This window comes from Vibrio sp. Of14-4 (assembly GCF_022347625.1).
GTDB classification, from domain to species: Bacteria; Pseudomonadota; Gammaproteobacteria; order Enterobacterales; family Vibrionaceae; genus Vibrio; species Vibrio pristinus.
The window spans coordinates 1-115,343 of the sequence record NZ_JAKRGI010000014.1; the positions used below are offsets into that span (position 1 = coordinate 1).

A 115,343-nucleotide genomic window follows, 5' to 3' on the forward strand; every position below is an offset into this window, starting at 1 on the left:
TACTACCGATTGGTCACTCAGTTCATTGATAAATCTTTTTTGGATTATCATCAACGAGTGCCCACACAGATTGATAGGTTTAGTTTGTTAAAGAGCGTTCTTCTTTAGTGTCATTTGCTCTCTAAAGAAGAGTCGGCCATTCTAGCGATATAAAATAAAGAGTCAAACACTTTTTACTAATTATTTTAATTTTCTTACTTGGCCTGTCGTCATGGATGTTTGAACTTTAAGCCCTTGCCCTGTCGACGAGGAGGCATTATAGAGATCGTTATCACGTTGGCAAGCAGAAATTTGAAAAAAATAGAAAAATAAGGCTTAAACGCCCAAGATTCACTCAAGCCTTTGTTTATTCAAGTTTACCCATAGTATTTAAAGAAAATATTAACAGAGTTATCCACAAAATGAATTTTAAGATATAAAGGAAAGGCCACTGTCATGGCCTTTTATTAAAGAGAAATGCTCACTAGATACCAGAACCGTCTTGCTCTTCGTCATTATGAAGGCCGCACTCTCGCTTTAAACCGAAGAAACGCGTTTGCTCTTCACTCATACCCGGCTGCCATTTCTGAGTTGTATGTGTATCTCCAACAGATAAGTATCCTTGTTCACGTAATGGATGATATCTTAAACCATGCCTTTCCAAGTAGTAGTGAACATCTTTGTTTGTCCAATCAATAATAGGAAGGAACTTAAACACACCGTTTTGGACAGATAATATGGGTAAATGCGCTCGTGAACTAGATTGCTCTCGGCGCAAGCCAGAAAACCAAACTTTGCTATTTAACTCTTTCAGTGCTCGGCGCATAGGTTCAACTTTATTAAGACGGTTATAGGTTTCAATACCATCAACTCCCTGCTCCCACAATTTACCATAGCGAGATTCTTGCCACGCGCTACTTAGCTCTGAGCAATAGACTTTGAGATTGAGATTCAATGTCTCGGTTAATTCATCAATAAATAGATAAGTCTCAGGGAATAGATAACCTGTATCTGTCAATATGACTGGAATACTGGGTTGCACTTGAGTAATAAGATGTAGCATCACTGCGGCTTGCACACCGAAGCTTGATGAAACGACATGCTCCCCTTCAAGGTTTTCTGCCGCCCATATTACTCGTTCTTGAGCCGTTTTCTTTTCTAACTCAGCATTGATTTGCGCAAGCCTCAAGGTTTGCTCGGTTTTTGTCGCCTTGAGAAGATCCGCTAGATTCGGTTTTTCAATCACAATATCATGCATAAAAGTCCCTCTTTGACACCACCACTTCATCAATAATGCCGGTGCGAATAGTAAAATCGCCGAAGCACTCTCTCTCAAGGCGATCCTTTGACCAGCGTTCAACAAGATGATCTATCTCTTGTAAAATCTGTTTGTCGCTAATGTTCTCTTTATACATCTTAGGTACACGAGTACCGCCACGATTGCCACCCAAATGCAGGTTGTAGCGACCTGGAGCTTTACCCACTAGGCCTATTTCTGCCAACATGGCTCGACCACACCCGTTTGGACAACCCGTCACACGTAATATGATGTTGTCTTGCTCTGGCAAATTATGCTTGCGCAGTATTTCTTCCACATCAGTGACAAATTGAGGCAAAAAGCGTTCAGCTTCGGCCATTGCTAATGGACAGGTTGGAAATGCCACACAGGCCATCGAATTCTTTCGTTGCTCACTGACAGTTTCATCCATCAAACCGTGCTCAATAGCAATACGTTCAATTTGCGCTTTTTCTTCGCTCGGCACACCAGCCACAATAAGATTTTGGTTAGCTGTCATACGAAAATCACCTTGGTGGATCCTAGCTATCTTCGCGACACCTGATTTCAGCGGTTTATCGGGATAATCAAGTAAACGTCCATTTTCGATAAAGAGAGTCAAATGATGTTTGCCATCAATACCCTCAACCCAGCCAATTCGATCTCCACGTTCGGTAAACTCATAAGGGCGACTCTTTTCAAATACCACGCCAGCCCGCTTTTCTACTTCCGCCTTAAATACATCACTGCCTACACGATCTAATGTGTACTTAGTTTTGGCGTTTTTACGATTTGAGCGATTTCCCCAATCGCGCTGAGTGGTGACAACAGCAGCCGCCACATCAAGTGTTTTATCTAGTGGTATGTAGCCAAAGTCATCCGCACGTCTTGGATAGGTAGATGTGTCTCCATGCGTCATCGCCAAACCACCGCCGACGAGGACGTTAAATCCCACCAGCTTGCCTTGCTCAGCAATGGCAACAAAATTGAGATCATTGGCATGAACATCAACGTCGTTTTGCGGCGGTATGACTACCGTTGTCTTAAATTTTCGGGGTAAATAATGGTTACCTAAAATTGGCTCATCATCTTGTGTGGTCTCTACCTTTTCTCCATCAAGCCAAATTTCAGCATAGGCTTTGGTTTTAGGTAGCAGATGTTCACTGATCTTTTTCGCCCATTGATAGGCTTGTTGGTGAAGTTCAGACTCAACCGGATTGGTGGTGCAAAGTACATTACGATTGACATCACCCGCCGTCGCTATCGAGTCTATACCAATACTATTGAGGGTCTGGTGCATTAGTTTAATATTCGGCTTCAATACACCATGAAATTGAAAAGTCTGACGCGTGGTCAATCGAATGCTGCCATACAAGGAATGCTCACTAGCAAACTTGTCAATCGCTAGCCACTGCTCTGGTGAAATAATACCGCCAGGCATGCGCGCTCTGAGCATCACATTATGTAAGGGTTCGAGTTTTTGTTTCACCCTTTCATTACGTATATCACGATCGTCTTGCTGATACATTCCATGAAAGCGAATCAGTTGGAAGTTATCAGCAGTAAATCCACCAGTGATAGGATCTTGCAGATCTTGCTCGATCGTGCCGCGCAAAAAGTTGCTCTCTCTTTTTAGACGTTCATTATCTGCCAATGGGCCAAGCTCTTCGCCCAATACGGACTGAGTATGAGTAGTCGTTGAAGTGCTCATTAATATACATCCCTTTGATAACGTTTTTCTTTACGCAATTGATTGATAAACTCTTCGGCATCATCACGCGATTGCTTGCCATGTTGCTCGACCACATGGATCAGAGCTTGGTGAACATCTTTTGCCATTCGCGTCGCATCTCCGCAGACATAGATATAAGCGCCCTGCTCAAGCCAGCGCCACACTTCATCACCTTTTTCCAAAATTCGATGTTGAACGTAGACCTTTTCCCCTTGATCGCGACTAAAGGCCACATCGAGGCGATTGAGCTTGCCGGATTTTAAGTATTTCTGCCATTCGGCTTGATAGAGGAAGTCTTGAGTAAAGGTGCGATCACCAAAAAACAACCAGTTCTTGCCAGATGCTCCACGAGCATCACGCTCTTGAATAAAACTACGAAACGGCGCAATTCCTGTACCTGGGCCAATCATAATGATCGGTGTATTGTCATCGGCTGGAAGTTTGAAGCTGTTGTTGTGCTCAACAAACACCTTGACCTGCGAGCCTTCATCAAGGCGGCGGCTAAGAAAACTTGAGGCGCCGCCAAAGCGCTGCTCATCGCCTTGCTGATACTCAAGAAGACCAACCGTCAGGTGGACTTCTTGTTCAACCTCACTTTGGCTGGATGCAATCGAGTACAAACGCGGTGTAAGTCGGCGCAGTAAACTGGCTAACTCTGACGCAGACATTTGGGTTTTCTTCTCACTAAGAACATCGAGAATCTGAGTTTGATTAGCGTATTCGCGTAGCTTGTCTTTATCTTCTATTAGCTTGAGCAATTTTTGGCTTGCCGAAGCTTGAGCAAATTTGGTGACAAACTGGGGGTTAGCAGCTGTAATTTCGAAATGGCTGACTAGCGCGCTATGAATAGAGAGGCTTTCTCCGTCAAGTTCTATGCTTTCAACGCCAGAAAGTCCCACCTTGGTCAAGATGGCACTCGCAAGTTCCGAACTGTTTTCATACCAGACACCAAGTGCATCACCTGGCTGATAACTTAGACCTGACCCTTCCAAATCAATCTCAATATGGCGCACATCTTTACCAGAATCGCGACCTGTAATTTTTTGATTGGTCAGCAAGGTGGCTGCGAAGGGGTGAATCTTATTATAAGGCGATGGCGATTGCGATGCAGTTTGACCCAATGGCAGTTGCACCACATCAGCTTCACTATTGGTCGTTGCTAAGTCTTGTTTTACTTTATCAAGCGCTTGTTTACGCCAGCTCGCTGCGTCCGCTTCATAGTCGACATCACAATCAAGGCGTTCTATAAATGCTGTAGCGCCTAGCTTAGAAAGGTAGGCGTCAAAATCTTTTCCTGTCTGACAGAAAAACTCGTAGCTCGAGTCACCCAAAGCTATCACTCCATATTGTAAGTTCGGTAACTTGGGCGCTTTCTTAGATTGAAGAAATTCATGCAGTTCAATGGCGTTATCTGGCGCCTCACCTTCACCATTGGTCGAAGCAACAATAATGACATGGGTTTCTTTTGCCAGCTGTTTCCCCTTGTAATCACTGGCATCGAAAAGATCGACAGCAATACCTTGAGCCCTTGCTTCTTGCTCTAGAGTTTCTGCTACTCCCTTAGCATTGCCGGTTTGAGAGGCAAAAATAATACTTAGTTTACCCGCAGGTTTTGCAGCCAATACCATTTGCGCATTTGGCGCCCCTTGAGTTAAAGCTGGCGATTGAGCTTGAGATAATCCCCAAAAATATCCACTGACCCAGGCCAATTGCTGCGGTGACAGCTCTGAGGTCGTTTGCTGAAGGCTATTCAACTGCTGATCATTTAAGGGGGAAGCGATTGATGGCAGTGCTGCTGGTATCTGTCCCGAAGGTGATACCTTGTTATTTGAAGACATGGTCTCGACATCCCTATTCATTGCATGATGTTAGATTAACCACTCAGCCTAATAACAAGAAAGAATAGAAATGAATGTTTTATAACTTTTTGGATTAAACAACGGCTATTATTTCATCAGAGCCGGTCAGTCTACCTCGACACGGACCTGAGAAAAACCGACTGCCATCGCAGATTTGGACGCCATATCCAAGTCAGGATAGTGACATTCTTCGCCATGAACATCGGTGAGCAAAACAAATCCACCGCGAGTATGACGAAATTCAACTATCCAAGTACCTTCCTCTGAAGAAGGCTCAATAATCGCCTCAACAAGCTGGTTTTCTCGGTAAAGACTTCTGAGCTCATTTATCGTCATAACAATCCTTTACACTTATAATGACAATTATCATTATTAAGCATGGTCTACTGAGCAGAAAACTGCTAAAAAAACTGTCTTGGTATAACTTATAAGCATAAAAAACGCCGCGATATTACGCAGCGTTTTATATATATTGGGCAATACTAGAAACTGTATTCAGCCCCAACAAAGAAACCATCAGCCATAATAAAAGGTTTACCCAATATGGTGCTCGTGGTGGTTGCTTTAAATTCGTCAGACTCAAGGTCAATCGCACGATATCCGCCACGGAAGGTAATGGTCGACTCTTTCAGCGGCATGCGATACTGCACACCGGCAGTAAGATCCGTACTTTTAATACCACTGCTATCGCCAAAGGTCATTTCACCAATGATATCAAAGTTAGTGTCTGGTACCGTGATTTCTGCATAGCCATAAAACGCCCAAATAAACCCATCAAAGTCTTTAATTTGGCCGTTATCGGCATTTTTATACTTGGTATTGCTGAGATCGCTCAAAGTCACACCAGCATCAAAATGCAATAAATCATGATCCATCAGCGAGTAATACAGGGTCAAATCCAGCTTATCAAAGGCCATGTAATCATTTTCAACACCAGTGGTCTTTAACCTAGCGTTTGGAACATATTTGAGATCGTGTTCGATGGATAAATAAACCGATGGCGTGACTTCTTTATCACGATCAATTTCATTCACTTCCGTTTCTATCCACCAGGCATCAGCCCCCACTTTTACGACAACCGAATCAGAATCCTCTGCCATCGCTGCAGAACTTGCCATTGACATTGCAACTGCAGTCATCGCTGCCAGTGCGGAATTGTTCATCGCTTGAACTCCTGAGCCTATCTACCATGAAACCTTGCAAGCGATAGTAACACAATCTACAGCAGGGGAATTGTCAATTTCCTGCTCGAATTAACGATGGTTGTACACGTAATTTTTGAAAAACCAAATACCGACTGCAATTACAATAAGATAAGGAATAAGCTTAAAGGCTGCGCCAATCATTCCAAATAACGCCATCACCAATAAAGCGAAACCGGTCGCGGCAAAGACCGTCATCATAGTCAAGCCAGTGACGAGCAAGGTCGCGATAAAAACCAGTATAAAGATGAGTTCTAGCATAGTTTCTCCTTTGTTAACTCTTATATAGCAGAAACCACGCCAAGTTTTAAATAACGATAAGCATTTGATTTTTATACAATAAAAAAGCCCACCTTATAGGATGAGCTAATTATACATAATAACAACTGGCGAAATTTACCAAGTAATGAACAAAACTTGGTAATATTTACACATTAAGCTCTTGAGGAATCTTGCTCAGCGCGGCTTCAACCACTTCTACCCCTGAACCTGGCTTGTGTGCATTTTCACTAATGTAACGGCGCCACTGACGTGCGCCTGGCATATTTTGAAATAGACCTAACATATGACGAGTGATGTGACCAAGGTAAGCACCATTTGTAAGCTGTTGCTCAATGTAAGGGTACATCTCTTCTACCACTTGGGTACGCTTTTTGACTGGCTTATCCAAACCAAATATATCTTGGTCAACCTTAGCGAGTAGATATGGGTTTTGATAGGCTTCACGCCCAACCATAACACCATCTAAATGCACTAGGTGCTCTTTACTCTCTTCGAGGCTCTTTACACCACCATTAATGGCAATGTTGAGATGAGCGAAATCTTGCTTAAGTTGATAAGCACGCGGATAGTCGAGCGGCGGGATCTCTCGGTTTTGTTTCGGGCTCAGTCCAGATAGCCAAGCTTTGCGCGCATGAATGGTGAACTGCTCACAGCCACCTTTTTTAGACACAGTGGAGACAAAATATGTCAAAAACTCATACGAGTCCTGCTCATCAATACCAATACGTGTTTTCACTGTGACGGGAATATCCACCACCTCACGCATTGCTGCGATACAATCTGCCACCAGCTGAGGCTCTGCCATTAAGCATGCGCCAAAGCGGCCATTTTGCACTCTATCTGACGGGCAACCAACATTAAGGTTCACCTCATCATAGCCTCTTTGCTGCGCGAGCTTGGCGCATGTCGCCAAATCCTTCGGGTTTGAACCACCAAGTTGCAGCGCCACCGGATGCTCTTCTTGGTTATAAGCCAAAAAGTCACCTTTACCGTGAATGATCGCCCCAGTCGTCACCATCTCGGTATAGAGCAAAGACTCACTGGTCAGTAAACGATGGAAGTAGCGACAATGGCGATCCGTCCAATCCAACATGGGTGCAATGCTAAAACGGTTAGCCTCAAATTTGCTAGGGTTCTTTGATTTATCTAGGTTCATAAAGGATTTGCTCAAACTTTGTTTTGCTGCGCTTTACGTTAAATTGCGTAATTTTGCCATTCATGGTACACCTATAGTACACCTTTAACTTACCAAGTTGGTACGCCTTTTGAGGGCTTTCAATGGCATCTTTTAGCATTCAAACTCGAACACTCGGCAGTGGCGAGAAGCGCTATAAAGCGACAATGACTGTCAAAAAGAATGGGCGAATTGTACACCGTTTTGCCAAAAACACTTAAAAAAAAGCAATTACTATAGCTTGGGCTAAAAAGCGAGTTTCACAAATAGAGGCTAAAGAGCTTTAAATTCAAATACCTATCGACATTACTGAGTTACTTCATCAGTATATTGACGAACAAAGACAAACAATAAGCTTTTTGAATGAACTACTCTGTTGAGGGGGGAGATCAAGTTACCGAGTATAGAAACGAGAACATTCTTGAGCTGGTATATACATAGTTATTTCGACACAAATTAAACATGAGGAATCGCCAAAAAAGTGATACTTTATGTTGACAGAAACGCGCTGAAAATGAATCGTATCTCAACGCCTTCCAGAAATAATTTACCGTTTAATCCAGTAAAGCTCAATAGAATTTTTTGTAAAATGGTTGTAATTCAATATATCTCCACATGAATGAGATTTTACACTATATTCTTTATGAAAACCTTGTTTACAAAGGTTCCTATCAGCTAAAAATCGATCTGTAGCTATCGAATTTTCATATGGAATTTTAAATATTGACTTGATAAAGCTTTTTAATTTTGAAGTAATACCACTATTTAGATAAAACTGACATAAAAACACACCTTTACTTTTACAAACAGTAGATATTATTTCCGCTTTTTTACGACTAATTTTAAGTGGCGTATTATGAAAAAACTTAATGGAAAATACCAAATCAGCAACATTTTTATATTCATTTGCAAACTCTACAAGTGAATCGTCATCTCTAAAATCAACTTGTACTAATTCGTAGTCAATACCGATGCCTAGTTTATCAGCCAAATCATTGGTTCTAATCTCTGACTCCTCCAACAATTCAGATGAAACATCAACATAGATTATTTTAACTCTTACCTCTTCACCAAAATTATCAATTATAGATTTTGCTATAATTCTGGAATTAGAACCATTACCACAACCTAAATCAAGAATAGTGGCGCTATTTAAGTTATTATCAATAATATGGTTTAAAAATTTAGATAATACGCTAGATTTAAGTAGAAAGTTAAACAATGTTCTTTCTTTTTCGTCTCTGTATGTGACTATTTTATTCCCTATATACACATCGGATACTACATTAAATTTTTTTCCTTGACCTAGTATTTTATCACTAGTTTCTTTACTAAAGTATTTGATATCCATTCAACCTAACCTAAAGCCCAAACACACCTTTCTAAGTGCAATTACAACACTATTAAGTAACCGCCTTCATTCAGGTAGTCACTACCTCCCCAACCATCACGAGTTGCTAAGCTCACGACAAAATATAAACATTCTTCTTTATTATCTGAGAGAATCACATGACTCTATATATATATCAAGAATCATAGCATAACTGTACTAAAACTTGGTTATTTTTAAAGCAAATTGGCAAAGAGTAAATTTAAAGATATAACTGAAATCACGTTAAGGATACATATAAGCGTATTGATTTAGGCTCATAATGGTACAAAATGTCTAGGAACGCTCTAATGTTAAGTTTCATTACAATATAAAAGTGTCAGCACAGGGTTTCAACGAGTGTATAGCATTGAAGACATACTCAATAAACCCATGCTAACACCTTCACTAGGGACGTCGAACTTTTTGTGATCTAATCATCAATCCAATCCAAACTTACGCACACCTGATAATAAAAAATCATAATGCATTTGTTCAGAATCTCATCGTTTTATAGCTATGAATTTCTAGTTTTGCTTGAACTGACGTACAATTTAAGTGAGATTTTCTGATATTATTGAATCAAATGAGAGCATTGAAACGGTTAAGAAGTACTGCTAGTCGATTCCGAACTTCGATTCTGAGAAAATTTCATCCCCTCTCTCCCAAATGACACCACCAAAGCCACTGCAAGTTATAAGCTAGACGCCGAAGTCCTAGCCGAAGATGTAGCCAATCTAAAAACCTGCTCTAAAAATGCCCAAAAACTATTACAACTACAAACTTGGATATTAGCCAGCATGTAAGAAAAAGAGCAAATTAATAACCAGATAAAACTTTTAATATTGAAATTATTCAAATTAACAATACAATCAAACTCCTTTTTAAACGCTTTTATGAAAATGAAAAAAATCATATCAATAATGACTCTTGTGTTACTTTCTGGCTGTGCATCAAAATATCAACCTTCACCTCCAGTAGAGAAGAGTGTGTGGGTAAAAGACCCGTACGCAGTCGTGGCAACACCTGAAGAGTTGAAAGCCGCGAAAGATAAATGTGACTTTGATAATCGCTTGTCAGCCGCAGTAGACTCTTTTAACTATAAAACCGCAGTAGGCTCTGATAAATACAACATTCAAAAAATGAATGAAGACTTTAAGAGGTATAAAAAGGTAAGAATCGAGGTTTTAGGCTGCATGCTCGATCTTGGTTACTACCAAAAAAAGGTTAAGGTTTCTAACACCGAAAAAAACTAAACATAGTTAAGTTGCTTATACTCATTCGGGGTAATAACCTCTTGCCCCGTAAATTCATTCAACTCTTACATCATATCAATCAGTGGCAAAAGCTCATTCTTGTGAAACATCCAATCAACCTTACTAAGATCGAGTGACGTAATACTATCAGGCGAACACTCATGATCTCGATAGGGACACGATGAAGGGCCAATACATCCCTCATGGTCTGATTCTTCACATCCTTAAACGCATCTTTCGCTTCAACCTGACGTATCGCTTTAATTCCTGTGCTTTGGTATCTTTACCTTTCGCATTAAAAAAACAGGTTTTTGAATGCCGAGCCTTCTTGTGTCTGAAACTGTTTCTTGATTTCTTCTACCTGCTTAATACTTTGCCCATGTTTATGGTCAATACAGTTTGAGGGTTAAGTTTGATATAGAGAAACACTAAGCACTAATTCTTGGTGAGATATGAATAACCCACCTAACCTCTCTCAAATACTAGGGGGGTTTTACTTTATGCGCCTAGATTACTGAAGGCTTTCGATTTGATCGGCGAGTTTGATTTGCTCCGAGGCGCCGTGAACGATTGGGCGCAGCACATTATCACGCAGAGTTTGCTTGCCTATCTTGCGCATCGACTCCTCAAAAACATGGCGGTTGTCTTTACCGACCCAGTTTTTGACTTCACTGGTCATTTGTGGGGTAAAGATGGCGCGGCATACCTCATCAAGATGAGCGCTGTTATCACTTGGGTTGGCTAAGTCTGCTAAAAACTTATCGCGATTAAATACGTAAACCGAGGTATTTTTATGGCCCCAGTTACCCATAATCGTCAACGCTGAAGACATATACTCTCGACCAACCATTGGCTTAATCAGCTGCTTGGCCAAACGATATAAATTTACCGCAGGAGCAACAGGGTTAGGGATCTGCCAAGGTTTTTTCGACTTATTGGCTTCAATCACACTGATGTAATCGCTTGAGTCGAGCTTCTTTTCTCTATTGCCAAGGTAACCATTTCGGCTGGTCAATCGTTTGACAATACGGCGCTCAAAGTCGTTGGCAAAGCCCTGCTCTTCAGCAAACTTAAACAAAGAATCAATCTGATCAAATCGCTCGTTTTTATTTTGCGGCTCGAGATCAACGTTTTGCTGCTTGGCAATATGCTGCGCTACAAAGGCAGAAAAACCCGTGTAGTTATCTTGCTTATTAAGCGCTTTTTGTGCTTTGCCTATCACATCTCGCGTGGAACTATCGGCCTGAATCTTATCAAAGGCTTCGCGATACAGCTTTCTGTAATGCCCAGAGTGCTCTTGACCATATTTAAGTAGCGGCTTGCCTGCTGCTTGTAAAATCTCACTGGCGCTTTTGTCTGGATTCTTAACCGCTGTTTGGAAGATGTTTAACCACACTTTTGGCATCGCTTGATCTTGGCTCAGTTCATAGAGCATTTTTATCCTGCGTTGAATGACTTCAAATGGCGTTTTTCCAGTTTCTGACCAGCGACTGATTTCCTTCTCTTTGTCTGACATCTCATCCGACACTTCAAATATTTTGTTGGAGAACTGAGCCGCAATTTGACTTAATCCAACACCACCAATTGTTGCGCCAACACCAGCATAAAGCACAGGAGCAATGCCTGTTCCAAGTGGCCCACCGAGTATCATGCCAAGCTGTCCAGCCGTAAGCACCGTATTACCGATGGTTTCAGCAATCACAACATTGCGCTGATGGCGGTTAAATTGGCTAAGAATACCTTTAACTTCGGTGAGATCTTTATCTGAACGGTCTAACACTTTTGAGTCGCGGATCTGTTGTAGCCACTCATTCAACGAGCGTGCTTCTTGAATGCCAAGACCCATTTTGGTTAGACCAGCGACCACCATTTGTGCTTGTCCAACCACATTGAACGCATCACCTACTTGAGACAGTACACTCGTCAAGCTTTGTACGGATGTTCCTGCCAAGGCTTCTGCTGTTGCTCTGGCTTCAAAGGAAATCATGCCCCAATACATGCCACTTAAACCAGATTCAGTAAATGCTGCTGCCACATAGGCATCGGCAAACTTGGCTACCTTGTCATCTTGGTTGGCTTGGAATTTTGCAATTTGCTGGAGAAGGTCATGGCACTTGGCAGAGGTTGGATCAAATACCTCACTTTGGTTATCGGCCGTTAACAGTTTTTGTACATGCTCAGGAAGAACACTGACATCAAGATCGGCTTTGGTACTCATCATCTGATTATGGCCAGAGACTTCTTCTTTAAGCTGCTTGAGCTTGGCGATATTATCTGTGAGTGTTTTAAGCTCACCGTCAGCTTGCTTGCCTGATTTTAAGATAGGTTTGACCGACTCCAGAACATTGGCCTTAAATTTGAGTTGTTCAAGCAGCGCACTTTGAAGATCTTGAATTTGCGCATCATCGGTTGCATTAATCAATTGCTCTTTTAGTGCCAATTCATCACTGAGCGCTTTCATGACTACGCCACCAATATCTTCTCTTAGCGATTTTTGCTCAGCTTTTAGCTCAGAAAAGGCTTCACGTGTCTCGTCAGATTCCTCTTTGGCGCCTTTCCAACCTGTAAATACCACACCAGCAAATGCAGGGTAGAGTAAGGTACTTTGCGCAGCCAAAACCAAAGAGCGCGGAAGACCTGAGTTCTCCAAACTTACCGCAAGATCATCACCGCCATCAATGACAAGCACTGGCCCCGACTGGTTTGGCGTAAAAGAAGTGACATTATTGACATCACGGCCTCTTATCATCCTTTCCATTGCCACCATGTGTTTAGCTCTGTGTTTTAAAAAACCACCTTGCAAAGCTTGCTTCATTTTTTCTAGAGATGGGAAACGAAAACTCTGCTCTAATGCGCCGCCACTCACCTTCCATGGGTGCTTTTTATTAGATGAAGGAGCAATATCTACTTCCCATTTTTCCTCTATATCTGCTGCCAAGACTTTATCACTAGAATAATTATCCTGTAAGTAACTTTTCAGTGATTTCAGAGAATCAAATGTCCTTGGTTTGCTATATAGCTCACTCGATAGCTCCCAAGAAGAAAACCCGCGCCGCGATATTTGCACACCAAACTCTTCACCTAAGGATGCTAACTCATCATTTAGGGAAGCTTGACTATCTAAACGTATGATATGGCCATTATCTCTGGACTTACCTCGATTAAAAGGGCCACTGTGAAGACGCTCTTGGCTGGTATTTTTCACCTTGGTAATAGAAATAATATTACTGGCAGATTTTTTAGGTGCTGATGTTTCGAGTGGTGTTTCTTGGGAGGGTTTTACAGCTGATAACATTGTTTAACCTTTATATTGAGTGTTTTTATTTTCTAAGCACTAAGCTTACTCTTCCCCAATGAATGGGGATGTACAATATAAATGATAATGAATCTCATTACCATTTGGGCTTAGCTATCAAATGCAATAGGCCGCATAGCATATGCGTGATTAATCCCCTGACTATTTATAAGTTTAAACTTCCTATCTCTGGCATATTTCTAATCTAGGTAGAGCTGTTAGTAGGGGACAATTAATTTGGATGACATAAGCTAGCTTAGTTTGAGTGAAATGATAAATTTTAGGTAAAAAAAAGCTGGCACGGAGAAGCCAGCTAAAGTCTCATTAACAACCCATTACATACTAATTACCTTGAGGCTCTTTGAGCATAGACAAAACTTCTTAATGCATAACAATGTGTCGCTTATTTTTGCCTTTATATCAGACTTTTGTGTATTACTTCCCGCCATAGAGTAAATGCCAAAAGACAAGTAACAAGTTTATGTGACTGATATCGAAAGTGAGGTTTAAGGAGAAAATTCAGACATAAAACGCACAAATAAAAAAGCTGGTGGCCATCAAGACCACCAGCAAAGTTGTACATAGTTAAAAAGACAAACATGAATGCATATAGTGCATATATCCCGATTAAGGATGGGAAGAAAATACGACAAAACAAATAAGCATTCAAGTTCATATTCATTGAATTTACCCATTCTGTATATCCTTTGTTCATTCCTTTATCTTTCGCACAAAGAAAGTCAATATAAATGATTGATTTGTAATGTTTATTCTTTGCTTTTTTCATAGATTTTCATCAGAAAGCCAACTTCTATTCAAATCCAGAATAAGCACACTTTTTAAAATGTTTTTTCAATCCAACTAAGATGAGTATTGAACAATAAGAAGCCATATACCCAAAGTCGTGGGAAGAAGTAGCTAGGTGAGATTCCATCGCCTGTCGAGTTAATTAAGCAGACTTGCAAGCCTTGGCATAAAGTGGTCCCTCTTGTTTTAACCACAGTAAGCAGAGGGATAAAATGTACCATGGTAGGTAAAAAAAATGCTGACCCAAAAGTGTGAGTTGGAGTCAGCATAGTTCCATGAAGCAAATAAGAGTGTTCAAAAATTACCCATAGGAGCCACTATCCTAAATGACACAATACAAAACTCAATGCATATCTTGTTCTAATTCTATCTATCGATAGGATTTGCTTCTTACCGCATCCTTTCAGGTAAACTTCGGAAATCTTACCAAAAAAAGTGTGATTAAAATCATGAGGAGAGGATTGGCGGCCGAGAATGTATTGGTGAATAAAAGTAGCCCGACCAAAGTTTTTTTAGTTCATAACATGACATGTAACTCAATTGAATCCACAAAGTTAGGACTCCCTTCCGCTTCTAGCGGTATCGTTTTACTTGCGAATAAGGTAACGTATAGTGTTAACAGCAGTCATAAGAATCAAAAACTTGATCAATTCACTGACTGCTCTATCAGAAATACTGTTTGATAAACGATATTCATCTAGAAATGGTATATTATTACTATGTCCAATGGTGATTGGTGAAAAATTTGGACCACAAGTTAATAGAACAAATTGAAGAAATGTGTGCAGTGCGAGGAGTGAGACTGACTCCTCAGCGAAAAAGGGTTTTCGAGTTAATCTGTGCTAGCCCAAAAGCGTCAAGTGCATATGAGTTACTGGAACAGCTAAAGACGAGTGAACCGCAAGCGAAACCACCCACTGTATATCGCGCACTCGACTTTCTCCTAGAGCAAGGATTCATCCACCGTGTTGAGTCGACCAATAGCTTTATCCAGTGCAATTCATGTAACGCACACAAGCATTACTCACATTTGTTAATATGTGATAAATGCAGCAATGTTATTGAACTTCAAGAGGATAGTTTGATAACTTTACTGACAAATAATGCTAAAAAACATGGATTTAAAATCACAAATCATGTGATAGAGTCCCATGGGATTTGTCAGTCATGTACAACCGGACAGACGGAATAATATTACACCATGATAATGCGCGCCGAATTTATAAACCCGTTTTTAGCCTCCTTGATGAATGTGCTTAAAACGATGGCTTCTCTAGAATTGAAGCCGCAGAAGCCTCGAGTCAAAAAAGACGAGATTGCTCGCGGTGATGTATCCGGCTTAATTGGTATGGTTGGGCAACCAACTCGTGGGTCAATGTCGATCACCTTTGATGAAACGCTTGCACTAGAAATTATGCAAAACATGCTAGGTGAGCGCCCCAATGGCCTGAATGATGAAGTAACTGACATGGTGGGCGAGATCACTAATATGGTAGCAGGAGGCGCTAAACGAATCCTCTCTGAAAGCGGCTTTGATTTCGATATGGCAACGCCGATAGTCGTTTCTGGCAAAGGACACACGATCCGCCATAAATGCGAGGGCGCCATCATCATCATGCCCTTCACCTCAGAATGGGGCAACGCCTTCATCGAAATTTGTTTCGAGTAGCTTACTCTGACAAAAAAGCTTCCACAAAATGGAAGCTTTTTTGTTTTAAGCAATAATATGGCGACTTCTCAGGGTTTGTAAACACTCTTCCACCAAACTATCAATCGACTTTGCTCCTGCCTGTAAATCTAAATCTGGCGCAAGAGGTGGCTGATAATCAGAGTCAATACCAGTGAAGTTGGCAATCTGGCCTGCACGCGCTTTTTTATACAGTCCCTTTGGATCTCGCTGCTCACACACTTGCAAGGAAGTATTAACATACACTTCTATAAACTCCCCTTCAGGGAGCAAGTCTTTAACCAGCTGGCGCTCTTCCCGATAGGGCGAGATAAAAGCCGAGAGAACGATTAAGCCAGCATCAGCCATCAGTTTAGCTAATTCTCCAATACGGCGAATGTTTTCACGTCTATCTTGCTCCGAAAACCCAAGATCACTACACAAACCGTGTCGGACATTATCACCGTCTAAAAGGTAAGTATGATAGCCAAGTTCAGCCAAGGCATTTTCCAGAGCACCAGCAATGGTTGACTTACCTGCCCCAGATAAGCCTGTAAACCAAAGTACAACTGGCTTTTGCCGTTTTATTTGAGATCGAAAAGCTTTATCAATATTGTGCTGATGCCAAGTAATGTGGCTGTCTTGGAGTTGTACCTGAGATGTCATGAGCGCATCCTTTAAAATGGAAAAAACCTTGGAATAAGAGCCAGCACCAGTAACGAATACACCAAAGAGACAGGGAGCCCAACTCTCACGTAATCCGCCAATTTATACTGGCCTAAACTGTATACGAGTAGATTAGTCTGATAACCATAGGGAGAAACAAAGCTTGCACTGGCGCCAAACAACACCGCCATAATAAATGGCATGGGATCGACGCCATAACCTAAAGCCATACTATAGCCCAGTGGAAAGGCAAGTGCCGCCGCCGCATTGTTGGTAACAAGCTCTGTTAATATCAGAGTAAAAATATAGGTGGCAACCAAAGCGCCAAAAGCCCCCCAGCCATTAAATGTTTCAATAAACACATTGCCTAATGAGGCAGAAAGACCAGAAGAGAGCATCAACTGTGCAATGGAAAGGGCCGATCCAACAATAACCACAATATCGATAGGAAACCGTCGTCTAAGCTCTCCTAGCTGAACCACGCCACAAAACAGTGAGGCGAGTAAAAATAAAGACAAGCCTTTAATAAGCGAAAGTTCACCAAGCAAAGCAGCCACAATGACACTAATAAACCCTATCAAGACTATGCGAGACTTCCGACTATCAAGACGAGCGCTAGAGTCGAGAGCGTTAACCAATACAAATTCTTTACTCTGGGTTTGCCTTTCCTGCTCGAACCGTTTACCCGGCACAAGAACTAGGGTGTCACCCGCATTAAGCTCGATATTACCCAGGCCACCACGAAGCCGTTCGTGACCGCGTCGAATCGCCACCACAACCGCGTCAAATCGCTCTCTAAACTCACTTGATTTCAATGTTTTGCTGCATAAGCTGGCCGAAGAGCTGACCACCACTTCTACTAAGCTTTGACCATTTAGATGGTGCTGACCAAACAATCTTAACCCTTGGATCTCCTGTAAGGTGGTAACACTTTCAATATCACCACAAAACAATAACCTGTCGTTTGCCTGCAACACAAAGTCCGGCTCAACAGATGGCATAACTTCACCATCTCTTATCACTTCTGCGAGAAACAATTTACGCAAATCACGCAGCTTGTTATCGCTAATACTATTCCCCACCAAATGCGAATTAGGCTCGACAATTGCCTCAAGAAAATAAGGTAACTCTTCTTCTTGCTGCTGGTCATTGGATGGCAAAAAATAGCTAAGTGGGATCAGAATCAAAAGCCCTGCAACCAATACCACCAGCCCAATGGCGGTCGGGGTGAAAAAGCCAAGGCTAGGAAGTCCTGCATCTTCAACAAAACTGTTAATAATAAGATTGGTTGAGGTACCGATCAAAGTCAGTGTACCACCAAGAATCGCTGCATAAGATAAAGGGATCAGCAACTTGGAAGGCGCATGGGTTTGGTTACGTTTTATCGCGCCAATTAAGGCCACTACCACAGCGGTATTATTGGTAAAGGAAGAGAGTAACGCGGTTGACAGTCCTAACTTGGCAATCACGGTCGCCAATCTCCCAGAGGACAAAGAGCGACTAACCCAACTCACCAAACGCGTCTTTTCCAATGCACTTGATGCAAGTATCAGTAAAACTAAGGTCAGCAAAGAAGAGTTAGTAAAATTTGTTGCGACATCACCTAGCTCTATCCTGCCAGCGAGAAAGGCGACAAATGCTGCCCCAGCAAAAATAAAACTTGGCTTAACGCGTGTGGCAATAAGGCTAATAACAATACCTAATAATACCGCTAGCACAAATCCTTGTTGCCACATCGTGCACACCCTCAATTAGTTATATTTTGGCGTCCCACTCGGGAAAATGTTTGAGGATCAGGGCTTTCAGCTCATTTTCAAATGCCCCCATTCGCTCGCTTGGTGACGGTGTCCGCTCACTTAGTGCTTGACGAACTAGTCCAGCCCCCACAGTCACGTTAGTTAGGCGATCGATAATGATAAAACCGCCGCTATCTTGAACCTGGTCATAACTGTCGAGGGCTATAGATTCATTCAAGGTCCAGTCACAAAGACCAATACCGTTTAAGGGCAGCTCCTTAGCATCATGCGTGGATAAATTGTTAATGTCGTATTGATGCTGAATAGATATCACACGCCCTATGGTCTTCTTGCCAGCGATTTTGATGTCATACTCTCGTCCAGCGACCAAAGGCTGCTCAGTCATCCACACAACATCCGCTGATAAATGCGAGCTAAGGGCAACATCATCTCCCTCATGGACAATCAAATCACCACGACTAATGTCTATCTCATCTTCCAATGTCAGGGTTACGGCTAATCCAGCCTGAGCCTGTGGCAAGTTTCCATCGAAAGTAACAATACTGGCTACGCGAGATGTTTTTCCTGATGGTAACGCCTTGATGACATCACCAACTTTAATCGAGCCAGAGGCGATGGTGCCAGAGAAGCCTCGAAAATCGAGATTAGGCCGATTCACATATTGAACCGGGAAACGAAACTCACCGTTTTCTTTGGCTTTAGTGACATCAACGCTCTGTAAAAGGTCTAATAAAGCTGGGCCATCAAACCATTTAAGGTTATCACTGGCCTCAACCACATTGTCTCCTTCAAGCGCCGAAAGTGGAACGATATGGATATCGGTTTGACCTTGCAGCTTATTAGCAAAAGCTAAGTAATCGTCACGGATTTCTTCAAAGCGCTGCTGTGAGTAATCAACCAAGTCCATTTTATTGACTGCGACAATAAAGTGTTTCAAGCCAAGTAGATTCACGATAAAGGAGTGACGACGAGTTTGATCTAATACACCTTTGCGCGCATCAATCAATATCACCGCCAGATCGCAAGTAGAGGCGCCGGTGGCCATATTTCGCGTGTACTGCTCGTGTCCAGGTGTATCGGCGATGATAAATTTACGCTTTTGAGTAGAGAAATAGCGATAAGCAACATCAATGGTAATACCTTGCTCTCGTTCAGCTTGCAATCCATCAACCAACAAAGCTAAGTCAGGACGCTCACCCGTAGTACCGACCCTTTGGCTATCGGCATGAACAGCAGCTAACTGATCTTCATAGATTTGCTTTGAATCATGAAGCAATCGTCCAATCAGAGTACTTTTACCATCATCGACCGAGCCACAAGTTAGAAATCGAAGTAATGATTTGTGTTGATGCTGAGTTAGGTAACCTTCTATGCCCAGCTCCGCTAATTGAATTTCCACTGCCGTGTTCATAATGCTTCCTCGATCCTGTTAGAAATAGCCTTGGCGCTTTTTAAGTTCCATCGATCCTGATTGATCGTGGTCGATCGCACGACCTTGCCTCTCACTAGAGGTGGTAACTAACATCTCTTCTATGATGCCAGTCAAGGTGTTTGCTTGAGATTCAATCGCCCCTGTAAGCGGATAGCAGCCTAGGGTGCGAAAGCGAACCTTTTTCTCTTCAACAACTTCACCAGAGCCAAGCTTCATTCGTTCATCATCAACCATGATCAACATGCCATCACGCTCAACAACAGGCCGTTTTTCCGCAAAGTACAAAGGGACAATGTCTATGTTTTCTAAATAGATGTATTGCCAGATATCTAATTCAGTCCAATTGGAAAGTGGAAAAACGCGTATACTTTCCCCTTTATTTATTTGGCCGTTATAGGTATGCCACAGCTCTGGGCGCTGATTTTTAGGGTCCCAAGTATGGTTCTTATCACGGAAGGAATAGACTCGTTCTTTTGCTCGTGACTTCTCCTCATCCCGCCTTGCCCCACCAAAGGCTGCATCAAAGCCATATTGATTTAGTGCCTGCTTGAGACCTTGAGTTTTCATAATATCTGTGTGCTTAGAGGAGCCATGCTCAAAAGGGTTGATCCCCATAGCCAGACCTTCTGGATTCTTATGAACCAAAAGCTCAAAGCCATATTTCTCTGCTGTTTTATCCCGAAATTCAATCATTTCCTTAAACTTCCAGTCAGTGTCGACATGTAGCAGTGGAAAAGGAATTTTGCCCGGATAAAACGCCTTGCGAGCAAGATGTAGCATCACGGATGAGTCTTTGCCAATCGAGTACATCATCACCGGGTTATCAAACTCAGCCGCCACTTCTCTTATGATGTGGATACTCTCGGCTTCGAGCTGCTGTAGATGGGTTAAACCTTGTTGATCCATGTTAGTGCTTCCTATGCGCTCGCAATGAGCAGCTTATTGAGGTTAAAAGACGTTAGGCGAATTGCTGCTGGGGTAAGGTACTCTGTGGATCTCCAAACCAAGCGAGTTTGCTTGATAACGCAACCACTTCTCCAACCACGATCAAAGACGGTGACTTGGCATCCTGAGCCAGTGCCGCTAACTCGGACAATTGACCAGTGAATACTTTCTGGCAAGCTTGGGTACCACGTTCAATAATGGCTATCGGTGTGTCAGATGCGCGTCCATGTTGTATCAGCTGTTCTTGGATATAATCTGACTTGAGCAACCCCATATAGATGACCAAGGTTTGATTGCCTCGTGCCAAAGTAGACCAATCCATACCATCCCTATCTGCTTTAAGATGACCGGTAATAAACATCGCGCTTTGTGCATAATCACGATGGGTAAGCGGAATTCCCGCATACGCTGTGGCGCCAGAGGCGGCGGTAATTCCGGGCACGACTTGAAACTGAATCCCCGCGTCAGCCAATACTTCTAACTCTTCCCCTCCACGACCAAAAACAAAAGGATCGCCCCCTTTTATGCGCGCAACGCGATGGCCTTGTAGAGCAAAATCGACCAATAACTGATTAGTTTTTTCCTGAGGAACACTGTGATGACCTGCGCGCTTTCCAACACACACCAAGATGGTATCGCTTGGGATCAAAGCAAGAATGTCATCGGAAACTAAATAGTCATACAGAACCACATCAGCCTGTTGGATAAAACGTAGCGCTTTAAGTGTCAGAAGTTCAGAGTCTCCGGGGCCTGCACCAATCAGTGCAACTTCTCCAGCATGCAAAATACTTTGCCCAGCACTGTTTAGAGCCGAAACGGATGGATTCAACTTTCTTATGTTGTTTTTGGGAAATTGAGAAATCGTATCCTTGTTCGTCATCATGCTGTTCCTTGCCTGTCTTTGAACGCATTATGGCGCCACATACATATTACTTGAAATTCTAAAATTTTATTTTTTATACCTTTTAGTGATATACAATGACTGGCTTTATCCTAGCCATAGAATCCAGATGCGATCTCGCAGACAGAACCGAGTAAAAACCCTGACTCCAAATCACATTTCGTTAGTGAGTGAAATATTCATTGCACAAGCTTTTGCTAAATTATGCTTGGTTTAAAAACAACGCTACTGGAGCTAATACCATGAAAGTCGCAGTCACCCCCCTTGCGGTAGCCGTCTTGAGCGGCATGCTGACGATTGCAGGACCGGCTATGGCCGAAACTATCAAGTTACGTATTGTCGAGACCACCGACATTCACACCAACTTGATGGACTACGATTACTACAAAGACAAACCGAGCCAAAAAATTGGTCTGACTCGCGCTGCGACTATAGTGAAACAAGCTCAGGCTGAAGTTGAAAACAGTGTTCTGGTTGATAATGGCGACTTAATTCAAGGCAGTCCTATGGGTGACTATATGGCTGCGAAAGGAATAAAACCGGGTGAAGTTCACCCTGTTTATAAAGCAATGAACCTGCTTAGCTATGATGTGGGTAATATAGGTAACCATGAGTTTAACTATGGCCTAGCGTTTCTAAAAGAAACCATCAATGACGCCAACTTTCCCTATATCAATGCCAACGTATTCGATAAAGAAACAGGCCAACATTACTTCAAGCCCTACATCATAAAGCCACACACATTTAAAGACGTGAATGGTAAAGAACATCAAATCAAGGTTGGTTATATTGGCTTTGTTCCCCCACAAATCATGGTTTGGGATAAAAAAAATTTAGAAGGGAAAGTGTTTGCTAAAGACATTAAACAAACAGCCCAAGCTCTCATTCCAGAAATGAAGAAACAAGGTGCGGATGTCATTGTCGCTATCCCCCACTCTGGTGTTTCCTCAGATCCATACAAACTTGGCTCAGAGAACTCAACCTACTATCTAGCAGAAGTCGAAGGGATTGATGCTATCGCTTTTGGACATTCTCACGCAGTATTCCCGGGTAAAGGCTTTGATAATATTCCTGGTGTGGACAACATAAAAGGCACAATTAATGGTGTGGCCTCTGTGATGCCTGGCCGTTGGGGCAGCCATGTAGGAGTCATCGACCTTGAGCTCAAACAAGATAAAGGCGAGTGGAAAGTTGTCAAAGGAGAAACGCAAGCTCGACCAATTTTCGACCAGAACAATAACAAGTCACTTGCGCAAGCAGACCCAGATATGGTCAAAGCACTGACATTCGATCACAAAGGCACGCGCGACTTTGTTAATCAGCCAATTGGTAAAGCCAGTGGTGTGATGTACAGCTATTTGGCCTTAGTCCAAGATGATCCAACCATACAAATTGTCAACTTAGCTCAACAGGATTATGTCGAGCGTTTTATTCAAGGAGACCCTGACTTAGCTGATATTCCGGTTCTTTCTGCCGCAGCTCCATTTAAAGTCGGTGGCCGTAAAAATGATCCGGCTAACTTCACCGAGGTTGAATCTGGACAACTGACTTTCCGTAATGCTGCCGACCTTTACCTCTATCCAAACACCTTGGTGGCAATGAAAGTTAAGGGCCAGCAAGTAAAAGACTGGCTTGAATGTAGTGCGGGTCAATTTAATCAAATTGATCCAAGCAGTACCCAGCCTCAGCAGCTGATTGACTGGGATGAGTTCCGTACCTATAACTTTGATGTGATTGATGGTGTCGAGTATCAAATTGACGTGACTCAACCTGCTAAATACGACGGAGAGTGTAAACTCATCAACCCTGATGCGCAGCGTATTACAAGTCTTACCTTCCAAGGTAAACCTCTGGACATGAAGCAAGACTTCCTAATCGCAACCAATAACTACCGCGCATACAGCAATAAATTTCCGGGTACAGGCAGCGAGTTTATCGCCTTTGACTCGCCGGATGAAAACCGTTCCATTATTGCCAACTACATTACTCGCGTGAGCAAAGAGCAAGGTGAATTTAAACCAAATGCGGACAATAACTGGCGATTTGCGCCGATTAACTCCGATAAAGCGCTCGATATCCGCTTTGAAACTTCACCAAGTGACAAAGCGGCGGACTTTATCAAAAGTAATGGACAATATCCGATGAAAAAAGTGGCCACCGACGATGTTGGTTTTGCTGTTTACCAAATAGAGATGCCAAACTAAATGCCACCTTTCCAACGCCGCGGCTTTAATCGCGGCGTTTTTAATTCCCAAGATCCACAATAAATCTATCTTATTGGGGTAAAATTCTAGAAAACACATCTAGTCAGTCAGCGATATGGATCCAATCACACATTTTAAACAACAACTTGCAAATGCGGGGTTCAACCAGCAAAACATAAACCAGCTCGTCGACTGCGCTCGGCTGGTAGAGCTACCCACACGACATATATTACTCAATCAAGGCCAAGTCGCTGAAGAGATTTTTTTCCTGATTGAAGGCGTTTGCCACTCCGCATACTTAACAGATAAAGGAAAAGAGTTCAGCAAAGAGTTTTACTGGGAAGACGATTGGATCATTGGCTTTGAAAGCTTAGTCAAGCAACAAGCCTCACCTTACCTACTTGAGTCCCTGACCGCCTGCGTTCTATTTTCTCTACCTATCACCACCCTTCGCAACTGGCGGGATAAGAAACATCCGATTTATATAAAGCTGTTGGAAACTCAGCTTATGTACAAGGAGAGCAAAGAACGCTTTATGTTGCTCTATACACCTGAAGAACGCTATGAGTTGTTTTGCCAACATTATCCTCATCTATGCCAAAGGCTGACTGACTACCATATTGCAGCGTATCTGGGGATTACCCCAATTAGCTTAAGTCGTATCAAGAAACGTCAGAAAATTAACAATGGTTAATGCGGTAGGTAATCGATTCCTTTAAGCTCCGTATCTAAACACTTATTCAATAAGGCAGATTATGATCACATGGCAGCTCCTCACTTTCGAACAATTAACCACTCACCAGTTGTATCAAGTGCTGAAATTAAGAGTAGATGTGTTCATTGTTGAGCAGGCTTGCCCTTATCCTGAACTAGATGGAAAAGACTGCATTTACGGTGTTCATCATCTACTGGGTTATAAAAATGATGAGCTGATTGCCTATTCACGATTACTGCCTAAGAATATTAGCTATCCTAATGTGAGCATTGGCAGAGTAGCGACTGCAAACTCTCATCGAGGTAATGGACTGGGTCATAAACTAGTAGAGCAAGCACTGATAGAATGTAAAAAACTTTGGCCGACAGAGGATATTGAAATAGGCGCTCAGGCACATTTAGAAAGCTTTTACCGCCGCCACGGGTTTTTACCTACCTCATCACCATACCTTGAGGATGATATTGCTCATATTGACATGAAATTCAGCCGTTAACCGTGAGCAAACTTTCTTTACACACTCTAGCTTTATGGCTGTTAATCGCAGGTAACCTAAGTGCATCGCTGTCAGATGTAATGGTGAAATTACTTGATGGCAGTATCCATCCAAACCAATATATTTTTATCCGGCAGCTACTATCTGTGATTGTAATATATCCATTTTGGAGAAAGGAGTGTGTGGAATCCCGACAACTTCACGCGCCATGGTTAAACTTATTTCGTGCCCATTTAGTCATTATTGGCAGTGGCTGTATGGTGGTTGCTATCACACATCTGACATTAGCCAGTGCTAATGCAGTATTTTACGCCGCCCCATTGCTTATGTTGCCAATATCGGTCTTGATGTTGAAAGAAACGCCGCCTAGAAGCAAAATATTAGCAACGATACTCGGCTTTATCGGGGTTCTGATCGTCCTCAGACCTTCTCAGTTTCACTGGGCAGCTATCTTTGCCCTTTCCACGGCAACAACACTGGCGTTATTTAATGTTTCAGCCCGTAAACTACCACAGAAACAGACCATGATAAGCACGCTATTCTGGACCTCGGTACTCTCAGTGCCTTTATCCGCTGTGCTAGCCTTGGCCTATTGGCAGCCAATCAGCTTTGTTCAGCTCAGCCTTATTGCGGCTAGTGCTGTTTTTATATTGCTATACAACGGCCTCGCGGTTTTAGCCTACCGAAAAGCGCCTGCGGGCGAGATTGGCGTCGCAGAATATTCTGGTTTAGTGTTTGTCACTTTATTCGGAGTATGGTGGTTTAACGAAATCCCTGATTGGCTGACTGCGATAGGGATCCTCTGTATCATAGTCCCTTTACTGCCAATAAAGCGTAGCTTCCGGCTTAGCTCAAGGCAGCAATGATCGACACACAAGCAAAACTATCTTACTTGCTGCGACCAAAGGCACCATCCGATAAGCGAAAGAACATGACAGATTTTGAGCTTTTTTCCAGTTGAAGAATATCGAGTTTACCATCTTCAGCGAGCTTAAAGCGCACTAACTGCCCTGCCTTTATCCGGCTTAGAGGTCTATCACTGCCTTCAACTCTAACGAGAGCATTAAGATCAGACATGGCCAAATCATTATTGCGAAACACTTGAGCAAGAGTGTCGCCCTTTTCTACGGTATATTCTTGCCATACCTCAGACTTTAAGCTTTGCTGTTCGTCAGAACGCTGCTGGCTCAACCCTGTAGTATTAATGTTAACCGAAACACGCTGCTTTGACTCAGAGGGAGCACTATTTTGCTCTGAATCTGGGATAGCTTGTGGCGCTGGGAGCAAAAGTAATAGAAGAAAAAGTGGTACGAGTATAATTAATACTTGTCGATGAAGTTTTGGCAGTACCCACCACAGATCTTTGATATAGCGAACCATAGCTTTCCAATCAATTTTCGCGATCTTTTGTTGAGTTAGCTCTATATAATCGACCTGTTTAGGCTTTTTTTTTCTACGGTTCATTAAGCGGGTTCTCCCTAAGGTCCACGTCTATAAGTATAAAAACGAAGCGCACTCTAGTATAGGGATTTTGAATCTGTTAGGTAATGTAGAGGTCAAAATTGCTATTTGAGGCAAAAAAATCAGACTTAACTCCCACATTAAGTGCATTATTGTCCTCAAACTCTAGCACCATTTCATCCAGCTCTCATTACTGGTATCCTGTGCGCCTTAAATACACTAAACATAGAGAGACATCATGTCTGAAGTTAAATTTGAAACAGTAGAGCAAAAAGCCAGTTACGGTATTGGTCTGCAAATGGGCCAGCAACTCGCAGGCTCTGGTCTGGAAGGTCTTAGCGTTGACGCTATCGCAGCAGGTATCGCTACTGCACTGGTTGGTGATATGCCAGCAATTGAAATTGACGACATTAACTCTGCACTTCAAGACATGCATCAGCGCGCTGAGTCTGCTCGCCAAGAAGCTGCTAAAGCTGCTGCTGCCGATGGTGAAGCTTTCCTAAAAGACAATGCACTTCGCCCAGAAATCACTGTGCTTGAGTCAGGTCTACAATACGAAATCCTAACTGAAGGTACTGGTGAAATCCCTACTTCAGACAAGCAAGTTCGTGTTCACTATCATGGTGAATTGACTGACGGTACTGTATTTGACAGCTCTGTTTCTCGCGGTCAACCAGCTGAGTTCCCAGTAACTGGCGTAATCAAAGGCTGGGTTGAAGCTCTTCAACTAATGCCGGTTGGCTCAAAGTGGAAACTCTACATCCCTCAAGATCTTGCTTATGGTGAGCGTGGTGCTGGTGCATCTATCCCTCCATTTGCAGCACTAGTATTTGAAGTTGAGCTACTGGATATTCTGTAATAGCCATATGACTCAATAAAGAAGGCGGCTATACAGCCGCCTTCTTTATACTTAAATTATTCCAGATACAAAAAAACCGAGCATTTGCTCGGCTTTTTCGTTACTACGAACTGATTACTCAGCAGCTTCTTCAGCAGCTGGGCGATCTACAAGCTCAATGTAAGCCATTGGAGCTTTGTCACCAGCACGGAAACCAGCTTTTAGGATACGAGTGTAACCGCCCTGACGAGCAGCAAAACGTGGACCTAGTTCGTTAAATAGTTTTGCAACTACTTCGTTGTCACGAGTACGTGCAAATGCTAGACGACGGTTAGCAACGCTGTCAGTCTTAGCTAGTGTAATCAAAGGCTCAACGACGCGACGTAGCTCTTTTGCTTTTGGCAAAGTAGTCTTGATAACTTCATGACGTACTAGAGAGCTAGCCATGTTGCTGAACATCGCTTTGCGATGTGAGCTGTTGCGGTTGAGTTGACGACCACTCTTACGATGGCGCATGACCTAATCCTTCTAACTAGTATCGATTAATCTTCAGCGATAGACGCTGGTGGCCAGTTTTCTAGGCGCATACCTAGAGACAGACCACGTGATGCAAGTACGTCTTTGATCTCTGTAAGAGATTTTTTACCAAGGTTAGGCGTTTTAAGTAGCTCAACCTCAGTGCGCTGTACAAGATCACCGATGTAGTGAATCGCTTCTGCTTTCAGACAGTTAGCAGAGCGAACTGTTAGTTCAAGATCGTCTACAGGACGCAGTAGGATCGGATCGAATTCTGGCTTCTCTTCTTTCTCCTCAGGAACTCGTACATCGCGTAGATCTACGAAGGCATCCAATTGCTCAGCTAGAATAGTAGCTGCACGACGGATTGCTTCCTCTGGGTCTAGAGTACCGTTCGTTTCCATATCGATGACAAGCTTGTCTAAGTCTGTACGCTGCTCTACACGAGCTGCTTCTACAGAATAAGCAATTTTGTCTACTGGGCTGTACGTAGCGTCAACCAGTAGGCGACCAATTGGACGCTCATCTTCTTCAGTATGGATACGAGCTGAAGCTGGAACGTAACCACGACCACGTTCTACCTTGATACGCATTGCGATCTCAGCATTAGCATCTGTCAAATGACAGATAACGTGTTCTGGGTTAGTGATCTCTACATCACCATCATGGGTGATGTCACCTGCAACCACAGGGCCCGAGCCTGATTTGTTCAGCGTAATAAACACTTCATCTTTGCCTTCGGCAACGCGCACAGCCAAACCTTTTAGGTTTAGAAGAATTTCAAGAATATCTTCCTGAACACCTTCTTTAGTGCTGTATTCGTGTAGAACGCCTTCAATCTCTACTTCTGTCACAGCACAACCTGGCATAGAAGATAGAAGAATACGGCGAAGTGCATTACCTAGAGTGTGACCAAAGCCACGCTCCAATGGCTCAAGAGTTACTTTTGCGTGTGTCGTGCTAACTTGTTCGATGTCAACAAGACGTGGCTTAAGAAATTCTGTTACAGAACCCTGCATTGTGTCCTCTCTTTAGTTTAAACCTTACTTAGAGTAAAGCTCGACGATCAGTTGTTCGTTGATGTCAGCAGATAGATCTGAACGTTCAGGCAGACGCTTAAACGTACCTTCCATCTTACCACCATCTACTTCAATCCAAGTTGGTTTTTCGCGTTGTTCAGCAACTTCTAGAGCTGCTTTGATGCGAGACTGCTGTTTTGCTTTCTCACGGATAGTAACAACGTCATTAGCCGCAACTTTGAAAGAAGGAACGTTTACAACTTTACCGTTAACTAGGATAGCTTTGTGGCTAACTAGCTGACGTGCTTCTGCGCGAGTTGCGCCAAAGCCCATGCGGTAAACTACGTTATCAAGACGACCTTCAAGAAGCTGAAGTAGGTTTTCACCAGTGTTGCCTTTAAGGCGCGCTGCTTCTTTGTAGTAGTTACGGAATTGTTTTTCTAGAACGCCGTACATACGACGTACTTTTTGCTTCTCACGAAGCTGAACGCCATACTCAGATAGACGACCGCGACGAGCGCCGTGTACACCTGGTGCGTTATCAATTTTACACTTGGTATCGATCGCGCGAACACCAGACTTAAGGAATAAGTCAGTGCCTTCACGACGGCTAAGCTTCAGCTTAGGACCCAAATATCTTGCCATGATCTTTCTCCAGTAATCTAAAAAACGTTATACACGACGTTTCTTAGGTGGACGACAACCGTTATGAGGGATTGGTGTAGCATCAACGATATTTGTGATGCGGAAACCAGCAGCGTTCAGTGCGCGAACAGTAGATTCACGACCTGGACCTGGACCCTTAACCATAACTTCCAAGTTCTTTAGTCCGTATTCTTTCGCCATTTCAGCACAACGCTCAGCAGCTACCTGTGCCGCGAACGGAGTAGATTTACGAGAACCACGGAAACCTGAACCACCTGCAGTAGCCCATGCTAGAGCATTACCTTGACGGTCAGTAATAGTTACGATTGTGTTGTTGAAAGACGCATGGATGTGCGCAACGCCATCTGCAACTTGCTTGCGTACGCGCTTACGAGCGCGAGTTGGTTGTTTAGCCATTGTACTCTACCTTCCCGATTATTTCTTGATCGGCTTACGCGGACCCTTACGGGTGCGAGCGTTGGTTTTAGTACGCTGTCCACGTAGTGGTAGACTGCGACGATGACGAAGACCACGGTAACAGCCAAGGTCCATTAGACGCTTGATGTTCATGGATACTTCACGACGTAGATCACCTTCTACAGTGTACTTAGCTACACCATCACGCAGTTGATCGATCTGCTCTTCAGTTAGTTCACTGATCTTAACATGCTCAGCAATACCCACCTCAGCTAGAATAGCTTGAGAACGAGTCTTACCGATGCCGTAGATCGCTGTTAGTGCGATTACAGCATGCTTTTGATCAGGAATGTTAATGCCTGCTATACGGGCCATTATTCACTCCTAAGTGTTTCTATAAAAGAATTAGCCGCAGCAAAGCCCGTTATGGATACGCTGCGGGGTACTACTTCTTTTGCACGCAAAAGGTAGGCCGAGCAATATACTCAACGCTACCTTATATTTCAAGTAAAAATTTCTGCTTATTAGCCTTGGCGCTGTTTGTGCTTTGGCTCACTGCAAATCACGCGAACGACACCGTTACGCTTGATAACTTTACAGTTACGGCAGATTTTTTTAACGGAAGCACGAACTTTCATTGCTAAACTCCGCAATTAAAACCCGATTTATCGGCCGTAGCCTTTCAGGTTTGCCTTTTTCAACACAGAATCATACTGTTGAGACATCAGATGAGTCTGTACCTGTGCCATAAAGTCCATAATAACCACTACTACAATCAGTAGTGATGTTCCGCCGAAGTAGAAACGTACGTTCCACGCGACCATCATGAACTCTGGAATCAGACAGATAAAGGTAATGTATAACGCACCCGCTAGGGTTAAACGCGTCATCACTTTATCTATATATTTAGCTGTCTGCTCACCTGGGCGGATGCCGGGTACGAATGCACCAGACTTCTTCAGGTTATCTGCTGTTTCTCTAGGGTTGAATACCAACGCCGTATAGAAGAAACAGAAGAAAATAATCGCTGCTGCATATAGCATTACGTATAAAGGCTGACCTGGGCTAAGAGCCAAAGACACGTCAGTTAACCAACCAAGCGTGCTGCTCTCACCATTTTGACCAAACCACTGCGCCAGTGTTCCTGGAAACAGTATAATACTAGATGCAAAGATTGCTGGAATAACACCTGCCATATTAATTTTAAGTGGCAAGTGTGTGCTTTGTGCAGCAAAGACCTTACGACCTTGTTGACGTTTCGCATAGTTAACGACGATTCGACGTTGACCACGCTCCATGAAAACAACGAAGTAGATCACTGCAAAAGCAAGTACAACAATCAACAGCAGAAGAAGTACATGCAATTCACCTTGACGCGCTTGCTCGATTGTTTGACCGATTGCAGAAGGCAATCCAGCAACAATACCTGCAAAAATAAGTAACGATATACCGTTACCAATTCCACGCTCTGTAATTTGTTCACCTAACCACATCAGGAACATGGTACCAGTTACTAAACTTACGGTAGCAATTAGCGTAAACATGGTTTGGTTGATAACAACCAGATTATCGACCATGTTTGGTAAGCCTGTTGCAATACCAATAGCTTGGAATGTTGCAAGTACAAGCGTGCCGTAGCGCGTATATTGGCTTATCTTACGACGGCCTGCTTCACCCTCTTTCTTGAGTTCAGCTAACGCAGGGTGAACTACGGTTAGCAGTTGGACAACAATCGATGCCGAAATATACGGCATGATGCCCAACGCTAATATAGATGCACGCTCAAGAGCACCACCGGAGAACATGTTAAACATTTCAACGATGGTACCTTTTTGCTGTTCGAACAAATCGGCAAGTACAGCAGCGTCAATACCAGGAATCGGCACAAAAGAGCCGGCTCGGAATACTAAAAGTGCACCAATTACGAATAACAAGCGCGACTTTAGTTCACTTAAGCCGCTCTGAGCACTACGAAAATCTTGTCCTGGTTTCTTAGCCATCTGTACCTCGTTCCTCGAGATTATTCCTCGATTTTACCGCCAGCAGCTTCGATAGCAGCTTTAGCGCCTTTAGTCACACGTAGACCTTTAACAGTCACTGCTTTGTTAAGTTCACCAGAAAGAACAACTTTAACAAATTCGATGTTCTTAGTGATGACGTTAGCAGCTTTAAGGCTGTTTAGGTCAACGACGTCACCTGTTACTTTCGCTAGCTCAGCTAGACGAACTTCAGCAGACACTAGACTCTTACGAGAAGTGAAGCCGAACTTAGGTAGACGCTGTTTCAAAGGCATTTGACCGCCTTCGAAGCCTGGACGAACACTGCCGCCAGAACGTGACTTTTGACCTTTGTGGCCACGGCCACCGGTTTTACCAAGGCCAGAACCGATACCACGACCTACGCGCTTCGCAGAAGGCTTAGAACCCGCAGCCGGTGATAGAGTATTCAAACGCATTCTGATTACTCCTCAACTTTAACCATGTAGAAAACCTTGTTGATCATTCCGCGTACACACGGAGTATCTTCAAGTTCTACAGTATGGTTGATTTTACGAAGGCCTAGACCCTTTAAGCACAATTTGTGCTTAGGTAGACGACCGATTGAGCTTTTAGTTTGAGTAACTTTAATAGTTGCCATGGTGTTCTTACTCCGAAATAGATTCAACAGTTAGACCACGTTTAGCAGCAACCATTTCTGGCGACTTCATGCTATCTAGTGCATCGATCGTAGCACGAACGATGTTGATAGGGTTCGTAGAACCGTATGCTTTAGATAGTACGTTATGTACACCTGCTACTTCTAGTACTGCACGCATCGCACCACCTGCGATTACACCTGTACCTTCTGCAGCTGGCTGCATGTAAACTTTAGAGCCCGAGTGGCGACCTTTTACCGGGTGGAAAAGAGTGCCTTCGTTAAGCGCGATAGTAGTCATATTACGACGCGCTTTTTCCATTGCTTTTTGAATCGCTGCAGGTACTTCACGAGCTTTGCCGTAACCGAAACCTACGCGACCGTTACCGTCACCAACTACAGTTAGTGCAGTAAAGCTCATGATTCGACCACCTTTAACCGTTTTTGATACACGGTTAACTGCGATTAGCTTTTCTTGCAAATCATTCGCTTGAACTTGTTGTTCTTTAGCCATCTTCCAACCCTACCTTAGAATTTCAGACCAGCTTCGCGAGCAGATTCTGCTAGCGCCGCTACTCGACCGTGGTATTGGAAACCAGAACGATCAAATGCAACTGACGCTACGCCTTTTTCTAGCGCGCGCTCAGCAACAGCTTTACCTACTGCTTTAGCTGCATCGATGTTACCAGTGTTCTTTACTTGCTCACGGATCGCTTTTTCTACAGTAGAAGCTGCTGCGATAACCTCAGAGCCGTTTGATGCGATAACCTGAGCGTACACGTGACGAGGAGTACGGTGTACTACTAGGCGAGTTGCACCCAGTTCTGCAATCTTACGACGTGCGCGTGTAGCACGACGGATGCGAGATGCTTTCTTATCCATAGTGTTACCTTACTTCTTCTTAGCTTCTTTAGTACGCACATTTTCATCTGCGTAACGAACACCTTTACCTTTATAAGGCTCAGGTTCACGGTAAGAACGAATGTCAGCCGCAACTTGACCTACTAGCTGCTTATCGCAACCAGAGATAACAATTTCAGTTTGGCTAGGACATTCAGCTTTAATACCCTCTGGCAACTCGTGCTCAACAGGGTGTGAGAAGCCTAGTGTTAGAGATACAGCTTTGCCTTTAATAGCAGCACGGTAACCAACACCTTTAAGAGTTAGCTTCTTAGTAAAGCCTTCAGTAACACCAACAACCATGTTGTTTACTAGAGCGCGAGCAGTACCTGCTTGAGCCCATGCATTAACAACACCTTCTTTAGGACCGAAAGTTAGGTTGTTTTCTTCCTGAGCAACTACAACTGCATCGTTAAGAACGCGTGATAGTTCGCCCTTTGCACTTTTTACAGTGATTTCTTGGCCGTTTAGTTTCACCTCTACGCCAGCTGGAATAGCGACAGGTGCCTTAGCAACACGAGACATATTCTACTCCTATTACGCTACGTAGCAGATGATTTCACCGCCAAGACCTGCTTTACGTGCAGCACGGTCTGACATCAGACCCTTGGAAGTTGAAACGATAGCAACACCAAGACCGCCCATTACAGAAGGAAGATCATCTTTCTTCTTGTAAACACGTAGACCTGGACGAGAAACACGCTTAAGTTGCTCGATTACTGGTTTAGCTTGGAAGTACTTAAGAGTAACTTCTAGCTCAGGTTTTACTTCGCCTTCAACAGCGAAATCAGTGATGTAACCTTCAGCTTTTAGTAGTGCAGCAATTGCAACTTTAAGCTTTGAAGAAGGCATTTTAACAGCAACTTTGTTTGCTGCCTGACCGTTACGAACGCGGGTCAGCATATCCGAAATCGGATCTTGCATGCTCATATGATTTACTCCAAATGATTAAGTGGCAATTACCAGCTAGCCTTACGAAGTCCAGGAATCTCGCCTTTCATGCAAGCTTCACGAACTTTGATACGGCTTAGACCGAACTTACGTAGGTAACCGTGTGGACGACCAGTTTGGTTACAACGGTTGCGCTGACGTGATGCACTTGAATCACGTGGAAGAGTTTGCAATTTAAGAACTGCGTTCCAACGATCTTCTTCAGATGCGTTTACATCGCTGATGATAGCTTTAAGCGCTGCACGCTTCTCAGCGTACTTAGCTACTAGCTTCGCACGTTTTACTTCACGTGCTTTCATTGAATTTTTAGCCATAACAGTAACCCTTCACCTTACTTACGGAATGGGAAGTTAAAGGCAGCCAGCAGAGCACGGCCTTCCTCATCAGTACCAGCAGACGTCGTAATAGTGATGTCTAAACCGCGTACTCGATCAACTTTATCAAAGTCGATTTCCGGGAAGATGATTTGCTCGCGAACGCCCATGCTGTAGTTACCGCGTCCGTCAAAAGACTTAGCGCTAACGCCACGGAAGTCACGTACACGTGGAAGAGCGATCGAAATAAGACGCTCAAGAAAATCCCACATACGTTCGCCACGCAAGGTTACTTTACAACCGATAGGGTAGCCTTCGCGAATTTTGAAACCTGCAACAGATTTGCGCGCTTTTGTGATAAGTGGCTTCTGACCAGAGATCGTTGCCATATCAGACGCTGCATTTTCTAGCAGTTTCTTATCGTTGATTGCTTCACCAACACCCATGTTTAGGGTGATTTTCTCGATTCTAGGGACTTGCATGACGCTTGTGTAGCTAAACTGTTTGGTCAGTTCAGCGACTACAGACGACTTGTAGTAATCATGCAGTTTCGCCATAGTAGAACTCCAAATTACTCTATTAGTTAGAAACGGTTTCGCCGTTAGACTTGAAGAAACGAACTTTCTTGCCGTCTTCAAAACGGAAACCGATACGGTCAGCTTTACCAGTAGCTGCGTTGAAAATAGCCACGTTAGATACATCGATAGCCGCTTCCTGCTCAACAATACCACCTTGGATATTCATTGCAGGTACAGGTTTTTGATGCTTCTTAACAAGGTTAATGCCTTCAACGAAAACTTTACCAGTTGCTAGAACCTTAGTTACTTTACCTTTCTTGCCTTTATCTTTACCAGCAAGAACGATTACTTCGTCATTACGACGGATTTTAGCTGCCATTTCTACGTGCTCCTTACAGAACTTCTGGAGCCAGTGAAACGATCTTCATGAACTTATCGCCACGAAGTTCGCGTGTCACAGGACCAAAGATACGTGTACCGATTGGTTGCTCAGTGTTATCGTTTAACAATACGCAAGCATTTCGGTCGAAGCGAATGACAGAACCGTCAGGACGACGTACGCCTTTACGGGTGCGAACTACCACCGCCTTCAGAACGTCACCTTTTTTAACTTTACCGCGAGGAATTGCTTCCTTAACAGTAACTTTGATAACGTCACCGATGTGTGCATAACGGCGATGAGAGCCACCCAGAACCTTAATACACATTACGCTGCGTGCGCCTGAGTTATCAGCTGCGTCCAGCATACTTTGCATTTGGATCATGTTAGTGCTCCGCTAAATATAAAAAAAACTAGACCCTCACGGGTCGGGCTGCCTCTTTAAAAGGGACGCGAATTGTACCACCCTTTTATGTAATTGGGTAGTCAAAAAATAAACGGCCCCAAAATATTTTTTGGAGCCGCTTTTTTTCATAGAATCAACGAAATTAAATCTTCGCTTTTTCTACGACTTTTACCAATGCCCAAGACTTAGTCTTAGACAGAGGACGACACTCTGCGATTTCAACTGTGTCGCCTAGGCCACACTCATTGTTCTCGTCATGTGCGTGTACTTTAGTCGTGCGCTTTACGAACTTGCCGTAAATTGGGTGTTTAACCATGCGCTCGATAGCAACAGTGATAGACTTGTCCATCTTATCGCTAACAACACGACCTTGTTGAGTACGTTTTACTTCGCTCATTATGCGCCTGCCTTCTCAGTCAAAACAGTTTTCACACGTGCGATATCACGGCGTACAGCTTTCAGAGTGTGAGTTTGCTGTAGCTGACCAGTTGCCGCCTGCATGCGCAGGTTGAACTGTTCGCGTAGCAACTCTAGTAACTCAGAGTTAAGCTCTTCAACGCTCTTTTCGCGTAGATCTTGTGCTTTCATCACATCACCTGCTTAGTTACAAATGTAGTCTTGAAAGGCAGTTTACGAGCCGCTAGGCGGAACGCTTCACGTGCCAATTCTTCAGGTACACCACCCATTTCGTACATTACCTTTCCAGGTTGGATTTGGGCTACCCAGTACTCAACGTTACCTTTACCCTTACCCTGACGAACTTCTAGTGGTTTTTCTGTGATAGGCTTGTCTGGGAACACACGGATCCAGATTTTACCTTGACGCTTAACGTGACGTGTCATTGCACGACGTGCCGCTTCGATCTGACGAGCAGTTAGACGACCACGGCCAGTTGCTTTAAGACCGAATTCGCCGAAGCTTACTTCAGTACCTTTAGCTAGACCACGGTTACGACCTGTCTGAACCTTACGGAACTTAGTACGTTTAGGTTGTAGCATCTGTCGACTCCTTACTTACGGCCTTTGCGCTGCTTCTTAGGCTTGTCGCCTTTAGGCTCTACAGCGTTAGCTGCTGGCATTCCGCCTAGGATCTCACCTTTGAAGATCCAAACTTTAATGCCGATCACACCGTATTGAGTGTGAGCCGAAGAAGTTGCGTAATCAATGTCAGCACGTAGAGTGTGTAGAGGTACACGACCTTCACGGTACCACTCTGAACGTGCAATTTCAGCGCCGCCTAGACGACCACTTACTTCTACTTTGATACCTTTAGCACCTAGACGCATAGCGTTTTGTACCGCACGCTTCATAGCGCGACGGAACATAACACGACGCTCTAGCTGAGACGCGATGCTGTCACCAACAAGTTGTGCATCTAGTTCAGGCTTACGTACTTCAGCGATGTTAATTTGCGCTGGTACACCTGCAATTTTAGCTACAGCTGCGCGTAGCTTTTCAACGTCTTCACCTTTCTTACCGATTACAACGCCTGGACGAGCAGTGTGAATAGTCACACGGATGCTCTTAGCAGGACGCTCGATAACGATGCGTGATAGAGACGCTTTTTTCAGTTCGTTTGAAAGGAACTGACGTACCTTGAAGTCGCCGTCTAGGTTGTCAGCGAATTCTTTGGTGTTAGCAAACCATGTAGCATTCCAAGGCTTAACGATGCCAAGACGAATACCATTTGGATGTACTTTCTGACCCATTGCTTACTCTCCTAGTCTCAAGCGTCTGCAACAACAACAGTGATGTGGCTTGAACGCTTCAAGATACGATCCGCACGACCTTTAGCACGAGGCATAATACGCTTCATGATAGGGCCTTCATCTACGAAGATCTTTGCGACACTTAGGTCGTCAATATCTGCACCTTCGTTGTGCTCCGCGTTCGCGATAGCTGACTCAAGAACTTTCTTTACTAAGTCAGCAGCTTTTTTGTTGCTGAAAGTTAAGATTTCTAGAGCTTGGTCAACTGATTTACCACGGATTTGATCCGCAACTAAGCGAGCTTTCTGAGGCGAAATGCGAGCAAAGTTATGTTTAGCTAGTGCTTCCATCATCTACTCCTTAACGCTTCTTAGCTTTCTTATCCACGACGTGGCCGCGGTAAGTACGAGTTGGTGCAAATTCGCCCAGTTTGTGACCGATCATTTCGTCGGTTACGAATACTGGTACGTGCTGACGACCATTATGGACAGCGATGGTCAAACCGATCATCGTAGGGATGATCATTGAACGACGGGACCAAGTCTTAATAGGCTTTTTGTCTCCGCTTTCCACCGCTTTCTCTACCTTCTTCAGCAAGTGTAGGTCGATAAATGGACCTTTCTTGAGAGAACGTGGCATGGCGATTCCTCTTTATATAGATTACTTGTTACGACGACGTACGATGTACTTGTCAGTGCGTTTGTTCTTACGAGTCTTGAAGCCTTTAGTTGGCTGACCCCATGGTGATACTGGGTGACGACCACCAGAAGTACGGCCTTCACCACCACCGTGTGGGTGGTCTACTGGGTTCATCACAACACCACGAACGGTTGGACGAACACCGCGCCAGCGGTTAGCACCAGCTTTACCAAGTTCACGTAGCATGTGCTCAGAGTTACCAACTTCACCGATTGTTGCACGGCCTTCAGAAAGTACTTTGCGCATTTCGCCAGAACGTAGACGAAGAGTTACGTATGCACCGTCGCGAGCAACGATTTGAGCATATGCACCCGCCGAACGAGCTAGCTGACCACCTTTACCAGGCTTAAGTTCAACGTTATGAACAGTTGAACCTACTGGGATGTTACGCATTGGAAGTGCGTTACCAGCTTTGATTGGCGCATCTGCACCAGACTGGATAGCATCACCAGCTTGAACACCTTTAGGTGCTAGGATGTAACGACGCTCACCGTCTGCGTACAGAACTAGAGCGATGTTAGCGCTACGGTTTGGATCGTATTCTAGACGCTCAACTTTCGCTGGGATACCGTCTTTAGTACGTTTAAAGTCAATTACACGGTAATGGTGCTTGTGACCACCGCCGATGTGACGTACTGTGATACGACCGTTGTTGTTACGACCACCGTTCTTAGAGTTTTTCTCTAGAAGAGGTGCGTATGGCTTACCCTTGTGTAGGTCAGCGTTAACAACTTTAACAACGTGACGACGACCAGGGGAAGTCGGCTTACATTTAACAATAGCCATTTCTCAACTACTCCTGTTATTCCGCGCCGCCAACAAAGTCAAGATCTTGACCTTCTTTCAAAGTAACGTACGCTTTTTTAACGTCGCTGCGGCGACCTTGGCGTAGACCTTGACGTTTGGTCTTACCCTTAGTGATAAGAGTATTTACAGACTTAACTTCAACTTCAAATAGCTTTTCTACAGCTGCTTTGATCTCTTTTTTAGTTGCATCTGTAGCAACTTTGAAAACGATAGTGTTCGCTTTCTCAGCAGCCATAGTTGCTTTTTCAGAGATGTGTGGAGCACGTAGAACTTTTAGGATACGCTCTTCAGTGATCATGCTAGCATCTCCTCAACTTGCTTAACTGCTTCTGCAGTCATTACAACTTTGTCGAACGCGATTAGTGAAACTGGATCAATACCAGCGGCATCACGTGCATCAACTTTGTATAGGTTACGAGCAGCTAGGAATAGATTCTCATCTACTTCGCTAGTCACGATAAGCGCATCTGTTAGCTCAAGCTCTTTCAGCTTAGCGACAAGCTCTTTTGTCTTTGGCGCTTCTACTGAGAAGTTATCAACAACGATTAGACGCTCTTGACGAACAAGCTCAGAAAGAATGCTCTTCATAGCACCACGGTACATTTTCTTGTTAACTTTTTGGCTGTGATCTTGTGGTTTCGCAGCAAAAGTAACACCACCTGTACGCCAGATTGGGCTACGGATTGTACCAGCACGTGCACGGCCAGTACCTTTTTGACGCCATGGCTTAGCGCCACCGCCTGCAACTTCTGAACGTGTTTTTTGAGCACGAGTACCTTGACGAGCACCTGCTGCATACGCAACAACTACTTGGTGTACAAGAGCTTCGTTAAACTCACGTCCGAAAGTAGTTTCGGAAACAGTTAGTGCATCAGCACCTTTAACCATTAGTTCCATTACTTACTCCTGAGACGTTATGCTTTAACAGCTGGTTTAACGATCACGTTACCGCCAGTTGCGCCAGGGACTGCACCTTTAATAAGAAGCAGGTTGCGCTCAGCGTCAACACGTACGATCTCTAGGTTTTGAGTCGTTACACGCTCAGCACCCATGTGACCTGCCATTTTCTTGCCTTTAAATACGCGACCTGGAGTCTGACATTGACCGATAGAACCAGGAGCACGGTGAGACAATGAGTTACCGTGAGTCATATCTTGAGTAGAGAAGTTCCAACGCTTAACAGCGCCTTGGAAGCCTTTACCTTTAGAAGTACCAGTAACGTCTACTTTCTTAGTTTCGTTGAATAGCTCAACCGTTAGTTCTGCACCAACTTCGAACTCTTCACCGTTTTCCAAACGGAATTCCCAAAGACCGCGACCAGCTTCAACACCTGCTTTAGCAAAGTGACCTGCTTCTGGCTTAGTAACACGGTTAGCTTTCTTAGCACCAGTCGTTACCTGAATTGCTGCATAGCCGTCTGTTTCAAGTGTACGAACTTGAGAAACACGGTTAGCTTCAACTTCAACAACAGTTACTGGGATAGAAACGCCTTCTTCAGTAAATACGCGGGTCATGCCCACTTTACGACCGATTAGACCAATCATTCTTCTAATCTCCCTTAACCTAGGCTAATTTGTACGTCAACGCCCGCAGCAAGGTCTAGACGCATTAGAGCATCAACAGTTTTGTCTGTTGGCTCAACAATGTCGATTAGACGTTTGTGAGTACGGATTTCGTACTGATCACGAGCATCTTTGTTAACGTGTGGAGAGATAAGAACTGTGAAACGCTCTTTACGAGTAGGTAGTGGGATTGGACCACGAACCTGTGCGCCAGTGCGCTTAGCTGTTTCAACGATTTCCGCTGTAGAAGCGTCGATTAGTTTGTAATCGAAAGCTTTTAGGCGGATACGGATACGTTGGTTCTGCATGAGACAGAGCTCCAAAATTAAAAATTACACAAACAATATCGCCACTCTTACTCGAATAGCCGAGAGAATGCCGATTGATTTATGTGAAACCGTAGCATCCAAGATTAGGACGCATTGTCAGTTAATTTTCGATTAACTATCCCTACATGCCAGAGTCACCTCTGGGGATAGTTTTTCCGAAGAAAAGATAGCTAATTGTATTAACTGCGAACATAAGCTGAGTTTACATTACCTGAAAAATCTTATAGATAATTCAGCTCCTCGTTACTCATTGGTTCACAACTGGCTTAACCAGTGCGCTGCATTATACAGATCACGCTTTGACATGCAAGCACTGTTTGAAAAATAAACGCATTACCCAACCATAAGTGATTCGCTTTAATCTAGTAATAAAAGCAAAGCGCAGACTGGCTAACCCGTCTGCGCTTAAGTCGTGTGATAAAGACTAGGTTATTGGGCTAGTCGTTGACGCACCGCTTCAAATAGACAAACCCCTGATGCAACGGAAACATTCAAACTAGATACGCTACCTGCCATAGGGATTTTGATTAAATCATCGCAAGTTTCACTAGTTAAGCGGCGCATACCATCACCTTCAGCGCCCATTACAATGGCCAGAGGACCTGTCAACTTAGCTTGATAGATATCATGCTTGGCTTCTCCAGCAGTGCCCACAAACCAAATCCCCTGTTCTTGTAAGGTGCGCATAGTGCGCGCTAGATTGGTGACGCGAACAAGCGGCACAGTCTCCGCTGCGCCGCAGGCAACTTTACTCACAGTCGCATTAATATTGGCCGACTTGTCTTTTGGTACAATCACAGCAGCAACCCCTGCTGCATCAGCGTTACGTAAGCACGCACCAAGATTGTGTGGGTCCGTCACGCCGTCCAAAACCAATAATAATGGCGCATCTTGTTTGGCAATAATGTCGTCTAAGTCATGCTCATTGAGCTGCTTGGCCGGCTTTACCTTGGCCATAATACCCTGATGATTCGCGCCACGCGCTTTGTCATCAAGTGTTTTACGCGCCATTTGCTGAATTGACACTCCGCATGTTTGTAGCTGATTGATAATCGGCATCAGGCGGTCATCTTGACGGCCTTTTAGCACAAAGGCTTCTACAAAACGCTCTGGTTCTTTTTCCAATACTGCTTTTACCGCATGAATGCCGTAAATAAATTCATTACTCATTAACTTATCCGATTAGTGTTTCTTCGCCCGTGCCTTCTTGGCTTTTTTACGTGGCTTTTTCTTACCTGCCTGATTAGCAGGTTTCTTCGACGCTTTTTTGCCTTTGCCTTGATGTTCACCGTCATCTGGTCGCTTGGTTGCTTCAACCAAAGGTTTGGCTTTTCCTACACTGCGTCTGCCGTTTGCCGCGGCATTTTTTTTCGCTTTGGCCTTTTGCTGCGCTTCTGCTGCACGCTTCTTCGCCGTTTTTCCTTTGCCGCGTAGCTTACGACTTGTTTCGACTAATTCAAAGTCTATTTGTCTATCATCTAGATTGACTGACAGTACTTTCACTTTAACCGCATCGCCAAGACGATAAATCGCACCAAAGCTCTCACCGATAAGCCTTTGACCTATTGGATCAAATTGGTAGTAATCATTAGCAAGCGTTGAAATATGCACCAAACCATCAATATGCAGCTCGGTCAAACGAACAAAGAAGCCAAATCCGGTGACATTAGCAATAACACCGTCTAACTCTTCACCCACATGATCTTGCATGTACTCACACTTGAGCCAATCCGCTACCTCTCGGGTTGCATCATCCGCGCGGCGCTCTGTCATTGAGCACTGTTCACCGTAAAAATCCATATCATCGAACGAATAATGATAACCGCCCGTTGGTGTCCAGCGATCTTTCAGAGTGCCATTTTCTTTGGCGATAAGGTATTTGATCGCACGATGCAACAAGAGATCAGGATAACGACGAATCGGCGAAGTAAAGTGCGCATAACGCTTAAGCGCTAGACCAAAGTGGCCACAATTATCGGCATTGTAGACGGCTTGCTTCATTGAACGCAGCAACATGGTTTGAATCAGCTCTTTATCTTGACGCTCACCAATTTGGCGTACTAGATCTGCATAATCAGTTGGTGAAGGCTCAAGGCCGCCTTTCAGATCAAGACCAAGTTCACTTAAAAAGTCGCGAAAGCCCATCAAACGCTCTTCTCCGGGTGATTCGTGGATCCGATATAAAGCCGGCTCCTTGGCTTTTTCAACTAAAGATGCCGAAGCAATATTGGCCAAAATCATACACTCTTCAATGATTTTGTGCGCATCATTACGCACAACAGGCTCGATGCTGTCTATCTTGCGCTCAGCATTAAAGATAAATTTGGTTTCAACCGTTTCAAATTCAATCGCACCGCGATGATCCCGTGCACGTTTAAGCACCTTATACATCTTGTGCAGCTCTTCAAGGTGAGGCACCAAAGGCTCATAGCGCTGGCGCAGCTCTTCATCACCTTCAAGAATATGATGGACCTTATTATACGTTAGGCGCGCATGGGAATTCATCACGGCTTCATAATGCTTATAGCCAGATAACTTACCCGATTCAGATACTGTCATCTCGCACACCATACACAGGCGATCCACCTGAGGGTTGAGCGAGCAAAGACCATTAGACAGCACTTCTGGCAACATGGGCACAACTTGAGAAGGGAAATACACTGAGTTACCACGATTAATGGCTTCTTTGTCTAACGCAGAATCTGGACGCACGTAATAGCTGACATCAGCGATCGCGACCCAAAGACGCCAACCGCCACTTTTTTTCGCCTCACAGTATACGGCATCATCAAAATCTCGTGCATCTTCACCATCAATTGTTACTAAAGGCAATTCGCGCAAATCAACCCGTCCTTGTTTGGCTTCTTCCGGCACCTCTTCGCCTAAGCCCTCGATTTGTGCATCGACTTCTTCTGGCCACTCATGGGGTATTTGGTGGGTACGAATGGCAATTTGTGTTTCCATACCTGGCGCCATATTTTCACCCAGTACTTCCACTACTTTGCCCATCATGCCGCGCGTACGAGAATCGCGGTCGGTAATTTCAATCACCACCACATTACCCATTCTCGCTCCAGCGCGCAGTTCATTAGGAATAAGAATATCTTGGCTTAGCCTTGAATCATCCGGCACCACATAAGAGTAACCATATTCCATAAAGAAGCGACCAACGATTTGCCCTTGCCTTTCTTCCAGCACCCGCACCAAACGGCCCTCTTTTTTGCCTTTTTTCGAGTTTTGTGTTGGTTGCACCAAAACAAAATCACCGTGAAGCAGGTTTTTCATTTGATGATGAGGCAGTAACACATCCCCTTCTTTGCCTATACTGCCTTCGGGGCGCACCCAGCCATGGCCATCTTTGTGGCCAATGACATAACCTTTAATCATCTCCAGCTTTTCAGGCACGGCATAACACTGACGACGGGTAAACACGAGCTGGCCATCTCTTTCCATCGCCCTGAGCCTGCGACGTAAGCCTTCATACTGCTCTTCACCCTTTAAATGAAGGGCTTCAAACAAGTCGTTGCGGTTGAGCGGCACACCCGCTTGCTCAAGAAATTCAAGAATAAACTCACGACTGGGGACAGGATTGTCGTATTTCTCGGATTCGCGTTCAGCAAAAGGGTCGTTTGGGGTGTGTTCTGACATAGGCAGGCCTAATTCTACAAGGAAGGTATTTAAAGCTAGTATATCCGACTCAATTACTAAGCTACAGAAGTGTTGGGTCAAAATGCCAAATTGTTAGGCTATTTTCATTGTTTAAGGTGGGTAGGTCTGGTTTTTTAGTGATCGTAGCAAGATGATCTTTGGATGGTTCTTGAACTATCTATTCTGGGCCTGAGATAATATGCAGGTTTGCATATCAATAATATTAAAATAATCATTCTGGTACCTACCAATCTATCAACAAAAAGTAAACTGACTCTTAGTGCCCCCCACTTCGTTGTAAAACCTACTCTAAGCATGATAGAAGGTAGTTATAAATATTGCTGCGGCTTTCCCTATCCCTTTGGCTCAAGCTTGTTAATGTCTGTTTCGCATCCTGCCTAATAGATATAACCCCAGTGACCATACTAGGTATTTCTTCCGTTTTCTTCTCGACGTCTTTTGCAACTTTTTCTCCTAATTTAGCCAAACAAGAAACAAAGTTGAGAATTTCTGCCACTTCACAAATTAGATTTGCCATTTGGACTTGATCTGAAAAATCATTTTGATGATTCTTTATGGAATCCATTATTGAATGAGTTTTCATAGACAGCTTTTCTACTTTTCGTGCTAAAAAACTTACGTCATCTGCCACCGCCGAAAAACTATTACCCTTTTCTCCCGAACGAGCAAGATCAATCGCCATATTTAGAGCTAATAGATTAGCTTGCTCGCTTATATCATTAAGCACAATAATAATATCGACGATTCCATCGTAGTTAATGTTATTGATTAACTGAATTAAAGACTTTAGACGCTCTTCAGGCCGTGACGTAGGCTCTCCGGCACTTAAAAAAACATTACCTTCGAGGTCTACATTCTGTTCGGGGGGCTTGTCATACAAACTGGTATCTTTCATGTTATCAGTTGACTGATTATTTTTTAAGTGCGCCTTGCGCAGATTACTAATCAGAACCGTAACTTCATTCTCAAGCTCTAAATCTTTCTCATGCTTTTTATACCAAACATCAAAGTATGCATATATTCCTATAATACATACACCTATAAAAGGGATTAGCATATATGCGAAATCACTGAGCATTGTCTTGTCTCAAGAAATGCATAGCTGCATTCATTCGTGAAAGCTCTATTGTTCTTTTTTGCCCTTTTAGATAATAAAAAATTGATACACACGTCAGAATAACTATACCTACAAAAGCAAAAATAGCGAAAACGCCACTTCCATCTTTAATCGCCTCAGTAAGATATAGAGCAAACCAAGCTATTAACGACGCAATAACAGTATTTGTCTTTGCACTTGCATCATTTATTTGATATTCAAGCAACGCTTTCATTCTGTAAAATTTTTCAATATCTTTCATGTACATATCCAACTTACCAAACCTAGGTAAGTATAGACTGCATAACAATTTATAAGATTGAAAAGAAACTCACTGTACGCTCAAGCAATATAAAAGCTCGATTGAAGAACCACTAAAGCTCAGCGATTTGCGACAAAGTTTCGGGATAACGTTGAACCAGTTTAAGCAGCGTTACCGCTTGTCCATTTGGTGCACTTCGGCCTTGTTCCCAGCTTTCTAGCGTGCGAGATGAAGTGTGCAAGAGCCGAGCAAATACACCGCGAGACATATTAAACTGCTCTCGAAGACTCAAAATCTCTTCCGGTGAAATATTTAGTTCATTAATATCATCAACTTGATAGGTCTTTAGTGTTAACTTACCTTCTGAATGCTGTTTGGCTTCAGAAAGAGCAGAACTTAACTCTGCAAATAAATCACGATTGCTCATTGCGCCATGCCTCCATAAAAGCCTTTAGCTGTCTCTTTTGTTCTGATGTCAAATCAGACACTTCGTTTTTGCCATATATTGTGAGCAAATAAAAGCGTCGTTGTTCATCTAAAAAATAGTAAATAATACGAGAGCCGCCCCGTTTCCCCTTACCTTTACTTGCAACTCTAATTTTTCGCAAACCACCCGTTCCTTGAATGACATCCCCTTGTTTAGGGTTAGACATTATCTCTGCTTGGAAGAGTCTAAACTCTTCATCGCTGAGGTATTGGCTGCGATACTTTTCAAATATGCTGGATTCGACAAAAACACTTTTCATACAGAAATTATACGTGATTTACGTATAGATAACAAATAGTCTATCGCCTAGCTAATCTTTTTCTGCACACCATATGAAAAAATCACCCGTGTGGGTGATTTTGTCTGAGTCAAACCTGAGTGCAGTCAGGATGAAATATAACTGGACTTTACCAAGAGGTTTCGCGTTTCTTCGCTCTGGCAATAATATTTTGCGGCATACGGCGTTCAAGTCCTTGGCGCAAAATAGCGATCCGTTTGTGGGTGCGTTGGTCAGCGGTAACAGATGCGTAGAGCCATCGATAAGCATCTTCGTAGTCTAGCGGGCTGCCATAATCTCGTAGCAGCAATTCAGCTAAGTGAATTCTGGCTTTTAAGTTACCCATGGCAGCGGCTTCACGCAGGTAAGGTATGGCGCGTTCTTTATCTTGTTGCACCAAGGTGCCCCGCGAGTAATAACGCCCAAGCTGTTCTAGCGCAGCAGGCAGACCTTGATGAGCGGCGTTTTCGATATAATAAAGACCAAGCTCAACGTCTTGCTCAACACAAACACCCCACGCTAGCATGTCACCATATAAGAACTCGTAGGAGGGCAAACTGATCCGAGTCGCCCGAGCAACGATATCTTCAACAATCTGACAATTATCGGCCTTAACTTGCTCTAGATGCTTATTTTCGTTAATTAGTTTTATTAGTTCAGCTTCGGTATAAATGGGTATCGGTTCACCAATATCGGTAAACTCATCGGCAACAGCCGAAGAAGCCCCAAACAGTAATACCATCGAAGCAGCTAACTTTCTTAGCTTCATCGTCTGCACTCTTTGACTTCGATAATGTGTTTATCTGCCTAATCAAGGCAGTGGCGTAATATCACGCCTTATGAACTCAAGATTGGCCTGCATTTCACCATCTTGAATTCTTTATCGACCTCGGCAGCTAAGTCTTTAATCGAAATTGCCGATGACTGGCAAAAGATTGCCACCTTAAGAGTTAAGTATAGGCTTAACCAGCAGACATAAAAAAACCAGCACTCTAGTGCTGGTTTTTCTCAACTCTTCATACAAAGAAAACTTACGCTTGGTAAGGATGAACTTTGATGATAGTTTCGTTACGATCTGGACCGGTAGAAATGATATCGACAGGTACACCCGTTAGCTCTTCGATGCGTTTGATGTAATCCAAAGCGGCTTGTGGTAGCGCTTCTAGAGACTTAGCGCCAAAAGTAGTTTCAGACCAACCAGGCATGGTTTCATAGATTGGCGTCGCTTCTTCAAAAGATTCCGCCGCCATTGGTGATACCTCTAGCACAGTACCATCTTTCATCTTGTAACCAGTACAGATCTTGATCTCTTTTAGACCATCAAGAACATCTAACTTAGTTAAACACATACCAGTTAACGAGTTGATTTGGATAGCGCGGCGCATAGCCACAGCATCAAACCAGCCAGTACGACGTAAACGACCTGTCGTAGCACCAAACTCATGACCAACATCACCTAGGTGTTTGCCTACAGGATCTTGCTTGTCTTGACCATCGTATAGCTCAGTTGGGAATGGACCTGAACCAACACGAGTACAATAAGCTTTAGTGATACCTAGAATGTAACCTATATGGCGAGGACCAAAACCAGAACCTGCGGCTACACCACCAGCAGTAGTGTTAGATGAGGTTACATATGGGTATGTACCGTGGTCGATATCAAGAAGCGTACCTTGAGCGCCCTCGAACATGATCTTATCACCTCGCTTACGAGCAGCATCCAGCTCATCAGTCACGTCCATCACCATGGAAGTGAGAAGCTCAGCATAGCCCATGCACTGCTCAAGAACAGTTTCATAGCTAACCGTTTCTGCTTTGTAGAAATGTTCAAGCTGGAAGTTATGAAATTCCATGACTTCTTTCAGTTTCTCAGCAAAGACTTCTTTATCGAAAAGATCGCCAACACGCAAACCACGACGAGCGACTTTGTCTTCGTAAGCAGGACCGATACCACGACCCGTTGTACCAATTGCTTTTTTACCACGCGCAATTTCACGCGCGTTATCGATAGCAATATGGTAAGGAAGAATTAGAGGACAAGCTTCAGAAACGAAAAGACGTTCACGAACTGGAATGCCGCGCTCTTCAAGAGGTTTCATTTCTTTCAACAGTGCTTCTGGTGATAGTACAACACCATTACCGATAACACATTTAACGTTATCGCGAAGAATACCTGATGGAATTAAGTGAAGAACGGTTTTTTCACCGTCAATGACAAGAGTGTGACCTGCGTTGTGACCGCCTTGGTAGCGAACCACGTATTTTGCATCTTCAGTTAAAAGGTCTACGATTTTACCTTTACCTTCGTCACCCCATTGGGTGCCCAGAACGACTACGTTATTTCCCATCTTTCCAAGTCTGATTGCTAGTTAAAAATGGATTCTAGCACCGAATTACATTTGTTGCAGTCATTTTTTAATCATGAGCAAGCCATCCTTGGCTAAGCGACTGTGTACTTTGAATTTAAACTCAATTTAAGGCTTACTCGTCGGCGTAAATCTTAACCATTAAATTCCCATCAAGGCCGATACTGGCACGATACATACCACTGGTATTCATAGAAAAATGTATTTCCCCATCGCCGTTTATAGCGATGACACCGCCTTCTCCACCCATGGCTTTTAATTCACCATGGATAACCGCTTCACAAGCCTGCTGAACATTTTCTTTCAAATAGCGCATTCGCGCTGCAATGTCACTGGCCACTGTTTTGCGAATAAAGTATTCACCCATGCCTGTGGCTGAGACAGCCAGATTACCATTTTGTGCATAAGTGCCTGCACCAATAATCGCAGAATCTCCTACGCGGCCATATTGCTTATTGGTGATCCCGCCAGTACTGGTCGCTGCTGCAAGATTGCCTTGCTGATCAAAGGCCACAGCCCCAACCGTACCATGCTTATTATCATCAGGGTATTTAGACTCTGACAGCGCAAACAATCCCTTTTCTTTCATTGATTGCAATTGATCGTAGCGGCGATCTGTGACGAAATAATCCTGCTCTGTGTAGGTATGTTGCTGCCCAAAAGCAAACTCTTCAGCTCCATCGCCAATCAACAGCACATGAGGGCTATGCTGCATGACATCGCGAGCTAATTCCACAGGGTTTCGAATATGGCGTACGCCTGCCACAGCCCCAACTTTAGCGTCTTTACCATGCATGACAGAGGCATCCATCTCTACCATTTCTTTATGAGTCAAAACAGAGCCGCGCCCTGCATTAAAATGCTCCGAATCTTCGAGTACTTTAACCGCTGCTACTACCGCATCCATAGCATCACCACCATGAGCTAGTATCTCATGACCTGCCCGAGCTGACTTTTCTAAATCGCGGCGAATTTCTTCATTTAGCGTCTTACTCATTTGCTCGCGCAAAATGGTGCCTGCACCGCCATGAATGGCAATTGAAAATGGTTTACTCACCTATTGCTCCTGCATGCTGATAGGGTTAATTCTCCAGACAAACAAAAAGCGCAAGTTAATCTCTTAAACTTGCGCTTTGTTACAACCTTAATGGGCAGCTTTATTCTATTAGTGCGAGCTGCAGCTACCACTGCCACAACAGTCATCATGATCATCACCGTGATCGTGACTACCGCAACTACCATCTGCTTGGTGAACGTGACCATGCTCGATTTCTTCCGCAGTTGCTTCGCGCACAGACACCACTTCCACATCAAATGTAAGAGTTTGGCCTGCAAGCATATGGTTACCATCTACCACAACTTCGTCACCATCGACTTCTGTTACTTCTACTGGAATTGGACCTTGGTCAGTATCAGCTAAAAAGCGCATGCCTACTTCAATTTGCTCTACACCTTGGAACACATTGGCAGGAACACGTTGTACAAGCGCATCATTATGATCGCCGTACGCTTCTTCAGGCGAGACAGTCACTGAAAACTGAGCGCCAGCTTCCTTACCTTCTAGAGCCGCTTCAAGACCTGTGATCAGGTTGTTGTTGCCGTGCAAGTAATCAAGTGGCGCTTCTGTTGTCGATTGATCAACAACCACACCATCCTCTAGCTTGACTTGGTAAGCTAGGCTGACAACTACATTTTTTTCAATTTTCATAATGACTCCAAGGAGATAAAGAAACGGAGCAAACTATTGCTCCGATTTACTGTTTTCTATGCCGCTATTATGGGGATCAATTACAGAAACTCAATTAATCCGGCTTAAAAATTCCGATCATCTCTTGTTTCGCATGTTCAGTTTTTTCCACAGTTTGAGGCTTACGTTGTTCTTGATATTCGCACTCAACACACTCAACCAACTCAATATTATTTTCTATCCACCAACGCAAAGTATCTTGCTGAGAGCATTTAGGACAGCTAGCACCTGCGATAAATCTTTTTTTCATTGTGTTCATTCCAATACATCACCCATGACTCCCTCTGACAATACTTTTACGCATAGAAGGTAAACAGGGTTTGGAGTTAATCCCAAAAGTTCTTTGATTGTTGATCTTTTTCCATTTCCCGACCAAAGATTTCTTCCAGTTCTTTGCGGGCTTCTTTGGCTCTCATCGCCAATTGTTTGTCTTCGTGATGCTGAGGAAGCAGCTCTTTCAACATACCGTGATCGAGTTTTTTGAAATGCGCCTCCGCTCGTTTAGCTTGATAAGGGTGCATTCCAAGCTCCACCAATGCTTGACGACCAAGATCTAACGCACCCAAGAAGGTTTCACGGGAATAATTTTCTACCCCATGACTCATAAGCTGATACGCTTCGACACGGCTTCGTGCACGAGCAAACAGCTTAAGATGCGGAAAGTGGTACTTACATAACTCGACAATTTTCATGATCTCTTCTGGCGAGTCGGTACATATCACCATGGCTTCAGCTTTACTTGCTCCCGCAGCCCTTAATAAGTCAAGTTGAGTTGCATCACCATAAAACACTTTATACCCGTATTTTCTCAATAAGTGAATCTGACTAGCATCACTTTCTAATACAGTGACTCGGATTTTATTGGCGTACATTAAACGGCCGATGATCTGACCAAAGCGACCAAAGCCTGCGATAATTACCCGTGGCTGACGATTAACAACATCGCTGCGCTTTAATCCTGACTCGTCAAAGTTTAACCCTCGCGCATACCACTTGCTTTGCGCCATCAAAAGAAGCGGTGTCGTTACCATAGATAAACTCACCACCACCAGCAAAAAGGCATTTTGCTCAGGGGCGATTAATCCTTCTTTACTTGCTGCAGTGAAGATAACAAAGGCAAACTCACCACCTTGACTTAAAATCGCCGCCATTTTGCTGCGTACTTTGGGCCTCCCGCCTGACAATCTGGCCAAGAAGTAAAGAATCAATCCCTTGATAACAACTAAACCAATTACTGCCCCTAATACATTAAGAGGCTCAAGCGCCAGCAAGCCCAGATTTACTGCCATGCCTACTGCGATAAAGAAAAGACCGAGTAATAGACCTTTAAAAGGTTCAATAGCAATTTCTAATTCATGACGATACTCACTTTCAGCCAGCAGCACGCCAGCCAGGAAAGTGCCCAAAGCCATCGACAGACCAAGATGCTTCATCAACAAAGCAATCCCAATCACTAGCAATAATGCCGCGACTGTAAATAGCTCACGTACACCACTTAAAACCACATAGCGAAATAAAGGCCGTAGCAGGAAGTGACCTCCAACCAGTAAGCCTATAACACCGCACAACATCCAGATGGCATCGGACCAATTACCAGCGGTGTTACCCGCCAGTATCGGAAGCAGGGCAAGCATTGGAATAACGGCTATATCTTGAAACAAGAGAACAGCAAAACCAGATTGCCCCGTTTCACTGCCTGCAAGCCCTTGCTCTTCTATTACTTTTAGAGCGATTGCCGTGGAGGAAAGGGCCAAACCCATTCCGATAACCAAACTTGTTTGCCAACTAAGACCGCAAAAATATGCCACAACGCCAAGTGCAGCTGTAGTGATGACAACTTGCGCCCCGCCCAGCCCCAAAATAGGCCCCTTCATCTGCAGTAGCTTTTTGGGGTTAAGCTCTAAACCAATCAAAAACAGCAGCAGTACTACGCCAAATTCGGCAAAATGCAAAATAGCTTCAACATCACTGATTAAGCTCAATCCCCAAGGGCCAATCACTACACCAGCCAGCAGGTAGCCAAGTACAGAACCGAGCCCAAGCCGCTGAGCAAGCGGCACTGCAATAACAGCTGCGGTTAAAAAAATTACACTGCTTTGTAAGAAATCACTTTCAAGTGCCAAACGGATCTCCTTCTGCATTGAGGCTAGTCGCAAAATCTGTCGTGACATGGAGCAACCAACGGCGGTAATTCTCCGCATGTTGATAGCGATCCATTTCAGTGATATTTCGTGCCCAATAAAGAACTAAAGGCTCTATCCAATGCATCTGACACAGGGCCGCTGACAATTCAAACGGCTGAAGTATTTCTGACAAAGGATATCGGTTATAACCTTCACTACAGAAAGCTTCCTCATTTCCCCCTGTAGTAATAATACTGCGCCAATACTTACCTTTGAGTGCTTCTCCCTTACCATAAGCAAACCCTTTGGCTAGCACTCTATCCATCCATTCTTTAAGAAGCGCTGGGCAAGAATACATATAAAGTGGATGCTGAAATACAATCACATCATGTTCGAGAAGAAGCCGCTGCTCGGCATCAACATCGATAAAGAAGTCAGGATAATAGGCATAGAGATCTCGTACCGTCACATGTTCTAACGACGCGATCTTTTTGACCATGACTTGATTTGCAACTGAACTGTGTGATTCTGGATGTGCATAAATCACCAGTACTTTAGCAACTTTAGGAGGTTCGTTGGTTAAATCATCTACCGCCATGTTTTAAGCAGTCATCCTTTTGTTTTCAAGACATAAGAGGCTTTTTATCTGTATGAGTTTGTTATACGTTGTTGTTAAGCATAACGCAATGATCGACATTTTATCTCATTCCACCTACTATTCGACGCGATAAGAGAAATATTAAATAATAAAGCATAAACTATGATTACCTTTTCTGACATCCAGCTCCTTCGTGGCGGCAAAGCCCTACTGGATAACACCTCAGCAACCATACACCCAGGCGATAAAGTCGGCCTAGTGGGTAAAAATGGCTGCGGAAAATCCACCCTATTTGCCTTAATCAAAAATGAACTTTCTATCGATGCGGGTAACTTCAACTGCCCTTCATACTGGGAGATGGCGTGGGTTGCGCAGGAGACACCAGCATTAGAGCGCCAAGCACTGGACTATGTCATTGATGGTGATCGCGAGTATCGCCGCCTTGAAGCAGAACTAACCGCTGCAGAGCAAAAAGATAATGGTACTTTAGTTGCTGAGCTGCATGGAAAAATCGAAACCATTGGCGGCTATAGCATAAAAGCTCGCGCCGCTGAGCTGCTTGACGGTCTTGGTTTTTCCCAGCAGCAGATGAACTGGAACCTCACTCAGTTCTCTGGTGGTTGGAGGATGCGCTTAAACCTTGCTCAAGCGCTACTTTGTCGCTCCGACTTATTACTTCTGGATGAGCCAACCAACCACTTAGACTTAGATGCTGTGATGTGGCTAGAGCGCTGGCTACAAAATTACCCTGGCACTTTGATCTTAATCTCTCACGACCGTGATTTTCTCGATCCTGTGGTTGGGCGCATCATACATGTTGAAAATCAGCAGATGAACGAATACACGGGGAACTACTCATCATTTGAAGACCAGCGCGCGCAGAAGTTGCTTCTCCAACAAGCTCAGTACCAGAAACAGCAAAAACAAATGGCACACATGCAAAGCTATATCGACCGATTCCGATATAAAGCCTCAAAAGCTCGCCAAGCACAAAGCCGAATTAAAGCTCTAGAGCGAATGGAAAAAGTATTACCTGCGCAGTTTGATAATCCCTTTAGCTTCGAGTTTCGAAAGCCCGATGCTCTGCCAAACCCGATTATTATGATGGACCAAGTATCGGCAGGTTATGGTGACAATCTAATTTTAGAGAAAATTCGCCTCAATCTCGTGCCTGGTAGTCGTATTGGTTTGCTCGGGCGAAATGGTGCAGGTAAATCAACTCTGATTAAATTGCTCTCTGGCGAGATAAAAAGTCAGGCGGGTGAGCTGACCTATTCCCAAGGCGTCAAAATCGGTTATTTCGCACAGCACCAGTTGGAAACTCTACATCCAGAAGAAACACCGCTTCAGCATATGATGCAAATCGCACCAGATAAAAATGAACTGGAGCTAAGAAACTATCTAGGCAGCTTTGGTTTTCAAGGTGAAAAAGCACTAGAGAAAGTGGCGCCCTTTTCTGGCGGAGAAAAAGCACGCCTTGTTCTAGCGCTGATCGTCTGGCAAAAGCCAAACCTATTGCTACTCGATGAGCCAACTAACCACCTAGACCTTGATATGAGACAAGCGCTAACACTTGCCCTGCAAACCTTTGAAGGCGCTATGGTTATCGTTTCGCATGACCGCTATCTACTGCGAGCCACCACTGATGATCTCTACTTGGTTCACAACAAGCAAGTCGCACCTTTTGATGGCGACCTAGATCAGTACTATAAATGGCTCACTGATCAACAAAAAGCAGAGCGCCGTGAAGCCCAGCCTACACCAACTGAAAAAAGCGCCACAAACAGTGCCGCTGCTAAAAAAGAGCAAAAGCGCCGCGAAGCAGAGTTACGCAAACAAACCGCGCCGATTCGCAAAACAATAGCCAAACTGGAAACTAAAATGGACAGTTTAAACTCCACACTTAGCCAAGCAGAATTGCAATTGTCTGATAACTCACTGTATGAGCCAGAAAATAAAGCTAAACTTAACGGGGTGTTAGCAGCGCAAACCCAAGCGAAAATTGAGCTTGAAGAAGTTGAATTAGAATGGATGACACACCAAGAAGAACTTGAACAAATGGAACAGGAGTTTAATCACCCATGAATTCCAAGCACGTATCTGTGTCCCTCACCTTAGAACGCCTGTGGCAATTTAGCTTGCAATATTATGGCGTCCGAGAAGTCAAAGATGCGTGCCTTAATTTACAAAATCAGTTCAAGGGTAATGTTAACCTTTTGCTGCTCCTTAAGTGGCTAGACGAGCAGCAAGCGGCTTTTCTCAATGAAGACTGGCATAGAGTAGAAGAATGTCTGGGACGCTCTGAAACCTTACTCCACAGCTACCGAGATTTACGCCGTAAGCTCAAATCACACATTCCAGAAACCTTATATCGAGAGTCACTTCAATTCGAGCTACAACTTGAAAAGCAGCAACAGTCTGATCTAGTTGATTGCATCAATAGTATCACTTTATTGCACAATCAAGGTGAGCCACTGACCTTAAGATACTGCCGTCAACTTGGAGGAGAGCACTTACATCAAGCTTTTGCTCAACCAATTGAAGAAGTGGTGCCCAAATAGGAAGTATTATGACCCATTTTACTGCTGCTAGAGGTTTATCTAATCCGCACCTGCAAACATTGGCGCCGCGCTTTATCCGTAAAAAAGCCTTATTTGAGCCTATATGGCAAAGGCTAGAAACCCAGGATAACGACTTTCTCGACCTAGCATGGAGTGAAGAATGGCACGCAGAACAAGCGCAGAAAAAGCCTGTTTTTATTCTGTTTCACGGCCTAGAGGGCTGTTTCTATAGCCCTTATGCCAACGGCTTAATGCACGCTTTTTCCCAGCATGGCTGGCTAGCGGTAATAATGCATTTTCGTGGTTGTAGCGGCGAGCCCAACCATAATGCGCGCAGTTATCACTCCGGTGAGATAGAAGATGCGCGTTTTTTTCTCGAGCATATTGACCGCCAGTTTCCCCATCAAAAAAAGATTGCTGTTGGCATATCACTTGGTGGTAACATGCTGGCGAACTACCTCGCACAATATAATCAGGATCCACTCCTTGACGCCGCAACGATTGTTTCAGCACCACTTGATCTCTCTGCATGCTCCGCGCGCATTGAACAAGGCTTTTCTAAAATCTACAAAACCTACTTACTTTCCTCTTTGAAAAAGAGTGCGCTGCGAAAGCATCACTTAATCAAGGGAGAGTTAGATGTTTCTTATCAAAGTATCAAACGAGTGACCAAGCTATACCAATTTGATGACTTAATTACAGCGCCTTTACATGGGTTTAAAGGTGCTGATGATTATTATCAGCGCTGCTCTGCCATTCACAAACTCAAAGATATTCGTCTTCCTTTGCAAATCATACACGCAAAAGACGACCCCTTTATGACAGAGGCGGTCATTCCAAAGTACGCTCTACCAAGTAACATAGACTACCGACTCTATGAGCAAGGTGGTCATGTTGGCTTTCTGACAGGAAGTGCCATAAAACCGAGATTTTGGCTTGAAGAGACATTACCCGCTTACTATCAAAGCTTGGTACCATCTAGCTAGCGCTTTTCCTATTGCCGAACATAAAAGAAAGAGGTATTTATGATCGTTCCTTGGCAAGACATTGCCCCAGAAACCTTAGACAATTTAATCAAAGAATTTGTCCTTCGAGAAGGCACAGATTACGGCGCTGTAGAAGCTTCATTACAACACAAGATAGATCAGATAAAACAGCAACTTAAATCTGGCGATGCTGTCGTAGTTTTCTCTGAACTACATGAAAGTGTAGATATTCAACTTAAGCATAAATTTTCCTTTTAAAGCACTACATACCGTACTGTCTTTGCAAAGCATGTTATAGTGAAGTGCAACAGTGGACAGTTATTCATAGACAAGGGTTGTCATGTCAGCAAAACATCCAGTTATCGCCGTTACTGGCTCTTCAGGTGCAGGTACCACCACCACATCTGAAGCTTTTCGCAAAATGTTCAATATGATGAAAGTCAAGCCAGCTTGGGTTGAAGGAGATAGCTTTCACCGCTTTACTCGCCCCGAAATGGATGTTGAAATTCGCAAAGCTCGCGAGCAGGGGCGACACATCAGCTATTTTGGACCTCAAGCCAATGACTTTCCTGCTTTAGCTGAATTTTTCCGCAAATATGGCAATGAAGGCACAGGCAAGGTTCGACGTTATCTCCATACCTTTGACGAAGCGGTTCCCTACAATCAAATGCCTGGCACTTTTACCCCTTGGCAAGAGCTACCAGAAAGCTCTGACGTGCTGTTTTATGAAGGCTTGCATGGTGGCGTTGTCGACGGTGAAGTTAACGTTGCGCAGCATGTGGATTTTTTGATAGGCATGGTGCCTATCGTCAACCTTGAATGGATTCAAAAATTCGTGCGTGACACCCGAGACAGAGGACATTCACGAGAGGCCGTGATGGACTCGATTGTTCGCTCAATGGATGATTATCTTAATTACATCACACCACAGTTTTCTCGTACTCATATTAACTTCCAGCGAGTACCTACCGTCGATACATCAAACCCACTCAACGCCAAAGGTATCCCAAGCCTTGATGAGAGTTTTGTTGTCATCCGCCTTCGGGGAATAAAAAATGTCGACTTCCCATACCTACTGGCAATGATAGATGGCTCATTTATGTCACGTCACAACACCATAGTTGTACCCGGTGGAAAGATGAGTTTTGCAGTCGAATTGATAGTTAGGCCAATACTTCAGCAGTTGATAGAAACGGGAAAAATTGGTTAAGACTTACTTTGTATACAGGATTACTTTTGATTGCGTGATCAGGCGCACATTTTTGTACACAAAATAGCCAAGTGAAGGCGATTAAAATCAAGAAATCAATTCAAAAAAAAGATACTATTTGAAACAGAAACAAAGATGGCTTGCAGCATTTGAAAAGTGCTCTTATCCTAATAAGTCTTGATTCAAGGCTTAGCTAAAACATGGAAAGAAGCAAGCGTACCCTGCAGAGGAAGTGAGATATTATGGTTCTAGGTAAACCTCAAACTGATCCAACATTAGAATGGTTCCTTTCACACTGTCATATTCATAAGTACCCATCTAAGAGCACACTGATACACGCTGGTGAGAAAGCGGAAACGCTTTACTACATAGTTAAAGGTTCAGTTGCGGTACTTATTAAGGACGAGGAAGGCAAGGAAATGATCCTGTCGTACCTAAACCAAGGTGACTTTATCGGTGAGCTTGGTTTGTTCGAAGAAGACCAAGAACGCACAGCGTGGGTTCGAGCAAAATCACCTTGTGAAGTGGCAGAAATTTCTTTCAAGAAATTCCGTCAGCTTATCCAAGTCAACCCTGATATCCTAATGCGCTTGTCGGCTCAAATGGCAAGTCGTTTGCAGGTAACCAGTCAAAAAGTCGGAGATCTTGCTTTCCTTGACGTAACTGGCCGTATCGCTCAGACACTGCTGAATCTTGCCAAACAACCAGATGCCATGACGCACCCTGACGGCATGCAAATCAAGATCACACGTCAAGAGATTGGCCAGATAGTTGGCTGTTCACGCGAAACAGTAGGTCGCATCTTAAAGATGCTTGAAGAGCAAAACCTAATTTCTGCACATGGTAAAACGATCGTCGTCTACGGCACTCGATAACCATTGTTCTATACATAAAGCCGAGTTCATGATTGGACTCGGCTTTTTTTCTTATTTGTTAATTAGCTTGCTCTATCCTAACCTTAGTTTGAATTTCAACCGTAATTTTCAGGCAGGATGGACTCATGATTTTAAAGCTACTTTCTTCTCTGGTATTGGCTTTCAGCCTAGTTTTTTCATCAATCTCAATTGCCCAAACGACCATTATTCACCCTATCCCACGGGAAGGTTCTGAGCTAGACCAGTACGCTATCGACCTCATTCAGTTTCTTGTGGATAAATCAGGCGAAGGCATTTTGCTCCAACCTTACAAAACACCTGTTGACTCACAATCACGTAAAGTCACTCTGCTCAAAGAAGGCAAAATTACGGTAGATTGGCTAGGCGCCGATAAGACCCTTGAGCAAGAGCTACTTCCTATTCGCTACCCAGTTTTTCGAGGCCTCCTTGGCCATCGTATTTTTATCACCAATAAAACCACTGCAGCCAAACTAGGCAGCATAAACAGCATAGAGGAATTGCGTAAGCTTGGTATGATACAGGGGCAAGGCTGGGCAGATGTAAAGGTCTTAAAGTCCGGCGGATTTAAAGTGAGAGAAGTACCCAGCTTTGATAATATCTTTCGTATTGTTGATAGCGAGCGTACCGATTTATTCCCACGAGCCGTTATCGAACCCTACAGCGAAGTTGCCCAGCGCAGTCAATTATCCAACCTAGTGGTTGATGACAAACTGATGCTGATTTACCGCTTTCCTATGCTGCTGTTTGTGAGCCCTAAGAATCCTGAGGTAGCAGCTACGCTAAAAAAAGCATTTGAAGCTTCATACCAAGATGGTTCATTTGTTGAGTTCTTTGAAAAAGCACCTCTAGTGAAAAAAACCTTCGAACAAGCGGGCATAAAAAGCAGAAAAGCGTTTAGTATAGATAACCCCCACCTAAGCGAAGAAACGCGTTCGATCCCAGACCAATATTGGCTTAGCGTAACAGAATAGAAAAAGGCGCCTTAGTTGGCGCCTTTTTATTCAGAAGTCTATGTGTCCCCACTCAAGACTCGCTATTTGTACTCTCAAATATCTTATCAGCCGACGCTGCGACAAACCCAGGATATAATTCACCATTACTCATAGGGTAGCGTTTAGCAAACTCATAAAAGCCGCCAGGGATTATCTGGGAGCCTTCTGTGAAAGATACTGGCACTTTATCTGCCATGGTCGAGGATTGCTCAAGTAAAACGTCTGGTGAGCCTTTTACCTCCCCGCCTGATTCATTAATTGTGAATCCAGCTTGACGCAAATGATCATTAACCTGTTTTGCTTCATCGAACGCAGTCAGTTGATTGACACTCACGGTAAAGTGGTTGGCTCCATAGCCGTGAGCAGCAAGCCAAGAAGCGTATTCACTTTCTTTGGCAAGTTGCTGGTAGTCTTCAAAACTCAGTTGCCAAAGACGCCCGGAAGATAAAAATTCAAAGCTTGTCAGTTTGCTAGTATCAATCTGATCGACTAACTTCTTGACTATATTCTGCAATTGCGGCGAGCACTCTTCTACTTTTAGCTCACTAATAAAGACTTTAGGTTGCTTAGGATCTGGATGTTCGTAATGTTTCGCCACCAATTTTTTCGCCTCAAATTGGTAATCTCCACATGGGGTGTAACCAACATCAATAAAGGGCTTGGCTATCGCTTCCATACCAACTGGGCTTAAATTAAAAGTTCGCAGAGCGATATGGTCGTTAATCAGGGGCTCGCTTTCTTGCAATAATTGATGAATTTTATCTGCTGAGGGGCATAAGCGCTGAATATAGTCATTCCATAACGACTGAAATAAAACATCTGGCGTCATAACGCCTCCTTGTCTAGTTTATTGGGTTGAGAGTCAGCTCGCTGACCCAGCGAGCCTTCCCTTTTCGCTAAAGGTGCTATATGTGCTAGTTATAACTCCACACCAGGACTCAATGTTTCAGGTAACACGGTTTGATCGCCCTCCATCGAAGCCATTGGATAGGCACAATAATCAGCCGCATAATAAGCACTTGGGCGAAGATTACCTGAAGCGCCAGGGCCGCCAAATGGCGCGTCACCACTTGCCCCTGTCAGCTGGCGGTTACGATTAACAATGCCTGCTCTAATATGGTCGACAAAATATTCCCACTCGCTATCATCGGTAGAAACAAGCCCTGCGGATAAACCAAAGCGAGTGTCATTGGCAAGCTCGACTGCTTTCTCTAGACCTTGGTATCGAACGACTTGTAGTAAAGGACCAAAATATTCTTCATCTGGCAGCTGCGCAATTGGCGTGACGTCTATGATACCTGGAGTGACAAATGCAGCCTCACCTGCTTTAGCTTCTAACAAGCTTTGACCTCCAAGCTTAATCAGATTCGATTGAGCCTGAAGAATAAAGTCGGCTGCCGCTTTTGAAATTTGTGGCCCCATAAAGGGTGCAGGTTGCGCAAAAGGTTGATCAACATGAATCTTTTGCGTAGATTCAATCAACTTAGCAACTAAGGCCTCCCCTTTCTCCCCCACAGGAACATAAAGGCGACGTGCACAAGTACAGCGCTGGCCTGCGCTAATAAATGCCGACTGAATAATGGTGTATACGGTTGCATCTAAGTCACCATATTGCTCAGAAATCACCATAGGGTTGTTGCCACCCATTTCCAAAGCCAGCATTTTGTCTGGTTGACCAGCAAACTGACGATGCAGGATATGACCGGTATTGGCACTACCAGTAAACAACACACCATCAATACCTTTGGATTCAGCCAATGCAACGCCTGTTTCTTTAGCACCTTGAACCAAGTTAATCACGCCGGCAGGCAGACCTGCTTGTTGCCATAACTTCATTGCGAACTCGCCTGTTAGCGGCGTTTGCTCAGATGGTTTAAATACCACAGTGTTACCAGCAAGTAGGGCTGGGACTATATGGCCATTTGGCAAATGACCAGGGAAGTTATAAGGACCAAATACCGCCATGACTCCCAAAGGACGATGACGTAAAACAATCTGGTTACCTGCCGCTTCACGTTGCGCTTCACCTGTGCGGTCATGATAAGCACGAATTGAAATAGCGATTTTACCCGCCATCGCGGCCGCTTCCGTTCGGGTCTCCCACAAAGGCTTGCCCGTTTCTTTAGCGATAATCTCTGCGATTTGCTCACTGTTTTCTTTCACTTTCTCAGCAAAAGCGAGCACGATTGATTCACGTTCTGTATAGCTGCATTTTTTCCAGCTCATAAAAGCATTTCGAGCGGCACTGACCGCTGACTCAACCTGCTCGGGAGAAGCACTTTGTCCTTGCCAAATTACTTCGTTGTTGTAAGGGCTGGTGGAATTTATTGCTTCGCCGTGCCCATCCAGCCACTCACCTGCAATCCAATGTGTCATATGATTATTCCTCTCAATTACTGGGCCAACATGCGAACATAGTCACCTTGCTTAACTTGCAAAGCCTCAGCCGCTTCTGGGGATAAAATGACAGACTCAGAGGCCTGATCATATGCAGCCTTAGTCGCTACCGCTCTAAAATGCTCAAAAGAAGTATTTGAGATTAGGTAATCCTGCGAGCTAGAGTGCTGCGCAATCGATACTTTTGCTCGGAATGAGTGGCGTACAGATTCGATATTGCGCATATCACACTCAACCGATGGACCACCATCGAAAATATCGACATAGTTGCGACAAGTGAATCCTTCCTTTTCAAGTAAGCGCAGCGCAGGTTTGGTGTTTTCGTGTACTTGACCTATGACCTCTTGGGCCTCTTTACTGAGCAAGTTAATGTAAATCGGCAGCTTAGGCATCAGATCGGCAATGAAGCCTTTTTTGCCAATACCGGTTAAGTAATCTGCCATGGTAAAGTCGATGGAGAAAAAGTGCTCTTGTAACCATTGCCAAAATGGTGAGTTACCTTCATCGTCAGACACCCCGCGCATTTCGGCAAATACGGTTTTAGAAAAACGATGTGGGTGCTCGGCCATCATCAAAAACCGACACTTTGACATTAACCGACCGTTCAATCCGCCGCGAAAGCTAGGTCTTAGGAATAAAGTACAAATCTCACTGCAACCTGTGTAGTTGTTACCAAAAGTCAGCAGCTTTACAACATTATTGACCCCAAGTTTTGGCGATGAGTGAACTATGGTGCTGATATGATAAGAATAAAATGGCACATCCCAACCAATGGAAGCTTCGACACCCGTGCACCCTGCTACCTCGCCACTTTCACTATCAAACCCAACCATTAAATAGCCTTCATCACCAGGCTCGGTGACATTGGGTTTGGAAAAACTGTATTCAGAGTGTGTAATACGGTTGGTCAATAACTCTTCGTTGACCGGAAGTGATGTAAATCCATGTCCAGATTCGACGGCGCAAGTATGCAAAGCATCGTAGTCCGACATTGTTATCGGGCGAACAACTAGCATCGATATTCCCTCCTGATGCATAGGTCAGCGCCACGTTCATCAAGATTTGGCTCATATCTAGCCAAATAGCATTCACAACAGGTTATAGGATTTAAGAGCCGAGGATCGTCTTAGTGTTGGGAATACCTAATGCGTGGAACTGAAAAAAGAAGATCGCCCCGCTAGGACGATCTTCCGTGTTTCTTAATTATTTACTTAGTGTTGCTAGAGCTTTATCAAGCCTTGATAAACCCTCTTCAACTTCTTGCTTAGTGATGACCAAAGATGGTGTAAAGCGAACAACGTTAGTACCCGCGACCAGAACCATCAGGCCTTCTTTACCAGCGGCTACCAGCACATCTCGCGCTCGGCCTTGCCACTCGTCATTGAGCGCTGCACCGAGTAACAAACCTTTACCTCGAATTTCAGCAAACATCTGATATTTTTCGTTGAGTTTGTTTAACCCTTCTCTAAACCATGTTTCGCGCTCAGCAACACCTTTAAGTGTTTCTGGGTCGCTGACGATATCGACCACAGCTTCAGCGACTGCACAAGCAAGTGGGTTACCCCCATAGGTTGAGCCGTGTGTACCAATTTTAAGATGCTCAGCAAGCTCTGCAGTGGTGAGCATAGCGCCAATTGGGAAACCGCCACCAAGTGATTTTGCTGTACTCAAAATATCTGGGGTCACACCAAGGCCTTGGTAAGCATAAAAGTGCCCCGTACGGCCGTTACCTGTTTGTACCTCATCAAAAATAAGCAGCGCGTTGTGCTTATCACACAGTTCACGAACCGTTTGTACAAATTCGTCGGTCGGCGCGATGATGCCCCCCTCTCCTTGAAGAGGCTCCATCATAATCGCGCAAGTGCGATCTGAAATATGCGCCCGTAAGGTCTCGATATCGTTGTACGGTAAATGGGTCACGTCACCCGGTTTGGGACCAAAGCCATCAGAGTATGCTGCTTGTCCACCTACGGTAACGGTAAAGAAAGTTCGGCCATGAAAGCCTTGTTTAAAGGCAATAATTTCAGATTTCTCCGGACCAAACTTATCTGCAGCATAGCGACGTGCAAGCTTAAGCGCAGCTTCGTTGGCCTCTGCGCCTGAGTTGGCATAAAACACTTTGTCTGCAAAGCTCACTTGGGTGAGTTTTTTCGCCAAACGCAGCGCAGGCTCGTTGGTCATAACATTACTTAAATGCCAAAGCTTTTGACCTTGCTCTGTTAGAGCATTAACCATAGCTGGGTGACAATGTCCAAGACAGCTCACCGCAATACCACCTGCAAAGTCGATGTACTCTTTGCCTTGCTGATCCCAAACGCGTGCACCTTCACCTTTAACAGGCACCATTTCCATCGGGTTATAACAAGGTACCATGACCTCATCAAACAAACCGCGTTCTACTTTACTTTCAACTGTCATTGCACATTCCCTCTCAATACCGCATGCCAGGCAATTTTTGCATCCTTGCCTTCTTATTAATGAAAGCACATTTTGTTTTGCATATGAGCAATTACGGCATTGTATTTACATTTAATTAACCATTTCAATAGTGAATTATTCTTTTTATTCAACCATGAATAGGCAACCCCTCACTTTCATTGAGTATTTATGCACTAAGTCACTGCTTTTATGAAGCAATATATTCTTATAGCTAACATAAGCTGTCGTTAAACATGGTAATTACAGGCTTGAGATGTTAAAGCTCAAAGGGGTAACGAATAGTTTTTCACAACATATTCTCAGCATAAAACATGAAATAAATGTTAAAAAAAGTGATCGCTATCAGGTTTTTAATCGGGGGCGAAATGGGGAAAGCGGCGAGGTATCAAGCGCCATGGCTGCAAATACCTTAACGCTTATATCAAATGTAGCTTAAGTTCTGAGAGCAAAACCGCTCTCAGATTCGATAAACAAGTAACAACGGATTAATCTAGGTTAACACGCTCTAACTTCACTGTGTGCCCACCAGTATTGTGCTCATTACCATTGGTATAATACAAAGACACTTGGCCATCGCTATGAAGGTAATACTCTTGATTATCGCTAAGCTGCTTAGTGATATTTTTTTGTGAGCGCGGGTCGATGTAATTAACGCTCACTGATGATATCGCATTTCCGTTTTGATCGCTTGCCGCGCCTGTCACTGTTGCTCGGTAAGTAATATTCGCATCAAGATAGTGCTGAACTGCTTCGCCTTGCTCAGTCAATAGGTTGTTGCGCGCAGCATCGAGTTTTTGACTATCGTCATTAGCCGCTATGTCATCCTTAACCACGCCACAAAAGCTAACTTGAACGCTTTTCACTTCGATAGCATAATCACTATTATTGCTAGCCGAATTATTCACATAAAGGATGCCTAATTTCAACTTGCCCTGTTTAAGCTCACTACGATATTCCTCACTATGGGGATATGTCTCGTAAGGGCTCAATGACTCTCTCATTGTATCTTGATACGCTTCAAAATAGGCAATCCCATTGCCACGCCAATAGTCAACCACAGACTGCATACCTTCAATAGGAAAAAATAATTTATCACTTCCCCATAAAGCATGGGTGTTTCTAGTACTTACCGTAATCATAACATCATTTATATTATCAATATTTGAATAGCCGAAATCGAAGTCAACCTTATCAGCATGATTCCAATCTCGATTCCAATATCTGTGGTTATGATGTAATTCCAAAGCTGGCTCAAAATTCACAGTTTTTTCAATACGCTGAGAATCGTCACCGTAGTTTGAACAATCTGTTTGCGCCATGGCCACATTTGATACTGCGGCGCCCAAAATTAGAGGTAAGATAGATATTTTTAGACTTGTCATTAGAAACCTTTCACATAAATAAGAAAAACAAAATGCATATAGACAAGTTGCTTATTATACATATCAATATTAAATGATTAATATTTATTTATAAAAATTACAAATACATAAGGTTAAGCTGAGATGGATTAAGTCTTGGTTTTTATCAAACCTTGGTCTTATAGTGATTTACGGCTTAAAAAATTAGCCAGTAACTCGTGACCTTGCTCGGTTTTGATTGATTCAGGGTGAAACTGAACCGCTTCAATAGGCAGGGCTTTATGTTGAAAACCCATGATTTCATCCATTGAACCATCTTCTCGCGTTGTCCATGCGGTCAGTTCGAAGCAATCGGGTAAGCTGTCATTTTTTACCACCAGCGAGTGGTAGCGAGTCACAGTGAGTGGGTTATTGAGCTGGGTAAATACGCTGCGGTTATTATGGCGAATGGCGGATGTTTTACCATGCATCACCTGACGTGCGCGCACTACTTGACCACCAAACACTTGCGCAATGGCTTGATGGCCTAAGCACACGCCCAAAATAGGAAATTTACCTGCAAAGTGTTCAATCACGCTGAGTGAGATGCCTGCTTCGTTCGGCGTGCATGGACCTGGTGATATCACCAAGTGAGTGGGATTGAGCGCTTCAATCTCTTCAAGGCTAATTTGATCGTTACGCACCACCTTTACCTCTGCGCCCAACTCACAAAAGTATTGATACAAGTTGTAGGTAAAAGAGTCGTAGTTATCGATGATCAGCAGCATAGCTATTAAATGGTTTTGATAAATCGCATATATGAGGCGGTATTGTGCATTACCAAAGCCGAAAGGCAAGGATTAACTGAAACTAGATTCTGTTATTTAACCACCTAGCGAGCTTTGCTTGGGTGACTTGCTTGCGAATTTTATGCTCGGTAGCAGTAGCCCACCCCATAAATGGACTGAATAGGCTGGCAGTCTTGGTTAATACTCTCAAACTTCTTGCGGATTTTCTTAATATGGCTGTCCACAGTTCTATCGCTAACGATGCGGTGATCATCATAAATCTCAGCCATTAATTGCTGGCGATTAAACACTCGTTCAGGTTGGGTCACCATGGCATGAACAAGCTTAAACTCTATCGCTGTCAGCGCGACTTCTTGGCCACAAAATTTGGCTTTGAACGCATCGGGCTGCAAATGTAGCAAAGCGGCAGTTGTAGCGGGCGACTCCAACCCTTGTGAGCGTCTGAGCACAGCTTTAACCCGGGCCACTACCTCCCTTGGGCTATAGGGCTTACACATATAATCATCAGCGCCCAGCTCTAGGCCAAGTAAGCGATCAATTTCTTCCACTTTTGCGGTTAACATAATAATAGGTACATTGGAAAACTGGCGTATGGCTTTGCAGATTTCAAGCCCATCTATACCTGGCAGCATTAGGTCCAATAGCACCATAGCGGGTTGGTTGTCTTGTACCCAAGTGACTACCTGATCGCCGGTGTACATAGTGGTGGGGTAATAGCCTGCATGTTCAATATAATCTGCCAGCAGATCGGCAAGTTTCACTTCATCTTCTACAATTAAAACCTGTTGCTTCACGCTTTTCCCTTAGGCAGTCTTACCACCAATTTTAGTCCGCCTAATTCACTGTGACTGGCACTGATTACGCCGCCATGACGCTCAACAATGGCTTTAACAATCGATAAGCCAAGTCCAGAGCCGCCGCGGTTTCTGTCTCTTGAGCTATCAACTCGATACAGACGCTCAAAGAGTAAGGGTAACGATTTATCAGGCACTGCTGGCGCCGAATCCTGCCATATCATTTCTACTCCATCTTCCACAGCTTCTAATCTCACCCTTAATTTACCTGGGCTATGGGTATATTTAAGTGAGTTTGACAAAAGATTGTTCACCAGTTGGTAAATACGCTCTAAATCGAGCAAGATAAGATCGTTTTCGCCAAGCCCATTATCGAGTGATATTTGAATGCCTTTATCGCCGAAGGGCTGCTGATAACGAGCGATAGCTTGCTCAACAATAGAAGCCAAACAAAGCGGCGACCGTTGGTATTCCTGCGCCGCAAGATCTTCAAGAGCAAGATAGTGAAGATCTTTCACCACATGGGTCAAACGCTGCAAGTCTGATTTTAGCGAGTGAATACTCTCTTGGTTAAAATCTCGGATACCATCTTCCATCGCTTCAAGTTCAGCTTGAAGGACACTAATTGGGGTGCGCAGCTCATGGGCAATATCGGCTAGCCATTGCTTGCGCAGCTCCTCTTGCTGTTCAAGTAGGTTTTTTAAACGGTTAAAGTCCTGTGCTAAAAGGCCAAGTTCATCTTTTTGCTTGATCACTAACGATGCTTGCGACTGGTTTTTAGCCAGTTTCTCCATCGCAAATCGCAACTTTTCAATCGGTCGAACAAAAGAGCTCGCAAGGGGTAACACCAAAGAAGCAAAGCCCAAAATTACTAGGCCTGTAACAATAAATAACCCATGTTGCTGCGACTGAAGAAAAGCCACATCATTGTATTCCGTTAATGACTCTCTTGGTAAAAGACCGACATAACCCACTGTTTTGTTATCTAGTTGAATTGGTTTAAAACAGGGCTCGTGCTCATCATAGGCAATACCCGCTATTTGCTGTTTTTGCGCATCAAATAACAAGGTGCGGTGGGTTATCTCACCGCTGTGACTGTAGTAGTTAGAGGTTTCTTTCTCATCGGAGGCTTCAAACAGAAAGTCATCGAGCACCTTTTGCCACAATTGGGGCTTATCCACAAAGTCCTGCCAGCTTCTATGATGGCGATAAAAACCTGCTAACTCAGGAATGAGCTTATCCATTTTGCTGATATCACGCTGGTTAACATAGCTTAAAAAGCCTCGGTCAACACTCCACTGCATCACACCATACATAGACAGAGCAACAGACGTTGCGATAAGCACAACAAACCAATACAGCTTCCAACGGATACTGGCAAACCTGCCAAAGGTGATTTTTTTCTGGGTTACTTGATTCATACCCCTATCTTAACCGCGATATAAACATCAACACCAGTATTGAATATGGACCAAATGATAAGTTTCACAATACTTGCACATTTGCTCCTCACTGCGTGCACATTTAGCCTTTAGCTTTGTTCCCATATTAACAAATCAAACAATCAGAGGAACAATCTTATGCCAATGTTGAAAGTCATCTTAATGGTTATCGCTTTAGCAATACCAACGCTGAGCCATGCAGCGCAAAAGTGGCAACTTTTTTCACCGCCACCCAATCAGGCGACCTTAAACTCAAGAGAGGTCAAAGTGATTACTGGTGATCACTATAGGTTTCATGTATTGAGGGATAAAGGTGGCTATACGGCAACCATCATTGAGAGCGCACTTGGCAGTATGCTGGTAGATACGGGCACGGGAAAAAATCCGCAGTTTGGTGAAGACATCAACGCCTACCTAACGCTGATTGGTAAGCCTGTAAGTACCATTATCACTCATGATCATTCGGATCACTACGGCAATCTAGACAAAATTGATAACATTGAGGTGATTTATGCCGAGGCCTATGTAGCTGCTGATCTCAATCAAAGTGACAAGTTTCACGCCATTACCAAGATGCCAGTTACAGCGCTGAAAGGCAAAGCCAGTTTATATGGTTTGATCTATGATTTTCACACCATAGACAATGCCGAAACCGATCATAATAGCTATTTTGCAATTGAAAGCGCGAAAGGGCTTTTCGTTGGCGACTTACTCTATGTCGACGCTTATAACTATATTCGCGAGTACACTCCGCATGATGACACGGATGAACTAACCAATTGGATAGAAACTCTTCAAGAACTCAAGCTCAAGTACAGCGAGTACGACTATGTATTTGTTGGGCACAACGGCTACAGCGATAATATCCAAGATCTAGCTGATAAAAATATCCATTACTTGTCTATTGCTCAGGCGCTAATAAAAGGTAAGCAGCCGCTTCCTAATGGTAAAAAAGCCACCAGCGTTACCCAAGTGGTCGCAGAAATGTTTCGTTTGTTTCCAAATTATAAAGGCAAGGGATTAGGTTTTGCCCTCCCGGGTTCTTTTGGCGTTCAAGACCCCGGTGCAAAATGGTTCTAAATTTGAGACTGTGCACAATCATCGCATATTGGCGATGATTACTCGATCGTTTATAGAATAATCACTACCCATTGATAATGCTTATCTCTATAATTTGCCACTTAGCAAAAAGTGGTAAATAAACGAGAACTATAAATGACATTAAAACATATCGCAGTGGCTGGCCTTACTGTATTTGCATTAAGTGCCTGTCAAACTACCTCAGTAGAAAATATTCAAACCACAGCCTCACAACAAACCATTGAGGAAGCGAGAAAAAACTTCAAAGGGGCAGAAGACTTCAAAGTGCTCGATAACGGTGTGATTTATTACACTAAGTATATATCAGGGAACTTTCGCTGGGATCCAGTGCACACTAATGAGCTTAGCTATCGTATGTCCTGTGAAGACTTACGCTGGTATCTAGAGCGCGGTATGACAGTCAGAGTAGCACTTAGAGGCAAAGGTGCAGTCACCTATGACTATGATTTAGAGCGCTGCGAAACCGAAGCGCCAACCAATCTTTACGACTCCTAACATCAACCGCCACTGGTTGCAGTGGCGGGGTTTATTTTACAGCGAGCCTTATTTACGTCTGCGCCATAGAGCTAGGCCAAATAAAGATAAGATAGCGCCAAGGCCAAATGAACCGCCTTTTTCTGACTCGATTGCCAGTTCAAGTACCGCTGGGTCGTGATCTGACGAGCGAAAGTGGTCGGTATATTTTGGCAAATCACCTGTGTATCTATCACTGTATTCAAACAGGGCCGATTCACCGCCATTAATATGCCATTCAGTGGCATCGACCACATACTTTTCAAGACTTGGGCTTATCAAGATATGGTCAAGTGCGCCCACTTCATCATTATATGAAAAGCTCCAATTATTTGAATGCTTTGCGGCCACCGCATTAACGTAGCCATAGCTGTGATGAATGATCTCACCCTGATCGCCAAATTGCTCAACGCCATCAATATAGGTATTGCGCGCCGCTTTAATTACTTTGCCATATTGCTTTTGGCTGTAATCGGTTAAAACCAGCATGGGATCTTCTTTCCCGTAAGCATTTAAATCGCCCAATATCACTTTATGACCAGGAATATCTTCAAGCGCCTCTCCTAATGCCACTGCGGCGGCAACGCGAAAGTTCTCACATGAGCCTTGCTGATCGACGTCTTTTCCACCCTGACCACCTTCATCGATTGGCGCAGCGTCTTCCCAACATTTGGAGCCTTTTGATTTAAAGTGGTTAACCGCAACAGTGATACGTTCCTCTGCGTCTTGTTTTTGGTCTTTGCTTTTTATCCTAAAGGTAGGGGCGAGTGTATTGCGCTGGTAATTCTTACCATCTTCAATCACCTTGCCATCATCATCAAGCACTTCTGGGGCTTGTTGGCTCGGCATCTCAATGACTCGTGAGCTTTGAAACTCAACGGATTTAGAACGATACAGCACCCCTGTGGTAATCGCATCCGTGCCAATATAATCATTTTTGTCCTTGATACCGTCACCATTGGTATCAAGGGCGACAAACTTATAACGATCTTTTTTGTTATCAATCTGCTGATTTAACTGCTCAACAAGCTGGCCAATGGCGCCGTTTTCCCCCAAGCCATTATTTTCAATTTCCATTAAACCTATGATATCGGCATCCAGACGCAAAATGGCATTAACAATTTTGGCTTGCTGAATTTCAAACTCAGGATAGGTCTTGGCGCCTCGATTGCCGCCATTGGGGTTAGTGTCTCCACCAAAAGGAGAATTGAAATAATTGAGCACATTAAAGGTCGCGATTCTTAAATCGCCCTTTTCTTCAACCTCAGGTTGCTGAGTCCGTGGGTAGCGGCGAATAAAATTGTCTTTGCTTAAGGTGTTGGTGGTAATTAAGCGATAGTCGCCATAGCTGTAGCTCAGCACCCCTTCAAGCCCAACGATAGTATCGCCAATGCGAATATAATCTTCGGTCGAGCCATCTTGGTCAGCATCGGTTACCCCAAATTCTGGGTAATAAGGAATCACGCCATTGGGCGCTTTATGGTCAGATTCAATAAATAAACGTCGCTCGCTATTGTCCTTGCTTTGCTGCTTAGCCTTATCTGAACCAGCAGCAAAAGCTTGGTTAGGATGCATATTGATGCCTCCTTGCGCCAGTACCATGTTGTTGCGACTCGCCGCATAATCGTAGCCAAAGGTGCGCGTCACTCGCATATCTAGATCTGCACTTGTTTTAACCAGCATACCTTCATAGCGCTCAAGGGTTTGTTCAAAGCTGGCATCATCGGCCAAAATATCAATCTCAGTTGCAACTGGCGGTGTATGCTCTCCCTGCTTAACCCAAGTATTTTTGCCTGCTTTTAACTGCGTCTGCTGGTAGTTTTCCTGAACTTTACCTTTAACACAGACTAGATCGCCTGGCTTAAGCTCAGACTGAGATTGGTTGGTTTCAACAAATAGACCTTCTGAGGTTTTCGGGTTGCCATCATCGTTAAGCGCTTGCAGGTAAAAGCCTTTGGTCAAACTGCTGGTGACGGCGCTCACTATGCCTTCTACATACACCTCATCATCTGAAATGAAGGCACCATTATTGAGTAATGGAGAGCGACTTCCCTCACCTTGGATCTCTTGAATTGAAGTAAAGACTGGTTCACCACCATCTTGCTCGCAAACAAACGGTTCTGGCACTTGACCGCCATTAAGCTCACCCAAACCTTGAATGTCATTTTTATCTGATTCTAGCCAATTTGAGGCTTGGTAATAAGAAGAAGGAGAAAAATCATCTTGGCTACGCGTTAAGGTAACATCTTTGGCAAAATTATTTCCGCCCATATCACCAATGACATCATGAACTTGATCATTTTTGAGTAACGCAATTGGGTCATTACCGTTAAAGCCAAGTACATCATTGTCTAGAAAATTACTGAGGTTTTTAATGTCCTCGTTTGACTGTGAATGGCCAATCACTAAAACGCTTTTCGCCTGTATAACTTTACCGTCTAATGACAGCTTGCTATCCCAATTGCCGCCACCATTAACTGATTTAGCCAAACTGTAACCATCAAGCTTGACCGAAACTTCGCCAGTATTAGCAATTTCAATGGCTTTATTATTACTGCTACCTTCGACGTATTGAGAAATAATGATCTCAGACATTGCTGGCGTAGAGAGAACACTTGCGACCACTGCTGCAAGTAAAGTTGGAGTGAGTTTTTGTTTCATTCTGTCCACCTTGCGTCGCTTCCTTTGTTATCTAGGTATAGAAAGCGCGTTTCAATTCCCTTTTCCTGTTGAGAAAAGACTTATAAAGCTGGACCAGTGTTGATGTTTTTTATGAAACTAAAAACAACATTCCATGACATTGAGATTTCGATCCCATAGGTAAAATGAATATTTGGATAAGCGTCAAACTTTAAACTGAATTGAAATACTGGTTGCAAATTTGCGAGCTAGATATCAACAAAGAAGAGAGTTTCGAGCGCAACTAGAATAAAGGCTCAAGAGTGGAGCGGACGCTAATCACTAGCGTCCATCTCAAGGTTAGGGCTTATTAAGGTGGTTATTGTTGTCGTCTTCTTTGCGCTCGTATTCACCTTCAAACGTATGGCCATCACCATCTTGGTTGTGGCCAAAGCCATCTTGCCGGAACTGATGAGAGCCAAAGCCTGCGGAGGCTTTTACCACCATTTTGGTCATCAGATATTTAGCTAAAGCACGGCGCGGCGCAGGCAATAGAACTATCATACCCAGCGTATCAGTTAAAAAGCCTGGAATAAAAAGTAGCACCCCAGCGACAGCAAGCAACACACCTTCTAGAATTTGCTGTGCCGGTAGCTCTCCTTGCTTAAGCCTGCTTTGCACTGAGAGTAAGGTTTGTAATCCTTGACTACGCACTAAAGAGGCCCCCAGAAATGCGGTCAAAAAGACCATGGCGATGGTTGGCCATAAGCCAAGATAATCGCCTACTGAGATAAACAAACTTATCTCGATAACAGGAACCAATACAAATATTAAGAATACGATAGCAAACACATGCCCTCCTTTGTTGGCACTAGTGTAAGCTCAAAGCTTGCCAAACCTCAAACGAAAGCGACAAAAATTCACAGCGCTATGGCAATTTAAACCCAATTTAGCGTTTAAAAACATTCAACAAAGCAAAAATAAAAAAAGTGATCAAGATAGCGTTTTTATCCGCTGAGTGAAGTATCATGAGCCCCATAAGTCAGGACGTATTTTACAGCCAAAAAACTCTGACGAATGGATTCTTAAGTTGCAGAATGGCGAGCATTTTCATTTACATCAGAATAATTATCTAAGGATCCTATCATGGCTAGCCTAAATGATACCCTACACCCAGCGAATGCAACCCGTATTGAAGAAGATCTTCTCGGTGAGCGACACGTTCCCGCTGATGCTTACTACGGCATCCATACCTTGCGCGCAATTGAGAACTTCAATATTTCTAACGTGACCATTTCCGATGTGCCTGAGTTTGTTCGTGGCATGGTCATGACCAAAAAAGCGGCCGCGCTTGCCAATAGCGAGCTTGGTGTTTTGCCCAAAGAAATCGCTCAATACATAGTTGAAGCGTGTGATTTGATCCTAGACACAGGAAAATGTATGGATCAGTTCCCATCGGATGTGTTCCAAGGCGGGGCTGGAACCTCGGTCAATATGAATACCAATGAAGTGATTGCCAATGTTGCATTGGAGATCATGGGCAAAGAAAAAGGGCAATATCAGTTTATCAACCCTAATGATCACGTTAATAAGAGCCAGTCGACCAACTGCGCCTATCCAACGGGTTTTCGTATCGCGGTTTATAACAGTGTTCAGACGCTTATCGAAGCAATAGAATACTTAAAAGGCGCATTTGCACTTAAGAGCAAAGAGTTTAAAGGCGTACTAAAAATGGGCCGTACTCAGCTTCAAGATGCTGTGCCTATGACAGTTGGACAAGAATTTCATGCCTGGTCTGTGACTTTAAATGAAGAGATCCGTGCTCTTGAATACACATCCAAACTCTTGCTTGAAATTAACTTAGGCGCGACGGCAATTGGTACTGGTCTCAATGCCGCGCAAGGGTACCAACAATTGGCAGTGAAGCATTTGGCACAGGTTACTGGGTTGGATGTGGTACCAGCGGAAGATCTTATTGAAGCGACCTCAGACTGCGGCGCTTATGTCATGACTCATGGCGCACTAAAACGCCTCGCGGTTAAATTGTCTAAAATCTGTAACGACTTGCGTCTTCTATCTTCTGGCCCTCGCGCTGGTATTAATGAGCTCAACTTACCAGAGCTGCAAGCTGGCTCTTCAATTATGCCCGCTAAAGTTAACCCTGTGGTTCCTGAAGTGGTCAACCAAGTGTGTTTTAAAGTGCTGGGTAACGACAACACGATTTCGTTTGCAGCAGAAGGTGGGCAATTGCAGCTTAATGTCATGGAACCCGTGATTGCTCAGAGCATGTTTGAGTCCATTTCTCTGCTTGCAAATGCATGTATTAATCTGCGCGACAAGTGTATCGATGGCATCACAGTCAATAAAGAAGTGTGCGAGGGATACGTTTACAACTCCATTGGCATAGTCACTTACCTCAACCCATACATTGGCCACCATGAAGGCGATATTGTCGGTAAAATCTGTGCAGAAACAGGCAAGAGTGTGCGAGAAGTCGTGCTTGAACGAGGCCTTCTCAGCGAAGAAGAACTCGATGATATCCTAAACGTCGAAAACTTCATGCATCCCAAATACAAAGCAAAGCGCTATCAATAACAAAACGTGACTAGGGCCGAAGCAGGCCCTTTTTTGCACAGAAAATTTAATCCCACAATATTTTAGCGGATTAAATCAATCGCTTTCTAAAGTTCGAAATAATGGCCTTTAACGGCCAAGTATAAAAAGTTAAAAAATATAAGAGGTATCTACCATGATTATGCTTGAGCTATTTGTCGTCTTGCTGTTCATTTTCCTCGGAGCGCGCATTGGTGGTATTGGGATTGGCTTTGCTGGCGGCGCTGGCGTTATTGCCCTGTCATTTATTCTGGGTGTGCCTACAAGTCAGACTTATATACCCGTTGATGTCATCTTGATCATAATGTCAGTCATTACTGCCATTGCAGCAATGCAAGTTGCAGGTGGTATGGATTGGCTGGTTCAATTAGCGGAAAACTTTCTTCGTAAGCACCCAGAGCGGATAACTTTTTATGCGCCCATTGTAACCTTTTTAATGACCTTGATGGCAGGTACAGGTCACACGGCATTCTCTACCCTACCGGTTATAGCCGAAGTGGCCAAAGGTCAAGGCGTTCGCCCATCTAGGCCATTGTCAATTGCCGTTGTCGCATCACAAATCGCAATTACTGCTTCGCCTATATCCGCCGCTGTGGTTGCATTCTCATCCATGCTCGCGCCAAAAGGGGTTGATTATCTGACCTTACTTGCAGTGTGTATCCCAACCACTTTCATCGCTTGCATGATAGGTGCATTTGTTGCCAACTTCATGGGCAGTGAGTTAAAAGATGATCCCATCTACCAACAGCGTTTAGAGCAAGGATTAGTTAAGCTAGCACCGCAAAAACAGCGTGACATTTTACCAACCGCTAAAACGGCGACGTATATATTCCTCATCGCGATTGCATTTGTTGTGTGCTACGCAGCTGCAATCTCAACGTCAGTAGGCCTGATTACCGATCCAGCGCTTGGGCGCAACGAAGCCATTATGGCGGTGATGTTAACCGCAGCAGCAGCAATTGTGCTCTTCACTAAGATTGATGCTTCAAAAATCCCCAGCGCGTCGACATTTCGCTCAGGAATGACTGCATGTGTTTGCGTTCTTGGCGTGGCATGGCTGGGCTCTACTTTTGTCAACGCTCATGTGGAAGGCATTAAAGAGGTGGCCGGGGGGTTATTGAGTGACTATCCGTGGATGCTAGCAATTGTATTATTTTTTGCTTCCATGCTGCTTTACTCTCAAGGGGCAACCACGGTCGCTTTAATGCCAGCAGCACTAGCAATAGGTGTCGCGCCGCTCACCGCAATCGCTTCGTTCGCTGCCGTCAGTGCTTTATTCGTCCTACCTACCTACCCAACCTTGCTCGCTGCGGTAGAAATGGATGACACAGGCTCGACTCGGATCGGCAGTTATGTCTTTAACCATCCTTTTTTTATCCCAGGCGTTGTGACTATCACTTCTGCTGTTGCATTGGGCTTCACCTTGGGAGGCATCCTTATTTAGGTTAAGTCAAACATGGAGGTAGTATAATACCTCCATGACAAATGCCTCTTTTTAGACAAGTAACCTCTTGACTTAGATCATATATATCACTGTTCTCAAAAGCGCTTAAATAATGAATAGTTTTATCTATTTAAATCATTAAGCCTATTACATTCAATATAAAAACTATTTCTAGAACATAATCATTCGATTAAAATAAAATTTTAATCATCAGATATTATTAGCTTAATTTATCACATAATACTTTTGTGAAGAACAACAAAAATAATATCGGTCATAATTATTAGAATGGGTAAGGTTTTTATACCTATATAAAATATACCACTCTTAATTGACTTCTATTTACTGCTTAACAAATAGAAGTTAGGAGGTCATCATGACAGCACAAACTGATCCAAGTGGCAAAAAAATGGGCTTCTTTGCCAGACTCAAGTTTCCATCCGCCTACAGCATACTTTTTATATTAATTGCCTTCGTCGCACTGCTTACATGGGTGATCCCAGCAGGTCAATATCAGCGCGAGATGAACCAAGACTTAGGCCGTGAAGTGCCCATAACTGGGACATACCAAACCGTCGAAGCCAATCCGCAAGGCATAGTGGATGTCTTTCTTGCACCTATAGATGGCTTTTACGATCACCAAAGTTACCAAGCGGCTGCCATCGATGTTTCTCTATTTATTCTGGTTATGGGTGGATTTCTTGGTCTTGTCACGGCAACAGGTGCCATTGATGCTGGGATAGAGCGAGTCACTCATGCCTTGCACGGCCGAGAAGAGATGATGATCCCTATATTGATGGCGTTATTTGCTGCAGGTGGCACGGTTTATGGTATGGCTGAAGAGTCATTGCCTTTCTATTCTCTGCTGGTTCCGGTCATGATGGCCGCACGCTTTGATCCTGTTGTGGCTGCCGCAACCATATTACTCGGAGCAGGCATTGGTGTGCTTGGCTCAACCATTAACCCTTTTGCCACTGTCATAGCAGCTAACGCATCAGGCATACCGTTCACTGATGGAATACTGCTACGCGCAGCCATATTAATCATTGGCTGGTTTATCTGCGTTGCCTATGTTATGCGTTATGCGCGTCTAGTACGCAGCGATCAAAGCAAGTCCATTGTTTATGACAAATATGAGGAAAATAAACAGAGGTTTCTTGCTCAGCGCAGTGAAGAGTCTCTTGAGTTTACAAGCCGCCGTAAGGCAATCTTATGCATATTTGGCGCTTCCTTTGCGGTCATGATCTATGGTGTTTCAGTTGCTGGGTGGTGGATGGCCGAAATATCAGCCATGTTCCTTGCTGCCGCTATGTTAGTTGGCTTGGTTGCACGCATGAGTGAAGAAGATTTTATCCATAACTTTATTGATGGTGCGCGTGACTTACTCGGCGTAGCACTTATTATTGGTATTGCTCGTGGTATCGTGGTTGTGATGGATAACGGAATGATCACAGACACGATTCTAAACTCTGCTGAGCAAACGGTAACAGGTTTATCCTCTGTCGTGTTTATCAATGTGATGTTCTTTTTAGAAATTTTACTTTCTTTCCTTGTTCCCTCAACCTCAGGGCTTGCCGTGCTAACCATGCCGATCATGGCGCCTCTGGCCGACTTTGCGGGAGTAGGACGAGATCTTGTCATTACCGCATACCAATCAGCCTCTGGATTGGTCAACTTAATCACACCTACTTCTGCGGTCGTAATGGGAGGACTAGCAATTGCACGTATCCCATATATCCGCTGGATAAAGTGGGTCGCACCACTGCTGGGTATACTTACCATCTTCTGCGTTATCATGATAAGTATTGGTGCCATGATATAAAAAGCTCTCACTCGACCAAGCCGCTTAATCAAGCGGCTTTTTTAGTATCAATGGTCGGTAGATTTACAAATATCACCATCACTTCAATCATTATTGTTTAACGTGAACCAAGTCATATTTATCGAAAGAATTTATGTTAATAAAAGTTAAATAAGTCCATATGATTAATTATCTATTAGATTCTTATGAATAGATTAAATTTAAACTTTTCTTTTCAATTTCTATTCGCTTGAATATTGTTCCTAAATAATCACCTCCCATTATCATCATATTTAAATCGGTGAATAAATTTCCCATCTCTATGTATATTCAGAGCATTAACAAGTATTAAACACATGCATAGATATTGTTAAAGCTCTCGCCTTAAAGACAATAATGTATAAAACATAAACTGTGATTACCTTCTAAGAAGCCCTCAGTAACAGGCGTATTATGAATTTCAGCCAAACAAAAATCACTCCATTCTGAGCACACAACACGCCAGAACTTAACCAGAGAGAGTTGAGCATGAATAACTTGTACGTAGGTTCCGAAATTGGTCAGTTGCGCCGCGTTCTCGTTCATCGTCCCAAACGCGCTTTGACCCACCTAACCCCTTCAAACTGCCATGATTTACTGTTTGATGATGTGCTAGCGGTTGAGCGAGCTGGCGAAGAACATGATGTGTTTACCACGACTTTATCTGAGCAAAATGTTGAAGTACTGTTTCTAACCGATTTACTCTCTGAAACGCTCCAAGTACCAGAAGCAAAAGATTGGCTGCTCTCGCGTCAGGTATCCGATTACCGACTAGGGCAGACATTTGCTGGCGACGTTCGCTGTTACCTAAGAGATCTACCCAACATAGAACTGGCTAAGATACTCACTGGTGGCTTGTCTTATGCTGAAATGCCCATTCAATCTTCTTCCATGATGCAAGGCCTTCACCAGCCGATAGACTTTATCCTTGAGCCATTGCCCAATCATTTATTTACCCGAGATACCTCCTGCTGGGTATATGGCGGCGTATCGATAAACCCAATGGCCAAAACCGCACGCCAACGAGAGACGAATCATCTCAGAGCAATATACCGCTGGCATCCAACATTTGCTCAGCAAAGCTTCATCAAATACCTCGGCGATAAAGAAATTCAGTATGACAATTCGACTATAGAAGGTGGGGATGTTTTAGTGATTGGTAAAGGCGCGGTTTTGATCGGAATGTCTGAACGTACAACGCCTCAAGGCATCGAGCATTTAGCTTCACAGCTTTTCAAACACAATCAAGCCAAACAAGTCATTGCGATGGAGTTACCCAAACATCGCTCTTGCATGCACCTTGATACTGTCATGACCCATATGCGCGAAGATACTTTTTCAATCTATCCAGAAGTGATGCGCAACGATATCAAATGCTGGCAATTAACCGGCGATGAGTCAGGCAAGGTCAATGTAAAACAAGAAAACAACTTTGTCCATGCGATAGAAAAGGCTCTTGGTATTGGTCAGATTAACCTCATCACAACAGGGGGAGACAACTTTAATGCGGAACGAGAGCAGTGGAATGATGCGAATAATGTTCTGACTGTCAGACCTGGAGTTGTGATTGGCTACCAAAGCAACACCTACACCAATGAAAAATACGACAAAGCAGGTATTACCGTGTTACCTATCCCCGGTGACGAACTCGGGCGAGGCCGTGGTGGAGCTCGTTGTATGAGTTGCCCTATTGAGCGTGACGGCATTTAAGTCCTAACACCTATCAATGTCTAAATTGGGAGATCACATCATGAACAAACAAACTGTCGTCATTGCACTTGGTGGCAACGCACTCCTTCGCCGCGGCGAGCCTTTAGAAGCAGGTGTTCAGCGTCACAACATACAAATTGCTGTTCAGGCTATCTGCGAAGTCGCTCAAAACTACAAAGTCGTGCTCGTACATGGAAACGGCCCTCAAGTAGGTTTATTGGCGCTGCAAGGCTTAGAATATAAGCAAGTTGCCCCTTATCCGCTTGATGTACTAGGGAGCGAAACTCAAGGCATGATCGGCTATATGCTAATGCAAGAATTTAAGAACCAGATGCCAGACATCAATGCGACCTGCATGCTCACCCAAATGACGGTGGATCCAAAAGATCCTGCTTTTCTTAATCCCACTAAACCCATTGGGCCGATTTATACTCAGGATGAGGCGCGAGAACTGGCTGAGAAATATAATTGGACCATCAAACCTGACGGTAAGCACTTTCGCCGCGTAGTCCCAAGCCCAGAACCAACAGGGATCATCGAACATCAAGCGATTACTACTCTGATTGAACATGGCCACTTGGTAATATGTACTGGCGGTGGGGGAATTCCAGTCCAATATGATAATGGGCAGTTAGTCGGTGTCGAAGCGGTAATTGATAAAGATATGTCAGCGGCTTTGCTCGCAAAACAGTTACACGCTGATGCCTTGCTCATCTTAACCGATGCAGATGCCGTCTATCATGATTGGGGTAAAAGTAGTCAGCGAGCAATACGCAACACAACACCAAGCGAGTTAAGCCAATATCAATTTGAACCAGGGTCTATGGCACCAAAAATTCAAGCATCATGCGAATTTATTAAACAGGGAGGAAAAGTGGTGGGTATTGGCGCTCTAGAAGACGGTTTACGCATTCTTCAGGGCCTCGCAGGGACTTCTATCACTCAAGGTTAATTCAAGTTGTATCACTATCGTCGTAAACAAATAAGTTAATCACTGCGCCTGATTATTAACAGAGCGCTCGTCGAACAATAAGGAATACACTATGGCTTTCAATCTTCGTAACCGCAACTTCCTAAAGCTTCTCGACTTCACTCCGAGAGAGATACAACATTTTCTCGACCTCTCCATAGAGCTCAAAAAGGCCAAATATAATGGCTATGAGCAGCCTAGATTGAAAGGAAAGAATATCGCCTTAATTTTTGAGAAAACATCAACTCGCACTCGATGTGCTTTTGAAGTTGCCGCTTTTGACCAAGGTGCACAAGTCTCTTATTTAGGCCCTACAGGATCTCAGATTGGCCACAAAGAGTCGATGAAAGATACCGCCAGAGTGCTAGGACGCATGTATGACGGGATTGAATATAGAGGTTTTGGTCAAGAGATCGTCGAAGAGTTAGGCTCATATGCTGGTGTGCCTGTCTGGAATGGACTGACCAATGAGTTTCATCCAACCCAAATACTGGCTGACTTTTTAACCATGATGGAACATGGCCGTGGTAAGCAACTTCACCAAATGACATTTGCCTATTTGGGAGATGCTCGTAACAATATGGGCAACTCTCTTATGGTCGGCGCAGCCAAAATGGGCATGGACATCCGTCTTGTAGCGCCAAAACAGTTTTGGCCACATGAGAGTTTAGTTGCGCAGTGCCGTGAAATAGCCCAATCAACTAACGCAAAAATCACCTTAACCGAAGACATTAATGAAGGCGTGCTTGGTTGTGACTTCCTTTATACCGATGTATGGGTGTCAATGGGGGAAGCTAAGGAGGCATGGGCAGAACGTATTGCTCTAATGCTGCCTTATCAAGTTAATATGCAAACCCTCAAAGCCACTCAAAACCAGAATGTGAAATTTATGCACTGCCTACCGGCGTTTCATGGTGAAGATACCAAAATTGGTAAACAGCTGGCAGATGAATACTCTGAACTAAAACAAGGCTGTGAAGTCACTGATGACGTGATTGAATCGGACTACTCGATTGTTTTTGATCAGGCAGAAAACCGCATGCACACCATAAAAGCTGTGATGGTCGCAACCCTAGGAGACTAATGCTATCACCCAAAAATAGCAGCTTTAACTAGATATTTTCATCAAATAAGAGATAGAGGGCATCCTGATGGGAGCCCCTATCTCTTTTTTATAAGAGCACGTCTCAACCATGACTGGTCGCTAAACCCCACATAGTCCCTCAACTAGCAATAAACCTATTAAAAACTTGGTTGTTTGTTTGGTGATCACTTTCAAAAAGACACACTTTATTTGGTGGTAATATGACCCGAAACCAAACTCACCATAGAAGTGACAATTGAGTATTTAGGGTACTTCAACGGATTGAAGCACTAAAAGCCATAGGGAACAACTTTACACCATTCTTTTTGAGGAATTCTCATGAGTGAAACTCTTAGCCCACACTCAGTTGAAGAAAATGAAGACAAAACCCTGGTTACAACCTGTAAAAAACTACTTCAACAACAAAGCTTTTCGACTCAACATGAACTGAGAGAGGCGCTGGTTGATGTTGGTTTTATTGGTATTAGTCAGTCGACTGTCTCGCGTTTATTGTCACAACTTGGCGTAGTCAAAGTCCAAAATGCTTGTGGTAAAAAAGTGTATTGCATTACAGTAGAAACGGCTCCCGTACGTATTGAGTCTTCTATATCCTCACAGATTGAATTCATTACTCACAACCAATCGATGGTCGTCGTGAAAACACACCCAGGCAGTGCTCAACTGGTCGCTCGATTGGTCGATATAGACCCACATATTGATATTCTTGGTACGGTCGGAGGAAACGATACTGTCTTAGTGATCCCCAAAGACATACAACAAATTGATGAAACAGAAAGGGTAGTTAGGGCTAGATTAGGAATAGCCTAACTGTCTGATAAAATAAATATTTCACTAAGCTTGAAACTTAATACCACTTTTCTCTGTCTGATTGAGTTAAAATGAACAAAATTTGACTTAAGTGACCTCTGTATGCGTGCCATTTTATCGCTTTTTTTGCTCTCTCTGACCGTTTTTTCAGCGCCTAGTATGGCGCTTTTTGAGCAATCTAAATCGACACCCAGTTTCGGTAACCAAGCTAATACCTTTGTCCCTGTCGATGAAGCCTTCCCATTCAATGCGTTTCAACAAGACGATCGTGTCTTTCTCGATTGGCAAGTCAAAAAGGGCTATTACCTCTACCAGCAGAAGTTATCCATTAATGGCGAAAACGTTACGCTGAATGCAGTCAACATAAAAGATGGCACACCACATCAAGACGAATTTTTTGGTGAAGTTAATATTTATACTGAGCCTTTATTTATTGAAGTTCCAGTAGCAGATTACCAAAATGGAGCCAAGCTTATCGTGCAGTATCAGGGCTGTGCTGAAGCTGGTTTCTGTTACCCGCCAGAAACTCGCATAGTGGATTTAACACCTTTTAACTCTACAAGTAACAACACCGTAGAGCCAGCAAATCAAGCCAAGCTAGCAAAAGCGAATGCTGCCCCAACCCCGTTAACATCACAGGAGTCTAATCTAGCCACCAGCCTAAGCGATAACTGGTGGACGCCACTACTTTTCTTAGCACTTGGTATAGGGCTTGCTTTTACCCCATGCGTTTTGCCCATGTACCCTATTCTGACTAGTATTGTGCTTGGTAGCGGTAAGCTCAATCACAGCAGAGCACTTGGACTGGCCTTTATCTATGTGCAAGGCATGGCCCTCACCTACACCCTACTTGGCTTGGTCGTCGCCTCTGCTGGACTACAATTTCAAGCAGCGATGCAGCACCCGTATGTACTGATTGGTTTGAGCGTCCTATTTATCGCTTTAGCCTTATCGATGTTTGGTGTCTATACCATTCAGCTACCTAGCAGTGTTCAAACTTGGCTCAATAACTTAAGCAACAAGCAAAAAGGTGGAAATTCATTCGGTGTATTTGCAATGGGCGCTATATCAGGGCTGGTTTGTTCTCCATGCACCACTGCACCGCTCTCCGGCGCTTTACTTTACGTCGCTCAAAGTGGCGATCTAGTCACAGGAGGTGTCGCCTTATATGCACTAGCACTAGGCATGGGGATCCCATTGATGCTGGTGGCTGTATTTGGTAATAAGCTGCTGCCTAAAGCGGGTAACTGGATGGATAGAGTCAAAACACTGTTTGGGTTTATTCTCCTAGCTGCGCCCATATTCCTACTAGAACGTATCATGCCTGAAGTTTGGGCAACAGGATTGTGGTCATTACTCGGGCTAGCAGCATTTGCGTGGCTGTATCACATCAAGAATTCCTTACCATTAGGTGGATGGAAACAAAGTACTATTGGCGTCATTGCCATACTCGGGTTATTCGTGTCGGCGCAGCCAGTTTTAACCTATTGGCGTGGTGGACATATTGAACAGCCGCAACCAAGTATCCAATTTACTCGCATAGCAAATGTGGCGGAGCTTAACCAACAGCTTGCCAACGCCAAACTGGCTGGCAAACCTGTAATGCTCGACTTTTATGCCGATTGGTGCGTGGCTTGTAAGGAATTTGAGAAGTACACTTTTCATCAATCCGATGTGGAAAACAAACTGAAAGACTTTGTATTACTCCAAGCCGATGTAACCAAAAGTCTGCCGCAAGACATTGAGCTACTGGAAAAAATGAAGGTTCTCGGGCTACCCACCATAGAATTTTGGGATGCAAGCGGACAGCCTATCCCCAGTGCAAGAATCACTGGATTTATGGCAGCTGAGCCTTTTTTACAACATCTTGATACACACCGTCTATAAACCAAAGTAAAGTCGCCGCCAGTTCTTGAGCTGGCGGCCACAGCCACGTATTTTCTTGATTGAGCAGAAAACCCGATATAGTTCAGAGTTTTTATGCATGGAGATTGTTCACGCCCTTAAAGCCGACAATAATCTTATTAAGCCAACCTTTAATTGATACGATTCAATACCATGGATTCAAATTACACCATTATTATCGCTGACGATCACCCGCTATTTCGTAATGCACTGTTTCAGTCAGTACACATGGCAATAAGTGGTGCTAATTTGATTGAAGCTGACTCGCTTAACGGCTTACTCACGGTTTTGAGCAAAGAACAAGAGCCTGATTTACTGCTATTAGATCTCAAGATGCCAGGCACCAATGGTCTATCAGGGTTAATACAACTGCGCGCAGAATACCCAGATTTACCAATCGTGGTCATTTCTGCCAGTGAAGAGCCTTCCGTTGTCACACAAGTCAGAAGCCATGGCGCGTTCGGTTTTATCCCCAAATCGAGCGATATGCGTGAACTCATCAAGGCTTTAACCCAAGTACTAAACGGAGAGCCTTTTTTCCCTGAATATGCAACCACACAACAGATTAATGACGAGTTAACTGAAAAAATAGCAGCTTTGACTCCACAACAATATAGAGTCCTTACAATGTTATCTGACGGACTACTAAACAAGCAAATAGCCTATGAGCTTAATGTCTCTGAAGCAACGATAAAAGCCCATATGACGGCTATATTTCGCAAGTTAAATGTAAAAAATCGAACTCAAGCCGTTATTTTGCTCCAACAGCGAGAATATGAATATTCTTAACGTTTTTTCACTATTGATGTTATTTATCTGCTAAGATACTTTCATCGATTAACGAATCGATGTGTTCATCCCTCTGTTTAACCAACTCTGGGAGTCAAAATATTGCTTAGCGTATTATTCACTCAATTTGTTGTGCTCTGGGCTGTTATAGACCCTGTAGGCTCTGTACCAGTTTATCTATCTCAAACCCAACATCTTTCAGCAAAACAACGTCGATTAGTCGCATTAAAAGCGGTAGGTATTTCGGCTGGAGTGCTACTCTTTTTCTTGCTTGTTGGACAACTGCTTCTCGACGCAATGCAAATTCCTTTACCAGCTTTCCAAGCTGCCGGAGGACTCGTTTTACTGCTATTTGCATTGACTATGATATTCGGCGAGTCTAAACCGGAACAAGAAACGAAAATATCAGAGGAAGTCAGTCACTCAGACTTGGCAGATCTCGCTGTTTACCCACTAGCCATACCCTCGATTGCATCTCCTGGCGCTATGATGGCTATAGTGATGCTGACCGATAATCATAGATACTCAGCAGCGGATCAGTTAGTCACTGCCGCTGTCATGATTGGCGTATTATTGATAACTTTAATCCTCTTGCTAGGAGCAACTCATATCCAAAAGTGGATAGGAAATGTTGGAGCGGCGATCATCAGTCGAGTCATGGGATTAATCCTTGCAGCAGTTGCACTTAACAACTTGCTGTTAGGAATAAAAGATTTTTACCTTGGTTAGCTATCAAAAATGTTTTTAACCAGCCATTAGACTTTAGTCTAATTTTTTAGTTAAAAACGCTTAAATTTAAGTCAAACTCTGAACAAGCGCCTGTTTTACAGGCGCTTTTTGCATGTCTCAACAATACTAAAGTTGAAAAGCGCTTCTAACTAACGCTTGGTAAGGTAATTAATGAAACATTTTATTTACAACCAATCGTAAGGAGGCGGCAATGGCATTTGAAAGTCAAGAGAGAGCCAAAGCCTATTGGAATAAGAACGTAAAACTCATGATTACCTTAATGGTTATCTGGTTTTCTGTTTCATTTGGTTGCGGGATTTTATTTGTCGACCAACTCAATCAATTTCAGATCGGTGGGTATAAATTGGGATTCTGGTTTGCTCAACAGGGCTCCATCTATTCGTTCCTCGCTATTATCTTTTTCTATGCATGGAAAATGCGACAAATTGATCGCGAATTTAATGTCGATGAGTAGGGAGCGACGGAAATGGATCTGAAAACTACGACTTATTTGATCGTTGGCGCCACTTTTATTCTTTATATTGGTATAGCCATATGGGCACGCGCAGGCTCAACAAAAGAGTTCTATGTCGCAGGTGGCGGTGTCAACCCAATCGCAAACGGCATGGCAACAGCAGCAGACTGGATGTCGGCAGCTTCCTTTATTTCAATGGCTGGCTTGATCGCATTTATGGGTTACGGCGGGTCAGTATTTTTAATGGGGTGGACCGGGGGTTATGTTTTACTTGCACTTTTACTCGCACCCTATTTACGCAAATTTGGTAAATTTACCGTGCCTGAATTTGTAGGTGAGCGCTTCTATTCAAATACTGCACGTATTGTTGCTGTCATCTGTCTCATCATAGCGTCTGTCACTTATGTTATTGGGCAGATGAAGGGGGTGGGTGTTGCCTTCGGGCGATTTCTTGAGGTGGACTATTCAACGGGATTGTTCGTTGGTATGTGTATCGTATTTATCTACGCTGTTATGGGTGGAATGAAAGGTATCACCTACACACAAATTGCCCAATATTGCGTTTTGATTCTCGCCTATACAATACCAGCAATATTCATTTCACTTCAATTGACAGGTAACCCTATCCCTCAATTAGGGCTCGGCAGTACGATGGCTGGTAGTGATGTGTACCTGCTTGATCGTCTTGACCAAGTGGTGACTGAATTGGGATTTAGTGAGTATACGACCCAAGTTAGAGGCGACACTTTGAATATGTTCGTCTACACCATGTCTTTGATGATAGGGACAGCTGGTTTACCACACGTTATTATTCGCTTCTTTACGGTACCTAAAGTAAGAGACGCCCGCTCATCGGCTGGCTGGGCATTAGTATTTATCGCCATTTTATATACCACAGCTCCTGCAGTATCAGCGATGGCAAGACTAAACTTAATGGATACAGTCAACCCAGCGCCTGGACAAAATCTTGCCTATGATGAGCGGCCGGATTGGTTTAAAAACTGGGAAAAAACCGGACTATTGGGTTTTGAAGACAAAAATGGGGATGGAAAAATACAATATACCCCGAGTGCAGAAACCAATGAACTGAAAGTGGATCGCGATATCATGGTTCTCGCCAACCCAGAAATCGCCAAGCTGCCTAATTGGGTCATTGCCCTTGTTGCTGCTGGCGGGCTTGCTGCTGCTCTCTCCACTGCCGCAGGATTACTGCTCGCAATCTCATCAGCCATTTCCCACGATTTAATCAAGGGTGTTATCAACCCCAACATATCCGAAAAGACAGAGCTATTGGCAAGTCGGATTTCCATGGCTGTCGCCATTGCAGTTGCCGGATATTTGGGGCTCAATCCACCTGGTTTTGCCGCAGGGACCGTAGCGCTGGCCTTTGGTTTGGCTGCCTCTTCGATCTTCCCTGCACTCATGATGGGCATTTTCAGCAAAAATATTAATAAAGAGGGTGCAATAGCAGGCATGATTGCGGGTATTACCATAACCCTATTTTATGTTTTCCAACACAAAGGTATTCTATTCATTGCTGATTGGAAATACTTGCAAAGTTGGGGCAGCAACTGGTTCTTAGGTATTGAACCTAACGCTTTTGGTGCAATAGGTGCTGTGTTTAATTTTGTCGTTGCTTTCCTTGTCTCCAGAGTCACGGCTGAAACACCACAAGAAGTAAAAGACTTGGTGGAACACGTCCGTGTACCAACTGGCGCAGGACAAGCCGTTGATCATTAGTCGTTAACTTGCCTCTCTACCATCTACTGTAGAGAGGCTTTCCCCCTTCAAAAATTTCAGTTACTGTGCGTTTATCTGCATCAATTGGATATTAAGATGTTAACAAACAAGCATTTCATTGCTGCTCTACTTATTGCGCCGATTTTGTCTATTATTGCTTACCTTGCGACTGATATTGCAGTGAGTGAAAAACCACACCCTGCGATTAAAGGACAGAGTTACAAAATGGTCAGTCAGTCTAACTGCCGATATACCAGCGGGCTTTGCAATATGGAAAATGGTGATTTTAAAATTAAAATACGCTCAGAGAAGATAGGAGATGATCAGCTCGAACTTTCGTTACGTACTGAATATGCTATTGACGGCGTAAAGTTATCCATCGCAGATAGCCAAACACAAAATACGCTTCCCACAGACATGATACCGTTAGATCAAGCAGGGAAACGCTGGCACATCAGCTTGCCTAAACCAAACTCCTCTCAGAGCTGGTTGAGAGTGGTAGTGCAATTTGGTGGCTCCCTATACTACGGAGAAACTCAAACTGCTTTCGTAAAATACGAAACGCTATTCACCGATTAAAACGCGATACTCAAGCCATGGCTTGTTCTTTTTTACCTATCCGATTTAACAAACTTCTGAGTTTCAGCGGCTTAACTGGTTTGGGAATAAAGTGAAAGCCATTAGAACGAACGCCTTCCATCATGTCATCAGCCCTGTCTGCACTAATAATGATACCCTCAAATCGCTGACCTAATCTTAATCTGAATTGCTGCAACAACTCTAACCCAGTTCGATCATTATCAAGCCGATAATCAGAGAGGATCACATCAGGTCTCCAGCCTTGCTGAAGACAATTTAGGCTCGAGAAGATATCCGTCGCCGTACGCACATCACACCCCCAACGCTCTAACAAGCTCTCCATACCTAGCAAAATATCTGGCTCGTTATCTACGCAAAGTACTTTAATTCGACCCAAGGTAACATCAAGCTCTGTATGAGTTGAAGGCGTCAACTTGGCAGCTTGTTTTCCACGCTCAAGAGTAATAGAGAAAACACTTCCTCTACCAGGCCAAGAGCGCATAGAAATTTGATGTCCCAAAACGTGTGCAATCCCTTTAGATATTGCTAAACCAAGCCCAAGGCCATGATCTGTGCGTGCTTGGTCGCCTCGATTGAATTCCTCGAATATTTCCTGCTGTTTCTCTGGCTCAATACCAACGCCATTGTCCCACACTTCTATTCTGGCTTTTTCTCCAACGCGTCTAACACCCAAAACGACCTTACCTTTGGGGTTATATCGAAAAGCATTAGTTAAGAAATTCTGTACGACTCGACGAAGTAATTTTGGATCAGATGATACCACGAGTTTACTATGCACCATTTGAAAATCGATGCCTTGACGCCCCGCCAAGGCGCTAAATTCAGCGTTGAGATTAGACAACACATCACTCACGACAAACATATGAGGATAGACTTCAAGCTTACCAGATTCCAAGCGTGAGATATCAAGCAAATCACCAATCAGATCTTCAGCAGCCTCTAAGGCGGTTTCTATATGCTGAGATAAACGCTGGGTTTCCTTTTCTTGGGCTGTTTCAGATAACGAAGATGCAAACAAACGTGCAGCATTAAGTGGTTGCATTAAATCATGACTTACGGCAGCAAGAAATCGTGATTTAGATTGAGACTCAAGTTCAGAACGTTGTGTTGCTGTAACCAAGCATTTATTTAATTGCTCCAGTTCTTGAGTTCTTTGCAAAACACGCTCTTCGAGGCTTTCATTTACTTCCTTAAGCGACCGTTCTGCATCACGAAAAACCGTGATGTCAGAAAAGCTCATCACAAACCCACCACCTGGCATTGGATTTCCTTGAACCTCAATGACTTTTCCATCAGGTCGAACTCTTGAGGAAGTATGCTGGGTTCCTCTATGTAGATGATGTAGACGGCGACGGACATGATCTTCTGGATCACCTGGGCCACATAAGCCTTGTTCGGCATTATGACGAATGACATCTGCGATTGGCCTACCAACTTGGATAAAACCTTTAGGAAAACTAAAGAGTTCCAGATAACGTCTATTCCATGCAACTAGCCTTAGTTGCTTATCAACCACTGCAATGCCTTGACCTATATGTTCAATTGCGCCTTGGAGAAGACCACGACTAAAATCATAAAGCTCCGATGCTTCGTCGACTATCGTTGCCACTTCTTCTAGCTGCATATTGCGACCTTGCAACGCAGAAGTCAGCACCAATTTAGCTGAGGCGGCACCAAACACGCCGGCTAGAACTCTCTCCGTATGACGTATCAAACTGGGTGACGCCTGATGCCCAGAGATAAGATGCTGGTTGTGGGTTTGCGCAAATTGTTCATAGGCGGCACGAACACGCCCTATTCCTACAAAACGAGCCGCCAACATTTCAAGTTCACCAACCGTCACTCTACTTTGATAAAGGCTTAAGTTGTCACTTTCCGTCGCTGGAAGACCAATAAAAGAACCAGATTGCAGTCGCTCACTGATGCTAGTTCGGGTAGATAAAGACACAAGCAAATAACAAACTGCATTTAGCAGCAAACTCAATGTCATGCCCCAATCAACATTCTCAATATTTAAAGGTTTAAGAAGTTCAGGAGGTGTCATTACCCACGCAAAAAACTGATTGGTCTCATGTTGAGACATCTGGTTTAAAAGCGTAACAAACCAAATGGAAAACCCCACCCCAAGGCCACTATATACGCCCTTGCGATTTCCTTTTCTCCAATACATGCCACCTAATATTGCGGGGGCGAACTGGGCGACAGCAGCAAATGACAAAAATCCAATCGTCGCCAGCGAATGAACATTGCCGAGTACATGATAAAAGCCCCATGCACCAATCAGAAGAACCACTATCAGGCAACGGCGGATCCTCAACAATAACTTAGAAAAGTGGCGGTGTTTGCGTTGTGCCAGCTTAGTCCCTCGCAATAACATTGGCATGACGAGATCATTCGACATCATGATAGCTAGGGCAATGGTTGAGACAATCACCATTCCACAAGCGGCTGAGGTCCCTCCCAAGAAAGCAATTAAAGCTATCTGTTCAGCGCCTAATGCCATAGGTAGGCTGATCATATAAGTATCTGGGCTAGCACCACTTAAAACTTCCTGACCAACCCAAGCAATAGGTAAGACAAACATCGCCATCAGAAGCAAATAGATTGGAAAAATCCAGCGTACAGTTCTTAAATCTTTGGCATGTTCATTTTCGACCACTAATGTATGGAACTGACGCGGTAGACATAATATCGCCATCATGGTCAACAAGGTATGGATGACAAGGGTCGCGATATTGGGAGAGCGATAAGTGCTCTGTGCAATCGACAACAACTCAATATCTGCGCGTTGAAGAGCTAGGTAGACAATAAAGCTACCCACGATGAGGAAGGAAAATAACTTTATCACAGATTCAAAGGCAATCGCTTTCATCATCCCTCTATGATGCTCAGTACTATCAACGTGACGAGTACCAAACAAAATCGTAAAGACCGCTAGAGCTGTCATGACAAACCACGAGATATCAATCCCTTGTGTTGTGACAGCGCTAAACAACTCAGGCGATACCAGTTCTAGCCCCATGGTGATAGCTCGTAGCTGTAAAGCGATATACGGTAAAACACCCAAAACAGCGATTAATGTCACCGCCACTGCGAGTCCTTGTGATTTGCCATAACGTGCGGCAATAAAATCAGCAATTGAAGTAATGTTTTCTCGCTTAGCAGTAACCAAAAGCCTAGCTAGTATTCGCCAACACAAGGTAAAAACAATAATTGGAGCAAGGTACAGAGGAATAAATGACCATGGATTCATGCTCGCTTGACCGACAGTGCCATAAAAAATCCAAGAAGTGCAATATACAGTGATCGACATACTGTAAATCAAAGAACGCCATCGAGATAACCAATTGGGAGCCCTATCACCGTACCAAGCAATAACAAAGAGCAACCCCAAATACATTAATGATACTGTAATCACTTGCCAATCTTGCATCTGGTTTCCCTATTCAATTCCACTCATTTCATCGCCAAATTAAAAAACCTCTCCGGTAAAGAGAGGTTTTATTTAACGCCGAGTCACAACTTAACTCAAATTATTGTTTTCAATTCTGCGTTTCGGTATCAATAATAGAAGGCTGACTACGAATAGGCTCTACATGGATAAATAACGCAGCAATCCCCATCAGCGCCATAATCCAAAATACATTCGCCCCCCAAGACTCATACCCCCAACCACACAAGGCTGTCAACAAAGCAATAACTGCTCCTAAAGGAATAGCATTATAGAGCGCTTGCAAGGCAACAATTCTATTAACATCAGAATGTTGAATGTATTGGATGGCAGCAATATGGGCAACACCAAAAGTCACCCCATGCAGTAACTGAATTAAAATTAGAGCTGAGAGCGCAGTCGTTGAAGCGGTTAGACCCCATCTAATAGTGACACCAACTGAAGCTAATACAAAAAGGGCTCTCAGTGACCAACCAGTAAACAACCTCTTACTAAAAGCAAATACGGCAACTTCAGCAACCACACCTAAGCTCCAAAGATACCCTATTGTATCTTCAGCATGTCCCACCTCTTTCCAATAAATAGCGCTAAAACCATAATAAGCAGCATGGCTTCCTTGAATAAGAGCAACTAAGGTCAAAAATTTAATCACTGAGACATCTTTGAGCATGTCTCCTAGTTTGGGGCGATGTGCCGCCTCTTTTTCTACCGTTTTCGGCATAGGTTGGATGCGACGCATAGCAAATAAAATAGCGCATAACATACCTGCAGCGGCGGTATACAAAATCATCTCACTACCAAATTCAGCAGCCAGATACCCCACCACTGTCGAACCAATAATAAAGGATACCGATCCCCAAAGACGCGTTCGACCGTAATCAATCATTTTTATCCGTGCGTAGTAATTCGCCATTGCATCGGAAAGCGGCACTATGGGGCCAAAACATAGATTGAAAAGCACAGTCGCAAGAGCCATCAACCAAAAGCTCGTTGTCGCGAGAAAGTGAAACATCACAAATAGAAGCGCGGCAATACTTAACCAGCGCAAAGCAGGCATGAGCTGCTCCACCTTGTGAATCCTTGGCGTAATGACCATATTAGCAACGCAGCGGGTAGCAAAGCCAATACCAACTAACAAACCAATATCTGTAGCTGAAATCCCTTGATCTTCAAACCACAATGCCCAAAAAGGCAGATACACACCATAGGCAAAGAAAAAACCAATGAAGTACTGAGATGTCCAATGAAAGGGAGAAGTGGTTAGCATGTCCAACTCGAACGCATATGAAAACGGATGCTATATTATCCTTATTTATCAAATCAATAAAAGGAAAGTTTTTTACCCTAAAGCCCATTTAGTTGTATTCGACCAAAGTCGTCTGGCGACACACAACAAATTTGTCAAACTGTATTCATGTCTTCTTTTCTGAGTTGGGGTTTTTATGCCTGCTCACTTCAATCTCAAATTGCCGCCCTTTGATTGTCTGGAAGAAAGTCAGAAAAACACATTACTAAGCAGTATAGATATCGCCTATTTTCGTCATAATCAACATGTACTTAAAACTAACCAAGACAGCCAATACTTACATATTATTATCAAGGGCATAGTTGAAGAAAGAGATGAAGATGGCAAGGAAGTTTTCGCTCATTATACCCATGATGACCTTTTTGATGTACGCGCATTATTCGAACAAAAGGTTCGCCACGATTACGTTTCTTTAGAAGACACCCTAGTCTACCTTTTACCTCGTTCTGTATTTATTGATTTGTATGACCAGAATGGTCAATTCGCTGCCTATTTCAACAATAATTTAGCCAAACGCCAAGAACTAGTAGACACCGCCCACAAGCAACAAAACTTAGCTGAATTCATCCTCAACAAGGTCGATGCTAATTTATGTCACCCACCTTTAATACTCAGCTGTGACAGCTCAATTAAGGAAGCCACCCTGATCCTCAAAGACTCTGGCTGTGATGCTGCATTGGTAAGATTAAATGACGACGACTACCGATTAGAAAGTGAAGAGCACTCACTGCCGTTTGCCATTATAACCAGAACCGACATGCTTCACGCCGTTATACTTGAAGAGCTGTCTCACAACACCCCTATTGCCTCCATAGCAAGCCACCCTGTATTGCAAATACATCAAGGGGAGTTCTTGTTTAATGCCATGATAAAGATGACAAGACACCGTTTTAAGCGGGTTATGGTGGTCGATGGGAAAGAGCCTATCGGCATGCTTGATATGACTCAAATTCTCAGCGCATTTTCAACCCATTCCCACGTCTTAACCTTAGGTATTGCAAGAGCTTCAAGTATCGACGAACTCGCGACCACTTCACTTCGTCAACGGCAATTAGTCGATGGACTGTTTGCACACGGGATCCATATTCGCTTCATAATGGAGCTGATGTCGGCGGTCAATGAACAAATCATTGAAAAAGCGTTTGAGTTAGTTGTGCCACCCAAAATGCACAAACAATGCTGCCTAGTTGTGCTAGGTTCAGAAGGCCGTGGGGAGCAAATACTCAAAACAGATCAAGATAATGCGCTGATCATTAAAGACGGGGTGGCTTGGCCTGAATGCTGCCAAATTATGGAAAAACTCACCCATACACTGCATCAACTGGGTTACCCATTATGTCCAGGTAAGGTAATGGTGAATAACCCTGACTGGGTTAAAAGCCAAGCCAAATGGCAAGAGACCCTCAGCAATTGGGCATTGGCGAGATCAGGCGATGACATCATGAACTTGGCCATATTTACCGATGCTCATGCGATTGCTGGAAATCTTAAGCTCCTCAGTCCAGTTCGCAGCCACCTAAAACAGATAATGAAAAATAACATGCTCTCTTTACAGAGCTTTACTCAACCTGCGGTACAATTTTCTCTACCTTTGACTTTGTTAGGCAAGGTCAAATATGGCAAACAAGGTATCGATATAAAAGCGGGAGGCATTTTTCCTATCATTCATGGCATCAGAGCTCTGACACTCGAATATGGACTGACCTCAAACAATACCTTTGCGCGCATTACGCAACTGAGCGACAAAAAAATTCTAGAGCCTGATACGGCTGAGAATTTAACCGAAGCATTAAAATTGATGTTCAAGCTGCGCTTGCACCAACAGCTAGACCAACAGCACACTCATAACCACATAACATGGGAAGGTCTAGATAGAGCTGAACGTGATTTACTGCGCCATAGTCTCCATGTAGTTAAAAAGTTTAAGCAGTTTCTGGTTTTCCATTATCAGATTAGAGAGTGAATATGAACTGGCTACAACGTTGCTATTGGTACTACAAACTAAAAGGCTCACCCTATCGGCCGTTATTCTCTTATGTACATAAAGGAAGGTATGTTGCAATAGATTGTGAGACTACAGGCTTAAATCCAAACACCGCTGAGATTATAACCATAGCTGCGGCTGAAATTATCGATAACCAAATTCTGACCAGTCAATCATTTCATATTAAGCTCAAAGCCCCAAAATCATTAAATGCAAACTCAGTAAAAATACACCAGATACGCCACTCAGATCTCGAAGGCGGCCTTAATGAAAAACAAGCCATTACCCAGTTACTCGAGTTTGTTGGTAATAAGCCTCTGGTAGGCTATCACATTCGATATGACAAAAAGATACTCGATATTGCCTGCAAGCGTCACTTAGGTTTCCCTATGCCTAACCCCATCATTGAAGTGAGTGAGCTCTATTACGATATGCTGGTTAAACACCTACCTAACGCCTATTTTGACTTGAGCCTGGAAGCAATATGTAACCATCTAGACATTCCCACCGACAACAAACATGATGCTCTGCAAGATGCGATATGTGCAGCGATTGTATTCGTGCGACTTAAAAGGGGCAGTTTACCCAGCTTGAGCGCTCCGAGCAGAAGAGAAAATCACTCCCAGCGCACCTAAATCATATACTGGCGATAATGTGTCCATTCAGATTGAAAACAGCAATACAAGACTTCAACTTATAAAAGCGAGTCTTAATTTCTCATCCTAAAGTCTAATTGTCGAATCAGCGCAAGTGCTAGAAAGTGATAGATAAAGTGATTGGCAAATAAAGTAGCAGTATTTTAAAGGATATTGACTCACTTCCCAACGAAATGAGTACAAGGAGACAAATCATGAGTGAAGCCCACATTTATCCGGTTAAAGAAAATATTAAAAACAATACCCATGCGGATAACAACACTTACCTTTCTATGTATCAGCAGTCCGTCTCGAACCCAGAAGCTTTTTGGTCAGAGCATGGCAAAATCATTGATTGGATAAAACCATTTAGCCAAGTAAAAAGCACTTCCTTTGATACAGGCCACGTAGATATTCGCTGGTTCGAGGATGGAACTCTTAATGTATCAGCCAACTGTATTGATCGACATTTAGCTAAACGAGGTGATGATGTTGCTATTATTTGGGAAGGAGATAACCCTGCTGAAGATCAATCCCTAACATTCAAACAACTCCACCAGCAAGTATGCCGATTCTCTAACGCTCTAAAAGCACAAGGAGTAAAGAAAGGGGACGTCGTCTGCCTATATATGCCAATGGTACCTGAGGCTGCTATTGCTATGCTGGCTTGCACTCGAATTGGCGCAGTTCATACGGTTGTATTTGGTGGTTTCTCACCAGAGGCATTGTCTGGACGGATCATCGATTCAGACGCTAAGGTCATTGTTACCGCTGACGAGGGTATACGTGGTGGAAGACCTGTACCACTTAAGAAAAATGTTGATCAAGCATTAGCCAACCCGAAAGTAAAAACCATCGAAAAAGTATTGGTGCTAAACAGAACTGGTGGAGATGTGGATTGGCATCCACAACGTGATGTTTGGTGGCATGAAGCAATTGCATCTGTGTCTGATCATTGCCCGCCAGAAGAAATGAGCGCCGAAGATCCTTTGTTTATTCTTTACACCTCAGGTTCAACCGGAAAACCTAAAGGTGTACTGCATACAACTGGGGGGTATTTGGTTTATGCCACGATGACATTTAAATATGTATTTGATTACCAACCAGGAGAAACCTTCTGGTGTACCGCTGATGTGGGTTGGATCACTGGCCACACCTACCTTATTTACGGGCCACTCGCCAACGGGGCCAAAACGATTCTATTTGAAGGTGTCCCAAATTATCCAGATACCAATCGAATGAGCCAAGTCGTCGACAAGCACCAAGTTAATATTCTCTACACAGCTCCAACAGCAATACGAGCCCTAATGGCTAAAGGCGACGAAGCGATAAAAGATACATCACGTACTAGCCTGAGAATTATGGGATCAGTCGGTGAGCCGATAAACCCTGAAGCATGGGAATGGTACTACCGCACTATTGGTAATACTCAGTCTCCCATTGTCGACACTTGGTGGCAAACCGAAACTGGCGGCATTCTCATTACACCATTACCTGGAGCGACTGAGCTCAAACCTGGTTCCGCAACTCGGCCATTCTTTGGCGTACAACCAGCCCTAGTCGATAATATGGGGAATCTAGTCGATGGAGCAGCAGAAGGAAATCTCGTCATCCTTGACTCATGGCCAGGTCAAATGCGTACCGTCTATGGAGATCACGAACGCTTTGAACAAACCTACTTCTCAACTTTCAAAGGCATGTATTTTACTGGCGATGGTGCTCGGCGCGATGAAGATGGGTACTACTGGATTACTGGCCGTGTGGATGATGTCCTCAACGTGTCTGGCCATAGAATGGGAACAGCAGAAATCGAATCAGCGCTTGTCGCATTCGATAAAATTGCGGAAGCCGCTATTGTAGGTATTCCTCATGACATCAAAGGCCAAGCTATATACGCTTATATCACTTTAAATGATGGTGAGTTTCCAAGCGCAGAGCTACATAAGGAAGTCAAGGACTGGGTACGAAAAGAAATAGGACCTATTGCCACTCCGGATGTGCTGCACTGGACCGATTCTTTACCTAAGACTCGCTCAGGTAAAATTATGCGGCGCATCCTAAGAAAAATCGCCACTGGAGATACAAGTAACTTAGGTGACACGTCGACACTAGCAGACCCTAGTGTTGTTGATAAACTGATTGCCGAAAAGGCGAAACTTTCATAAACATGCTAGTTATATGTCAGTAAAGCGCCGATTATAGCTCCCTAAAAACATAGCTTAACTATTTGTATCAAAATACATTTAAATAAGATAATGCCGTCACAAATGTGGCGGTTTTTTGTTCTTTCGACTCCACCTATTCCATCAAAACCTCAATCAAAATAGCCAAAAATGTTAGCTTAATAACAGTTTTGGAAACGAGAGATAGGAGATTAGACCAGTAATTTGCTGCTAAATGTAATGAATTAGCTATAATCTGTGTCTATTTTGGCGACTAAGTATAAAATTTTACAATTTTCTTATGCTGAGTCGACAATAATATGGGAAAATTCCAGTTTGTCTCATGAAGTAGGAAGATAGCAGCACAATGACAGCCAAATCATGCATACTTGTCTTAAATGGTCCGAATTTGAACCTATTGGGGTTGCGCGAGCCAAACCACTATGGCTCTCAAACTCTAGCACAAATTACCGACAGATTAGCCAAGCAAGCTCAAAGCGCTGGCATCGAGCTAGATCACCTACAATCAAACCGCGAATACGAGTTGATTGAGAAAATCCATGAGTCTGCCGATAAGGTGGATTTCATTATAATCAATCCTGCTGCTTTTACACATACTAGTGTCGCACTAAGGGATGCCCTACTTGGCGTTTCGATCCCATACATTGAAGTACATTTGTCCAATGTGCACGCGAGAGAGCCATTTCGCCACCATTCTTATCTATCAGATAAAGCACAAGGCGTCATTTGTGGCTTGGGTGCACAGGGTTATGAGTTTGCTTTGTCTGCCGCGATAAGCGCGCTGCAAACCAAGTAACTCACATGAACATACTCTGCAGTTCTTCCGAGCTGTCTTATTCACAAGATAAAAGAGAAAGAAAAGATGGATATCCGTAAAATCAAAAAACTTATCGAATTAGTTGAAGAATCTGGCATTGCTGAGCTGGAAATCTCTGAAGGTGAAGAGTCGGTACGCATTAGTCGTAACGGTGTGGCACCTGCACCTGTGCAATACGCAGCACCTGCACCTGTTGCTGCTCCAGCAGCAGCCGTTCCAGCAGTAGCTGCACCTGCAGAAGTTTCAGCGCCAACTGAAACCAACTCAGTACCAGCGGGACACAAAGTGCTTTCTCCAATGGTCGGTACTTTCTACCGAGCTCCAAGTCCTGATGCGAAATCGTTTATTGAAGTCGGTCAATCTGTATCAGCAGGTGAAACGCTTTGTATCGTCGAAGCAATGAAGATGATGAACCAAATCGAAGCTGATAAGTCAGGTGTTGTCACTGCTATCCTAGTTGAAGACGGTCAACCCGTTGAATTCGACCAACCACTTGTTGTTATCGAATAATAGAGGCTGTCTCTTATGTTAGATAAATTAGTCATCGCGAATCGAGGCGAAATAGCCCTTCGTATACTTCGCGCATGTAAAGAGCTCGGCATCAAAACTGTTGCCGTACACTCGACAGCTGATCGCGACTTAAAACACGTTCTTCTTGCAGATGAAGCAATTTGTATAGGCCCTGCTCGTGGTATCGACAGCTACCTGAATATTCCACGTATTATTTCAGCAGCTGAAGTCACTGGTGCCATCGCTATTCATCCAGGTTACGGCTTCCTATCTGAAAATGCAGACTTTGCAGAGCAAGTCGAACGCAGTGGCTTCATTTTCGTGGGCCCTAAAGCGGAAACCATTCGCATCATGGGGGATAAGGTTTCTGCTATCAATGCAATGAAGAAAGCAGGCGTTCCATGCGTTCCTGGCTCTGATGGTCCACTGAATGACGATGAGTCAGCCAACAAAGCACACGCAAAACGCATTGGTTATCCAGTGATCATCAAAGCCTCTGGTGGTGGCGGTGGTCGCGGCATGCGTGTGGTTCGTTCAGAAGGCGAACTGGTTGAAGCTATTGCCATGACTCGCGCTGAAGCCAAAGCAGCTTTTAACAATGATATGGTTTACATGGAGAAATTCCTTGAAAACCCACGCCATGTTGAAGTTCAGGTCATTGCAGACGGTCAAGGCGGCGCTATCCACTTAGGTGAACGTGATTGCTCTATGCAGCGTCGCCACCAGAAAGTTGTTGAAGAAGCGCCAGCGCCTGGTATTACTGCAGAAATGCGTAAATACATTGGTGAACGTTGTACTCGTGCTTGTCTTGAAATCGGCTATCGCGGCGCTGGTACATTTGAGTTCTTGTATGAAAATGGTGAATTCTACTTCATTGAAATGAACACACGTATTCAGGTAGAGCACCCTGTTACCGAGATGGTAACTGGCGTTGACCTTATCAAAGAACAACTGCGTGTTGCGGCAGGGCAACCACTGTCATTTACTCAAGATGACATTAAAATCCGCGGCCATGCTGTTGAGTGCCGTATTAACGCTGAAGATCCTGAACGCTTTCTTCCTTCACCAGGTAAGATTGAGCGCTTCCATGCTCCGGGAGGCATGGGAGTTCGTTGGGAATCACACATATACACAGGCTACACTGTGCCGCCTCACTATGATTCTATGATTGGTAAGCTTATCACCTTTGGTGAGAATCGTGACGTTGCCATTGCGCGTATGAAAAATGCGCTTGGTGAGATGATTGTTGAAGGCATTAAGACTAATGTTCCTCTTCAAGAAAGCATAATGAACGATGAGAACTTCCAACACGGTGGTGCCAACATTCATTACCTCGAGAAGAAACTCGGCCTACAATAAGCTAACTAGCATATTATCTTTCCAATAGGCAGCATCCGCTGCCTATTGTTATTTTCTAACTAGGCTATAGAACTCTAGTCTCAGTTTTGCCACAATGCCCTCCTTTGGTTTTAGAGTATTTTATATTCTTTCTCTCCACTCAATAATTATCACAGCTTGATTTAAATAATGAAAACCTTGCCTGAACGCTATCAACAAGCGAATAAAGAGGCTAAATGGGCGGTGTTCCTCGCTCTAGCCTACTTTGTTTGGTGGTATGTATTTGCTTATGTTATTTTCCCAAACCAACCGCATGAGACACTGCCTAATCTATACTGGGGGTTGCCTCTATGGTTTCTCTTTGCTTGCATCATCGGACCTATAGTTTTCACTCTGCTATGCGCACTTATGGTTAAGTTCATCTACAAGAACATGCCTTTCGATATAGAAGAAGAGACTAACCATGAACAGTGATCTCATCATCCCGCTTATTATTTATCTCTTCCTTGTGTTCGCAATTGCTATTTACAGTCAATCGACTCAACGTAATAAACCGAATTTTCTGAGTCATTATTTTCTTGGCAACCGCAGTATGGGCGGCTTTGTTCTAGCCATGACACTTGCTGCAACATATGCGAGTGCAAGCTCATTTATTGGTGGCCCGGGAGCAGCGTATAAAATGGGGCTAGGTTGGGTGTTATTGGCAATGATCCAACTTCCTGCCGCTTGGCTGACACTGGGCGTGTTAGGCAAAAAATTTGCTATCGAAGCCAGACGCAACAATGCTCTTACCCTCAACGACATGCTCTATGCAAGGTATCGTAATCGTGCCGTAGTGATACTGGCCTCTATCACACTATTATTGGCTTTCTTTGCCATCATGGTAGTGCAGTTTGTTGGCGCTGCTCGCTTACTTCAGACAGTGACGGGGCTAAGTTATCTGCAAGGGTTAACTGTGTTTGCCATCACTGTGGGTGTATATACCACAATCGGCGGCTTTCGCGCTGTTGTTGTCACTGATGCTGTGCAAGGCATAATGATGATCATCGGGACGATCGCCCTGTTATTTGGGGTGATCCATGCAGGAGGAGGTCTTGGTAAGCTAGTCGCTGATTTGCACCAAATTGATCCAAGTTTGATCACTCCTTACGGGCCAGATAATTTTCTCAGCCAGCCGTTTATGCTGAGCTTTTGGATACTGGTTTGCTTTGGCGTTATTGGCCTACCGCATGCTGCGGTTCGCTGCATGTCATACAAATCTAGCCAGTCTCTGCATCGCGGCATGATAATCAGTACTGCTATGGTTGCATTTCTTATGCTAGGCATGCATTTATCCGGCGCTTTGGGCCGAGCATTAGTGCCAGAAATTGATAGCCCTGACCAAATCATGCCAACTTTGATGGTGACTGTGTTACCTCCCGCGATTGCCGGTATGTTTTTGGCTGGACCAATGGCCGCCATCATGTCAACCATTGACTCCCAATTGATCCAAGCGTCAGCAACTCTGCTCAAGGATCTCTACCTTAATTACATCTCACCCAAAACAAGCTCCCCCAAAAAGCTATCCAGACTATCACTTTGGATCACTGGCATTTTTTCAGCTTTAGTGTTTGTTGCCGCAATAAATCCACCTGATATGATCATATGGCTTAACCTTCTTGCTTTTGGTGGTTTGCAAGCCGTCTTTCTCTGGCCTTTAGTTTTGGGGTTATATTGGAGAAAGGCATCCGCTATGGGCGCTCTGTGTTCGATGCTGATCGGCTTAATATGCTACACCAGTCTTTCTGTGATGAAACCTAACTTGTTTGGGGTTCATGCTATTGTACCGACATTGACTTTAGGTCTTATAATCTTCGTTCTGGTTAGTATCATCCGTCCAAACAAGACCACAAGTGAATAAATGATAGCTTTTTGTACAATGGGAAGTTCATGATAGAATCCGTGCCCACAAACAACCGCTAATACCGGAAAACCCATGCCTTGGATTCAAATTAAACTCAACGCAACCAATGATAACGCAGAACAAATTGGTGACATGCTAATGGAAGAGACCGGAGCTTTATCGGTCACTTTCCTTGATGCCCAAGACACACCTGTGTTTGAACCTCTACCGGGTGAAACTCGACTATGGGGAGATACTGATATCTTGGCTTTATACGATGCCAACGCAGACACCCAGTTTATTCTCGAGCAGATCAAATTAAGCGGACTTCTGGCTCATGATTTTGCTCATAAAATCGAACAGATCGAAGATAAAGATTGGGAGCGCGAATGGATGGATAACTTCCATCCAATGAAATTTGGTCAGCGTTTATGGATTTGCCCAAGCTGGCGAGAGGTCCCTGAGCCTAATGCTGTCAATGTTATGCTCGATCCAGGGCTCGCCTTTGGAACAGGCACTCACCCAACCACTGCTCTATGCCTAGAATGGCTAGAGAGCCTAGATTTGTCAGGCAAAACTGTGATTGACTTTGGTTGTGGATCAGGAATTTTAGCCATAGCGGCCATAAAACTAGGCGCACAAAAAGTGGTGGGTATTGACATAGATCCACAAGCCTTGATCGCATCAAAAGACAATGCTGAGCGCAATGGCGTTGCAGACAAGCTGGAAGTTTACCTGCCACAGGAACAACCACAAAACTTAGTTGCCGACGTTGTAGTTGCAAATATTTTAGCAGGACCACTGCGTGAACTTTCAACCGTGATTGCCTCTCTTGTCAAACCAAACGGAGATCTGGCGATGTCAGGCGTGCTTGATACTCAAGCTCAAGATGTTGCGACCTACTATAGTGGTGCATTTAATATTGAGCCGATAAAAGAGCTCAATGAATGGTGCAGAATTGCTGGCCGAAAACTCGCTTAAATAAGACTTTGTGCATTAATTGTTTGATTTTTATTCGTTTTACTAAAACAATTTGTAAATGCTCAAATATTAGTCTTTTCACGGCGTGAAAAAATGCGTAAAATGCGCGCCCTTGCTGGTATAGAACTGTGATTTAGTGTTTTGAAAATCGGAACCCATCAACTCGAGAATAATCTTATCGTTGCCCCTATGGCGGGAGTTACCGATAGACCCTTTCGTGAGTTATGTCTCCGCTATGGTGCGGGAATGGCTGTCAGTGAGATGATGTCGTCAAACCCAAAGCTATGGAACACATCTAAGTCAAAACAGCGTATGGTACATCAAGGCGAATCGGGCATTCGCTCTGTACAAATAGCAGGAGCAGATCCTCAATTGATGGCTGATGCTGCTCAGTTTAGTGTTGAAAATGGTGCACAAATCATTGATATCAACATGGGCTGCCCTGCTAAAAAAGTGAATAAAAAGTTGGCGGGTTCAGCATTGCTTCGTTACCCGGATATCATTCAAGATATTCTCAAGGCGGTGGTCAATGCAGTAGATGTCCCTGTGACACTAAAAACTCGTACCGGCTGGGACCCAGACAATAAAAACTGTGTTCAAATCGCTAAGTTAGCCGAAGACTGCGGCATACAAGCTCTCGCGCTCCATGGACGCACTAAAGCCTGTATGTACAAAGGAGAGGCCGAATATGACAGCATTAAAGCGGTTAAACAAGCAATCTCGATTCCGGTTATCGCTAACGGTGATATCGATAGCCCAGAGAAAGCAAAGTATGTGCTTGATTACACAGGCGCAGACGCTTTAATGATTGGACGCCCCGCCCAAGGGCGACCATGGATTTTTCAGGAAATCCAACATTTTTTGGAAAACGGCACCACGATGCCCGATCTTCCAATTTCGGAAGTTAAGGACATCCTGCTTGGTCATGTGAATGCTCTACATACATTTTATGGTGAGTATCTAGGTCCGCGTATCGTACGAAAGCACGTGGGTTGGTACCTAAAAGAACATGAACAAGCAAGTGAGTTTCGCCGTACCTTCAATGCTATCGATGTGGCAGAGCTGCAACTTGAAGCGTTAGAAGGTTATTTTGATAACGTTGCATCATAATTAGAGAAGAGCTAGACCGAATATGTTCGAACAAAACCTGACTTCAGAAGCCTTAACAGTAACTACAGTAACTTCACAAGACCAGATTACTCAGAAACCTTTACGCGACTCTGTTAAAGCATCTCTTAAAAACTACTTGGCTCAACTAAACGGGCAAGAAGTCACAGAGCTATATGAGTTAGTTCTAGCTGAAGTAGAACAACCATTACTAGATACCATCATGCAATACACTCGCGGTAACCAAACTCGCGCAGCAACTATGATGGGTATCAACCGCGGCACTCTTCGTAAGAAACTGAAAAAATACGGCATGAACTAATTTGTTCATCGCATTGTTATAAATACATAAAGTCGCGATTTTATCGCGACTTTTTCTCAATCGATTTAATTCCCTTTGACTAGAAGCGTATCCGACGGTTCCTGCCATTCCATCGCAACATAATGCTCACCGTAATATTTCTCCATCTCGCTATCAAGCCAATCTCGAGCAAAGTTTAAAGCCACAAAAATACTGATCCTATCTAGACCATGAGGCTGGCCGTTTACCAGCTGAATATCAGACGGGATAGCCCTTGCCGCAATAATTCCGACTAGTGCACCATCTTGATTGTAGACCCCACCACCACTCATCCCGTCTTGGACAGGGGCATCCATGATACTAGCCGGACACTTGTCAAAGTAATGCGAGTCAATCAATGTCAAATCAAGGCGGTAAACCCCCTCCCCTTTCAGCACACTGCCTCCAGGGCTCATTCCAAATGTTTCCACACTTTGATTTGGATAAACCAAACCGAACCTAGGCTGGTGATTAAGCATGTTTCTGGACTCAACGATCGCAAGATCACAGTGAGGATGGTAGGCTATGACTTTGTCATAATTGAGCTTAGCAACATGGGCGACCGTGAGACTTAGCTCTGGAGTGATTGGAGTACTGGTTCCGAAACCAAAGAATAACAACGGGATACCTGTTAATTCATAATCGAGATCAGGGTGTTGTTTTACCACTTTTAATTGACCGTTATTTCCTGTGCAGCCGGCTAACATCGCCAAAAGCAGCAAAGTACATAAACGTAAAATTGAATATACCAGATTGCCACAAAGGTTCATCCTTCCCCCTCAGTTATATTTTTCCTGCCAAGATTGGAGCAGCATTCGCACCAAATCAAACAGCGATACCTTAAGTGTAGGAATTTGTCACAAGAAAGGTGGGGTAAAAGCAGCATTATGTGACTTAAATTTATTCACATAAAAATCAATCACTTAGAGTTATTTTTGTTATTTAGTCGCTGGCTAAAGCGGTTAAAATTGAGCAGTGGCTCGCATTATCATCCACATGGCCACAGCAAGCATCATTAATTTTCTTGAGGGCGGTTCGAATTCTGGTTAATTCAGAAATCTTTTCATCAATTAGGTGGAGTTTCGCTGTCGTAATTGCTTTCACCTCGGCACAACTATGCTCGGTTGCTTCGAGATTGATATCTAGTAACTCACGAATTTCCTCAAGGCTTAAGCCCAAGTCTTTTGCTCTAAGTATGAAACCTACTTGCTTTTGATTTTCTTCACTGTACAAACGATAGCCAGACTCACTGCGCCCAATAGGCTGAATGAGGCCATTTTTCTCGTAAAAACGAAGCGTATCAGTGGTTACCCCACAATGTTTTGCAAGTTCTCCTATTTGAAACATAGCGACCCTTATTATCTATTTCGTAAACTTTCACCTCAAAGTACGCCATTTTTATCATAAATTCACTCATGCCAAACGATTGCGCGAGCTTTTTTGTAATAAATTAGTTAGAATGTGCGCACTTCAATTTGGATACAGTACAAACTCTAATCAGGATAAGGTCTTTGCCAAAACTGACCTCTATACTACCGATCGGCATATACGTAGTATTGTAAGAAAAGCTTAAGAGCAGGTTCATTTTTGGCAAATATCTTTACCAAACTTATTAAATCTGTGATTTTGAGGAAAATAGAAGCATGACTAACGCTCGTCCTATTCGCCGCGCATTAATCAGCGTATCAGACAAAACCGGTATCGTTGAGTTTGCCCAAGCTCTTGCAGACCGTGGTGTTGAACTGCTATCAACAGGCGGCACTGCTCGCTTATTAACCGAAAACAGCATCTCTGTGACTGAAGTATCCGATTACACTGGTTTCCCAGAAATGATGGACGGCCGTGTCAAAACGCTTCATCCTAAAGTCCATGGCGGTGTACTGGGTCGTCGGGGCCAAGACGATGAAGTGATGGAAAAGCATGACATCAAACCCATTGACATAGTGGTCGTCAATCTATATCCATTTGCAGAAACCGTTGCTAAACAAGGTTGTACTCTTGCTGACGCAGTCGAAAACATCGATATTGGCGGCCCCACCATGGTGCGTTCCGCAGCGAAAAACCACAAAGATGTCACTATTGTTGTCAACACAAGAGACTATGATCGCGTTATTGCTGAAATGGATGAAAACGAAAGTTCTCTTACTCTAGATACACGTTTCGATCTTGCCATTGCCGCATTCGAGCACACAGCAGCATACGATGGCATGATCGCTAACTACTTTGGCACTATGGTTCCTTCCCATCACTTCTTATCATTGGATGAAGACGGAAAAACAGCGGACAAAGATTCAAAATTCCCACGCACTTTCAATCAGCAGTTAATCAAAAAGCAAGATATGCGCTATGGCGAAAATAGTCACCAAGATGCTGCTTTCTATATCGAAGCTAACCCAGAAGAAGCTTCGGTTTCAACCGCTAGACAAATTCAAGGAAAAGCACTGTCATACAACAATATCGCGGATACAGACGCTGCTCTTGAGTGTGTGAAAGAATTTGATGAGCCAGCTTGTGTGATAGTTAAACACGCCAATCCATGCGGCGTTGCTCTAGGCAAAAACATTTTAGAAGCCTATGATCGTGCTTATAAAACCGATCCTACCTCGGCATTTGGTGGCATCATAGCCTTTAACCGAGAGTTAGACGCCGAAACAGCTAGTGCTATTGTTGAGCGTCAGTTCGTTGAGGTCATCATTGCCCCCTCTGTTTCACCGCAGGCAATTAACATTGTTGCAACGAAGAAAAACATTCGTTTACTCGAGTGTGGTCAATGGTCAACTAAAACAACAGGCCTCGATGTTAAACGCGTTAATGGCGGCTTGCTAGTACAAGACAGAGACCAAGGTATGGTTAGCTTAAATGATCTAAAAGTAGTGTCTAAACGCCAACCGACTGACGAAGAGCTTAAAGACGCACTATTTTGCTGGAAGGTTGCCAAGTATGTTAAATCAAATGCGATCGTTTATTCAAAAGGCGATATGACCATAGGTGTTGGCGCCGGACAGATGAGCCGTGTTTACTCTGCGAAAATAGCAGGTATTAAAGCAGCAGACGAGAACCTACAAGTTGAAGGCTGCGTGATGGCATCTGACGCCTTTTTCCCATTCCGTGACGGTATAGATGCCGCAGCAGAAGCTGGGATTAAATGTGTAATCCAGCCTGGCGGCTCGATGCGTGATGATGAAGTCATCTCTGCTGCAGATGAGCACGGAATGGCAATGATTTTCACGGGTATGCGTCACTTCCGTCATTAATTTTTCATTTTCGTTGGCACGATTGTGATGTTCTGGCTCCTTATCTTCCAAGCAATAGTGTCAACAAGTCGAAAAACGATATTTTGAAATCAAGGAATTTTGAATATGCAAGTTTTAGTTATTGGTTCCGGTGGTCGTGAACACGCACTCGCATGGAAAGCGGCACAAAACCCCAATGTAGAAGTTGTCTATGTTGCTCCAGGTAACGCTGGCACCGCATTAGAGCCAAAGTTAGAAAATGTTAATATCAAGGTTGAAAGCATTTCTGAGTTGGTCTCATTTGCACAAGAAAAGAACATAGAACTCACCATAGTTGGACCAGAAGGGCCTTTGGTTATTGGTGTCGTCGATGCTTTCCGTGAGGCTGGTTTGCCGATTTTCGGTCCAACACAGGCAGCAGCGCAACTAGAAGGCTCTAAGGCTTTCACCAAAGACTTCCTCGCTCGTCATAATATCCCAACAGCAGCCTATGCAAACTTTACCGAAATTGAGCCAGCACTTGCCTACGTGCGTCAACAAGGGGCTCCTATTGTGGTCAAAGCCGATGGCTTGGCTGCAGGTAAAGGGGTAATTGTCGCCATGACCTTAAAAGAAGCGGAAGATGCCATTCAAGAGATGCTGGCTGGTAATGCTTTTGGTGATGCGGGCAGCCGAGTTGTTATAGAAGAGTTTCTCGATGGAGAAGAGGCAAGCTTCATTGTTATGGTCGATGGGAAGAATGTTCTGCCTATGGCAACCAGCCAAGATCACAAGCGTGTGGGAGAAAAAGACACTGGCCCCAATACAGGCGGTATGGGTGCTTACTCGCCAGCACCGGTTGTCACACCTGAAGTTCATGAGCGTATTATGCATGAAGTTATCTACCCAACGGTACGCGGTATGGAAGCAGAAGGACACCCTTATACAGGCTTCCTTTATGCCGGCTTGATGATAGACAAAGCAGGAACACCAAAAGTCATTGAGTACAATTGTCGTTTTGGCGACCCTGAAACACAGCCTATCATGATGAGAATGGAATCCGACTTGGTCGAGCTATGTCTAATGGCCATCGATGGAAAGCTCAATCAAGCTGAATCTAAGTGGGATCCTCGTGCATCTATCGGCGTCGTTCTCGCCGCTGGCGGCTACCCACTAGAGTATGCAAAGGGTGATGTTATCTCCTTACCAAATTCGCCACTGGCTGATCAAAAAATATTTCACGCAGGTACTGCGCGAAATGATGAAGGAAAGATTGTCACTAATGGCGGGAGAGTTCTCTGCGCCGTTGCACTAGGGGATACGGTCTCACAGGCTCAGAAGCAAGCATACGAGCTTGTTGAGACTATTCGCTGGGATGGGATGTTTTATCGTAACGATATCGGTTACAGAGCAATAGAGCGTGAGAAAGCTTAAATAGGCATTCAATTCAAAAAGGCGCATTGAGCGCCTTTTTTATGGATTACTATCTTCTTTCAGCAGACTAGGACGCTCGACACACTTATGCTCATCATCAGAAAGCAACAGTAAACCCTCGACTACAACACTATTACTTCTTCTGCTACCGACAAAGGCAACATAATTTTCCACATCAGACAAGCGGTTAACGACAAATGCCGGCAAGGTCTGATTAAACTCTAGATGATCGTAGCTCTTACCTTCGCATGTTTCGAAATGAGCCCCATCCCAGAAACCTTGAATCAATCTAAAGCCCTTCTTATCTTGAGCTTTCGCTACATCCGCCGCGCTTGTAGCCTCATTCATATAATGAGCCAGTTTAGTAGGTTTAATCGGAAGTATTTTTCCATCGAGACGGTAGTACTGATAAATGGCTTCTCCGTCTTTATTAAAACGAATGTGAATACGATAGTTTACTAGAGCATCGTTTTTGATTCGCTCACCTTCACGAATCATCTCTCTGAGTTTACCTTGAGACCAACGATAGTCGCTATGGTACCAACCATAATCGCCAGCAGTAACATAATCCGCAGCAGAACTGGGTGACGCCGACTTTTCCGTATACCAATAGAGGCTAGTGGCATCTCCAGCACTTTTTCCACCGGTATAGTAAGAAAATTGTTCTTGATTAGGTAATGGCGAGCTGGAAGAACAACCTAAAATTAGAGAAGTGATTAGTGAAGAGAGTAGAAGTTTTTTCATGACTATGATGCGCCAAGACGGAAAGCCATCTTGGCGCCTTATAAATTATTTTACAGCGTCTTTCAAAGCTTTACCCGCAACAAATGCTGGAACATTTGCCGCAGCGATTTGAATCTCTGCACCTGTTTTAGGGTTGCGGCCAGTGCGAGCTGCACGGTGATTGACTTTAAACGTACCAAAACCAATTAGCTGAACTTGGTCACCCTCTTTAAGCGCATCTGTCACTCCATCGAGAGTCGCTTCAAGCGCTGCTTTAGCTTGAGCTTTAGATAAATCTGCTTTCTCTGCAATAAAGTCGATTAATTGGGTCTTGTTCATTAGGTTTCCCTTCTTATAGGTTATCGAATTCTGCTCACTCTAAAACATAAATGCCCTATCTGGCAAAGGTTTGTAAGTGATCTTTCGCTTTAATGACGTACTTTTAACCATAATATGAGTATTAACTCACAATTTGTTACCTTGATCTCTTTTTTCATTGCTTGCTTTCAAATACAAACAGCCCTATTTATAGGGTATTATCATGAACAAAGCCTGACATGATGGGGGTTGAGGAAGACGCAAAGCGCACGGAGAGCGAATAACTCAATATTGATTAAAATAAAATCTAACAGTTCCACCCTCATGGGACTTCTTATTGGAGTCACTAAGGAAATATTCACAATCTTTGACACAATCAGAAAAGTTTCATCAACATAGGAAATTTATGTTACTCCTCACCATATACGTTTCAATCGCCATCGGTATATCTTTTATTTGCTCTGTACTTGAAGCCGTGTTACTTAGCATCACTCCTAGCTACATAGCTCAGCTTCGTCAACAAGCACACCCGGCCGCAGAGAAATGGACAGTATTAAAGGCAGACATAGATCGACCTTTAGCCTCTATTCTCACCCTAAACACCATAGCACATACCATTGGTGCCGCGAGCGCTGGTGCGCAGGCCTCTGTGGTCTTTGGCAGTGAATGGTTAGGTGTATTCTCTGCAATATTAACTCTCGGGATATTGGTACTTTCTGAAATTGTGCCTAAAACACTCGGAGCAACATACTGGCGCCAACTCGCCCCTTTAACAGCAGTAGTTCTTCGATGGATGGTTTGGACACTCGCACCCTTCGTCTGGTTCTCAGAACAAATTACCAAACGACTAGCCAGTGGTCATCAGTTACCAAAAATGCGAGAAGAGCTATCAGCCATGGCACTTTTGGCGAAAGAAAGTGGAGAATTTGCCGAGGGAGAGACAAAAATACTGAGCAACTTACTAAGTATTCAAGGTGTGCCAGTCACTCAGGTCATGACGCCTCGCCCGGTGGTATTTAGAGTCGATGCAGAGATGACCATAGATCAATTTCTCTCTCAATATCATGATTCGCCATTTTCAAGACCTTTAGTATACAGCCAGTCTAAAGATAATATCTTAGGCTTTGTTCACCGCCTAGAGATATTCAAATTACAGCAAGTTGGAGGAGGTAATAAGCAACTAGGGGCAGTGATGCGTCCTGTCCATGTACTTTTAAATACCCTATCTCTACCTAAGGCATTTGAACAGATGATGGCCAGAAGACTTCAGCTGGCAATGATTGTTGACGAATATGGCACGATACAAGGCATACTGACTCTAGAAGATATATTTGAACATCTAGTTGGGGAGCAAATCGTTGATGAAGCTGACAGAGCTCCAGATATGCAGCAGCTCGCTTTCGAGCGATGGGAAAAATGGAAGGCTAAGCATGGAGTCATTGAAAATAGCGATGATGACGAAACAGCTGTAAAAGAGAATAAAAGCAAAGAAAATTAAATACAGGGGCTAATAGCCCCTACACTGTTTACAATGACACGCCTATATTGCTTACACCTTCTTCTCTAAGCTCTAAACGCAGGTCTTTGATCAAATCGATGTCTCTTTCGTTAGCATCTTTAAGAGGACGAAAGATTGCCCATTGCACATCCCACTCCTCACTAACCGCTTGATTATCCTTCTGATTATCATTGGTTAACTGGATGCCAGTTTGAGCCTGCTCAAGCTCAGCGACGGTTTGTACTGACAACTGACTTACCTTCTGCATACTTTCAAAAAGATCATCTCGATCAAGTAAGCCATGTAATAGTGTTGATAAGCCCACGCAAGCATCAATTGCAGGATACACCCCATAAAACTCAAAATCTTCTGAGCTAGGGATAATCTCTTCAAGTTTTTCTAACTGACGCTCATAATTGATTTTGGCGTTCTTTACCGTTAACTGCTCCCAAACACTATCGAGAATATCGCGATAAATCCGAGATTCAGAGAAAGCTGTACTGTCGCAAAACTTCGCATAATTGGGATACATGCGTTCACACAGACAGGCCATAAAGGTAATCTGCTTCCATGGTTCTAACTTTTCAAGGCGAAGTTGGAGAGGGTTCTGTAGCATAAAGGCTCATTGGTTCAAAAATGGACCGCAGAAGTGTACTTGATAACCACAATGGAAAAAAGCCAAGACGATGAAGAAATTCACCAATAAAGTCTATTTACTTACCGAACACAATGAGAAGTACCAATCACTATTAGAGGACAAACAACTAACTGATCTCGAAATTGTCACTACCCCTTGCGATGCGAGCATCCTATTAGCTTCACCGGCGTTAGCGGTTAAGCGGCTGGATGAGTTTCCAGAGCTGGAATGGATTCAATCTGTTTATGCTGGTGTGGACTCCATATTCAAAGCCAAAACAGACGACTTCATTCTTACTAATGTTAAGGGGATCTTTGGTCAACAAATATCAGAGTATATTATTGGCTACTTAGTGCAACACTTTCGTCATCTTCCTCATTATCATGAGGCGCAGTCCCTATCAAGCTGGCAACCCAAGAGCTA

General features: G+C 43.8%; 118 protein-coding genes and 1 pseudogene (1 of these 119 running past the window's edge). 45 read left to right on the plus strand and 74 right to left on the minus strand.

What is annotated here, in order from left to right; translation table 11 throughout:
- Nucleotides 1–463 precede the first annotated feature (463 nt).
- From MHN79_RS14000 to MHN79_RS14035, 8 genes are all read right to left on the minus strand, one after another.
- A complete protein-coding gene (locus MHN79_RS14000; protein ID WP_239173402.1) occupies nucleotides 464–1,237 on the minus strand; it encodes a phosphoadenylyl-sulfate reductase in 774 nt (257 codons plus the stop codon).
- On the minus strand, nucleotides 1,230–2,966 hold the full coding sequence (gene cysI / locus MHN79_RS14005) for an assimilatory sulfite reductase (NADPH) hemoprotein subunit (protein ID WP_239173403.1): 1,737 nt from the start codon (nucleotides 2,964–2,966) through the stop codon (nucleotides 1,230–1,232). Before cysI ends, MHN79_RS14000 begins: the two co-directional genes overlap by 8 nt.
- Nucleotides 2,966–4,825, minus strand: coding sequence for an assimilatory sulfite reductase (NADPH) flavoprotein subunit (locus MHN79_RS14010; protein ID WP_239173404.1), 1,860 nt, complete (start codon nucleotides 4,823–4,825; stop codon nucleotides 2,966–2,968). The genes cysI and MHN79_RS14010 overlap by 1 nt, the downstream gene beginning before the upstream one ends.
- Nucleotides 4,826–4,951: 126 nt before the next feature.
- Complete coding sequence (locus MHN79_RS14015) at nucleotides 4,952–5,182, minus strand: hypothetical protein (RefSeq protein ID WP_239173405.1); 231 nt, start codon at nucleotides 5,180–5,182, stop codon at nucleotides 4,952–4,954.
- 146 nt (nucleotides 5,183–5,328) lie between these two features.
- Nucleotides 5,329–6,009, minus strand: coding sequence for a TIGR04219 family outer membrane beta-barrel protein (locus MHN79_RS14020; protein WP_239173406.1), 681 nt, complete (start codon nucleotides 6,007–6,009; stop codon nucleotides 5,329–5,331).
- A 90-nt stretch (nucleotides 6,010–6,099) separates the two neighbouring features.
- A complete protein-coding gene (gene pspG / locus MHN79_RS14025; RefSeq protein WP_152431356.1) occupies nucleotides 6,100–6,309 on the minus strand; it encodes an envelope stress response protein PspG in 210 nt (69 codons plus the stop codon).
- 166 nt (nucleotides 6,310–6,475) lie between these two features.
- Nucleotides 6,476–7,486, minus strand: coding sequence for a tRNA dihydrouridine(20/20a) synthase DusA (dusA, locus tag MHN79_RS14030; protein ID WP_239173407.1), 1,011 nt, complete (start codon nucleotides 7,484–7,486; stop codon nucleotides 6,476–6,478).
- 565 nt (nucleotides 7,487–8,051) lie between these two features.
- Nucleotides 8,052–8,855 carry a class I SAM-dependent methyltransferase gene (locus tag MHN79_RS14035; protein WP_239173408.1) on the minus strand — a complete coding sequence of 268 codons (804 nt, stop codon included), beginning with the start codon at nucleotides 8,853–8,855 and terminating at the stop codon, nucleotides 8,052–8,054.
- A 920-nt stretch (nucleotides 8,856–9,775) separates the two neighbouring features.
- On the opposite strand from MHN79_RS14035, the gene MHN79_RS14040 reads away from it, so the two are divergent.
- Nucleotides 9,776–10,129 (plus strand): hypothetical protein, encoded by a 354-nt coding sequence (locus MHN79_RS14040; protein WP_239173409.1) that lies wholly within the window; start codon nucleotides 9,776–9,778, stop codon nucleotides 10,127–10,129.
- On the opposite strand, the pseudogene MHN79_RS14045 reads toward MHN79_RS14040, so the two are convergent.
- Both MHN79_RS14045 and MHN79_RS14050 read right to left on the minus strand, forming a co-directional pair.
- Nucleotides 10,126–10,502: pseudogene (locus MHN79_RS14045) on the minus strand (phage portal protein); the annotation flags it as partial. The gene MHN79_RS14040 and the pseudogene MHN79_RS14045 sit on opposite strands and share 4 nt — an antisense overlap.
- A gap of 138 nt (nucleotides 10,503–10,640) precedes the next feature.
- Nucleotides 10,641–13,424 carry a hypothetical protein gene (locus MHN79_RS14050; protein ID WP_239173410.1) on the minus strand — a complete coding sequence of 928 codons (2,784 nt, stop codon included), beginning with the start codon at nucleotides 13,422–13,424 and terminating at the stop codon, nucleotides 10,641–10,643.
- Between the two features lie 1,540 nt (nucleotides 13,425–14,964).
- Between MHN79_RS14050 and zur the strand changes: the two genes are divergently transcribed.
- Together zur and MHN79_RS14060 are read left to right on the plus strand one after the other, a co-directional pair.
- A complete protein-coding gene (gene zur / locus MHN79_RS14055; RefSeq protein ID WP_152431361.1) occupies nucleotides 14,965–15,423 on the plus strand; it encodes a zinc uptake transcriptional repressor Zur in 459 nt (152 codons plus the stop codon).
- A gap of 15 nt (nucleotides 15,424–15,438) precedes the next feature.
- The gene (locus MHN79_RS14060) at nucleotides 15,439–15,900 is read left to right on the plus strand and encodes a chemotaxis protein CheX (RefSeq protein WP_114787432.1); all 462 of its coding nucleotides are present in this window, start codon (nucleotides 15,439–15,441) and stop codon (nucleotides 15,898–15,900) included.
- Between the two features lie 45 nt (nucleotides 15,901–15,945).
- Here MHN79_RS14060 and cysC read toward each other — a convergent pair whose 3' ends face one another.
- The 5 genes from cysC to cobA are packed head-to-tail and all read right to left on the minus strand — an operon-like array spanning nucleotide 15,946 to nucleotide 21,577.
- On the minus strand, nucleotides 15,946–16,563 hold the full coding sequence (gene cysC, locus MHN79_RS14065) for an adenylyl-sulfate kinase (RefSeq protein WP_239173411.1): 618 nt from the start codon (nucleotides 16,561–16,563) through the stop codon (nucleotides 15,946–15,948).
- An 11-nt stretch (nucleotides 16,564–16,574) separates the two neighbouring features.
- The gene (locus MHN79_RS14070; protein ID WP_160932183.1) at nucleotides 16,575–18,299 is read right to left on the minus strand and encodes an SLC13 family permease; all 1,725 of its coding nucleotides are present in this window, start codon (nucleotides 18,297–18,299) and stop codon (nucleotides 16,575–16,577) included.
- 19 nt (nucleotides 18,300–18,318) lie between these two features.
- Nucleotides 18,319–19,731 carry a sulfate adenylyltransferase subunit CysN gene (gene cysN, locus MHN79_RS14075; protein WP_239173412.1) on the minus strand — a complete coding sequence of 471 codons (1,413 nt, stop codon included), beginning with the start codon at nucleotides 19,729–19,731 and terminating at the stop codon, nucleotides 18,319–18,321.
- 18 nt (nucleotides 19,732–19,749) lie between these two features.
- The gene (cysD, locus tag MHN79_RS14080; RefSeq protein ID WP_239173413.1) at nucleotides 19,750–20,658 is read right to left on the minus strand and encodes a sulfate adenylyltransferase subunit CysD; all 909 of its coding nucleotides are present in this window, start codon (nucleotides 20,656–20,658) and stop codon (nucleotides 19,750–19,752) included.
- Nucleotides 20,659–20,710: 52 nt separating this feature from the next.
- Nucleotides 20,711–21,577, minus strand: a complete 867-nt coding sequence (gene cobA, locus MHN79_RS14085) for a uroporphyrinogen-III C-methyltransferase (RefSeq protein WP_239173474.1) — start codon at nucleotides 21,575–21,577, stop codon at nucleotides 20,711–20,713.
- A gap of 263 nt (nucleotides 21,578–21,840) precedes the next feature.
- Between cobA and cpdB the strand changes: the two genes are divergently transcribed.
- The 4 genes from cpdB (at nucleotide 21,841) to MHN79_RS14105 (ending at nucleotide 25,876) form a co-directional block, all read left to right on the plus strand.
- Nucleotides 21,841–23,802 carry a 2',3'-cyclic-nucleotide 2'-phosphodiesterase gene (gene cpdB, locus MHN79_RS14090; protein WP_239173414.1) on the plus strand — a complete coding sequence of 654 codons (1,962 nt, stop codon included), beginning with the start codon at nucleotides 21,841–21,843 and terminating at the stop codon, nucleotides 23,800–23,802.
- A gap of 115 nt (nucleotides 23,803–23,917) precedes the next feature.
- The gene (locus MHN79_RS14095) at nucleotides 23,918–24,496 is read left to right on the plus strand and encodes a Crp/Fnr family transcriptional regulator (RefSeq protein ID WP_239173415.1); all 579 of its coding nucleotides are present in this window, start codon (nucleotides 23,918–23,920) and stop codon (nucleotides 24,494–24,496) included.
- Between the two features lie 61 nt (nucleotides 24,497–24,557).
- Nucleotides 24,558–25,010, plus strand: coding sequence for a GNAT family N-acetyltransferase (locus MHN79_RS14100; protein ID WP_239173416.1), 453 nt, complete (start codon nucleotides 24,558–24,560; stop codon nucleotides 25,008–25,010).
- Between the two features lie 2 nt (nucleotides 25,011–25,012).
- Nucleotides 25,013–25,876 (plus strand): DMT family transporter, encoded by an 864-nt coding sequence (locus tag MHN79_RS14105; RefSeq protein ID WP_239173417.1) that lies wholly within the window; start codon nucleotides 25,013–25,015, stop codon nucleotides 25,874–25,876.
- 22 nt (nucleotides 25,877–25,898) lie between these two features.
- On the opposite strand, the gene MHN79_RS14110 is transcribed toward MHN79_RS14105, so the two are convergent.
- Complete coding sequence (locus tag MHN79_RS14110; protein ID WP_239173418.1) at nucleotides 25,899–26,474, minus strand: LysM-like peptidoglycan-binding domain-containing protein; 576 nt, start codon at nucleotides 26,472–26,474, stop codon at nucleotides 25,899–25,901.
- A gap of 235 nt (nucleotides 26,475–26,709) precedes the next feature.
- Between MHN79_RS14110 and MHN79_RS14115 the strand changes: the two genes are divergently transcribed.
- The gene (locus tag MHN79_RS14115) at nucleotides 26,710–27,330 is read left to right on the plus strand and encodes an FKBP-type peptidyl-prolyl cis-trans isomerase (RefSeq protein ID WP_114787346.1); all 621 of its coding nucleotides are present in this window, start codon (nucleotides 26,710–26,712) and stop codon (nucleotides 27,328–27,330) included.
- 114 nt (nucleotides 27,331–27,444) lie between these two features.
- Here the strand turns inward: MHN79_RS14115 and rplQ are convergent, their stop codons facing one another.
- The 41 genes from rplQ to kefG form a co-directional block, all read right to left on the minus strand.
- Entirely contained in the window at nucleotides 27,445–27,825 is a 381-nt protein-coding gene (gene rplQ / locus MHN79_RS14120) for a 50S ribosomal protein L17 (protein ID WP_005383141.1), read from the minus strand.
- Nucleotides 27,826–27,851: 26 nt separating this feature from the next.
- Entirely contained in the window at nucleotides 27,852–28,844 is a 993-nt protein-coding gene (rpoA, locus tag MHN79_RS14125) for a DNA-directed RNA polymerase subunit alpha (RefSeq protein ID WP_114787347.1), read from the minus strand.
- 24 nt (nucleotides 28,845–28,868) lie between these two features.
- Nucleotides 28,869–29,489 carry a 30S ribosomal protein S4 gene (gene rpsD, locus MHN79_RS14130; protein ID WP_114787348.1) on the minus strand — a complete coding sequence of 207 codons (621 nt, stop codon included), beginning with the start codon at nucleotides 29,487–29,489 and terminating at the stop codon, nucleotides 28,869–28,871.
- 27 nt (nucleotides 29,490–29,516) lie between these two features.
- Nucleotides 29,517–29,906, minus strand: a complete 390-nt coding sequence (gene rpsK, locus MHN79_RS14135) for a 30S ribosomal protein S11 (protein WP_001118870.1) — start codon at nucleotides 29,904–29,906, stop codon at nucleotides 29,517–29,519.
- Nucleotides 29,907–29,924: 18 nt separating this feature from the next.
- Nucleotides 29,925–30,281: a 30S ribosomal protein S13 gene (gene rpsM / locus MHN79_RS14140; protein ID WP_114787349.1), complete on the minus strand. Its 357-nt coding sequence runs from the start codon at nucleotides 30,279–30,281 to the stop codon at nucleotides 29,925–29,927.
- Nucleotides 30,282–30,430: 149 nt separating this feature from the next.
- A complete protein-coding gene (gene rpmJ / locus MHN79_RS14145; RefSeq protein WP_000868186.1) occupies nucleotides 30,431–30,544 on the minus strand; it encodes a 50S ribosomal protein L36 in 114 nt (37 codons plus the stop codon).
- A gap of 27 nt (nucleotides 30,545–30,571) precedes the next feature.
- Nucleotides 30,572–31,906 carry a preprotein translocase subunit SecY gene (secY, locus tag MHN79_RS14150; RefSeq protein WP_045974705.1) on the minus strand — a complete coding sequence of 445 codons (1,335 nt, stop codon included), beginning with the start codon at nucleotides 31,904–31,906 and terminating at the stop codon, nucleotides 30,572–30,574.
- 20 nt (nucleotides 31,907–31,926) lie between these two features.
- Nucleotides 31,927–32,361 carry a 50S ribosomal protein L15 gene (gene rplO / locus MHN79_RS14155; RefSeq protein WP_239173419.1) on the minus strand — a complete coding sequence of 145 codons (435 nt, stop codon included), beginning with the start codon at nucleotides 32,359–32,361 and terminating at the stop codon, nucleotides 31,927–31,929.
- Between the two features lie 5 nt (nucleotides 32,362–32,366).
- Complete coding sequence (gene rpmD, locus MHN79_RS14160) at nucleotides 32,367–32,543, minus strand: 50S ribosomal protein L30 (RefSeq protein WP_114787350.1); 177 nt, start codon at nucleotides 32,541–32,543, stop codon at nucleotides 32,367–32,369.
- 7 nt (nucleotides 32,544–32,550) lie between these two features.
- The gene (rpsE, locus tag MHN79_RS14165; RefSeq protein ID WP_114787351.1) at nucleotides 32,551–33,054 is read right to left on the minus strand and encodes a 30S ribosomal protein S5; all 504 of its coding nucleotides are present in this window, start codon (nucleotides 33,052–33,054) and stop codon (nucleotides 32,551–32,553) included.
- A 14-nt stretch (nucleotides 33,055–33,068) separates the two neighbouring features.
- Complete coding sequence (gene rplR, locus MHN79_RS14170) at nucleotides 33,069–33,422, minus strand: 50S ribosomal protein L18 (protein ID WP_114787352.1); 354 nt, start codon at nucleotides 33,420–33,422, stop codon at nucleotides 33,069–33,071.
- Nucleotides 33,423–33,431: 9 nt separating this feature from the next.
- Nucleotides 33,432–33,965, minus strand: coding sequence for a 50S ribosomal protein L6 (rplF, locus tag MHN79_RS14175; protein WP_160932167.1), 534 nt, complete (start codon nucleotides 33,963–33,965; stop codon nucleotides 33,432–33,434).
- Nucleotides 33,966–33,977: 12 nt separating this feature from the next.
- On the minus strand, nucleotides 33,978–34,370 hold the full coding sequence (gene rpsH, locus MHN79_RS14180; protein ID WP_152431375.1) for a 30S ribosomal protein S8: 393 nt from the start codon (nucleotides 34,368–34,370) through the stop codon (nucleotides 33,978–33,980).
- 29 nt (nucleotides 34,371–34,399) lie between these two features.
- The gene (gene rpsN / locus MHN79_RS14185) at nucleotides 34,400–34,705 is read right to left on the minus strand and encodes a 30S ribosomal protein S14 (protein WP_114787355.1); all 306 of its coding nucleotides are present in this window, start codon (nucleotides 34,703–34,705) and stop codon (nucleotides 34,400–34,402) included.
- Nucleotides 34,706–34,722: 17 nt separating this feature from the next.
- Entirely contained in the window at nucleotides 34,723–35,262 is a 540-nt protein-coding gene (gene rplE, locus MHN79_RS14190) for a 50S ribosomal protein L5 (protein WP_114787356.1), read from the minus strand.
- A gap of 22 nt (nucleotides 35,263–35,284) precedes the next feature.
- Entirely contained in the window at nucleotides 35,285–35,602 is a 318-nt protein-coding gene (gene rplX, locus MHN79_RS14195; protein ID WP_114787357.1) for a 50S ribosomal protein L24, read from the minus strand.
- A gap of 13 nt (nucleotides 35,603–35,615) precedes the next feature.
- Nucleotides 35,616–35,987: a 50S ribosomal protein L14 gene (rplN, locus tag MHN79_RS14200; protein WP_004410450.1), complete on the minus strand. Its 372-nt coding sequence runs from the start codon at nucleotides 35,985–35,987 to the stop codon at nucleotides 35,616–35,618.
- A 163-nt stretch (nucleotides 35,988–36,150) separates the two neighbouring features.
- Nucleotides 36,151–36,405 (minus strand): 30S ribosomal protein S17, encoded by a 255-nt coding sequence (gene rpsQ / locus MHN79_RS14205; protein WP_152431376.1) that lies wholly within the window; start codon nucleotides 36,403–36,405, stop codon nucleotides 36,151–36,153.
- Nucleotides 36,405–36,596: a 50S ribosomal protein L29 gene (gene rpmC / locus MHN79_RS14210; RefSeq protein WP_114787359.1), complete on the minus strand. Its 192-nt coding sequence runs from the start codon at nucleotides 36,594–36,596 to the stop codon at nucleotides 36,405–36,407. Before rpmC ends, rpsQ begins: the two co-directional genes overlap by 1 nt.
- Nucleotides 36,596–37,006: a 50S ribosomal protein L16 gene (rplP, locus tag MHN79_RS14215; protein ID WP_008072330.1), complete on the minus strand. Its 411-nt coding sequence runs from the start codon at nucleotides 37,004–37,006 to the stop codon at nucleotides 36,596–36,598. The genes rpmC and rplP overlap by 1 nt, the downstream gene beginning before the upstream one ends.
- A gap of 11 nt (nucleotides 37,007–37,017) precedes the next feature.
- Complete coding sequence (gene rpsC / locus MHN79_RS14220) at nucleotides 37,018–37,716, minus strand: 30S ribosomal protein S3 (RefSeq protein ID WP_160932165.1); 699 nt, start codon at nucleotides 37,714–37,716, stop codon at nucleotides 37,018–37,020.
- A gap of 17 nt (nucleotides 37,717–37,733) precedes the next feature.
- The gene (rplV, locus tag MHN79_RS14225) at nucleotides 37,734–38,066 is read right to left on the minus strand and encodes a 50S ribosomal protein L22 (protein ID WP_114787362.1); all 333 of its coding nucleotides are present in this window, start codon (nucleotides 38,064–38,066) and stop codon (nucleotides 37,734–37,736) included.
- Nucleotides 38,067–38,076: 10 nt separating this feature from the next.
- A complete protein-coding gene (gene rpsS / locus MHN79_RS14230; protein ID WP_042485188.1) occupies nucleotides 38,077–38,355 on the minus strand; it encodes a 30S ribosomal protein S19 in 279 nt (92 codons plus the stop codon).
- Nucleotides 38,356–38,376: 21 nt separating this feature from the next.
- Nucleotides 38,377–39,201, minus strand: a complete 825-nt coding sequence (gene rplB, locus MHN79_RS14235; RefSeq protein WP_160932163.1) for a 50S ribosomal protein L2 — start codon at nucleotides 39,199–39,201, stop codon at nucleotides 38,377–38,379.
- A gap of 16 nt (nucleotides 39,202–39,217) precedes the next feature.
- Nucleotides 39,218–39,520, minus strand: a complete 303-nt coding sequence (gene rplW / locus MHN79_RS14240) for a 50S ribosomal protein L23 (protein WP_239173420.1) — start codon at nucleotides 39,518–39,520, stop codon at nucleotides 39,218–39,220.
- Complete coding sequence (gene rplD, locus MHN79_RS14245; RefSeq protein ID WP_152431377.1) at nucleotides 39,517–40,119, minus strand: 50S ribosomal protein L4; 603 nt, start codon at nucleotides 40,117–40,119, stop codon at nucleotides 39,517–39,519. The genes rplW and rplD overlap by 4 nt, the downstream gene beginning before the upstream one ends.
- Before the next feature lie 17 nt (nucleotides 40,120–40,136).
- The gene (gene rplC / locus MHN79_RS14250) at nucleotides 40,137–40,766 is read right to left on the minus strand and encodes a 50S ribosomal protein L3 (protein ID WP_152431378.1); all 630 of its coding nucleotides are present in this window, start codon (nucleotides 40,764–40,766) and stop codon (nucleotides 40,137–40,139) included.
- Nucleotides 40,767–40,780: 14 nt separating this feature from the next.
- Nucleotides 40,781–41,092: a 30S ribosomal protein S10 gene (gene rpsJ / locus MHN79_RS14255; protein WP_001181007.1), complete on the minus strand. Its 312-nt coding sequence runs from the start codon at nucleotides 41,090–41,092 to the stop codon at nucleotides 40,781–40,783.
- A 450-nt stretch (nucleotides 41,093–41,542) separates the two neighbouring features.
- Nucleotides 41,543–42,283, minus strand: a complete 741-nt coding sequence (gene rlmB, locus MHN79_RS14260) for a 23S rRNA (guanosine(2251)-2'-O)-methyltransferase RlmB (protein WP_239173421.1) — start codon at nucleotides 42,281–42,283, stop codon at nucleotides 41,543–41,545.
- 12 nt (nucleotides 42,284–42,295) lie between these two features.
- Nucleotides 42,296–44,761 carry a ribonuclease R gene (gene rnr / locus MHN79_RS14265; RefSeq protein ID WP_239173422.1) on the minus strand — a complete coding sequence of 822 codons (2,466 nt, stop codon included), beginning with the start codon at nucleotides 44,759–44,761 and terminating at the stop codon, nucleotides 42,296–42,298.
- Between the two features lie 304 nt (nucleotides 44,762–45,065).
- Entirely contained in the window at nucleotides 45,066–45,839 is a 774-nt protein-coding gene (locus tag MHN79_RS14270; protein WP_239173423.1) for a methyl-accepting chemotaxis protein, read from the minus strand.
- Nucleotides 45,840–45,849: 10 nt separating this feature from the next.
- A complete protein-coding gene (locus tag MHN79_RS14275) occupies nucleotides 45,850–46,140 on the minus strand; it encodes a hypothetical protein (protein ID WP_239173424.1) in 291 nt (96 codons plus the stop codon).
- A gap of 112 nt (nucleotides 46,141–46,252) precedes the next feature.
- The gene (locus tag MHN79_RS14280; protein WP_239173425.1) at nucleotides 46,253–46,567 is read right to left on the minus strand and encodes a transcriptional regulator; all 315 of its coding nucleotides are present in this window, start codon (nucleotides 46,565–46,567) and stop codon (nucleotides 46,253–46,255) included.
- Nucleotides 46,554–46,886: a type II toxin-antitoxin system RelE/ParE family toxin gene (locus tag MHN79_RS14285; RefSeq protein WP_239173426.1), complete on the minus strand. Its 333-nt coding sequence runs from the start codon at nucleotides 46,884–46,886 to the stop codon at nucleotides 46,554–46,556. The genes MHN79_RS14280 and MHN79_RS14285 overlap by 14 nt, the downstream gene beginning before the upstream one ends.
- 148 nt (nucleotides 46,887–47,034) lie before the next feature.
- On the minus strand, nucleotides 47,035–47,673 hold the full coding sequence (locus MHN79_RS14290) for a tetratricopeptide repeat protein (protein ID WP_239173427.1): 639 nt from the start codon (nucleotides 47,671–47,673) through the stop codon (nucleotides 47,035–47,037).
- Between the two features lie 262 nt (nucleotides 47,674–47,935).
- The gene (locus MHN79_RS14295) at nucleotides 47,936–49,252 is read right to left on the minus strand and encodes an adenylosuccinate synthase (protein ID WP_239173428.1); all 1,317 of its coding nucleotides are present in this window, start codon (nucleotides 49,250–49,252) and stop codon (nucleotides 47,936–47,938) included.
- A 133-nt stretch (nucleotides 49,253–49,385) separates the two neighbouring features.
- On the minus strand, nucleotides 49,386–50,327 hold the full coding sequence (locus tag MHN79_RS14300) for an isoaspartyl peptidase/L-asparaginase (protein ID WP_239173429.1): 942 nt from the start codon (nucleotides 50,325–50,327) through the stop codon (nucleotides 49,386–49,388).
- A gap of 108 nt (nucleotides 50,328–50,435) precedes the next feature.
- Entirely contained in the window at nucleotides 50,436–50,978 is a 543-nt protein-coding gene (slyD, locus tag MHN79_RS14305; protein ID WP_239173430.1) for a peptidylprolyl isomerase, read from the minus strand.
- A 94-nt stretch (nucleotides 50,979–51,072) separates the two neighbouring features.
- Entirely contained in the window at nucleotides 51,073–51,267 is a 195-nt protein-coding gene (locus MHN79_RS14310) for a YheV family putative zinc ribbon protein (RefSeq protein ID WP_114787377.1), read from the minus strand.
- 76 nt (nucleotides 51,268–51,343) lie between these two features.
- Nucleotides 51,344–53,140: a glutathione-regulated potassium-efflux system protein KefB gene (gene kefB, locus MHN79_RS14315; protein WP_152431387.1), complete on the minus strand. Its 1,797-nt coding sequence runs from the start codon at nucleotides 53,138–53,140 to the stop codon at nucleotides 51,344–51,346.
- Nucleotides 53,130–53,738 (minus strand): glutathione-regulated potassium-efflux system ancillary protein KefG, encoded by a 609-nt coding sequence (gene kefG, locus MHN79_RS14320; RefSeq protein WP_239173431.1) that lies wholly within the window; start codon nucleotides 53,736–53,738, stop codon nucleotides 53,130–53,132. Before kefG ends, kefB begins: the two co-directional genes overlap by 11 nt.
- Before the next feature lie 162 nt (nucleotides 53,739–53,900).
- Here kefG and MHN79_RS14325 point away from each other — a divergent pair, with 162 nt between their 5' ends.
- From MHN79_RS14325 to MHN79_RS14355, 7 genes are all read left to right on the plus strand, one after another.
- The gene (locus MHN79_RS14325; RefSeq protein WP_239173432.1) at nucleotides 53,901–55,823 is read left to right on the plus strand and encodes an ABC transporter ATP-binding protein; all 1,923 of its coding nucleotides are present in this window, start codon (nucleotides 53,901–53,903) and stop codon (nucleotides 55,821–55,823) included.
- A complete protein-coding gene (locus tag MHN79_RS14330; RefSeq protein WP_239173433.1) occupies nucleotides 55,820–56,299 on the plus strand; it encodes a TIGR02444 family protein in 480 nt (159 codons plus the stop codon). Before MHN79_RS14325 ends, MHN79_RS14330 begins: the two co-directional genes overlap by 4 nt.
- Nucleotides 56,300–56,307: 8 nt before the next feature.
- Nucleotides 56,308–57,285, plus strand: a complete 978-nt coding sequence (locus tag MHN79_RS14335) for a hydrolase (protein WP_239173434.1) — start codon at nucleotides 56,308–56,310, stop codon at nucleotides 57,283–57,285.
- A gap of 39 nt (nucleotides 57,286–57,324) precedes the next feature.
- Nucleotides 57,325–57,543 carry a YheU family protein gene (locus MHN79_RS14340; protein ID WP_239173435.1) on the plus strand — a complete coding sequence of 73 codons (219 nt, stop codon included), beginning with the start codon at nucleotides 57,325–57,327 and terminating at the stop codon, nucleotides 57,541–57,543.
- An 82-nt stretch (nucleotides 57,544–57,625) separates the two neighbouring features.
- Nucleotides 57,626–58,495, plus strand: coding sequence for a phosphoribulokinase (locus MHN79_RS14345; RefSeq protein ID WP_114787384.1), 870 nt, complete (start codon nucleotides 57,626–57,628; stop codon nucleotides 58,493–58,495).
- A gap of 242 nt (nucleotides 58,496–58,737) precedes the next feature.
- Nucleotides 58,738–59,370: a cAMP-activated global transcriptional regulator CRP gene (gene crp, locus MHN79_RS14350; RefSeq protein WP_004410522.1), complete on the plus strand. Its 633-nt coding sequence runs from the start codon at nucleotides 58,738–58,740 to the stop codon at nucleotides 59,368–59,370.
- Between the two features lie 125 nt (nucleotides 59,371–59,495).
- Nucleotides 59,496–60,362, plus strand: a complete 867-nt coding sequence (locus tag MHN79_RS14355) for an amino acid ABC transporter substrate-binding protein (protein WP_160932141.1) — start codon at nucleotides 59,496–59,498, stop codon at nucleotides 60,360–60,362.
- Nucleotides 60,363–60,414: 52 nt separating this feature from the next.
- Here MHN79_RS14355 and MHN79_RS14360 read toward each other — a convergent pair whose 3' ends face one another.
- The 8 genes from MHN79_RS14360 to MHN79_RS14395 form a co-directional block, all read right to left on the minus strand.
- Complete coding sequence (locus MHN79_RS14360) at nucleotides 60,415–61,212, minus strand: DUF1338 domain-containing protein (RefSeq protein ID WP_239173436.1); 798 nt, start codon at nucleotides 61,210–61,212, stop codon at nucleotides 60,415–60,417.
- 89 nt (nucleotides 61,213–61,301) lie between these two features.
- Nucleotides 61,302–62,759 (minus strand): succinylglutamate-semialdehyde dehydrogenase, encoded by a 1,458-nt coding sequence (astD, locus tag MHN79_RS14365; protein WP_239173437.1) that lies wholly within the window; start codon nucleotides 62,757–62,759, stop codon nucleotides 61,302–61,304.
- Between the two features lie 17 nt (nucleotides 62,760–62,776).
- The gene (astA, locus tag MHN79_RS14370) at nucleotides 62,777–63,796 is read right to left on the minus strand and encodes an arginine N-succinyltransferase (RefSeq protein WP_239173438.1); all 1,020 of its coding nucleotides are present in this window, start codon (nucleotides 63,794–63,796) and stop codon (nucleotides 62,777–62,779) included.
- Nucleotides 63,797–63,983: 187 nt separating this feature from the next.
- Complete coding sequence (locus MHN79_RS14375) at nucleotides 63,984–65,198, minus strand: aspartate aminotransferase family protein (RefSeq protein WP_239173439.1); 1,215 nt, start codon at nucleotides 65,196–65,198, stop codon at nucleotides 63,984–63,986.
- 506 nt (nucleotides 65,199–65,704) lie between these two features.
- Nucleotides 65,705–66,601: a hypothetical protein gene (locus MHN79_RS14380; RefSeq protein ID WP_239173440.1), complete on the minus strand. Its 897-nt coding sequence runs from the start codon at nucleotides 66,599–66,601 to the stop codon at nucleotides 65,705–65,707.
- Nucleotides 66,602–66,759: 158 nt separating this feature from the next.
- Nucleotides 66,760–67,347 carry an aminodeoxychorismate/anthranilate synthase component II gene (locus MHN79_RS14385; RefSeq protein WP_239173441.1) on the minus strand — a complete coding sequence of 196 codons (588 nt, stop codon included), beginning with the start codon at nucleotides 67,345–67,347 and terminating at the stop codon, nucleotides 66,760–66,762.
- Nucleotides 67,348–67,487: 140 nt separating this feature from the next.
- Nucleotides 67,488–68,162 carry a response regulator gene (locus tag MHN79_RS21000; RefSeq protein WP_239173442.1) on the minus strand — a complete coding sequence of 225 codons (675 nt, stop codon included), beginning with the start codon at nucleotides 68,160–68,162 and terminating at the stop codon, nucleotides 67,488–67,490.
- Complete coding sequence (locus MHN79_RS14395) at nucleotides 68,159–69,583, minus strand: ATP-binding protein (protein WP_239173443.1); 1,425 nt, start codon at nucleotides 69,581–69,583, stop codon at nucleotides 68,159–68,161. Before MHN79_RS14395 ends, MHN79_RS21000 begins: the two co-directional genes overlap by 4 nt.
- Nucleotides 69,584–69,742: 159 nt before the next feature.
- Between MHN79_RS14395 and MHN79_RS14400 the strand changes: the two genes are divergently transcribed.
- The gene (locus tag MHN79_RS14400; protein WP_239173444.1) at nucleotides 69,743–70,684 is read left to right on the plus strand and encodes an MBL fold metallo-hydrolase; all 942 of its coding nucleotides are present in this window, start codon (nucleotides 69,743–69,745) and stop codon (nucleotides 70,682–70,684) included.
- Nucleotides 70,685–70,819: 135 nt separating this feature from the next.
- The gene (locus MHN79_RS14405) at nucleotides 70,820–71,200 is read left to right on the plus strand and encodes a hypothetical protein (protein ID WP_239173445.1); all 381 of its coding nucleotides are present in this window, start codon (nucleotides 70,820–70,822) and stop codon (nucleotides 71,198–71,200) included.
- 48 nt (nucleotides 71,201–71,248) lie between these two features.
- On the opposite strand, the gene MHN79_RS14410 is transcribed toward MHN79_RS14405, so the two are convergent.
- Together MHN79_RS14410 and MHN79_RS14415 are read right to left on the minus strand one after the other, a co-directional pair.
- Nucleotides 71,249–73,879: an ExeM/NucH family extracellular endonuclease gene (locus MHN79_RS14410; protein WP_239173446.1), complete on the minus strand. Its 2,631-nt coding sequence runs from the start codon at nucleotides 73,877–73,879 to the stop codon at nucleotides 71,249–71,251.
- Nucleotides 73,880–74,197: 318 nt separating this feature from the next.
- On the minus strand, nucleotides 74,198–74,689 hold the full coding sequence (locus tag MHN79_RS14415; protein ID WP_239173447.1) for an FxsA family protein: 492 nt from the start codon (nucleotides 74,687–74,689) through the stop codon (nucleotides 74,198–74,200).
- A 294-nt stretch (nucleotides 74,690–74,983) separates the two neighbouring features.
- Here MHN79_RS14415 and aspA point away from each other — a divergent pair, with 294 nt between their 5' ends.
- From aspA to MHN79_RS14480, 13 genes are all read left to right on the plus strand, one after another.
- The gene (aspA, locus tag MHN79_RS14420; protein ID WP_160932115.1) at nucleotides 74,984–76,432 is read left to right on the plus strand and encodes an aspartate ammonia-lyase; all 1,449 of its coding nucleotides are present in this window, start codon (nucleotides 74,984–74,986) and stop codon (nucleotides 76,430–76,432) included.
- 154 nt (nucleotides 76,433–76,586) lie between these two features.
- A complete protein-coding gene (locus MHN79_RS14425; RefSeq protein ID WP_239173448.1) occupies nucleotides 76,587–77,894 on the plus strand; it encodes an anaerobic C4-dicarboxylate transporter in 1,308 nt (435 codons plus the stop codon).
- A gap of 376 nt (nucleotides 77,895–78,270) precedes the next feature.
- Nucleotides 78,271–79,716, plus strand: a complete 1,446-nt coding sequence (locus MHN79_RS14430; RefSeq protein ID WP_239173449.1) for a YfcC family protein — start codon at nucleotides 78,271–78,273, stop codon at nucleotides 79,714–79,716.
- A 507-nt stretch (nucleotides 79,717–80,223) separates the two neighbouring features.
- Nucleotides 80,224–81,444 (plus strand): arginine deiminase, encoded by a 1,221-nt coding sequence (gene arcA, locus MHN79_RS14435; protein ID WP_239173450.1) that lies wholly within the window; start codon nucleotides 80,224–80,226, stop codon nucleotides 81,442–81,444.
- Nucleotides 81,445–81,484: 40 nt separating this feature from the next.
- Nucleotides 81,485–82,396 carry a carbamate kinase gene (arcC, locus tag MHN79_RS14440; RefSeq protein WP_160932107.1) on the plus strand — a complete coding sequence of 304 codons (912 nt, stop codon included), beginning with the start codon at nucleotides 81,485–81,487 and terminating at the stop codon, nucleotides 82,394–82,396.
- Between the two features lie 91 nt (nucleotides 82,397–82,487).
- Complete coding sequence (gene argF / locus MHN79_RS14445) at nucleotides 82,488–83,498, plus strand: ornithine carbamoyltransferase (protein WP_160932105.1); 1,011 nt, start codon at nucleotides 82,488–82,490, stop codon at nucleotides 83,496–83,498.
- A gap of 339 nt (nucleotides 83,499–83,837) precedes the next feature.
- Entirely contained in the window at nucleotides 83,838–84,326 is a 489-nt protein-coding gene (locus MHN79_RS14450) for an arginine repressor (protein WP_239173451.1), read from the plus strand.
- Nucleotides 84,327–84,428: 102 nt separating this feature from the next.
- Nucleotides 84,429–86,213 (plus strand): protein-disulfide reductase DsbD, encoded by a 1,785-nt coding sequence (locus tag MHN79_RS14455; protein ID WP_239173452.1) that lies wholly within the window; start codon nucleotides 84,429–84,431, stop codon nucleotides 86,211–86,213.
- 171 nt (nucleotides 86,214–86,384) lie between these two features.
- The gene (locus tag MHN79_RS14460; protein ID WP_239173453.1) at nucleotides 86,385–87,020 is read left to right on the plus strand and encodes a response regulator transcription factor; all 636 of its coding nucleotides are present in this window, start codon (nucleotides 86,385–86,387) and stop codon (nucleotides 87,018–87,020) included.
- A 102-nt stretch (nucleotides 87,021–87,122) separates the two neighbouring features.
- Complete coding sequence (locus MHN79_RS14465) at nucleotides 87,123–87,749, plus strand: MarC family protein (RefSeq protein WP_114787406.1); 627 nt, start codon at nucleotides 87,123–87,125, stop codon at nucleotides 87,747–87,749.
- 211 nt (nucleotides 87,750–87,960) lie between these two features.
- Entirely contained in the window at nucleotides 87,961–88,224 is a 264-nt protein-coding gene (locus MHN79_RS14470) for a DUF4212 domain-containing protein (RefSeq protein ID WP_114787407.1), read from the plus strand.
- A 12-nt stretch (nucleotides 88,225–88,236) separates the two neighbouring features.
- Entirely contained in the window at nucleotides 88,237–89,964 is a 1,728-nt protein-coding gene (locus MHN79_RS14475) for a sodium:solute symporter family protein (RefSeq protein WP_239173454.1), read from the plus strand.
- 96 nt (nucleotides 89,965–90,060) lie between these two features.
- Nucleotides 90,061–90,543, plus strand: coding sequence for a hypothetical protein (locus tag MHN79_RS14480; RefSeq protein ID WP_239173455.1), 483 nt, complete (start codon nucleotides 90,061–90,063; stop codon nucleotides 90,541–90,543).
- Nucleotides 90,544–90,553: 10 nt separating this feature from the next.
- Here the strand turns inward: MHN79_RS14480 and MHN79_RS14485 are convergent, their stop codons facing one another.
- Nucleotides 90,554–93,997 carry a PAS domain-containing hybrid sensor histidine kinase/response regulator gene (locus MHN79_RS14485; RefSeq protein ID WP_239173456.1) on the minus strand — a complete coding sequence of 1,148 codons (3,444 nt, stop codon included), beginning with the start codon at nucleotides 93,995–93,997 and terminating at the stop codon, nucleotides 90,554–90,556.
- A 109-nt stretch (nucleotides 93,998–94,106) separates the two neighbouring features.
- The gene (locus MHN79_RS14490) at nucleotides 94,107–95,282 is read right to left on the minus strand and encodes a 3-phenylpropionate MFS transporter (protein ID WP_239173457.1); all 1,176 of its coding nucleotides are present in this window, start codon (nucleotides 95,280–95,282) and stop codon (nucleotides 94,107–94,109) included.
- Between the two features lie 175 nt (nucleotides 95,283–95,457).
- Between MHN79_RS14490 and MHN79_RS14495 the strand changes: the two genes are divergently transcribed.
- The 11 genes from MHN79_RS14495 (at nucleotide 95,458) to fis (ending at nucleotide 107,080) form a co-directional block, all read left to right on the plus strand.
- Entirely contained in the window at nucleotides 95,458–97,284 is a 1,827-nt protein-coding gene (locus MHN79_RS14495) for a DUF294 nucleotidyltransferase-like domain-containing protein (RefSeq protein WP_239173458.1), read from the plus strand.
- 2 nt (nucleotides 97,285–97,286) lie between these two features.
- Nucleotides 97,287–97,940, plus strand: coding sequence for a 3'-5' exonuclease (locus tag MHN79_RS14500; RefSeq protein ID WP_239173459.1), 654 nt, complete (start codon nucleotides 97,287–97,289; stop codon nucleotides 97,938–97,940).
- Nucleotides 97,941–98,155: 215 nt separating this feature from the next.
- Nucleotides 98,156–100,105, plus strand: a complete 1,950-nt coding sequence (gene acs / locus MHN79_RS14505) for an acetate--CoA ligase (RefSeq protein WP_239173460.1) — start codon at nucleotides 98,156–98,158, stop codon at nucleotides 100,103–100,105.
- 364 nt (nucleotides 100,106–100,469) lie between these two features.
- The gene (aroQ, locus tag MHN79_RS14510; protein WP_239173461.1) at nucleotides 100,470–100,919 is read left to right on the plus strand and encodes a type II 3-dehydroquinate dehydratase; all 450 of its coding nucleotides are present in this window, start codon (nucleotides 100,470–100,472) and stop codon (nucleotides 100,917–100,919) included.
- Between the two features lie 66 nt (nucleotides 100,920–100,985).
- Nucleotides 100,986–101,450 carry an acetyl-CoA carboxylase biotin carboxyl carrier protein gene (gene accB, locus MHN79_RS14515; protein ID WP_239173462.1) on the plus strand — a complete coding sequence of 155 codons (465 nt, stop codon included), beginning with the start codon at nucleotides 100,986–100,988 and terminating at the stop codon, nucleotides 101,448–101,450.
- A 15-nt stretch (nucleotides 101,451–101,465) separates the two neighbouring features.
- Entirely contained in the window at nucleotides 101,466–102,809 is a 1,344-nt protein-coding gene (gene accC / locus MHN79_RS14520; RefSeq protein ID WP_114787417.1) for an acetyl-CoA carboxylase biotin carboxylase subunit, read from the plus strand.
- Between the two features lie 168 nt (nucleotides 102,810–102,977).
- A complete protein-coding gene (locus MHN79_RS14525) occupies nucleotides 102,978–103,262 on the plus strand; it encodes a YhdT family protein (RefSeq protein ID WP_152431436.1) in 285 nt (94 codons plus the stop codon).
- Entirely contained in the window at nucleotides 103,252–104,688 is a 1,437-nt protein-coding gene (gene panF / locus MHN79_RS14530; protein WP_239173463.1) for a sodium/pantothenate symporter, read from the plus strand. Before MHN79_RS14525 ends, panF begins: the two co-directional genes overlap by 11 nt.
- A gap of 75 nt (nucleotides 104,689–104,763) precedes the next feature.
- Nucleotides 104,764–105,651, plus strand: a complete 888-nt coding sequence (gene prmA, locus MHN79_RS14535; RefSeq protein WP_239173464.1) for a 50S ribosomal protein L11 methyltransferase — start codon at nucleotides 104,764–104,766, stop codon at nucleotides 105,649–105,651.
- Nucleotides 105,652–105,792: 141 nt separating this feature from the next.
- Entirely contained in the window at nucleotides 105,793–106,761 is a 969-nt protein-coding gene (gene dusB / locus MHN79_RS14540) for a tRNA dihydrouridine synthase DusB (RefSeq protein WP_114787421.1), read from the plus strand.
- A 22-nt stretch (nucleotides 106,762–106,783) separates the two neighbouring features.
- Nucleotides 106,784–107,080, plus strand: coding sequence for a DNA-binding transcriptional regulator Fis (gene fis / locus MHN79_RS14545; protein ID WP_000462885.1), 297 nt, complete (start codon nucleotides 106,784–106,786; stop codon nucleotides 107,078–107,080).
- Nucleotides 107,081–107,145: 65 nt separating this feature from the next.
- Here fis and MHN79_RS14550 read toward each other — a convergent pair whose 3' ends face one another.
- Nucleotides 107,146–107,868 (minus strand): serine protease, encoded by a 723-nt coding sequence (locus tag MHN79_RS14550; protein WP_239173465.1) that lies wholly within the window; start codon nucleotides 107,866–107,868, stop codon nucleotides 107,146–107,148.
- A gap of 172 nt (nucleotides 107,869–108,040) precedes the next feature.
- Nucleotides 108,041–108,445 (minus strand): Zn(2+)-responsive transcriptional regulator, encoded by a 405-nt coding sequence (gene zntR / locus MHN79_RS14555; protein WP_239173466.1) that lies wholly within the window; start codon nucleotides 108,443–108,445, stop codon nucleotides 108,041–108,043.
- A gap of 296 nt (nucleotides 108,446–108,741) precedes the next feature.
- Between zntR and purH the strand changes: the two genes are divergently transcribed.
- Nucleotides 108,742–110,352: a bifunctional phosphoribosylaminoimidazolecarboxamide formyltransferase/IMP cyclohydrolase gene (gene purH, locus MHN79_RS14560; RefSeq protein ID WP_239173467.1), complete on the plus strand. Its 1,611-nt coding sequence runs from the start codon at nucleotides 108,742–108,744 to the stop codon at nucleotides 110,350–110,352.
- Between the two features lie 105 nt (nucleotides 110,353–110,457).
- Nucleotides 110,458–111,744, plus strand: coding sequence for a phosphoribosylamine--glycine ligase (purD, locus tag MHN79_RS14565; protein WP_239173468.1), 1,287 nt, complete (start codon nucleotides 110,458–110,460; stop codon nucleotides 111,742–111,744).
- Between the two features lie 39 nt (nucleotides 111,745–111,783).
- Here purD and MHN79_RS14570 read toward each other — a convergent pair whose 3' ends face one another.
- Nucleotides 111,784–112,488 (minus strand): DUF1481 domain-containing protein, encoded by a 705-nt coding sequence (locus MHN79_RS14570; RefSeq protein ID WP_239173469.1) that lies wholly within the window; start codon nucleotides 112,486–112,488, stop codon nucleotides 111,784–111,786.
- Nucleotides 112,489–112,533: 45 nt separating this feature from the next.
- Nucleotides 112,534–112,806 (minus strand): nucleoid-associated protein HU-alpha, encoded by a 273-nt coding sequence (hupA, locus tag MHN79_RS14575; protein WP_021707210.1) that lies wholly within the window; start codon nucleotides 112,804–112,806, stop codon nucleotides 112,534–112,536.
- A 385-nt stretch (nucleotides 112,807–113,191) separates the two neighbouring features.
- Here hupA and MHN79_RS14580 point away from each other — a divergent pair, with 385 nt between their 5' ends.
- On the plus strand, nucleotides 113,192–114,283 hold the full coding sequence (locus tag MHN79_RS14580; protein WP_239173470.1) for a hemolysin family protein: 1,092 nt from the start codon (nucleotides 113,192–113,194) through the stop codon (nucleotides 114,281–114,283).
- Between the two features lie 28 nt (nucleotides 114,284–114,311).
- On the opposite strand, the gene MHN79_RS14585 is transcribed toward MHN79_RS14580, so the two are convergent.
- Nucleotides 114,312–114,899 (minus strand): DUF416 family protein, encoded by a 588-nt coding sequence (locus tag MHN79_RS14585; protein WP_239173471.1) that lies wholly within the window; start codon nucleotides 114,897–114,899, stop codon nucleotides 114,312–114,314.
- 70 nt (nucleotides 114,900–114,969) lie between these two features.
- Between MHN79_RS14585 and MHN79_RS14590 the strand changes: the two genes are divergently transcribed.
- Nucleotides 114,970–115,343 carry the beginning of a D-2-hydroxyacid dehydrogenase gene (locus MHN79_RS14590; RefSeq protein WP_239173472.1) on the plus strand. 550 nt of this gene lie beyond the right edge of the window, so only the first 374 of its 924 coding nucleotides appear in the window; it begins with the start codon at nucleotides 114,970–114,972; the stop codon falls past the right edge of the window.

Bases quoted from the DNA above. Each gene is read 5' to 3' on its own strand.
- pspG (WP_152431356.1), bottom strand. From the start codon at position 6,309: ATGCTAGAACTCATCTTTATACTGGTTTTTATCGCGACCTTGCTCGTC.
- cysD (WP_239173413.1), bottom strand. From the start codon at position 20,658: ATGGATCAACAAGGTTTAACCCATCTACAGCAGCTCGAAGCCGAGAGT.
- crp (WP_004410522.1), top strand. From the start codon at position 58,738: ATGGTTCTAGGTAAACCTCAAACTGATCCAACATTAGAATGGTTCCTT.
- rplV (WP_114787362.1), bottom strand. From the start codon at position 38,066: ATGGAAGCACTAGCTAAACATAACTTTGCTCGCATTTCGCCTCAGAAA.
- MHN79_RS14380 (WP_239173440.1), bottom strand. From the start codon at position 66,601: ATGACAAGTCTAAAAATATCTATCTTACCTCTAATTTTGGGCGCCGCA.
- MHN79_RS14585 (WP_239173471.1), bottom strand. From the start codon at position 114,899: ATGCTACAGAACCCTCTCCAACTTCGCCTTGAAAAGTTAGAACCATGG.
- rplX (WP_114787357.1), bottom strand. From the start codon at position 35,602: ATGGCAGCTAAAATCCGTCGTAATGACGAAGTAATCGTTCTTGCTGGT.
- fis (WP_000462885.1), top strand. From the start codon at position 106,784: ATGTTCGAACAAAACCTGACTTCAGAAGCCTTAACAGTAACTACAGTA.
- astA (WP_239173438.1), bottom strand. From the start codon at position 63,796: ATGCTAGTTGTTCGCCCGATAACAATGTCGGACTACGATGCTTTGCAT.
- MHN79_RS14095 (WP_239173415.1), top strand. From the start codon at position 23,918: ATGGATCCAATCACACATTTTAAACAACAACTTGCAAATGCGGGGTTC.
- MHN79_RS14400 (WP_239173444.1), top strand. From the start codon at position 69,743: ATGCCAATGTTGAAAGTCATCTTAATGGTTATCGCTTTAGCAATACCA.
- rplB (WP_160932163.1), bottom strand. From the start codon at position 39,201: ATGGCTATTGTTAAATGTAAGCCGACTTCCCCTGGTCGTCGTCACGTT.
- MHN79_RS14340 (WP_239173435.1), top strand. From the start codon at position 57,325: ATGATCGTTCCTTGGCAAGACATTGCCCCAGAAACCTTAGACAATTTA.
- MHN79_RS14405 (WP_239173445.1), top strand. From the start codon at position 70,820: ATGACATTAAAACATATCGCAGTGGCTGGCCTTACTGTATTTGCATTA.
- rpoA (WP_114787347.1), bottom strand. From the start codon at position 28,844: ATGCAGGGTTCTGTAACAGAATTTCTTAAGCCACGTCTTGTTGACATC.
- rlmB (WP_239173421.1), bottom strand. From the start codon at position 42,283: ATGAGTAATGAATTTATTTACGGCATTCATGCGGTAAAAGCAGTATTG.
- MHN79_RS14010 (WP_239173404.1), bottom strand. From the start codon at position 4,825: ATGTCTTCAAATAACAAGGTATCACCTTCGGGACAGATACCAGCAGCA.
- MHN79_RS14035 (WP_239173408.1), bottom strand. From the start codon at position 8,855: ATGGATATCAAATACTTTAGTAAAGAAACTAGTGATAAAATACTAGGT.
- MHN79_RS14015 (WP_239173405.1), bottom strand. From the start codon at position 5,182: ATGACGATAAATGAGCTCAGAAGTCTTTACCGAGAAAACCAGCTTGTT.
- MHN79_RS14490 (WP_239173457.1), bottom strand. From the start codon at position 95,282: ATGCTAACCACTTCTCCCTTTCATTGGACATCTCAGTACTTCATTGGT.
- accC (WP_114787417.1), top strand. From the start codon at position 101,466: ATGTTAGATAAATTAGTCATCGCGAATCGAGGCGAAATAGCCCTTCGT.
- rpmJ (WP_000868186.1), bottom strand. From the start codon at position 30,544: ATGAAAGTTCGTGCTTCCGTTAAAAAAATCTGCCGTAACTGTAAAGTT.
- MHN79_RS14570 (WP_239173469.1), bottom strand. From the start codon at position 112,488: ATGAAAAAACTTCTACTCTCTTCACTAATCACTTCTCTAATTTTAGGT.
- kefG (WP_239173431.1), bottom strand. From the start codon at position 53,738: ATGGCGGTAGATGATTTAACCAACGAACCTCCTAAAGTTGCTAAAGTA.
- MHN79_RS14335 (WP_239173434.1), top strand. From the start codon at position 56,308: ATGACCCATTTTACTGCTGCTAGAGGTTTATCTAATCCGCACCTGCAA.
- rplD (WP_152431377.1), bottom strand. From the start codon at position 40,119: ATGGAACTAATGGTTAAAGGTGCTGATGCACTAACTGTTTCCGAAACT.
- MHN79_RS14460 (WP_239173453.1), top strand. From the start codon at position 86,385: ATGGATTCAAATTACACCATTATTATCGCTGACGATCACCCGCTATTT.
- rpsE (WP_114787351.1), bottom strand. From the start codon at position 33,054: ATGGCTAAAGAACAACAAGTTCAAGCGAATGATTTGCAAGAAAAGCTA.
- rplW (WP_239173420.1), bottom strand. From the start codon at position 39,520: ATGATCACTGAAGAGCGTATCCTAAAAGTTCTACGTGCTCCACACATC.
- rplF (WP_160932167.1), bottom strand. From the start codon at position 33,965: ATGTCTCGTGTTGCTAAGGCACCTGTCGCTATTCCAGCTGGCGTAGAG.
- purH (WP_239173467.1), top strand. From the start codon at position 108,742: ATGACTAACGCTCGTCCTATTCGCCGCGCATTAATCAGCGTATCAGAC.
- MHN79_RS14495 (WP_239173458.1), top strand. From the start codon at position 95,458: ATGCCTGCTCACTTCAATCTCAAATTGCCGCCCTTTGATTGTCTGGAA.
- arcA (WP_239173450.1), top strand. From the start codon at position 80,224: ATGAATAACTTGTACGTAGGTTCCGAAATTGGTCAGTTGCGCCGCGTT.
- MHN79_RS14360 (WP_239173436.1), bottom strand. From the start codon at position 61,212: ATGACGCCAGATGTTTTATTTCAGTCGTTATGGAATGACTATATTCAG.
- MHN79_RS14275 (WP_239173424.1), bottom strand. From the start codon at position 46,140: ATGAAAGATATTGAAAAATTTTACAGAATGAAAGCGTTGCTTGAATAT.
- MHN79_RS14310 (WP_114787377.1), bottom strand. From the start codon at position 51,267: ATGAAAAAAAGATTTATCGCAGGTGCTAGCTGTCCTAAATGCTCTCAG.
- MHN79_RS14100 (WP_239173416.1), top strand. From the start codon at position 24,558: ATGATCACATGGCAGCTCCTCACTTTCGAACAATTAACCACTCACCAG.
- rpsQ (WP_152431376.1), bottom strand. From the start codon at position 36,405: ATGAGCGAAGTAAAACGTACTCAACAAGGTCGTGTTGTTAGCGATAAG.
- rpmD (WP_114787350.1), bottom strand. From the start codon at position 32,543: ATGGCAACTATTAAAGTTACTCAAACTAAAAGCTCAATCGGTCGTCTA.
- rpsJ (WP_001181007.1), bottom strand. From the start codon at position 41,092: ATGCAGAACCAACGTATCCGTATCCGCCTAAAAGCTTTCGATTACAAA.
- panF (WP_239173463.1), top strand. From the start codon at position 103,252: ATGAACAGTGATCTCATCATCCCGCTTATTATTTATCTCTTCCTTGTG.
- argF (WP_160932105.1), top strand. From the start codon at position 82,488: ATGGCTTTCAATCTTCGTAACCGCAACTTCCTAAAGCTTCTCGACTTC.
- MHN79_RS14500 (WP_239173459.1), top strand. From the start codon at position 97,287: ATGAACTGGCTACAACGTTGCTATTGGTACTACAAACTAAAAGGCTCA.
- MHN79_RS14115 (WP_114787346.1), top strand. From the start codon at position 26,710: ATGTCTGAAGTTAAATTTGAAACAGTAGAGCAAAAAGCCAGTTACGGT.
- rplQ (WP_005383141.1), bottom strand. From the start codon at position 27,825: ATGCGCCATCGTAAGAGTGGTCGTCAACTCAACCGCAACAGCTCACAT.
- MHN79_RS14525 (WP_152431436.1), top strand. From the start codon at position 102,978: ATGAAAACCTTGCCTGAACGCTATCAACAAGCGAATAAAGAGGCTAAA.
- rpsK (WP_001118870.1), bottom strand. From the start codon at position 29,906: ATGGCTAAACAACCAACTCGCGCTCGTAAGCGCGTACGCAAGCAAGTT.
- MHN79_RS14295 (WP_239173428.1), bottom strand. From the start codon at position 49,252: ATGGGAAATAACGTAGTCGTTCTGGGCACCCAATGGGGTGACGAAGGT.
- rpsD (WP_114787348.1), bottom strand. From the start codon at position 29,489: ATGGCAAGATATTTGGGTCCTAAGCTGAAGCTTAGCCGTCGTGAAGGC.
- MHN79_RS14475 (WP_239173454.1), top strand. From the start codon at position 88,237: ATGGATCTGAAAACTACGACTTATTTGATCGTTGGCGCCACTTTTATT.
- MHN79_RS14430 (WP_239173449.1), top strand. From the start codon at position 78,271: ATGACAGCACAAACTGATCCAAGTGGCAAAAAAATGGGCTTCTTTGCC.
- MHN79_RS14330 (WP_239173433.1), top strand. From the start codon at position 55,820: ATGAATTCCAAGCACGTATCTGTGTCCCTCACCTTAGAACGCCTGTGG.
- acs (WP_239173460.1), top strand. From the start codon at position 98,156: ATGAGTGAAGCCCACATTTATCCGGTTAAAGAAAATATTAAAAACAAT.
- MHN79_RS14050 (WP_239173410.1), bottom strand. From the start codon at position 13,424: ATGTTATCAGCTGTAAAACCCTCCCAAGAAACACCACTCGAAACATCA.
- rplE (WP_114787356.1), bottom strand. From the start codon at position 35,262: ATGGCGAAACTGCATGATTACTACAAGTCGTCTGTAGTCGCTGAACTG.
- cysC (WP_239173411.1), bottom strand. From the start codon at position 16,563: ATGACATCTCAGGTACAACTCCAAGACAGCCACATTACTTGGCATCAG.
- rplN (WP_004410450.1), bottom strand. From the start codon at position 35,987: ATGATCCAAATGCAAAGTATGCTGGACGCAGCTGATAACTCAGGCGCA.
- MHN79_RS14040 (WP_239173409.1), top strand. From the start codon at position 9,776: ATGAAAAAAATCATATCAATAATGACTCTTGTGTTACTTTCTGGCTGT.
- MHN79_RS14000 (WP_239173402.1), bottom strand. From the start codon at position 1,237: ATGCATGATATTGTGATTGAAAAACCGAATCTAGCGGATCTTCTCAAG.
- MHN79_RS14270 (WP_239173423.1), bottom strand. From the start codon at position 45,839: ATGCTAATCCCTTTTATAGGTGTATGTATTATAGGAATATATGCATAC.
- rpsN (WP_114787355.1), bottom strand. From the start codon at position 34,705: ATGGCTAAAAATTCAATGAAAGCACGTGAAGTAAAACGTGCGAAGCTA.
- MHN79_RS14425 (WP_239173448.1), top strand. From the start codon at position 76,587: ATGATTATGCTTGAGCTATTTGTCGTCTTGCTGTTCATTTTCCTCGGA.
- MHN79_RS14550 (WP_239173465.1), bottom strand. From the start codon at position 107,868: ATGAACCTTTGTGGCAATCTGGTATATTCAATTTTACGTTTATGTACT.
- MHN79_RS14385 (WP_239173441.1), bottom strand. From the start codon at position 67,347: ATGCTGCTGATCATCGATAACTACGACTCTTTTACCTACAACTTGTAT.
- cysN (WP_239173412.1), bottom strand. From the start codon at position 19,731: ATGAACACGGCAGTGGAAATTCAATTAGCGGAGCTGGGCATAGAAGGT.
- rpsH (WP_152431375.1), bottom strand. From the start codon at position 34,370: ATGAGCATGCAAGATCCGATTTCGGATATGCTGACCCGCGTTCGTAAC.
- MHN79_RS14285 (WP_239173426.1), bottom strand. From the start codon at position 46,886: ATGAAAAGTGTTTTTGTCGAATCCAGCATATTTGAAAAGTATCGCAGC.
- secY (WP_045974705.1), bottom strand. From the start codon at position 31,906: ATGGCTAAGAAACCAGGACAAGATTTTCGTAGTGCTCAGAGCGGCTTA.
- hupA (WP_021707210.1), bottom strand. From the start codon at position 112,806: ATGAACAAGACCCAATTAATCGACTTTATTGCAGAGAAAGCAGATTTA.
- MHN79_RS14345 (WP_114787384.1), top strand. From the start codon at position 57,626: ATGTCAGCAAAACATCCAGTTATCGCCGTTACTGGCTCTTCAGGTGCA.
- MHN79_RS14070 (WP_160932183.1), bottom strand. From the start codon at position 18,299: ATGTGGCAACAAGGATTTGTGCTAGCGGTATTATTAGGTATTGTTATT.
- arcC (WP_160932107.1), top strand. From the start codon at position 81,485: ATGAACAAACAAACTGTCGTCATTGCACTTGGTGGCAACGCACTCCTT.
- MHN79_RS14060 (WP_114787432.1), top strand. From the start codon at position 15,439: ATGCGCGCCGAATTTATAAACCCGTTTTTAGCCTCCTTGATGAATGTG.
- aroQ (WP_239173461.1), top strand. From the start codon at position 100,470: ATGACAGCCAAATCATGCATACTTGTCTTAAATGGTCCGAATTTGAAC.
- MHN79_RS14375 (WP_239173439.1), bottom strand. From the start codon at position 65,198: ATGACAGTTGAAAGTAAAGTAGAACGCGGTTTGTTTGATGAGGTCATG.
- aspA (WP_160932115.1), top strand. From the start codon at position 74,984: ATGGCTAGCCTAAATGATACCCTACACCCAGCGAATGCAACCCGTATT.
- MHN79_RS14480 (WP_239173455.1), top strand. From the start codon at position 90,061: ATGTTAACAAACAAGCATTTCATTGCTGCTCTACTTATTGCGCCGATT.
- rpsS (WP_042485188.1), bottom strand. From the start codon at position 38,355: ATGCCACGTTCTCTCAAGAAAGGTCCATTTATCGACCTACACTTGCTG.
- purD (WP_239173468.1), top strand. From the start codon at position 110,458: ATGCAAGTTTTAGTTATTGGTTCCGGTGGTCGTGAACACGCACTCGCA.
- MHN79_RS14485 (WP_239173456.1), bottom strand. From the start codon at position 93,997: ATGCAAGATTGGCAAGTGATTACAGTATCATTAATGTATTTGGGGTTG.
- astD (WP_239173437.1), bottom strand. From the start codon at position 62,759: ATGACACATTGGATTGCAGGTGAGTGGCTGGATGGGCACGGCGAAGCA.
- cysI (WP_239173403.1), bottom strand. From the start codon at position 2,966: ATGAGCACTTCAACGACTACTCATACTCAGTCCGTATTGGGCGAAGAG.
- cpdB (WP_239173414.1), top strand. From the start codon at position 21,841: ATGAAAGTCGCAGTCACCCCCCTTGCGGTAGCCGTCTTGAGCGGCATG.
- MHN79_RS14470 (WP_114787407.1), top strand. From the start codon at position 87,961: ATGGCATTTGAAAGTCAAGAGAGAGCCAAAGCCTATTGGAATAAGAAC.
- MHN79_RS14580 (WP_239173470.1), top strand. From the start codon at position 113,192: ATGTTACTCCTCACCATATACGTTTCAATCGCCATCGGTATATCTTTT.
- MHN79_RS14355 (WP_160932141.1), top strand. From the start codon at position 59,496: ATGATTTTAAAGCTACTTTCTTCTCTGGTATTGGCTTTCAGCCTAGTT.
- rpsC (WP_160932165.1), bottom strand. From the start codon at position 37,716: ATGGGTCAGAAAGTACATCCAAATGGTATTCGTCTTGGCATCGTTAAG.
- MHN79_RS14110 (WP_239173418.1), bottom strand. From the start codon at position 26,474: ATGAACCGTAGAAAAAAAAAGCCTAAACAGGTCGATTATATAGAGCTA.
- rnr (WP_239173422.1), bottom strand. From the start codon at position 44,761: ATGTCAGAACACACCCCAAACGACCCTTTTGCTGAACGCGAATCCGAG.
- rplP (WP_008072330.1), bottom strand. From the start codon at position 37,006: ATGCTACAACCTAAACGTACTAAGTTCCGTAAGGTTCAGACAGGTCGT.
- MHN79_RS14280 (WP_239173425.1), bottom strand. From the start codon at position 46,567: ATGAGCAATCGTGATTTATTTGCAGAGTTAAGTTCTGCTCTTTCTGAA.
- slyD (WP_239173430.1), bottom strand. From the start codon at position 50,978: ATGAAAATTGAAAAAAATGTAGTTGTCAGCCTAGCTTACCAAGTCAAG.
- rplO (WP_239173419.1), bottom strand. From the start codon at position 32,361: ATGCGTTTGAATACTCTATCACCGGCTGCGGGTTCTAAGCCTTCTGCG.
- MHN79_RS14020 (WP_239173406.1), bottom strand. From the start codon at position 6,009: ATGAACAATTCCGCACTGGCAGCGATGACTGCAGTTGCAATGTCAATG.
- MHN79_RS14455 (WP_239173452.1), top strand. From the start codon at position 84,429: ATGCGTGCCATTTTATCGCTTTTTTTGCTCTCTCTGACCGTTTTTTCA.
- MHN79_RS14395 (WP_239173443.1), bottom strand. From the start codon at position 69,583: ATGAATCAAGTAACCCAGAAAAAAATCACCTTTGGCAGGTTTGCCAGT.
- MHN79_RS14290 (WP_239173427.1), bottom strand. From the start codon at position 47,673: ATGAAGCTAAGAAAGTTAGCTGCTTCGATGGTATTACTGTTTGGGGCT.
- zntR (WP_239173466.1), bottom strand. From the start codon at position 108,445: ATGTTTCAAATAGGAGAACTTGCAAAACATTGTGGGGTAACCACTGAT.
- rplR (WP_114787352.1), bottom strand. From the start codon at position 33,422: ATGGATAAGAAAGCATCTCGCATCCGTCGTGCTACACGCGCACGTCGT.
- cobA (WP_239173474.1), bottom strand. From the start codon at position 21,577: ATGACGAACAAGGATACGATTTCTCAATTTCCCAAAAACAACATAAGA.
- rpsM (WP_114787349.1), bottom strand. From the start codon at position 30,281: ATGGCCCGTATAGCAGGCATTAACATTCCTGATCAAAAGCATGCTGTA.
- rpmC (WP_114787359.1), bottom strand. From the start codon at position 36,596: ATGAAAGCACAAGATCTACGCGAAAAGAGCGTTGAAGAGCTTAACTCT.
- accB (WP_239173462.1), top strand. From the start codon at position 100,986: ATGGATATCCGTAAAATCAAAAAACTTATCGAATTAGTTGAAGAATCT.
- MHN79_RS14410 (WP_239173446.1), bottom strand. From the start codon at position 73,879: ATGAAACAAAAACTCACTCCAACTTTACTTGCAGCAGTGGTCGCAAGT.
- dusA (WP_239173407.1), bottom strand. From the start codon at position 7,486: ATGAACCTAGATAAATCAAAGAACCCTAGCAAATTTGAGGCTAACCGT.
- MHN79_RS14450 (WP_239173451.1), top strand. From the start codon at position 83,838: ATGAGTGAAACTCTTAGCCCACACTCAGTTGAAGAAAATGAAGACAAA.
- prmA (WP_239173464.1), top strand. From the start codon at position 104,764: ATGCCTTGGATTCAAATTAAACTCAACGCAACCAATGATAACGCAGAA.
- rplC (WP_152431378.1), bottom strand. From the start codon at position 40,766: ATGATTGGTCTAATCGGTCGTAAAGTGGGCATGACCCGCGTATTTACT.
- MHN79_RS14325 (WP_239173432.1), top strand. From the start codon at position 53,901: ATGATTACCTTTTCTGACATCCAGCTCCTTCGTGGCGGCAAAGCCCTA.